General features: G+C 72.5%; 107 protein-coding genes and 1 pseudogene (1 of these 108 only partly in view). 49 read left to right on the top strand and 59 right to left on the bottom strand.

The window, feature by feature from the left end:
- The 4 genes from DEI83_RS08505 to DEI83_RS08490 all read right to left on the bottom strand — a co-directional run.
- Positions 1 to 793 carry the 5' portion of an ABC transporter permease gene (locus DEI83_RS08505; RefSeq protein ID WP_111081526.1) on the bottom strand. Its footprint begins 26 nt before the window's first position, so 793 of the gene's 819 nt are visible here — the first part of the coding sequence; its start codon is at positions 791 to 793; the stop codon falls past the left edge of the window.
- A 5-nt stretch (positions 794 to 798) separates the two neighbouring features.
- Positions 799 to 1620 carry a molybdate ABC transporter substrate-binding protein gene (gene modA / locus DEI83_RS08500; protein ID WP_111081524.1) on the bottom strand — a complete coding sequence of 274 codons (822 nt, stop codon included), beginning with the start codon at positions 1618 to 1620 and terminating at the stop codon, positions 799 to 801.
- 71 nt (positions 1621 to 1691) lie between these two features.
- Positions 1692 to 2765, bottom strand: a complete 1074-nt coding sequence (locus DEI83_RS08495; protein ID WP_111081522.1) for a ThiF family adenylyltransferase — start codon at positions 2763 to 2765, stop codon at positions 1692 to 1694.
- The gene (locus tag DEI83_RS08490; protein ID WP_111081520.1) at positions 2762 to 3172 is read right to left on the bottom strand and encodes a molybdopterin-binding protein; all 411 of its coding nucleotides are present in this window, start codon (positions 3170 to 3172) and stop codon (positions 2762 to 2764) included. Before DEI83_RS08490 ends, DEI83_RS08495 begins: the two co-directional genes overlap by 4 nt.
- A 107-nt stretch (positions 3173 to 3279) precedes the next feature.
- Between DEI83_RS08490 and DEI83_RS08485 the strand changes: the two genes are divergently transcribed.
- A complete protein-coding gene (locus DEI83_RS08485) occupies positions 3280 to 4932 on the top strand; it encodes a glycosyltransferase family 39 protein (RefSeq protein WP_111081518.1) in 1653 nt (550 codons plus the stop codon).
- A gap of 79 nt (positions 4933 to 5011) precedes the next feature.
- Here the strand turns inward: DEI83_RS08485 and DEI83_RS08480 are convergent, their stop codons facing one another.
- From DEI83_RS08480 to DEI83_RS08460, 5 genes and pseudogenes are all read right to left on the bottom strand, one after another.
- Complete coding sequence (locus DEI83_RS08480; protein ID WP_111081516.1) at positions 5012 to 5944, bottom strand: 4-(cytidine 5'-diphospho)-2-C-methyl-D-erythritol kinase; 933 nt, start codon at positions 5942 to 5944, stop codon at positions 5012 to 5014.
- 93 nt (positions 5945 to 6037) lie between these two features.
- Complete coding sequence (locus DEI83_RS08475; RefSeq protein WP_111081514.1) at positions 6038 to 7336, bottom strand: O-acetylhomoserine aminocarboxypropyltransferase/cysteine synthase family protein; 1299 nt, start codon at positions 7334 to 7336, stop codon at positions 6038 to 6040.
- Entirely contained in the window at positions 7336 to 8397 is a 1062-nt protein-coding gene (locus DEI83_RS08470) for an LLM class flavin-dependent oxidoreductase (RefSeq protein WP_111081512.1), read from the bottom strand. The genes DEI83_RS08475 and DEI83_RS08470 overlap by 1 nt, the downstream gene beginning before the upstream one ends.
- A gap of 128 nt (positions 8398 to 8525) precedes the next feature.
- Positions 8526 to 9533, bottom strand: a complete 1008-nt coding sequence (locus tag DEI83_RS08465) for a RimK family alpha-L-glutamate ligase (protein ID WP_111081510.1) — start codon at positions 9531 to 9533, stop codon at positions 8526 to 8528.
- 74 nt (positions 9534 to 9607) lie between these two features.
- Positions 9608 to 10462, bottom strand: a pseudogene (locus DEI83_RS08460) (helix-turn-helix transcriptional regulator).
- A gap of 101 nt (positions 10463 to 10563) precedes the next feature.
- Between DEI83_RS08460 and DEI83_RS08455 the strand changes: the two are divergent.
- The gene (locus tag DEI83_RS08455) at positions 10564 to 11304 is read left to right on the top strand and encodes an SDR family oxidoreductase (protein ID WP_111081578.1); all 741 of its coding nucleotides are present in this window, start codon (positions 10564 to 10566) and stop codon (positions 11302 to 11304) included.
- 17 nt (positions 11305 to 11321) lie between these two features.
- On the opposite strand, the gene DEI83_RS08450 is transcribed toward DEI83_RS08455, so the two are convergent.
- From DEI83_RS08450 to rsmI, 5 genes are all read right to left on the bottom strand, one after another.
- Entirely contained in the window at positions 11322 to 11861 is a 540-nt protein-coding gene (locus tag DEI83_RS08450; RefSeq protein WP_111081508.1) for a hypothetical protein, read from the bottom strand.
- A 91-nt stretch (positions 11862 to 11952) separates the two neighbouring features.
- On the bottom strand, positions 11953 to 12813 hold the full coding sequence (gene rsmA, locus DEI83_RS08445) for a 16S rRNA (adenine(1518)-N(6)/adenine(1519)-N(6))-dimethyltransferase RsmA (protein ID WP_111081506.1): 861 nt from the start codon (positions 12811 to 12813) through the stop codon (positions 11953 to 11955).
- Between the two features lie 2 nt (positions 12814 to 12815).
- Positions 12816 to 13739, bottom strand: a complete 924-nt coding sequence (locus tag DEI83_RS08440) for a TatD family hydrolase (protein WP_111081504.1) — start codon at positions 13737 to 13739, stop codon at positions 12816 to 12818.
- The gene (gene metG / locus DEI83_RS08435) at positions 13736 to 15313 is read right to left on the bottom strand and encodes a methionine--tRNA ligase (protein ID WP_111081502.1); all 1578 of its coding nucleotides are present in this window, start codon (positions 15311 to 15313) and stop codon (positions 13736 to 13738) included. The genes DEI83_RS08440 and metG overlap by 4 nt, the downstream gene beginning before the upstream one ends.
- 142 nt (positions 15314 to 15455) lie before the next feature.
- Positions 15456 to 16277: a 16S rRNA (cytidine(1402)-2'-O)-methyltransferase gene (gene rsmI / locus DEI83_RS08430; protein ID WP_111081500.1), complete on the bottom strand. Its 822-nt coding sequence runs from the start codon at positions 16275 to 16277 to the stop codon at positions 15456 to 15458.
- Between the two features lie 69 nt (positions 16278 to 16346).
- Here rsmI and DEI83_RS08425 point away from each other — a divergent pair, with 69 nt between their 5' ends.
- Positions 16347 to 17987 carry a dolichyl-phosphate-mannose--protein mannosyltransferase gene (locus DEI83_RS08425; RefSeq protein ID WP_111081498.1) on the top strand — a complete coding sequence of 547 codons (1641 nt, stop codon included), beginning with the start codon at positions 16347 to 16349 and terminating at the stop codon, positions 17985 to 17987.
- Positions 17988 to 18087: 100 nt separating this feature from the next.
- On the opposite strand, the gene DEI83_RS08420 is transcribed toward DEI83_RS08425, so the two are convergent.
- Positions 18088 to 18747: a TetR/AcrR family transcriptional regulator gene (locus DEI83_RS08420; RefSeq protein WP_111081496.1), complete on the bottom strand. Its 660-nt coding sequence runs from the start codon at positions 18745 to 18747 to the stop codon at positions 18088 to 18090.
- Positions 18748 to 18909: 162 nt separating this feature from the next.
- On the opposite strand from DEI83_RS08420, the gene DEI83_RS08415 reads away from it, so the two are divergent.
- The 7 genes from DEI83_RS08415 to DEI83_RS08385 all read left to right on the top strand — a co-directional run bounded on the left by DEI83_RS08415 (position 18910) and on the right by DEI83_RS08385 (position 29445).
- The gene (locus DEI83_RS08415) at positions 18910 to 20451 is read left to right on the top strand and encodes an MFS transporter (protein ID WP_111081494.1); all 1542 of its coding nucleotides are present in this window, start codon (positions 18910 to 18912) and stop codon (positions 20449 to 20451) included.
- Between the two features lie 188 nt (positions 20452 to 20639).
- Positions 20640 to 21491, top strand: a complete 852-nt coding sequence (locus DEI83_RS08410) for a sulfurtransferase (RefSeq protein WP_146243273.1) — start codon at positions 20640 to 20642, stop codon at positions 21489 to 21491.
- 54 nt (positions 21492 to 21545) lie between these two features.
- Entirely contained in the window at positions 21546 to 22613 is a 1068-nt protein-coding gene (locus DEI83_RS08405; protein ID WP_146243272.1) for an NAD(P)-dependent oxidoreductase, read from the top strand.
- Between the two features lie 3 nt (positions 22614 to 22616).
- On the top strand, positions 22617 to 23156 hold the full coding sequence (locus tag DEI83_RS08400) for an AAA family ATPase (protein ID WP_111081488.1): 540 nt from the start codon (positions 22617 to 22619) through the stop codon (positions 23154 to 23156).
- 87 nt (positions 23157 to 23243) lie between these two features.
- Positions 23244 to 25088, top strand: a complete 1845-nt coding sequence (locus tag DEI83_RS08395) for a thioredoxin domain-containing protein (protein ID WP_111081486.1) — start codon at positions 23244 to 23246, stop codon at positions 25086 to 25088.
- A gap of 29 nt (positions 25089 to 25117) precedes the next feature.
- A complete protein-coding gene (hrpA, locus tag DEI83_RS08390; protein ID WP_375334656.1) occupies positions 25118 to 29020 on the top strand; it encodes an ATP-dependent RNA helicase HrpA in 3903 nt (1300 codons plus the stop codon).
- 41 nt (positions 29021 to 29061) lie between these two features.
- Entirely contained in the window at positions 29062 to 29445 is a 384-nt protein-coding gene (locus DEI83_RS08385) for a VOC family protein (RefSeq protein ID WP_111081576.1), read from the top strand.
- 10 nt (positions 29446 to 29455) lie between these two features.
- On the opposite strand, the gene DEI83_RS08380 is transcribed toward DEI83_RS08385, so the two are convergent.
- The 5 genes from DEI83_RS08380 to DEI83_RS08360 form a co-directional block, all read right to left on the bottom strand.
- Positions 29456 to 30040 (bottom strand): YbaK/EbsC family protein, encoded by a 585-nt coding sequence (locus DEI83_RS08380; protein ID WP_111081484.1) that lies wholly within the window; start codon positions 30038 to 30040, stop codon positions 29456 to 29458.
- 174 nt (positions 30041 to 30214) lie between these two features.
- Complete coding sequence (locus DEI83_RS08375) at positions 30215 to 32686, bottom strand: beta-glucosidase (protein ID WP_111081482.1); 2472 nt, start codon at positions 32684 to 32686, stop codon at positions 30215 to 30217.
- On the bottom strand, positions 32683 to 33564 hold the full coding sequence (locus DEI83_RS08370; RefSeq protein WP_111081480.1) for a carbohydrate ABC transporter permease: 882 nt from the start codon (positions 33562 to 33564) through the stop codon (positions 32683 to 32685). The genes DEI83_RS08375 and DEI83_RS08370 overlap by 4 nt, the downstream gene beginning before the upstream one ends.
- Positions 33564 to 34595, bottom strand: a complete 1032-nt coding sequence (locus DEI83_RS08365) for a carbohydrate ABC transporter permease (protein WP_111081478.1) — start codon at positions 34593 to 34595, stop codon at positions 33564 to 33566. Before DEI83_RS08365 ends, DEI83_RS08370 begins: the two co-directional genes overlap by 1 nt.
- Positions 34596 to 34597: 2 nt before the next feature.
- The gene (locus tag DEI83_RS08360; protein WP_111081476.1) at positions 34598 to 35893 is read right to left on the bottom strand and encodes an ABC transporter substrate-binding protein; all 1296 of its coding nucleotides are present in this window, start codon (positions 35891 to 35893) and stop codon (positions 34598 to 34600) included.
- A 200-nt stretch (positions 35894 to 36093) separates the two neighbouring features.
- Here DEI83_RS08360 and DEI83_RS08355 point away from each other — a divergent pair, with 200 nt between their 5' ends.
- The 3 genes from DEI83_RS08355 (at position 36094) to DEI83_RS08345 (ending at position 39677) form a co-directional block, all read left to right on the top strand.
- Positions 36094 to 37128, top strand: a complete 1035-nt coding sequence (locus tag DEI83_RS08355) for a LacI family DNA-binding transcriptional regulator (RefSeq protein WP_258371123.1) — start codon at positions 36094 to 36096, stop codon at positions 37126 to 37128.
- A gap of 192 nt (positions 37129 to 37320) precedes the next feature.
- On the top strand, positions 37321 to 38553 hold the full coding sequence (locus DEI83_RS08350) for an endo-1,4-beta-xylanase (RefSeq protein ID WP_111081474.1): 1233 nt from the start codon (positions 37321 to 37323) through the stop codon (positions 38551 to 38553).
- Positions 38554 to 38669: 116 nt separating this feature from the next.
- Positions 38670 to 39677: a LacI family DNA-binding transcriptional regulator gene (locus DEI83_RS08345; protein ID WP_111081472.1), complete on the top strand. Its 1008-nt coding sequence runs from the start codon at positions 38670 to 38672 to the stop codon at positions 39675 to 39677.
- 60 nt (positions 39678 to 39737) lie between these two features.
- Here DEI83_RS08345 and DEI83_RS08340 read toward each other — a convergent pair whose 3' ends face one another.
- Both DEI83_RS08340 and DEI83_RS08335 read right to left on the bottom strand, forming a co-directional pair.
- Positions 39738 to 40472: a triacylglycerol lipase gene (locus DEI83_RS08340; RefSeq protein WP_258371122.1), complete on the bottom strand. Its 735-nt coding sequence runs from the start codon at positions 40470 to 40472 to the stop codon at positions 39738 to 39740.
- Positions 40469 to 41257: an alpha/beta fold hydrolase gene (locus tag DEI83_RS08335; RefSeq protein ID WP_111081470.1), complete on the bottom strand. Its 789-nt coding sequence runs from the start codon at positions 41255 to 41257 to the stop codon at positions 40469 to 40471. The genes DEI83_RS08340 and DEI83_RS08335 overlap by 4 nt, the downstream gene beginning before the upstream one ends.
- Positions 41258 to 41361: 104 nt before the next feature.
- Here DEI83_RS08335 and DEI83_RS08330 point away from each other — a divergent pair, with 104 nt between their 5' ends.
- The 3 genes from DEI83_RS08330 (at position 41362) to DEI83_RS08320 (ending at position 43841) form a co-directional block, all read left to right on the top strand.
- On the top strand, positions 41362 to 41841 hold the full coding sequence (locus DEI83_RS08330; RefSeq protein WP_111081468.1) for a hypothetical protein: 480 nt from the start codon (positions 41362 to 41364) through the stop codon (positions 41839 to 41841).
- Between the two features lie 44 nt (positions 41842 to 41885).
- Positions 41886 to 42434 (top strand): dihydrofolate reductase family protein, encoded by a 549-nt coding sequence (locus tag DEI83_RS08325; protein WP_111081466.1) that lies wholly within the window; start codon positions 41886 to 41888, stop codon positions 42432 to 42434.
- A 75-nt stretch (positions 42435 to 42509) separates the two neighbouring features.
- Complete coding sequence (locus tag DEI83_RS08320; protein ID WP_258371121.1) at positions 42510 to 43841, top strand: NAD(P)/FAD-dependent oxidoreductase; 1332 nt, start codon at positions 42510 to 42512, stop codon at positions 43839 to 43841.
- Positions 43842 to 43942: 101 nt separating this feature from the next.
- Here DEI83_RS08320 and DEI83_RS08315 read toward each other — a convergent pair whose 3' ends face one another.
- Complete coding sequence (locus DEI83_RS08315; RefSeq protein WP_258371120.1) at positions 43943 to 44881, bottom strand: SDR family oxidoreductase; 939 nt, start codon at positions 44879 to 44881, stop codon at positions 43943 to 43945.
- 63 nt (positions 44882 to 44944) lie between these two features.
- Between DEI83_RS08315 and DEI83_RS08310 the strand changes: the two genes are divergently transcribed.
- Together DEI83_RS08310 and DEI83_RS08305 are read left to right on the top strand one after the other, a co-directional pair.
- A complete protein-coding gene (locus tag DEI83_RS08310) occupies positions 44945 to 45520 on the top strand; it encodes a TetR family transcriptional regulator (protein WP_111081464.1) in 576 nt (191 codons plus the stop codon).
- Positions 45521 to 45563: 43 nt separating this feature from the next.
- The gene (locus DEI83_RS08305) at positions 45564 to 46757 is read left to right on the top strand and encodes an acyltransferase (protein WP_111081462.1); all 1194 of its coding nucleotides are present in this window, start codon (positions 45564 to 45566) and stop codon (positions 46755 to 46757) included.
- 91 nt (positions 46758 to 46848) lie between these two features.
- On the opposite strand, the gene DEI83_RS08300 is transcribed toward DEI83_RS08305, so the two are convergent.
- Both DEI83_RS08300 and DEI83_RS08295 read right to left on the bottom strand, forming a co-directional pair.
- Complete coding sequence (locus tag DEI83_RS08300) at positions 46849 to 47799, bottom strand: DUF2382 domain-containing protein (RefSeq protein ID WP_111081460.1); 951 nt, start codon at positions 47797 to 47799, stop codon at positions 46849 to 46851.
- A gap of 85 nt (positions 47800 to 47884) precedes the next feature.
- A complete protein-coding gene (locus DEI83_RS08295) occupies positions 47885 to 48619 on the bottom strand; it encodes a hypothetical protein (protein WP_111081458.1) in 735 nt (244 codons plus the stop codon).
- A gap of 138 nt (positions 48620 to 48757) precedes the next feature.
- Between DEI83_RS08295 and DEI83_RS08290 the strand changes: the two genes are divergently transcribed.
- Positions 48758 to 49957 carry an FAD-dependent monooxygenase gene (locus DEI83_RS08290; protein WP_111081456.1) on the top strand — a complete coding sequence of 400 codons (1200 nt, stop codon included), beginning with the start codon at positions 48758 to 48760 and terminating at the stop codon, positions 49955 to 49957.
- 31 nt (positions 49958 to 49988) lie between these two features.
- On the opposite strand, the gene DEI83_RS08285 is transcribed toward DEI83_RS08290, so the two are convergent.
- A complete protein-coding gene (locus tag DEI83_RS08285; RefSeq protein ID WP_111081454.1) occupies positions 49989 to 50858 on the bottom strand; it encodes a UbiA family prenyltransferase in 870 nt (289 codons plus the stop codon).
- A 91-nt stretch (positions 50859 to 50949) separates the two neighbouring features.
- Between DEI83_RS08285 and DEI83_RS08280 the strand changes: the two genes are divergently transcribed.
- A complete protein-coding gene (locus tag DEI83_RS08280; RefSeq protein ID WP_111081452.1) occupies positions 50950 to 51477 on the top strand; it encodes a hypothetical protein in 528 nt (175 codons plus the stop codon).
- Positions 51478 to 51489: 12 nt separating this feature from the next.
- Here DEI83_RS08280 and DEI83_RS08275 read toward each other — a convergent pair whose 3' ends face one another.
- Positions 51490 to 52422 carry a DMT family transporter gene (locus tag DEI83_RS08275; protein ID WP_111081450.1) on the bottom strand — a complete coding sequence of 311 codons (933 nt, stop codon included), beginning with the start codon at positions 52420 to 52422 and terminating at the stop codon, positions 51490 to 51492.
- A 70-nt stretch (positions 52423 to 52492) separates the two neighbouring features.
- Between DEI83_RS08275 and DEI83_RS08270 the strand changes: the two genes are divergently transcribed.
- The 7 genes from DEI83_RS08270 (at position 52493) to DEI83_RS08240 (ending at position 60779) form a co-directional block, all read left to right on the top strand.
- A complete protein-coding gene (locus tag DEI83_RS08270) occupies positions 52493 to 53341 on the top strand; it encodes a LysR family transcriptional regulator (RefSeq protein ID WP_111081448.1) in 849 nt (282 codons plus the stop codon).
- Positions 53342 to 53375: 34 nt separating this feature from the next.
- The gene (locus DEI83_RS08265) at positions 53376 to 54188 is read left to right on the top strand and encodes a fructosamine kinase family protein (RefSeq protein ID WP_111081446.1); all 813 of its coding nucleotides are present in this window, start codon (positions 53376 to 53378) and stop codon (positions 54186 to 54188) included.
- Positions 54189 to 54330: 142 nt separating this feature from the next.
- Complete coding sequence (locus DEI83_RS08260) at positions 54331 to 55011, top strand: hypothetical protein (RefSeq protein WP_111081444.1); 681 nt, start codon at positions 54331 to 54333, stop codon at positions 55009 to 55011.
- A 106-nt stretch (positions 55012 to 55117) separates the two neighbouring features.
- Positions 55118 to 56425, top strand: coding sequence for an ABC transporter substrate-binding protein (locus DEI83_RS08255; RefSeq protein WP_258371119.1), 1308 nt, complete (start codon positions 55118 to 55120; stop codon positions 56423 to 56425).
- 43 nt (positions 56426 to 56468) lie between these two features.
- Positions 56469 to 57425, top strand: a complete 957-nt coding sequence (locus tag DEI83_RS08250) for a carbohydrate ABC transporter permease (RefSeq protein WP_111081442.1) — start codon at positions 56469 to 56471, stop codon at positions 57423 to 57425.
- Positions 57422 to 58318 (top strand): carbohydrate ABC transporter permease, encoded by an 897-nt coding sequence (locus DEI83_RS08245; RefSeq protein WP_111081439.1) that lies wholly within the window; start codon positions 57422 to 57424, stop codon positions 58316 to 58318. The genes DEI83_RS08250 and DEI83_RS08245 overlap by 4 nt, the downstream gene beginning before the upstream one ends.
- 52 nt (positions 58319 to 58370) lie before the next feature.
- On the top strand, positions 58371 to 60779 hold the full coding sequence (locus tag DEI83_RS08240; RefSeq protein ID WP_258371118.1) for a glycoside hydrolase family 31 protein: 2409 nt from the start codon (positions 58371 to 58373) through the stop codon (positions 60777 to 60779).
- 46 nt (positions 60780 to 60825) lie between these two features.
- Here DEI83_RS08240 and DEI83_RS08235 read toward each other — a convergent pair whose 3' ends face one another.
- Positions 60826 to 61617, bottom strand: a complete 792-nt coding sequence (locus DEI83_RS08235; protein WP_111081437.1) for an SDR family NAD(P)-dependent oxidoreductase — start codon at positions 61615 to 61617, stop codon at positions 60826 to 60828.
- A gap of 91 nt (positions 61618 to 61708) precedes the next feature.
- Between DEI83_RS08235 and DEI83_RS08230 the strand changes: the two genes are divergently transcribed.
- The gene (locus DEI83_RS08230; RefSeq protein ID WP_111081435.1) at positions 61709 to 62191 is read left to right on the top strand and encodes a MarR family winged helix-turn-helix transcriptional regulator; all 483 of its coding nucleotides are present in this window, start codon (positions 61709 to 61711) and stop codon (positions 62189 to 62191) included.
- Between the two features lie 84 nt (positions 62192 to 62275).
- Here DEI83_RS08230 and DEI83_RS08225 read toward each other — a convergent pair whose 3' ends face one another.
- The gene (locus tag DEI83_RS08225) at positions 62276 to 63133 is read right to left on the bottom strand and encodes an NAD(P)H-binding protein (protein WP_111081433.1); all 858 of its coding nucleotides are present in this window, start codon (positions 63131 to 63133) and stop codon (positions 62276 to 62278) included.
- Between the two features lie 86 nt (positions 63134 to 63219).
- Between DEI83_RS08225 and DEI83_RS08220 the strand changes: the two genes are divergently transcribed.
- A complete protein-coding gene (locus DEI83_RS08220) occupies positions 63220 to 64008 on the top strand; it encodes a TetR/AcrR family transcriptional regulator (protein WP_111081431.1) in 789 nt (262 codons plus the stop codon).
- A gap of 33 nt (positions 64009 to 64041) precedes the next feature.
- Here the strand turns inward: DEI83_RS08220 and DEI83_RS08215 are convergent, their stop codons facing one another.
- On the bottom strand, positions 64042 to 65067 hold the full coding sequence (locus DEI83_RS08215; RefSeq protein WP_111081429.1) for a LacI family DNA-binding transcriptional regulator: 1026 nt from the start codon (positions 65065 to 65067) through the stop codon (positions 64042 to 64044).
- A gap of 52 nt (positions 65068 to 65119) precedes the next feature.
- Between DEI83_RS08215 and DEI83_RS08210 the strand changes: the two genes are divergently transcribed.
- Positions 65120 to 66985, top strand: a complete 1866-nt coding sequence (locus tag DEI83_RS08210) for a sugar-binding domain-containing protein (RefSeq protein ID WP_111081427.1) — start codon at positions 65120 to 65122, stop codon at positions 66983 to 66985.
- 53 nt (positions 66986 to 67038) lie between these two features.
- Here DEI83_RS08210 and DEI83_RS08205 read toward each other — a convergent pair whose 3' ends face one another.
- From DEI83_RS08205 to mvk, 8 genes are all read right to left on the bottom strand, one after another.
- A complete protein-coding gene (locus DEI83_RS08205) occupies positions 67039 to 67245 on the bottom strand; it encodes a hypothetical protein (RefSeq protein WP_111081425.1) in 207 nt (68 codons plus the stop codon).
- 258 nt (positions 67246 to 67503) lie between these two features.
- Positions 67504 to 68409, bottom strand: coding sequence for a hypothetical protein (locus tag DEI83_RS08200; RefSeq protein ID WP_111081423.1), 906 nt, complete (start codon positions 68407 to 68409; stop codon positions 67504 to 67506).
- On the bottom strand, positions 68409 to 68897 hold the full coding sequence (locus tag DEI83_RS08195; RefSeq protein WP_111081421.1) for a hypothetical protein: 489 nt from the start codon (positions 68895 to 68897) through the stop codon (positions 68409 to 68411). The genes DEI83_RS08200 and DEI83_RS08195 overlap by 1 nt, the downstream gene beginning before the upstream one ends.
- A gap of 130 nt (positions 68898 to 69027) precedes the next feature.
- Positions 69028 to 70185, bottom strand: a complete 1158-nt coding sequence (locus tag DEI83_RS08190; RefSeq protein ID WP_111081419.1) for a hydroxymethylglutaryl-CoA synthase — start codon at positions 70183 to 70185, stop codon at positions 69028 to 69030.
- A complete protein-coding gene (locus DEI83_RS08185; protein WP_111081417.1) occupies positions 70182 to 71246 on the bottom strand; it encodes a hydroxymethylglutaryl-CoA reductase in 1065 nt (354 codons plus the stop codon). The genes DEI83_RS08190 and DEI83_RS08185 overlap by 4 nt, the downstream gene beginning before the upstream one ends.
- Positions 71243 to 72322 (bottom strand): phosphomevalonate kinase, encoded by a 1080-nt coding sequence (locus DEI83_RS08180; protein WP_111081415.1) that lies wholly within the window; start codon positions 72320 to 72322, stop codon positions 71243 to 71245. The genes DEI83_RS08185 and DEI83_RS08180 overlap by 4 nt, the downstream gene beginning before the upstream one ends.
- Positions 72319 to 73323, bottom strand: coding sequence for a diphosphomevalonate decarboxylase (mvaD, locus tag DEI83_RS08175; RefSeq protein WP_258371117.1), 1005 nt, complete (start codon positions 73321 to 73323; stop codon positions 72319 to 72321). The genes DEI83_RS08180 and mvaD overlap by 4 nt, the downstream gene beginning before the upstream one ends.
- Entirely contained in the window at positions 73323 to 74327 is a 1005-nt protein-coding gene (mvk, locus tag DEI83_RS08170; RefSeq protein ID WP_111081413.1) for a mevalonate kinase, read from the bottom strand. Before mvk ends, mvaD begins: the two co-directional genes overlap by 1 nt.
- A 143-nt stretch (positions 74328 to 74470) precedes the next feature.
- On the opposite strand from mvk, the gene DEI83_RS08165 reads away from it, so the two are divergent.
- The 3 genes from DEI83_RS08165 to DEI83_RS08155 are packed head-to-tail and all read left to right on the top strand — an operon-like array spanning position 74471 to position 76377.
- Positions 74471 to 74923 carry a MarR family winged helix-turn-helix transcriptional regulator gene (locus DEI83_RS08165; protein WP_181431131.1) on the top strand — a complete coding sequence of 151 codons (453 nt, stop codon included), beginning with the start codon at positions 74471 to 74473 and terminating at the stop codon, positions 74921 to 74923.
- Between the two features lie 35 nt (positions 74924 to 74958).
- Positions 74959 to 75381 (top strand): organic hydroperoxide resistance protein, encoded by a 423-nt coding sequence (locus tag DEI83_RS08160; RefSeq protein ID WP_111081411.1) that lies wholly within the window; start codon positions 74959 to 74961, stop codon positions 75379 to 75381.
- Between the two features lie 21 nt (positions 75382 to 75402).
- Entirely contained in the window at positions 75403 to 76377 is a 975-nt protein-coding gene (locus DEI83_RS08155) for a zinc-binding dehydrogenase (protein WP_111081567.1), read from the top strand.
- Positions 76378 to 76444: 67 nt separating this feature from the next.
- Here DEI83_RS08155 and DEI83_RS08150 read toward each other — a convergent pair whose 3' ends face one another.
- Positions 76445 to 77905: a sugar porter family MFS transporter gene (locus tag DEI83_RS08150; RefSeq protein WP_111081409.1), complete on the bottom strand. Its 1461-nt coding sequence runs from the start codon at positions 77903 to 77905 to the stop codon at positions 76445 to 76447.
- Positions 77906 to 78084: 179 nt separating this feature from the next.
- On the opposite strand from DEI83_RS08150, the gene DEI83_RS08145 reads away from it, so the two are divergent.
- Entirely contained in the window at positions 78085 to 79071 is a 987-nt protein-coding gene (locus DEI83_RS08145; protein ID WP_146243271.1) for a LysM domain-containing protein, read from the top strand.
- 40 nt (positions 79072 to 79111) lie between these two features.
- Here DEI83_RS08145 and DEI83_RS08140 read toward each other — a convergent pair whose 3' ends face one another.
- From DEI83_RS08140 to hisD, 7 genes are all read right to left on the bottom strand, one after another.
- Positions 79112 to 79627: a hypothetical protein gene (locus DEI83_RS08140; protein ID WP_146241553.1), complete on the bottom strand. Its 516-nt coding sequence runs from the start codon at positions 79625 to 79627 to the stop codon at positions 79112 to 79114.
- Positions 79628 to 79751: 124 nt separating this feature from the next.
- Positions 79752 to 81431 (bottom strand): alpha-amylase family glycosyl hydrolase, encoded by a 1680-nt coding sequence (locus DEI83_RS08135; protein WP_111081404.1) that lies wholly within the window; start codon positions 81429 to 81431, stop codon positions 79752 to 79754.
- A complete protein-coding gene (locus DEI83_RS08130) occupies positions 81428 to 82276 on the bottom strand; it encodes a nitrilase-related carbon-nitrogen hydrolase (RefSeq protein ID WP_220036765.1) in 849 nt (282 codons plus the stop codon). The genes DEI83_RS08135 and DEI83_RS08130 overlap by 4 nt, the downstream gene beginning before the upstream one ends.
- The gene (locus DEI83_RS08125; protein WP_111081402.1) at positions 82273 to 83073 is read right to left on the bottom strand and encodes a carbohydrate ABC transporter permease; all 801 of its coding nucleotides are present in this window, start codon (positions 83071 to 83073) and stop codon (positions 82273 to 82275) included. The genes DEI83_RS08130 and DEI83_RS08125 overlap by 4 nt, the downstream gene beginning before the upstream one ends.
- Positions 83070 to 84008, bottom strand: coding sequence for a carbohydrate ABC transporter permease (locus tag DEI83_RS08120; protein ID WP_111081400.1), 939 nt, complete (start codon positions 84006 to 84008; stop codon positions 83070 to 83072). The genes DEI83_RS08125 and DEI83_RS08120 overlap by 4 nt, the downstream gene beginning before the upstream one ends.
- A gap of 1 nt (position 84009) precedes the next feature.
- Positions 84010 to 85341, bottom strand: a complete 1332-nt coding sequence (locus tag DEI83_RS08115; protein ID WP_111081398.1) for an ABC transporter substrate-binding protein — start codon at positions 85339 to 85341, stop codon at positions 84010 to 84012.
- Between the two features lie 2 nt (positions 85342 to 85343).
- Positions 85344 to 86693, bottom strand: coding sequence for a histidinol dehydrogenase (gene hisD / locus DEI83_RS08110; RefSeq protein ID WP_111081396.1), 1350 nt, complete (start codon positions 86691 to 86693; stop codon positions 85344 to 85346).
- Positions 86694 to 86765: 72 nt separating this feature from the next.
- On the opposite strand from hisD, the gene DEI83_RS08105 reads away from it, so the two are divergent.
- The gene (locus tag DEI83_RS08105) at positions 86766 to 87659 is read left to right on the top strand and encodes a LysR family transcriptional regulator (protein ID WP_111081394.1); all 894 of its coding nucleotides are present in this window, start codon (positions 86766 to 86768) and stop codon (positions 87657 to 87659) included.
- A gap of 16 nt (positions 87660 to 87675) precedes the next feature.
- Here the strand turns inward: DEI83_RS08105 and DEI83_RS08100 are convergent, their stop codons facing one another.
- From DEI83_RS08100 to DEI83_RS08090, 3 genes are read right to left on the bottom strand one after another with little or no spacing between them, the layout of a single operon-like run.
- Positions 87676 to 88638 (bottom strand): NAD(P)-dependent oxidoreductase, encoded by a 963-nt coding sequence (locus tag DEI83_RS08100; RefSeq protein WP_111081392.1) that lies wholly within the window; start codon positions 88636 to 88638, stop codon positions 87676 to 87678.
- Positions 88635 to 91346, bottom strand: a complete 2712-nt coding sequence (locus tag DEI83_RS08095; protein WP_258371116.1) for an alpha/beta fold hydrolase — start codon at positions 91344 to 91346, stop codon at positions 88635 to 88637. Before DEI83_RS08095 ends, DEI83_RS08100 begins: the two co-directional genes overlap by 4 nt.
- The gene (locus DEI83_RS08090; RefSeq protein WP_111081564.1) at positions 91343 to 92416 is read right to left on the bottom strand and encodes a 3-oxoacyl-ACP synthase III; all 1074 of its coding nucleotides are present in this window, start codon (positions 92414 to 92416) and stop codon (positions 91343 to 91345) included. The genes DEI83_RS08095 and DEI83_RS08090 overlap by 4 nt, the downstream gene beginning before the upstream one ends.
- Before the next feature lie 139 nt (positions 92417 to 92555).
- On the opposite strand from DEI83_RS08090, the gene DEI83_RS08085 reads away from it, so the two are divergent.
- Positions 92556 to 93224, top strand: coding sequence for a cyclopropane-fatty-acyl-phospholipid synthase family protein (locus DEI83_RS08085; RefSeq protein ID WP_111081390.1), 669 nt, complete (start codon positions 92556 to 92558; stop codon positions 93222 to 93224).
- Between the two features lie 147 nt (positions 93225 to 93371).
- Here the strand turns inward: DEI83_RS08085 and pgi are convergent, their stop codons facing one another.
- Entirely contained in the window at positions 93372 to 95093 is a 1722-nt protein-coding gene (gene pgi / locus DEI83_RS08080) for a glucose-6-phosphate isomerase (protein WP_111081388.1), read from the bottom strand.
- 184 nt (positions 95094 to 95277) lie between these two features.
- On the opposite strand from pgi, the gene DEI83_RS08075 reads away from it, so the two are divergent.
- The 8 genes from DEI83_RS08075 to DEI83_RS08040 all read left to right on the top strand — a co-directional run bounded on the left by DEI83_RS08075 (position 95278) and on the right by DEI83_RS08040 (position 103122).
- Entirely contained in the window at positions 95278 to 95823 is a 546-nt protein-coding gene (locus tag DEI83_RS08075) for an RNA polymerase sigma factor (RefSeq protein ID WP_111081386.1), read from the top strand.
- Entirely contained in the window at positions 95813 to 96652 is an 840-nt protein-coding gene (locus DEI83_RS08070) for a hypothetical protein (RefSeq protein WP_146241552.1), read from the top strand. Before DEI83_RS08075 ends, DEI83_RS08070 begins: the two co-directional genes overlap by 11 nt.
- A 101-nt stretch (positions 96653 to 96753) precedes the next feature.
- A complete protein-coding gene (locus tag DEI83_RS08065) occupies positions 96754 to 97836 on the top strand; it encodes an NADH:flavin oxidoreductase/NADH oxidase (protein WP_111081382.1) in 1083 nt (360 codons plus the stop codon).
- 140 nt (positions 97837 to 97976) lie between these two features.
- Positions 97977 to 99275 carry a sensor histidine kinase gene (locus tag DEI83_RS08060; protein WP_111081380.1) on the top strand — a complete coding sequence of 433 codons (1299 nt, stop codon included), beginning with the start codon at positions 97977 to 97979 and terminating at the stop codon, positions 99273 to 99275.
- Positions 99257 to 99943, top strand: coding sequence for a response regulator transcription factor (locus tag DEI83_RS08055; RefSeq protein ID WP_111081378.1), 687 nt, complete (start codon positions 99257 to 99259; stop codon positions 99941 to 99943). The genes DEI83_RS08060 and DEI83_RS08055 overlap by 19 nt, the downstream gene beginning before the upstream one ends.
- A 144-nt stretch (positions 99944 to 100087) precedes the next feature.
- Entirely contained in the window at positions 100088 to 100969 is an 882-nt protein-coding gene (locus tag DEI83_RS08050; RefSeq protein WP_111081376.1) for an ABC transporter ATP-binding protein, read from the top strand.
- Positions 100966 to 102051 carry an ABC transporter permease gene (locus DEI83_RS08045; RefSeq protein ID WP_111081374.1) on the top strand — a complete coding sequence of 362 codons (1086 nt, stop codon included), beginning with the start codon at positions 100966 to 100968 and terminating at the stop codon, positions 102049 to 102051. The genes DEI83_RS08050 and DEI83_RS08045 overlap by 4 nt, the downstream gene beginning before the upstream one ends.
- 93 nt (positions 102052 to 102144) lie before the next feature.
- On the top strand, positions 102145 to 103122 hold the full coding sequence (locus tag DEI83_RS08040) for a helix-turn-helix domain-containing protein (RefSeq protein WP_181431130.1): 978 nt from the start codon (positions 102145 to 102147) through the stop codon (positions 103120 to 103122).
- A 38-nt stretch (positions 103123 to 103160) separates the two neighbouring features.
- Here the strand turns inward: DEI83_RS08040 and DEI83_RS08035 are convergent, their stop codons facing one another.
- From DEI83_RS08035 to DEI83_RS08025, 5 genes are all read right to left on the bottom strand, one after another.
- Positions 103161 to 103754, bottom strand: a complete 594-nt coding sequence (locus DEI83_RS08035) for a TetR/AcrR family transcriptional regulator (protein ID WP_111081370.1) — start codon at positions 103752 to 103754, stop codon at positions 103161 to 103163.
- Between the two features lies 1 nt (position 103755).
- The gene (locus DEI83_RS15905; protein WP_181431129.1) at positions 103756 to 103914 is read right to left on the bottom strand and encodes a hypothetical protein; all 159 of its coding nucleotides are present in this window, start codon (positions 103912 to 103914) and stop codon (positions 103756 to 103758) included.
- Complete coding sequence (locus DEI83_RS15900; RefSeq protein WP_181431128.1) at positions 103911 to 104075, bottom strand: hypothetical protein; 165 nt, start codon at positions 104073 to 104075, stop codon at positions 103911 to 103913. Before DEI83_RS15900 ends, DEI83_RS15905 begins: the two co-directional genes overlap by 4 nt.
- A gap of 87 nt (positions 104076 to 104162) precedes the next feature.
- Positions 104163 to 104402 carry a hypothetical protein gene (locus DEI83_RS08030; RefSeq protein WP_220036763.1) on the bottom strand — a complete coding sequence of 80 codons (240 nt, stop codon included), beginning with the start codon at positions 104400 to 104402 and terminating at the stop codon, positions 104163 to 104165.
- 251 nt (positions 104403 to 104653) lie between these two features.
- Positions 104654 to 105211: a DUF1990 family protein gene (locus DEI83_RS08025; protein ID WP_111081366.1), complete on the bottom strand. Its 558-nt coding sequence runs from the start codon at positions 105209 to 105211 to the stop codon at positions 104654 to 104656.
- A gap of 102 nt (positions 105212 to 105313) precedes the next feature.
- Here DEI83_RS08025 and DEI83_RS08020 point away from each other — a divergent pair, with 102 nt between their 5' ends.
- Positions 105314 to 105955 (top strand): NAD(P)H-binding protein, encoded by a 642-nt coding sequence (locus DEI83_RS08020; RefSeq protein ID WP_111081364.1) that lies wholly within the window; start codon positions 105314 to 105316, stop codon positions 105953 to 105955.
- A 108-nt stretch (positions 105956 to 106063) separates the two neighbouring features.
- Here DEI83_RS08020 and DEI83_RS08015 read toward each other — a convergent pair whose 3' ends face one another.
- A complete protein-coding gene (locus tag DEI83_RS08015; RefSeq protein WP_111081362.1) occupies positions 106064 to 106624 on the bottom strand; it encodes a TetR/AcrR family transcriptional regulator in 561 nt (186 codons plus the stop codon).
- A 23-nt stretch (positions 106625 to 106647) separates the two neighbouring features.
- Between DEI83_RS08015 and DEI83_RS08010 the strand changes: the two genes are divergently transcribed.
- The 3 genes from DEI83_RS08010 (at position 106648) to DEI83_RS08000 (ending at position 108858) form a co-directional block, all read left to right on the top strand.
- Complete coding sequence (locus tag DEI83_RS08010) at positions 106648 to 107934, top strand: MFS transporter (protein WP_181431127.1); 1287 nt, start codon at positions 106648 to 106650, stop codon at positions 107932 to 107934.
- Positions 107935 to 108247: 313 nt separating this feature from the next.
- Positions 108248 to 108562 carry an ATP-dependent DNA ligase gene (locus tag DEI83_RS08005; protein ID WP_111081358.1) on the top strand — a complete coding sequence of 105 codons (315 nt, stop codon included), beginning with the start codon at positions 108248 to 108250 and terminating at the stop codon, positions 108560 to 108562.
- Positions 108559 to 108858, top strand: coding sequence for a hypothetical protein (locus tag DEI83_RS08000; RefSeq protein ID WP_111081356.1), 300 nt, complete (start codon positions 108559 to 108561; stop codon positions 108856 to 108858). The genes DEI83_RS08005 and DEI83_RS08000 overlap by 4 nt, the downstream gene beginning before the upstream one ends.
- Positions 108859 to 108873: 15 nt before the next feature.
- Here DEI83_RS08000 and DEI83_RS07995 read toward each other — a convergent pair whose 3' ends face one another.
- Positions 108874 to 109446, bottom strand: coding sequence for a TetR/AcrR family transcriptional regulator (locus DEI83_RS07995; RefSeq protein ID WP_111081353.1), 573 nt, complete (start codon positions 109444 to 109446; stop codon positions 108874 to 108876).
- Between the two features lie 137 nt (positions 109447 to 109583).
- On the opposite strand from DEI83_RS07995, the gene DEI83_RS07990 reads away from it, so the two are divergent.
- On the top strand, positions 109584 to 111062 hold the full coding sequence (locus DEI83_RS07990) for an MFS transporter (protein WP_111081351.1): 1479 nt from the start codon (positions 109584 to 109586) through the stop codon (positions 111060 to 111062).
- 175 nt (positions 111063 to 111237) lie between these two features.
- On the opposite strand, the gene DEI83_RS07985 is transcribed toward DEI83_RS07990, so the two are convergent.
- On the bottom strand, positions 111238 to 111594 hold the full coding sequence (locus DEI83_RS07985; protein ID WP_111081350.1) for a hypothetical protein: 357 nt from the start codon (positions 111592 to 111594) through the stop codon (positions 111238 to 111240).
- 142 nt (positions 111595 to 111736) lie between these two features.
- A complete protein-coding gene (locus DEI83_RS07980) occupies positions 111737 to 112483 on the bottom strand; it encodes a hypothetical protein (protein ID WP_111081348.1) in 747 nt (248 codons plus the stop codon).
- Positions 112484 to 112650 lie beyond the last annotated feature (167 nt).

The following is a 112650-nucleotide window of genomic DNA, read 5'->3' as shown; positions in this document are numbered from 1 at the left end:
CCGAGGCGACGCCGATCACGAGCACCGCGACGACCACGAGCACCAGGGCGAGCGCGACCGCCGTGTCCGGATCCACCTCGCGCTGCAGGTACACCTCGAGCGGGAGGGTGCGGGTGACGCCCTGCAGACTACCGGCGAAGGTGAGCGTCGCCCCGAACTCGCCGAGCGCCCGGGCGAAGCAGAGCACCAGACCGGACAGGATGCCCGGCAGCACCCGCGGGGTCGTGACGGTGAGGAACGTGCGGGTCGGCCCCGCGCCGAGCGTCGCGGCGACCCGCTCGTACCGGTCCCCCTCGACGCGGAGCGCGCCCTCGACCGCGGACACCAGGAACGGCATCGCGACGAACGTCTGCGCGATGACGACCGCCGCCGTGGTGAACGCGATCCGCAGCCCGTGCTCGTCGAGGAACGCGCCGAGCACGCCGAGCCGCCCGAACGCGGCCAGGAGCGCGAGGCCACCGACGACGGGCGGCAGGACGAGGGGCAACAGCACGACCGCCCGTGCCACGCCGGTCCACCGCGACCGGGACCGGGCGAAGAGCACCGCGAGGGGGTATCCGAGGAGGAACGCCGCTCCGGTCGCCGCCGCCGCGGTGCCCAGGCTGAGACCGAGGGCGGTCCGCGACGCGGGCGACGTGACGAGCGCGAGGAACGACCCCCACTCGACACGGCCGACCATGGCGAGCACCGGGACGACGACGAACAGGCCGCCGAGCACGGCCGGCACCGGCAACCACCAGGGGACGGGAGCGCGGCGGACGCGGACGCTGCGGGGGGTGGTGCTGCCGGGCACGTCGATCAGGGCTCCCCGAAGCCGGCCGCGGCGAGCACGCGCTGACCGGACGTCGACAGCACGTACGCGGTGAACGCCCGCGCGAGCTCCGGGTCGGCGGCATCCCGCAGGACGCTGATCGGGTAGGTGTTCACCGCGTCGTCGGCGGCCGCGAACGGGACGCCCTCGACAGCGCCGTCCGCCCCCTGCACGTCCGTCCGGTACACGATGCCGGCGTCGGCCTGGCCCGAGGTCACCTTGCCGAGGACGTCCGTCACGGACTGCTCCTCGCTCACCGGGTGCAGGTCGACCCCGCTCGACCGTTCGACCGCGGCGGTCGCGGCACCGCAGGGCACGGGTGCCGCACACGTGACGAGCTGCACGTCCGGTGCCGTCAGGTCCTCGAGATCGGCGACGTCGAGCGGGTTGCCCGTGGCGACGGCGATCTCGAGGGTGTTCGTGGCGAAGTCCCGCGGGGACCCGGCGACGACGTCGGCGCCGAGCTGCTCCGTCGTGGCCCGGTCGGCCGAGGCGAGGACGTCAGCGGGGGCACCGTTCCGGATCTGCGAGACGAGGTCGCTCGAACCCGCGAACGAGAACGTCACCGTCGTGCCCGGGTGCTCCCGCTCGAAGTCGCGCCCCAGGGTCGTGAAGGTCCGCTGGAGCGAGGCGGCGGCGAACACCGTGATCGACCCGGACGCGCCCCGCTCCCCCGTGCCGGAGGTCGACGCCGGCGACGCGGGGTGGCCCGCGCAGCCGGCCGACACCAGCGTGAGCAGGACGGCCGCGGCGAGCACCGCGCTCGGCCGCGCGGCCCGACGGAGACGTGACGAGCGGTTCGGTGACATCGATCCGACTCCGTCCTGCCGCAGTTGCGGCGTCGGTGGCCGATCCTACCCGCAGGAGCGGATCGTGCTCGTCACTCGAGCGTCAGCGGGAGGCCTTCGCGCCGCCATGCGTCGACCCCGCCGTCGAGGACCGTCACGGGCCTCCCGGCGGTCCGTGCCCACGCGTCGGCGCGTGGCCCTCGGGCACACGTGACCACGACCTCCGCGTCGGCGGGCACCGCGTCCGGGTGTACCGAGCCGGCGATGACGCCCGTCGCCCACTCCGCCGGGCTGCGGACGTCCACGACGGTCACGGGGTCACCGGGGTCGGCGAGGCGTGCGGCGAGCGCCGCCGGGGCGATCCGCGGGGCACGGGGCGCGGTCGCGTCGGCTCCTGCCACCGCCAGGCCCGCGGGTCGCCGCGACGCCGGCCCGCGTCGGATCGGGCTCTCGGTCCACCGCCACCGCCGGGCGTCGACCGTGAGGAGGCGACCGAGCAGTGGCTCGCCGAGCCCGGCGACGAGGGCGGTCACCTGCGCGGCCATGACCGAGCCGACCGCGCCGCACAGCGCCGGGAGGACCCCGTCGACCGCGCAGGACCCCTCGTCCGGCAGGACCTCCGGGTGCAGGTCGTGGAAGTCGACCCCGTCCGCGCCGGCGTCCCGGAACACCGACACCTGTCCGTCGTAGGACAGCACGGTGCCCCAGACGAACGGGATGCCGAGCGGGGCACAGGCGTCGGAGACCGCGCGGGTGACGTCGACGGCGTCCGCGGCGTCCACCACGACGTCGTGGCCGGCGACGTGCTCGGGACGGAAGCGCTCGACGAGCGCGACGACCTCGAGCTCGCGGTCGACGGCGCGGGCACGGGCGGCGGCGACCTCGGCCTTCGCGGTGCCGACGTCGTCGCCGGTGAAGAGGGTCTGCCGGGCCAGGTTCGAGCCGTCCACGACGTCGTCGTCCACGATCGTCAGGCGGCCGAGCCCACTGCCGGCCAGGTAGGCGATGACGGGCGCGCCGAGCCCGCCGGCTCCCACGACGAGCACCCGGGCCCGGCCGAGTCGCCCCAGGACGTCCGGCCCGGCTCCGGCGAGCGCCGCCGTCCGGGATCCGAGGCGACGCCGTGCGGTGCTGACGGAACTGCTCGTGTCCGGTGTCGTGCTCATGCGTCGGTCTCCGCTCCCGGCGTCTCGACCGTCACCATCGTGGCCTTGACCGACGCGACCGCGACGGACCCGACCTCGAGACCCAGCTCGCGGACCGCTTCGGCGCTCATCAGCGACACGACCCGGTGCGGCCCGCACTGCAGCTCGACCTGGGCCATCACGGTGTCGACGACGAGGTCCGTGACGATGCCGACGAACCGGTTGCGGGCCGAGCTCCGGACCCCGGACGGGTCGGCGAGCTGGTCGCCACGCGACGAGGCGTACTCGGCGAGTTCCCGCCCGTCGACCACCGCCCGGCCGGTCGGGTCCGTCCCGCGGCTGAAGGTGCCACCCTCGACGAGCCGGCGCACGGTGTCGTCGCTGACGCCCAGGTAGGTCGCGGCGTCACGGATGCGGAGCTGCGTCATGACGACGACCCTAACCGGGCAGCGGCAGACCACGGCATGTGGACACTCACCGCCTGCGGCGTCGGACACCGGGTTCCCGCCCAGCGGCGCTCGGTACCGTGCTGGGCGTGAGTTCCCCCCGTACCGGCAGCATCGGCGTCCCGCACGCGGTCCGCCGGGCACCGGTCCGCGCCGGTGTGCGCGGTACCGTGGTGGCCGCCGTGGCCGCGGCCGTGCGGACCCCGGAACTCACCATCGGCGCGCTCGGCGTCGTCGTCGCGGCGGCCTTCTCGTGGGTCCCGTCCCTCTGGTACGACGAGGCGGCGACCGTCACCAGCGCGCAGCGGTCCTGGCCGCAGCTCTGGGCGGAGCTGCACACCGTCGACGCCGTGCACGGCCTGTACTACGCCCTGATGCACGCCTGGTTCTGGCTCGTCGGGTACACGCCCTTCACCCTCCGGCTGCCGAGTGCCCTCGCCGTCGGGGTCGCCGCGGGTCTCGTCGTCGCCCTCGGTCGGCGCCTGGGCGGACGACGCCTCGGCATCACCGCGGGCATCGTGTTCCTGCTTCTCCCCCGCGTGCAGTGGGCGGGAACCGAGGGACGTCCCTACGCCACGATCACCACCCTGTCGGTCTGCCTGACGCTCGTCGGCATGACGGCCCTGCGACGGACCCGGACGGGTTCCGCCACGGGATGGTGGACCGCCTACGGGGTCCTCGCCGTCGTCGCCGTGGTGTTCAACGTCTACCTCGCGCTCGCGGTCGTCGCCCACGCGGTCGCGCTCGCCTGGACCCTCCTGGCCGAGCGGCACGCGCTGCGGACGGCGACCGTGACCCGCGCCGGACGGACGCCCGGGCCGGTGCTCGTGAGCTCTCGGGTCCTCGTGCGCTGGACCGTCGCCGCAGGTGCCGCAGCGGTCGTCGTCGCCCCGTTCGTGCTCGTCGTGTCGTCCCAGGCGAAACAGGTCGGTTGGATCAAGGACATCAGCCGCGACACCTTCGGGCAGGTCTTCTCGACCGCGTGGTTCGGCGCCTCGGACCCGTACGCCGCGGTCATCTGGGCGCTCATGGCCGCCGGTGTCGGCGTCGCCCACGTCCGGGTGCGTCAGCGGGTCCCGTCCGTGCGGGCACTGTTCCGGGCGCAGACGGTCCGGGTCGCGCTGCCGCTCGTCGTCGTCCCGACCGCGGCGCTCCTCGTCGCGACGGCGCTCGGCGAACGCCTGTACTCGCCGAAGTACGCCACGCTCAGCCTGCCGTTCGTCGCGGTCCTCGTGGCCCTCGCCCTCACCACGATCCGGCCGAAGGCGCTGCTCGCTGCCGCGGTCGCGGTGCTGGTGGTCCTGTCGGTGCCCACCGCCGTCACCGTGAAGGGCCCCGAGGCGAAGCAGGCGTCGACGTGGGCGCACGCCGCCTCGATCATCAGCGCGGAACGTGCCGCACGACCGAGCGCGAACGAAGGTGTCGTGTTCGGCAGCGTCTACCGCCACCCGAGCACGACCGCCGAGATCATCCGGGTGTCGTACCCGGACGCGTTCGCCGGACTGACCGACCTCGCCGTCGGCACGGACGGAGCCGACGAGGGTGTCCTCTGGAACACGAACGGTGACCTGGCGACGACGATCCCGTCCCGGCTCGGCGACATCGACACGGTCTGGTACGTCGGCGGCACCTCGCGCACCATCCGGCCCGAGGTCAAGGCGGTGCTCGAGGAGCAGGGGTTCGAGGCCGTGCAGAACTGGCAGACCGGCAAGGTCATCATGACCGAGTTCGTCCGCTCCTGACGCTCGGACCGGCGTCGGCGTCGGCACCGGCCGCGCCGACGTCGTACCCGGTCGAGTCAGGTCAGGTCAGGTCGTCAGCTCAGTGCAGGACGCGGGCGCCGTGCACCGGACCGGTCGCCCGGAGCGCCACGAGCCCGGACGCGCTGAGCGCCACCTGCACCTCGAGCGCTGCGTCACGGTCCGGCACCAGGAAGGCCACCGTGGGTCCGCTGCCGGACACGAGACCGGCCAGGGCGCCGGAGCGCTCCCCGAGCTCGAGCGTGTCGGCGAGCCCGGGCTGCAGCCGCATCGCCGGTGCCTGCAGGTCGTTGTGCAGGTTCTCGGCCAGGAGTCCGGCGTCTCCCGCCCGGAGTGCCTGGAGCACGTGCGCCTCGACCACCGGGGTGCGCGGCGCCGGGGAGATGTCGGCCCGGTAGCGCTCCCGGTGCTCGTCGAGCGCGCGGTAGACCGCAGGTGTGGAGAGTCCGGTCTCGCTCAGCGCGAGCACCCAGTGGAACTCCCCCTTCGCGAGCGCCGGACTGAGCTCGTCGCCTCGTCCGGTCCCGACCGCGGTCCCGCCCGCGAAGGCGAACGGCACGTCGGCCCCGAGTTCGGCGGCGAGCCGGAGCAGTTCGTCCCGGCCGAGACCGGTCCCCCACAGGGTGTCCACCGCGAGCAGCGTCGCGGCGGCGTCCGCCGAGCCGCCGCCCATCCCACCGGCGACCGGCACCTGCTTGTCGATCGTCAGACGGACGCCACCGCGGTGTCCGGCGGTCTTCGCCACCAGTCGCGCGGCACGGAGCGCGAGGTTCGTGTCGTCCGTCGGCACCGAGGACGTGTCGATCGGACCGGTGAAACGGACCGAGAAGTCATCGGCGCGCTCGGCGGTCACGTCCTCGTACAGGGACACCGCCTGGTACGCGGTCGCGATGTCGTGGTACCCGTCGTCCTGCAGCGCGCCGACCGACAGGTGGACGTTGATCTTGCCCGGCGCGCGGGTCCGCACCCGATCCGGAGCAGGCGTCGACGTCATGTCCCCAACCTATCCCCGTCCCGCCGGTACACCCGCCGCACGTGCGGGACGGGAGGCGCGCACCGGACCGGCCAGGACCTGGCGTCCGTCCGCTCAGACCGCAGCGGCGAAGCCGCGCTCCAGGTCGGCGATGACGTCGTCGACGTGCTCCAGGCCGATCGACAGCCGGATCAGGCCCTCGCCGACCCCGGCCGCCGCCCGCTCCGACGGCGTCATCTGCACGTGCGTGGTCGACGCCGGGTGCACGACCAGGGACCGGACGTCGCCGATGTTCGACACGTGGTCGAAGAGCTCCAGCGCGGCCACGAACCGCCGCCCGGCCTCGACCCCACCGGCGAGGTCGAACGCGAGCACGCTCGACGGCCCCTTCGGCACGTACCGCTGCTGCAGGTGGTGCCACGGGGAGCTCGGCAGCCCGGCGTAGTGCACGTGTTCGACCTGGTCGTGCGCGTCGAGCCAGGACGCCACCGTCGCCGCGTTCGACACGTGCCGGTCCATCCGGAGCGACAGCGTCTGGATGCCCTGCAGCACCAGGAACGCGTTGAACGGCGCGATCGCCGGACCGAGGTCGGCGGAGAGCTTCGAGCGGGTGCGCTGGATGAACGCCCGGCGGCCGAACTTCTCGGCGAAGTTCGTCCCGGCGAAGCCGGAGTGCTCGGTCGTCGTCAGCTGCGGGTACTGCTCCGGGTGTGCGGCCCAGTCGAAGTTCCCGCTGTCGACGATCAACCCTGCGATCGCGCTGCCGTGCCCGGCCAGGTACTTCGTCGCCGAGTGCACGACGATGTCCGCTCCGTGCTCGATGGGCCGGACCAGGTACGGCGTCGCGATGGTGTTGTCGACGATGAGCGGGACACCGGCCTCGTGCGCGACCCCGGCCACCCCGGCGAAGTCGAGGACGTCCCCGCGCGGGTTCGGGATCGACTCCCCGAAGAAGGCGCGGGTCTCCGGGCGCACGGCCGCTGCCCACTCGGACAGGTCGGTCGGGTCCTGCACGAAGGTGAACGCGATCCCCAGGTCCTTCAGCGTCGACGCGAACAGCGTGTACGTGGCACCGTACAGCGACGCGCTCGACACGACGTGGTCACCGGCGCGGGCGAGTCCGAGCACCGCGAGCGACGTCGCCGCCTGCCCCGAAGCCAGCGCCAGCGCCGCGACCCCACCCTCGAGGTCGGCGATCCGCCGCTCCAGCGCCGCGGCCGACGGGTTGTTGACCCGGGAGTACGTGTGCCCTGGCGCGTTCAGCAGGAACCGGTCGGCCGCGTCCTCGCCGGACGGGTACACGAAGGCGGCGGTCTGCGCGATCGGCGGCACGTTCCCGCCGAAGCCCGGGTCGGACTTGAACCCGGCGCGGATCTGGCGCGTCTCGAACGCCCAGTCGTCCTCGACGGCCATCAGGACGCCGGTCCGGCAACGGCCGGGTCCGCGGGGACCGACGCCCGGACGAGCGGGATCACCTGCTCACCGAACCGCTCCATCTCCTCGAGCTGCGGCGAGAACTGGAGCAGCAGGGTGTCGACACCGGCGTCCTCGTACTCGCGGATGCGCGCCGCGACCTGTTCGGGCGTCCCGACGAACTGCGGCCGGAGCCCCCGGTTCGACACCGAGTAGTCCTCGAGCGAGGGCACGTGCTCGAGCTGCGACTTCGAGATGAAGTCCTGGTACGACTCGTACGCCTTCCCGTGCTGGACGTCCGTGATGCGGGCCAGCTCGGCCTGCGCCTCCTCCTCGGTCTCGCGGACGATCGCGTACGCGGCCATCCCGAACGCCTCGAACGGCGTCAGACCGGCGTCCTCGCGGCGACGGCGCATCTCGGCGATCTTCGTCCGGAGCTCGTCGACGGTCCCACCGTGGGTCACGTAGGCGTCGGCGTAGTGCGTGATGCTCGCCTTGCCGGCCTCGCTCTCACCGCCGGCGTAGATGCGCGGCGTGACCCGGGGCTTCGGTTCGAGGTGCGCGTTCTCGATGTCGTAGTACTCGCCGGAGAAGCTGTACGGCGTCTCGCGCCACAGCCCCTTCATGATCTCGACGAACTCCGCCGTGCGCTTGTACCGGTCGTCGTGCTCCGAGAAGATCCCGCCGTACTGCCGTGCCTCCTCCGCCCACCAAGCGCTCACGACGTTGAAGGTGAACCGGCCGCCGGAGATGTCGTCGATCGTCGCCGCCTGCTTCGCCGTCACGGCGGGCAGGTGGTAGCCCGGGCGCATCGCGGCCATGATCTCGAGCCGTTCGGTGGTCGCCGCGATCCCCGCTGCCAGCGCCCACGCCTCGAGACTCGGGGCCGCGACGCCCTTGATGTCGTTGAGGTTCAGCTCCGGCACGAGGGTCAGGTCGAACCCGATCCGCTCGGCGCGCTGCGCCAGGAGCTTCACGTAGTCGAACGTGACCGGCATCTGCTCGTCGTCGACGTTGCGCAGCCAGCCGCCGAAGAGCGGGGTCCAGTATCCGAATCGCACGGGGTGGGTTCCTTGGGTGGTGAGGAGGGACGGACGGACGGGAGGCTCGCCCCGGGTGGCGAGCCGGGCCTGACGTCCGACGGGTGGTCGGGTCGGTGGTCGAGGTGGTCGGTCGGGACCGGAGCCGGTCAGACGTGCGCCGCGGGCGCGGCGGCGTACTCGGCGTCCAGCAGCCCGCCGAGGTGGCGGGCGATGGAGCGAGGACCGGAGACCGGGGCGCTCGCCTCGACCGCGGGGTTGTAGTTCGTGTTCGTGTTGATGTCGTACACGACGGTCCGGCCGTCGGTGGTCTCCATGAACTCGACGCCCGCGATTTGGATGCGCTGCTCCGCCAGGAAGCCGCGCAACTGCTGCACGAGCGGGTGCTCGGCGGTGACCTCGGTGCGGACGGTGAAGGTGTCGGCCGCCCCGGGCGCTGCGTCCGTGCCGGGCACCTCGCAGACCGCACCGGCGATGACCTGCGGGACCTCGCACGCGTCGGCCGGGCAGAGCTCGAAGCTGCCCGCGCTCGTGTCCACGCGGACGGCGTAGACGAACTCGCCGCCGACGAACTCGGCGCGCGTGATGAACGGCTCGCGTGCCGTCAGGTACTCCTGCAAAAGCGTGATCCCGTCGACCGGGGCCTCGAACTCGGGGCTGTCCACGTAGGCGTCGAACTCGGCGAGCGAGTCGAAGCGACGGACACCCAGGCCCTTGCCGCCCTGGTTGTGCTTCGTGATGAACGGCACGTCCTGCCCGCTCGTGAAGGTCGCCGCGGCCTGCTTGAGGGTCGTCGTGCCGAACACGGCGGACGTGCGTGGCACGTCGAAACCGGCCGCCGCGAGCAGGCCGTGCTGAGCGACCTTCGACACCTCGAGTTCGAGGACGTGGCTGCCACCGACCACCTGGCGGCCGGCACGCTCGAGCCAGCCGAGCAGCGCCCGGGCGTACTCCTTGCTGTGCTCGTGCCCACGGGTGTGGGAGCTCGCCGACATGCGGCTCCAGTAGACCCCCGGCGCTGGTTCGGCAGCGAGGTCGATCTGCCCCTCGGTCAGGAGGATCTCCTCCACCGGGACGCCCTCGGCCGCGAAGGCCTCGGCGAACGGCGGGAACCACTCGGGGTTCTCGTGGATGACGTACACGCGCGGAGTGCTCACCGCCCCACCCTAGGCACGGTCGTCGGACACCTGCCAGGTGTGTGACGCGAAGTTGCGTCGGCCGTCGTCCGGGGTCAGGACTCGGTGAGCGCCCCGAAGGTCTGCTGACCGAGGACGCCGAGGAGCTCGAGCTTCTGCGCGTCCTCGCTGCCCGGTGGCGCGGTGAAGAGCAGGAGCGCCTGCGCCTGGTCGTCCGTGTGCAGCACCTGGCAGTCCACGGTGATCCGCCCGAGTTCGGCCTGCATGATCGTCTTGTTGTCCGACCAGCGGACCGCCACCTCGTGCAGGGCCCAGAGCCGGGAGAAGTCGGGGCTGCGCTGCTCCAGCTCCGCGATCAGCTCGGTGGCCCGACGGTCGCCCGGCCCCGCGAGGCCGACCGCCGCCCGGAGCGACGCCACCACGACCCGGGCCAGGCGTTCGTGCTGCTCCGGCGCGTACTTGGCGAGTTCGGTCCCCGTGACGAACCACCGCCACGCCTAGTAGCGCTCGTTGCCGGCGAGCCCGACCGAGGTGCCGAGGAGGGCCGCCGCGAGCGCGTTCTCGACGAGCGTCTCGCCGAGGTGGTTCACGACGATCGCCGGGGTGTCCGTCAACCGGTCGAGGACGCGCAGGATCGCCGGGTCGACGTGGTCCGCGCGGTGCATCCGGACCGGCGCGTTCTGTCCCGCGAGGTGAAAGAGGTGGTCCCGCTCGTCGAGCGAGCACCGGAGTGCACGGGCGATCGCCGCGACCATCTGCTCCGAGGGCTGCGGGCCGCGCTGCTGTTCGAGGCGCGTGTAGTAGTCGACCGACATGCCGACCAGGGCCGCGACCTCCTCCCGACGGAGGCCCGGGGTGCGACGGCGAGCGCCGGCCCCGATCCCGACGTCCTCCGGGCGCAGGAGCTCCCGTCGACGGCGGAGGAAGTCGGCGAGGGCGGCACGGTCCATGCACCCAGTCTGCTGCGCGCCACCGACCGGAGCCAGGGATCGCCGGTCCCCCGATGACCGCGCTCTGGTTCGACCCGCCGGGCCGGCGCATCGTGGTCCTCATGGACACCACGAACAGCACCGTCTTCATCCCCGGCGCGACCTCCGGCATCGGCCTCGCGCTCGCCCTCCGCCTGCAGGCCACCGGCAGCACCGTCATCGTCGGAGGGCGCCGTCAGGCCCTCCTCGACTCCCTGTCCGAGGAGCACGGCTTCGACACCGTGCAGGTCGACGTGGCGGACGCCGACTCGATCCGGCAGGCGGCCGACAGCGTCCTCGGCACCCACCCTGAGCTCGACACCCTCGTGACGATGTCCGGCATCATGCGGAACGAGGACCTCCGTGACCCCGGCCACATGCGGGACGCGATCGAGACGATCCAGACGAACCTCGTCGGCACGATCCGGCTCATCGACGCGTTCCTGCCGCACCTGCTCGCCCGCCCGGCAGCGACGATCATGACCGTGACGTCCGGCCTGGCGTTCGTGCCACTCACCGCCACCCCGACCTACAACGCCACCAAGGCAGGCGTGCACTCGTCCACGCAGGCGCTCCGGCAGCAGCTCGTCGGCACCTCGGTCTCGGTCCTCGAACTCGCACCGCCGGCCGTGCAGACCGACCTGATGGGCGGCGAGGACTTCGGCGGGATGCCGCTCGCCGAGTTCGCCGACGAGGTGATGAGCCTCATCGAGTCCGGGGCAGCGCCGGAGATCCTCGTGCAGAACGTCCAGCCGCTCCGGTGGGCCGAGCGCGACGGCACACACCAGCACATCCTCGAGATGATGGCGAACCGCGCGCACTGAGCCCGGTCTGCAGACCGTCAGATCGCGGCGAGCAGGGCCCGGAGTCCGGCCTTCGCCTCGGGCATCCGTTCCGGCCCGGTCAGGCGCTCACGCGTCGCCGACAGCCGCACGGTGCCCGGGCGAGGGCCGTCCTCAGCCGTGAGGAGCACCGACTCGCGGTCGGCGGCGGTCCACCGTGCCGACGGCCGTTTCCCGCCCCGGCGCTCCGAGGTCGGAGCGTGTCCGAACGAGGCGGACGCGACGACGACCGCCCGGTCGAGCACCGCCTCCCGGTCGCCGTCGACCTGCCGGGAGGCCGAGACGGCGAAGCTGCCGTCGGAACGCTGTCCGGGGACGCGGAGGCCGCGCGACTGTCCGTAGCCGACGGCGACGCTCTGCGCCCACCAGGGATCGACCCCCTGCGCCACCAGCCAGGCGGCGATCGCCGTGTGTCCGATCGTGCGGCCGTCGGCGTCGTCGAGGCGGCGGTACCAGTCGTCCGGGACTGCGCCGGTGGCGGCGAGCACCCTGTCGGCGGGGATGACCCGCGCGTGGGAGCGGACGACGTCGTCGGTCATGCGACGAGGGTACCGGTCGCCCGGACGGCCTGGATGGGTCGGCCCGGCGGACGACCGCAGGCAGTCGGACGCTCCGAGCCCGCGGTCTGCTTCAGTCGCTCGTGCCCGCGGCGGCGAGGACGGTCCGGCCGAGGCGCACGAAGTCGTCGACGCCGAGCTCCTCACCGCGGGCCGTCGGGGCGACACCGGCGGCCTCGAGGACCTCGGACGCACGAGCGCTCCCGCCCAGCACCCCGGACAGCGCCTGTCGCAGCATCTTCCGCCGCTGCTGGAAGGCCGCGTCGACCAGGGTGAACACCCGCGACCGCAGCTGTTCGTCCCCCGGCGGTTCGTGCCGGTCGAAGCCGACGAGCACACTGTCGACGTTCGGCACGGGCCAGAACACCTGCCGGCTCACCTGCCCGGCGATCCGCCAGGAGCCGTACCACGCTGCCTTGACGCTCGGTGAACCGTAGACCTTGCTGCCCGGATCGGCGGCGAGGCGGTACCCGACCTCCGCCTGCACCATGACGAGCGACCGGACGAGCGACGGGAAGGTGGCCAGCAGGTGCAGCAGCACCGGCACGGACACGTTGTACGGCAGGTTCGCGACGAGGTGTGTCGGCGCCACCGGCAGGTCGTCCGCCGACACCTGGAGCGCGTCCTGGTGCACGACGGTCAGGCGGGCGTCCGGCTGCAAGGCGGCGACGGTCGTCGGGAGGTGGGCTGCGAGCCGGGCGTCGATCTCGACGGCTGTCACGGGAGCGCCGGTCTCGGTCAGCCCGAGCGTCAGCGACCCGAGCCCCGGCCCGACCTCGAGCACGCGGGACTCCGGGGTCACTCCCGCGACGGCGACGATGCGCCGCACGGTGTTGGCGTCGTGCACGAAGTTCTGACCGAGCTTCTTGGTGGGGGTGACGTCGAGCGTCGCCGCGAGGTCCCGGATCTCCGCCGGGCCGAGGAGGGCACCCACCGCTACTCGACCACCGTGACGGGTTCGGCGTCCCACGAGCCGTAGACGAGCTCGGTGTTGGACGAGATCTGCGCCGCGAGCATCGACGGCTCGGTGCCGAGGGTCTCGGCCATCGACCGCAGGGTCAGCGGGACGAGGTACGGGGCGTTCGGCCGGCCGCGGAACGGCGTCGGCGTGAGGAACGGCGCATCGGTCTCGACCATGATGAGGTGCCGCGGGGCGACGTGCAGCGCCTCCCGCAGGTTCTGCGCGTTCTTGAACGTCACCGTGCCCGCGAAGGACATGTACCAACCACGTTCGGCGCACAGGCGGGCGAGCTCGGGACCGCCCGAGAAGCAGTGGAAGACCGTCCGCTCCGGCGCCCCGACTCGCTCCAGGACCTCGACCACGGCGTCGTGGGCGTCGCGGTCGTGGATGGTCAGCGCGAGGTCGTGCTCCTTCGCGATGCGGATGTGTTCCTCGAACGAGCGGATCTGTGCCGCCCGGCCGTCGTCACCCGTGCGGAAGAAGTCGAGACCGGTCTCCCCGATCGCCCGGACGCGGGGCAGCGCTGCGAGCTGTTCGATGCCCGCGAGGTGCTCGTCCAACAACCCCTGCTCGTCGAGCACGGGTGCCTCGTTCGGGTGCAGCGCGACGGCCGCCAGGACCCGGGGCTCGCGGGCGGCGATCGCGGCGGACCACTGCGAGGTGGCGAGGTCGGTCCCGACCTGGACGACACCGCGGACGCCGACGCTCGACGCACGGTCGAGGTGCTCGCGGTACTCCAGCGGGCCGTCACCACCGTCGCCGACGCCGTCGGCGATCTCCATGTGCGTGTGGTTGTCGTACACCGGGACGGTGAGGGCCTGCGGCAGCGGTGGGTACGTCAGGTCCCGCTTCTGCCCGCCACCGTCTCCACCGCGGGCGCGGACGTGCGCGTCGGTCACGCGGCGCCCTGCTCCGGCTGCTCGATGCGCGGGAACAGCCCGGCGGCGAGCGGCGTCACCGTCTCGGAACCCTGCCACTCCCACGCGCGGTCGATGCGCTGCTCCGCGATCGAACCGCCGGCACCGATCGAGGCCCAGAGCTTCTCGGTGGCCTTCGGCATCACCGGGGACACGAGCACGGCCACGGTGCCGAGGCCACGGAGGGCGGTGACGAGGACGGTCGCGAGGCGCTCGCGCTGCGCGTCGTCCTTGGCGAGGGCCCACGGCTCCTGCTCGGTGATGTAGCCGTTGAGGGCGTCGACGAGCTCCCACACGGTGCTGATCGCATCGTGCGGCGCGAAGGACTCGACGGCAGCGTCGGCCCGCTCGGTCACCGACTGGGCGAGTGCGTCGATCGCGGCGTCGGACTCCGTCAGCTCGCCCCGGTCGGGGACGGCACCGTCGAAGTACCGGTTCAGCATCGCGACGATGCGGGAGGCCAGGTTGCCGAACCCGTTGGCGAGCTCCGCCTGGTACCGCGCCGAGATGTCCTCCCAGCTGAAGTTGCCGTCCTGCCCGAAGGTGATGGCACGGAGGAAGTAGTAGCGGAAGGCGTCGGACCCGAAGGTGTCGGTGATCTCGCTGGGGGCGATGCCGGTCAGCTTGGACTTCGACATCTTCTCGCCGCCGACGAGCAGCCAGCCGTGACCGAACACGCGCTTCGGGACGGGCAGCCCCGCAGCCATGAGCATCGCCGGCCAGATGACCGCGTGGAACCGGGCGATGTCCTTGCCCACGATGTGCACGCTCGGCCAGAGGCGCCGGAAGGCCTCGTCGTCCTCGGTGCCGTAGCCGAGGGCGGTGACGTAGTTCAGCAGCGCGTCGAACCACACGTACAGGACGTGGTCGGAGTCCCACGGGATCTGGATGCCCCAGTCGAAGCTCGACCGCGAGATCGACAGGTCGCGCAGGCCCTGCTTGACGAACGACACGATCTCGTTGCGGACGCTCTCCGGCTGGATGAACTCCGGGTTCGACTCGTAGAGGTCGAGCAGACGCTGCTCGAAGTCGGACATGCGGAAGAAGTAGTTGCGCTCGGCCAGGACCTCGACCGGGATGGAGTGGATCGCGCAGACCTGCTGGCCCTCGTACGGTCCGGTCCCGGGGACCAGGTCGCTCGGCTGCTTGTACTCCTCGCAGCCCACGCAGTAGAAGCCCTCGAACTCGCCGGCGTAGATGTAGCCGTCGTCGTACAGCTTCTGCAGGAAGGCCGTCACGCCGCGCTCGTGCCGCTCGTCGGTCGTGCGGATGAAGTCGTCGTTCGCCACGTCGACCGTGTCGAGCAGCGGCTTCCAGGCGTCGGTGACCAGGCGGTCGGCCCACTCCTTGGGGGTGACGTCGTTCGCCGAGGCGGTCCGCAGGATCTTCTGCCCGTGCTCGTCGGTGCCGGTCAGCAGCCACGTGTCGTCGCCGCGCTGCCGGTGCCAGCGCGCGAGGACGTCCGCGGCGACCTCCGTGTACGCGTGCCCGATGTGGGGCACGTCGTTGACGTAGAAGATCGGCGTGGTGATCGAGAACGAGCTGCCGTCGGCCATGCGGACCATCCTAGAGGCGACCGGATCGCGCGTGACGCGCCGTCACCCCGCCTGTGGAGGACGGGACGGGAGGCCCGGAGTGCCGCCGGGACGGGCCTCCGGGCCGACACGTCCGCCCGTCCGACCCGGCGGGTCCGCCGTGTCAGCGCGCGGCGAGCGCCCCTTCGTAGAGGTCCCGCTTCGACAGCCCGGTCGCGTCCGCGACCGCCGCCGCGGCCTCCTTCATGCGTGCGCCCGCGGCCACCCGCTCGAGCACGAGGCGGACGCCGTCCTCGATCGTGGCGTCCTCGGCCGAGGCCGTGGACCCCGCGACGACGACGCAGATCTCGCCGCGGACCCCGTCGGCCGCCCACTCGGTCAGCTCCGCGAGGGTGCCACGGCGGACCTCCTCGTGCATCTTGGTGAGCTCACGGCAGACCGCCGCGCGGCGGTCGGCGCCGAAGCCGGCGGCCATGTCGCCGAGCGTGTCCGCGATCCGGTGCGGGGACTCGAAGAAGACCATCGTCCGCTGCTCCCCCGCCAGGGCCGCGAACACCCGACGCCGCTCCCCCGCCTTGCGGGTCGGGAACCCCTCGAACGTGAAGCGGTCGGTCGGCAGCCCGGAGAGGGCGAGCGCGGTGAGCACGGCGCTCGGGCCGGGGACCGCGGTCACGGTGACACCGGCGGCCGCGGCGGCCTCGACCAGCGGGAAGCCCGGGTCGCTGATCGCCGGCATGCCCGCGTCCGTGAGCACCACGACGTCGTCCTCCCGGGCGAGTTCGACGACCTCGGCGGCCCGCTCCCGCTCGTTGTGCTCGTGCAGTGCGATGAGCCGCGGTCGGTTCTCGATGCCGAGCGCGCGCATGAGGTGGATCGCGGTCCGGGTGTCCTCGGCGGCCACCACGGAGGCGTTCGACAGCGTCTCCACGAGTCGACGAGAGGCATCACCGAGGTTGCCGATGGGAGTTGCTGCGAGGACGATCACCTCCCCATTGTCGTCGCCGCGCCGGCGAGCTGTGGACGACGCAGCCCACGCGTGCACGGCGTCCGTAGGATGCTGCGGGTGACCACGGACCTGGCCGACCTGCCGAAGACCGCGCCGGACGTGCCCCGTGGCTCGCGGCTCGACGACTGGTGGGGCCGCGTGGTCGCCGTCGGGTGGCGGGTCGCCGCCTGGCGGTGGGGCGGTCCGATCGCGGTCACCGTGCTCGCGGCGCTGCTCCGGCTGGTCGACCTCGGGCGTCCGCACTCGCTGGTGTTCGACGAGACCTACTACGTCAAGGACAGCTGGTCGCTCGTGCACCTCGGGTACGAGGGCACCTGGCCGGCGAACCCGAGTGACGACGGCGCACCGACGACCGACGACCGGTTCGCGAGCGGGCAGACCGACATCTACTCACGGGCAGCGGAGTTCATCGCGCACCCGCCGCTCGGGAAGTACCTGATCGGCCTGGGGATGCTCCTCTTCGGCCCCGACGATGCCTTCGGCTGGCGCTTCACGGTCGCGGTCCTCGGCATCGCGACCGTGTTCCTCACGGCGGTGATCGCGCGCTCACTGTTCCGTTCGACGCTCATCGGCACGCTCGCCGGCGGGTTCCTGGCGGTGGACGGACAGGCGATCGTGATGTCGCGGGTGTCGTTGCTCGACGGCATCGTCACGTTCTTCGTCGTGCTCGGCTTCGGCGCGCTGCTGCTCGACCGGCGGTGGTCCGCCCGGAGACTCGACCGGTGGATCGACCGGAGGGCCGCGGCCGGGCGGGCGACGCTCTGGGGGCCCGCGCTCTGGTGGCGGCCGTGGCTCGTCGCGATGGGCGTCGCGCTCGGACTCGCGTCGGCGACGAAGTGGTCCGGGATGTACTTCCTGGCGTTCTTCGCGGTGTACTCGGTGCTCAGCGACATGATGCTGCGACGACGAGCGGGCGTGGCGTTCTGGTCGTCGAGTGCCGTGCTGCAGCAGGCTCCGGTCACCTTCCTGCTCACCGTCCCCGTCGCCGCGGTCACCTACCTGGCCTCGTGGACCGGGTGGTTCGTGACGAAGGGCGGCTGGGACCGCGACTGGATCGGCAGCGGCGGACAACGCTGGACGGGGGTGCTCGCCTGGGTGCCGGACAGCCTGCAGAACTGGTGGCACTACCAGTCCGAGATCTACGCCTTCAACATCGGCCTGCACACCCCGCACTCCTACCAGGCGAACCCGCTGCTCTGGCTCCTCATGCAGCGCCCGACGTCGATGTACTACGAGGGCACGAACGCCGGCCAGGACGGCTGCGCGTTCGACCGGTGCGGAGCGGCCGTCACCGGCATCGCGAACCCGTTCGTCTGGTACGCGTCGGTCATCGCGGCCGTGGTGCTGCTGGTGCTGTTCGTCACGCGGCGGCGCTGGGAGTACGGCCTGGTCCTCATCGGCATCGGCGCCGGGTACCTGCCGTGGCTGATGTACCTGGACCGGACGGTGTTCCAGTTCTACACGATCGCCTTCGAGCCGTTCCTCGTCATGGCGCTGGCGGCGGTGATCGGGCACCTGATCGGGTCACGGGATGATCCACGGCCACGTCGGACACGTGCGCTGGTGTGGCTCGGCGTGTACCTGCTGGTCGTGGTGCTCGCCTCGGCGTACTGGTACCCGATGTGGACGGCGATGCAGACGTCGTGGGACTTCATCCGGTCGCACTACTGGCTGCCGAGCTGGTTGTAGCGCGCCCGGCCGTCGGACGGGAGGCCCGTGGCGGTGCCGTCGACGGGCCTCCCGTCCGACGGACCCCGGGAGGCGGCGGACGCCGCGTCGACCGGTCGGGTCAGCTCGACGGCTGCATCGCCCGCTCGAGCGCGTCACGGTCGAGCGGCTCGCCGACCATGTGGTCCGGTTCGGGCTGCGGGAGCACCCCGTCGACGAGGACCTGCGCGTACCGCTTCCAGGCGTCCGGGTCGTAGTCGCGCGTGGCGTCGGCCACGGTGCCGACCATCGCGGTGAGGATCGGCAGGTCGCGGTAGTCGAAGCCGGATCGGACCACCCCGGCGTCCTTGGCCCGGCCGATGATCTGCGAGACCTGCTGCTCGAGCCGGTCGCGCTCCTGCACGATCGACGGCCGGGCCTTGCCGGCTCGCACGATCGCGTCGGCGAGCGCGCGGTCCCTGGCCCGGAACGAGAACACGCCCATCAGGTAGAGCCGGAGCGACTCGCGAGGGTCGATCTCTTCGGCAGCACGGGCCGCCGCGGCGTTCATCGCCTCGAACTTGGTCGCCAGCAGCGCCTCGATCAGGGAGTCCTTGTCGGCGAACCGTCGGTAGACGGTCCCGACGCCGACCCCGGCTTCGTGCGCGATGTCGTTCAACGTGACGGACAGGCCGCGCTCGGCGAAGCACTTGCGCGCGGTCTGCAGGATCAGTTCGCGGTTGCGCGCTGCGTCGGCGCGCAGGGGCCGATCGAGGTCGGCCGCGGATCCGGTGGTGCTCACAGGACGAACCTAATTGAACTCTCTGGGAACAAGCGGATGCGGGTCGTCCGTTTTGGGCTACAGTGACCACAAGCGGATGCCCGGCATCCGCTTCACTCTCCTCCGGGACGCCCGACGGCGCGCGCCCCTCCTCCCCTTCCATCCTTCGAGAAGGAGACTGTCGTGACGGCAGAACAGACCGCGCCCGCTCCCACAGGGACGACGCCGACGACCGCGGGCACCGCCCCGGCCCGCACCGACCACCGGTGGATCGCCCTCGCGGTCATCGCGCTCGCCCAGCTCATGGTCGTCCTCGACGCCACCATCGTGAACATCGCGCTGCCCTCCGCGCAGCAGGACCTCGGGTTCGCCACCGACCAGCGCCAGTGGATCGTGACCGCGTACTCGCTCGCGTTCGGTTCGCTCCTGCTCCTCGGTGGCCGCCTCGGTGACCTCTTCGGCCGGAAGAACACCTTCATCATCGGCCTGGTCGGGTTCGCCGTGGCCTCCGTGCTCGGCGGGCTCGCCGACTCGTTCGGGCTGCTCGTCGCCGCTCGCGCGCTGCAGGGTGTCTTCGGCGCGCTGCTCGCCCCGTCCGCCCTCGGCATGCTGACCACGACATTCCGCGACCCCAAGGAGCGCGGGCGCGCGTTCGGCATCTTCGGCTCCATCGCCGGTTCGGGCGCGGCCATCGGCCTCCTGCTCGGCGGTGTCCTCACCGAGTACGCCTCGTGGCGCTGGTGCCTCTACGTCAACGTCGTGTTCGCCGTCCTCGGCGTGATCGGCGCGCTCGTGTTCATGGCGAAGCCGCCGAAGGTCGAGCGTCCGCGCATCGACGTCGCGGGCGTCGTCACCATCACCGCGGGCCTGGTCGGCGTCGTCTACGGCTTCTCCAACGCGGAGACCAACGGCTGGGACGCTCCGCTGACGATCGGCATGCTGGCCGGTGGCGTCCTGCTCATCGCGGCGTTCGTCGTCATCGAGACCCGGGTCGCGCACCCGTTGCTCCCGCTCCGCGTGGTCCTCGACCGTGACCGCGGCGGGTCATTCATCGCGATCGGCCTCGTCGCGATCGGCATGTTCGGCATCTTCCTGTTCCTGACCTACTACCTCGAGCAGACCCTCGGGTTCTCGGCCCTGCAGACCGGGCTGGCCTTCCTGCCGATGCCGCTGTCGATCATGCTGTCGGCGACGCAGATCGGCGGTCGACTCCTCCCCCGCGTCGGCCCGAAGGTGCTCATCTTCGCCGGGGCGCTCGTCGCCGCGACCGGGCTCCTGCTGCTCCTGCGCACGGACCTCGACAGCTCCTACGCGGGAACCGTCCTGCCGGCGCTCATCGTCATCGGGCTCGGCATGGGCACGATCTTCTCGTCGGCGATGAACACCGCGACGACCGGGGTCGCCCGCGCCGACGCCGGCGTGGCATCGGCGACGGTCAACACCATGCAGCAGATCGGCGGCTCGATCGGCACGGCGCTCCTCTCCACGATCTTCGCGAACGTGGTGGAGAACAGCCTCTCCGGCATCGCAGCGGCACCGACGGAGCTGCAGCAGGCACAGGCCACGCTCGACGGCTACCACGCGGCCTTCGCCATCTCGGCCGGCGTGCTCCTGCTGGTGGCGATCGCGAGCGGGCTGCTCATCAACCGACAGTCCGTCCGGATCGCCCGCCTGCAGCAGGCCGGGTCCGGCACGACGGGGAGCATCCCGACCGCCGCGCACTGAGCCACGGCGCGGGGTCGCTCCCGCACGGAGGACACCACGGAACGGACACGGCACCGCGCATCTGCGCGGTGCCGTGTCCGTCCCGCGGTTCAGGGCTCCGTCGTTCCGGCGTGCCACATCGCGCAGCAGAAGTCGCCCTGTTGCCGAACCCCTGTCACTCGTCGGACGTCTCGATTACCGTGATCGGCATGGCCCCCGTCCTGACCTCGCCGCTCGTGTCGACGCAGTGGCTCGCCGACCACCTCGGCGCGGACGGCCTCCTGGTGCTCGACGCCTCGGTGCACACGGACGGCATCGGACTGGGCATGTCGTGGCACTCCGCGCGGGACGCCCACGAACGACACGGGCACGTGCCGGGCGCCGTCTACGCCGACCTCATCGACGAGTTCTCCTCGCCGGAGACCGGTCTCCCCTTCACCCGCCCCGGAGTCGACCGGTTCGAGGCCGCAGCCCGCGCGCTCGGGGTGAGCCGGGCCTCCACAGTCGTGGTCTACGACGACGGCATCGGCGAGTGGTCGGCGCGGCTCTGGTGGATCTTCCGCTCCTTCGGCTTCCGGACGGTCGCGGTCCTCGACGGCGGCTTCGCGAAGTGGCGCGACGAGGGCCGACCCGTCCGCGTCGGCGCGCTCTCCCGGGCCCCGCGACGTGTCGGGGACGACGACGCCTTCGTCGCGGGCGAGGAGCTCCCGCTGTGGGCCGACCGGTCCCGCGTGCTCCGCGCCGTGGACGGGTCGGAGCCGGCCGCACTCGTCCTCGCCGCAGACCCGGCCGACCTCGGTGACGACCACCCGCCCCTCGTCCCGGGCACCACGACCATCCGCGTGCGCGACCTCCTCGGTGAGTCGAATGCGTTCCTCCGCCGGTCGGAGCTCGAGCGGGCACTCGCGCCGGTCCTGACGGCCGACGAGGTCGTGACGTACTGCGGCGTCGGGAGCGCATCGTGCGTCGACGCCCTCGCCCTCACGGTGCTCGGCCACGAGAAGGTCCGCGTGTACGACGGGTCGCTGGCCGAGTGGTGGCGGGAGCCGATCGCTTCCTGACCAGAGCGGTCGACGCCGCCGAGCCGGTCCCGACCGGGGGCTAGCGTTGGCGCCATGAGCAGCAGACGCGCGGTGGTCCTCGGCGGGACCGGTGGCATCGGGTCCCAGGTCGCCCGCGAACTCCTCGACGTGTCCGGTCGGGGCGGTGATGACTGGTCCGTCGAGATCGTCTCGCGGCAGGGCGGTCCCGTCGCTGACGAGCTCGTCGCATCCGGCGCGCTCGCCCGCCCCGGGGACCGACGGGACACCGCGCTGCTGCGCGACCTGCTGCGGCCGGGCGCCGACCTGCTCGTCGACACCGTCGGCGTGACCCGTGACGATGCGCTGCAACTCGCGCCGTTCCTCGACGACGTCGGGTCGACCGTGTTCGTGTCGTCGAAGGCCGTCTACGTCGACGAACAGGGGCGGCACGCCAACTCGGTCGACAAGCCCGTGTTCGGCGGCGCGGTCACGGAACTCCAGCCGACGGTCGCGCCGGGCGACGGCGACCCGACCTCCCGCGACGGGTACGCCGCAGCGAAGGTCGCGGCCGAGCAGGTGCTGCTGGACCACGGCGCACCGGTGACCGTCCTCCGCCCGTCCAAGGTGTACGGCGTCGGCATCGGGCGGCCGCGCGAGTGGTTCGTGGTGCGACGGGTCCTCGACGCACGTGAGCGGATCCTGCTCGCCGACGAGGGGCGCAGTGTCGACCACACGACGGCCGCGTCCGGCATCGGCTCGCTCGTCCGGCTGGTCGCGGACGCCCCGGACCGCCGGATCCTCAACGTCGCGGACGACACCGCGCCCACTGCGCTCGAGATCGTCCGCACGGTCGCCGGACACCTCGGGCACACGTTCGACGAGGTCCTGCTCGGCGTGGACGCACCGGCGTTCGTCGGGCTCACGCCGTGGTCCACCCCGTCGCCGTCCGTGCTCGACACGACCGCGGCCCGGGCGCTCGGGTGGGTTCCGCCGCGGTTCGCGGACGCGGTCTGGTCGGAGGTCGACTGGTTGGTCGAGACCGCCCACCGGACCCCTGCGGACGGCGACGTCCCGTGGGGTGCCGACCCGTTCTGGGACCGGATGTTCGACTACGGGCCGGAGGACGCGGCGCTCGTGCTGCTGTCGTTGGGTCTCGGCTGAGCAGTGGACGAGCAGCTACCGCGTCCCGAGGTGCTCTTCGTCGGCGGCCGGTCCGGCGTCGGCAAGTCGACCGTGGCAGCAGCCCTCCACGACCTGCTCGCCGCAGCCGAGGTCCGGCACGTGGTCATCGAGGGGGACTTCCTCGACCTCGCCTGGCCGGCACCACACCTCGAGCACCCGGAGGCCCGGCTCGCTGAACGGAACCTCGCCGCCGTCTGGGCCAACGCCCGCGCACTCGGACACCACCGCCTGGTCCTCACCAACACCGTCTCGGTCCTCGAGGCGCCCCGCCTGGCGGCTGCGGTCGGCGACGACGCCCTCGTCACCGCCGTCCTGCTCCGCGCCACGGACGACGTGGTCCGGGACAGGCTCGGCCGTCGTGCTGGCGGCTCCGCCCGGGCGGCTGACGTCCGGCACAGCGCCACGACGGCCCGGATGCTCGACACGGCCGCTCCGATCCACGTCGAGCGGGTGGACACCAGCGGATCGACGCCGGCCGAGACCGCCCGTCGACTCGGGCTGCTCACCGGCTGGCTCAGCTGACGTGCGGTCGCCTGGGGACAGCCGAGCGCCCTCCACAGGACCGCCTGGAGGCCCGCCCACACAGGCCGTGCGGGGCACGCTGGGTGCATGAACGACAACCGGCTCGGGACCGCCGTCAGCCCCTACCTCCGCCAGCACGCCGCCAACCCGGTGGACTGGCGCGAGTGGGGAGCCGCGGCATTCGCAGAGGCGCGTGAGCGTGACGTGCCCGTCCTCGTGTCGATCGGCTACGCCACCTGCCACTGGTGCCACGTGATGGCGCGCGAGAGCTTCTCGGACCCCGAGGTCGGCGAGCTGCTGCGGCAGGACTTCGTCGCGGTGAAGGTCGACCGTGAAGAGCGCCCCGACGTCGATGCCAGTGCGATGGCCGCGGCGAGCGCCTTCACCGAACAGCTCGGCTGGCCGTTGACGGTGTTCATGACGCCGGACGCGCAGGTGTTCTACGCCGGCACCTACTACCCGCCGCAGCCGGTCGGGCAGCATCCCTCCTTCCGCCAGGTCACGTCCGCGGTGCTCGACGCGTGGCGGAACCGCCGGGACGAGGTCGACGCGAACGCGACTGCCATCGCGCGGGCGATCCGGCAGGGCGCAGAGGCGGACGCGGCCACCGCGCAGGCGGGGCTCCCCCACCAGGCCGGGTCGAGCCTCCCGTCCGTCGACGCGATCCGTGGTGTGGTGAGCGACCTCGAGCGGGCCGAGGACACCGAGTACGGCGGCTTCGGCGGAGCGCCGAAGTTCCCGAACGCCCCGCTGCTGGAGTTCCTCGGAGACGCCGCCGCCGACGGGGTCGACGCGGCCGGCGGTCTCCTCGACCGCGCGCTCGGGGCCATCGCCGGGTCGGAGCTGACCGACGCGGACGGCGGCGTCTTCCGGTACGCCACCCGTCGTGACTGGTCCGTCCCGCACTACGAGCGGATGCTCTACGACAACGCCGGCTTGCTCGCGGTCGCCGACCCGGTCCGCGCCCGCGGCATCGCTGACTTCCTGCGCGACACGCTCCGGCGGGCGGACGGCTCCTTCGTCGCGGCCCAGGACAGCGAGTCGACCATCGACGGGCGCCGGGTCGAGGGCGAGTGGTACCGCCTGCCGCTCGACGAACGCACGCGACTCGAGGCACCGCCGCTCGACGACCAGGTCCTGACCGGGTGGAACGGCCTGGCGATCCGCGGGCTGGTGCTCGCGGGCGCGCGGGCTGGAGACGACGAGATGATCGGCCTCGCTCGTGCCGCTGCCGACGCGGTCATCGCAGCACACCTCCGGGACGGACACGTCGCCGTCCGCTCGAGCTCGGGTGGCGGGACCTCGACGGCTGCGCCGACGCTGGAGGACCTCGGGCTGTTCGCCGAGGGGCTCCTCGAACTCGCCCTCGGGACGGGCGAGCTGCGGTACGCCGTGATCGCCCGGACGCTGGTCGACGACGGGCTGTCCGGTGCACTCGAGGTCGACCCCGTCCTCGCGGCCGCGGGAACGGCGACCGGCGAGCAGCCGCAGACGGCGCTCCGGTCCGGAACGGTCGCCCTGGCGAGTGCAGCCGCACTCCTCGCCGCCCTGACCGGGGACGACGACGGGCGATCGGCCGCGGAACGACTCGTCGCCGAACGCGCACGGACGGGAGTGGACCGTCCGCTCGGGCACGCCGACGCCCTCGGACTCGCGCTCGCCCTGCAGCGCCCCTCGCGAGAGGTCGTCCTCGTCGCCGACGACCGCGTGGTCCCCGACGTGGCTGCGATGCTGCACGCGGTGCGCTCCGCCCGGCGGCCCGGCACGATCACCGCGGTGCTCACCCGGGCGCAAGCGGCGGCGTGGGCGGACGCCGGTTTCTCGCTGTTCGAGGGCCGGGACACGCAGGACGGGGTGACGTACGTCTGCCACGACCGCGTGTGTGCACTGCCCGCCCGGGACGCCGACGAGCTCGCCGCGCAGCTCGGCTGATGGAGGACGCGCCCGGGCGGTATCCTGGAATGCTCATGTCGAACCTGCCCGTCATCACGTACCCGCCGGAACTGCCGGTCTCGCAGCGGCGCGACGACATCGCCGCCGCCATCCGCGACCACCAGGTCGTCATCGTGGCTGGTGCCACCGGGTCGGGCAAGACGACGCAGCTCCCCAAGATCTGCCTGGAACTCGGGCGCGAGAGCATCGGCCACACGCAGCCCCGGCGGATCGCCGCGCGCACGATCGCCGAGCGGGTCGCGGACGAGCTCGGCGGAGAACTGGGCGACCTCGTCGGCTACCAGGTGCGCTTCACCGACAAGGTCAGCGCGAACACCCGGATCAAGCTGATGACGGACGGCATCCTGCTGAACGAGATCCACTTCGACCGGGACCTCAGGCGGTACGACACGATCATCATCGACGAGGCGCACGAGCGGTCCCTCACGATCGACTTCCTGCTCGGGTACCTCAAGCGGCTACTCCCCCGTCGACCGGACCTCAAGGTCATCATCACGAGTGCCACGATCGACCCCGAGTCGTTCTCGCAGCACTTCGGTGGTGCGCCGATCGTCGAGGTGTCCGGGCGCACCTACCCGGTGGAGATCCGGTACCGACCGCTCGTCGCCGACGAGGACGCCGCGGGTGACGAGGACGAGGACGAGTTCGACGAGCGTCCGGCCGGCACCCGTCCGGCGACGTCGAAGGGCAGTGCCCCGGGTCGCACCGGGAGCGCGACGGGCAGCGACGACCGGGACCCCATGCAGGGCATCACGGACGCGCTCGACGAGCTCGCCCGTGAGGACCCGGGCGACGTCCTCGTGTTCCTGTCCGGCGAGAACGAGATCCGTGACGCCCAGGACGCCATCGAGGGCAAGCGGTACCCGGGCACCGAGGTCCTGCCGTTGTACGGCCGGCTGTCCGCAGCCGATCAGCACCGCGTCTTCCAGCGCTCGACGACACCGGGTGTCCGACGTCGCGTGGTGCTCGCGACCAACGTCGCCGAGACGTCCCTGACGGTCCCGGGCATCAAGTACGTCATCGACACCGGGACGGCCCGCATCTCGCGGTACTCCCCCCGTGCGAAGGTGCAGCGCCTCCCGATCGAGGCGATCTCGCAGGCGTCCGCGAACCAGCGCTCCGGTCGCGCCGGCCGGACCAGTGCGGGCATCGCGATCCGGCTGTACTCCGAGGACGACTTCGACCGCCGACCGGAGTACACCGACCCCGAGATCCTCCGCACGAACCTGGCCGCCGTCATCCTGCAGATGATCTCGCTCGGGTTCGGCGACATCGAGTCCTTCCCGTTCCTGCAGCCGCCGGACTCGCGCGGTGTCAAGGACGGGCTCGACCTGCTCCGCGAACTGCGGGCCGTCGACACCGCCGGTGCCATCACGAAGACCGGCAAGCAGCTGACGCGCCTGCCGATCGACCCCCGGCTCGGCCGGATGGTGCTCGAGGCGAGCCGGCAGGGCGTGGGTCGTGAGGTCATCGCGATCGTGTCGGCCCTGAGCATCCAGGACCCGCGGGAGCGCCCGCTCGAGAAGCGCGCACAGGCAGACCAGCTGCACGCTCGGTTCGCCGACCCCACGAGTGACTTCCTGACCCTGCTCGGTCTCTGGAACCACCTCGAGGAGAAGCAGGAAGAGCTGTCCTCCAGCGCGTTCCGACGGATGTGCAAGGCCGAGTTCCTCAACCACCTGCGGATCCGCGAGTGGCAGGACCTGTACCGGCAGCTCTCCCGGGCAGCGAAGCAGGTCGGGATCCACGTCGGCAAGGAACGCAAGGACGACCCGGACTCAGTCCACCGTGCCCTGCTCGCCGGGCTCCTCAGCCAGATCGGCCTGCGCGACCGCGAGAAGCGTGACTACCTCGGCTCGCGGAACACCCGCTTCGTGGTGTTCCCGGGCAGCGTGCTGGCCAAGAAGCAGCCGGACGCCGTGATGGCCGCCGAGCTCGTCGAGACGAGCCGCCTCTTCGCCAGGACCGTCGCGCGCATCGACCCCGCCTGGGTGGAACCCCTGGCCGGTGACCTCCTCAAGCGCACCTACGGCGAACCCCACTGGGAGAAGAAGCAGGGCGCGGTCGTCGCCTACGAGCGGGTGACCCTGTTCGGCGTCCCGATCGTGCAGCGCCGGCGCGTGCAGTACAACCGGATCGACCCGGTGCATTCCCGCGAGCTGTTCATCCGGCACGCCCTGGTCGAGGGCGAGTGGGACTCGCAGCAGGCCTTCGACCGCGCGAACCGGAAGCTCCGCCGCGAACTCGAACAACTCGAGGAGCGCACCCGGCGTCGGGACATCCTGCTCGACGACGAGACGGTCGTCGAGTTCTACGACGCCCGGATCCCGGCGGAGATCGCGACGACGCGCGACTTCGAGGGGTGGTGGCGGCGCACCCGCCGCGACCAGCCGGACCTCCTCACCATGCGTCGTGAGGACCTGCTCGACGAATCCGCGGCATCGGCGGCGGAGGACGACGCCGAGTACCCGACCCAATGGCAGAGCGGTGACCAGCGCCTCGCGGTCCGGTACCGGTTCGAGCCCGGCGCCGAGGACGACGGCGTGAGCGTCCAGGTGCCGCTCGCCGTCCTGCCCCGGATGCGGGAGGAGGGCTTCGACTGGCAGGTCCGCGGGCTCCGCAAGGAACTCGTCACCGCGCTCATCAAGGCGCTTCCCAAGCAGATCCGCAAGAACGTCGTGCCGGCCGCCGACTGGGCCGAGAAGATCGTCATCGAACTGCCCGACGACGCTCCGACGACCCCGACCGAGAGCTTCCGCGCGACCCTGGCGAAGACGATCCAGCGGCTCGTGCACGTGCCCGTGTCGGAGTCCGACTTCGACATGTCGCGGGTGCCCGCGCACCTGTTGCCGACGTACGCGGTCGTCGACGAACGCGGTCGCCGGGTCGAAGCCGGCAAGGACCTGGCCGCCCTGCAGACCAAGCTGAAGGACCGCACGCAGCAGAGCGTCGCCGCCGCCACGCAGCGGCAGGGCCGACCGGGAGGCTCGTCCCGCGTCGCCGACGCCGGTTCCGGTCGCCGCATCGAACGGTCGGGCCTGACCGGCTGGCCGGACGAGGACCTGCCCGAGGTGCTCGACACGAAACAGGCCGGTGGTGTCATCCGCGCCTACCCCGCGCTCGTCGAGGAGGGCTCCGGGCCGAAGGCCACCGTCGGGGTGCAGCTCCTCGCGACACCCGGTGACCGCGCCGTCCAGATGCCCGCGGGGGTCCGCCGCCTCGTCATGCTCGCGGTGCCCTCACCCGTGTCGTACATCCAGCAGCACCTCACCGCGCAGGAGAAGCTCGCCCTCGCCGCGAGTCCCTACCCGTCCACGTCGGCGCTGTTCGACGACGTCCTGGCTGCCGTGGTGGACGCCGGGATCCGCCGCACCCACCCGGACGGTCTCGTCTTCACCCGGGCAGCGTTCGAGCAGGTCCGGGATGCGGTGTCCGCGACGGTCGTCGACACGATGTTCACCGCCGTGTCCGAGGTCGCGGCCGTCCTCACCGCGCAGCGCAACGCGGAACGAGCACTGAAACAGGCGACGAACATGGCGCTGCTGCCGGCCCTGTCGGACATGCGCCAGCAGATGGAACGGCTGGCGTTCGCCGGGTTCGTCTCGGTCGCCGGACTCGACCGACTCCGGCGCATCCGGGTGTACCTGCAGGGCATCGAAGCCCGCGTGACGAAGCTGCTGCAGAACCCGGGCCGGGACGCCTCGTGGATGCGCGAGGTCACCGGCGCGACCGACCGCTACGTCGAGGCCGGCGGCGCGTTCCCGCCGGCCGTCGGGTCGCACCCGGAGCTCGTGCACGCCCGGTGGATGCTGGAGGAGTTCCGCCTCAGCCTCTTCGCGCAGGAGCTCGGTACCGCCGAGACGGTCTCACTGCAGCGGATCACCAAGGCGCTCACCGCGGCGTCGCGCTGACCGGAGCACGGCTCCTGCCCGCGAGGACTACGGTGACCGCCATGATCGGCGCACTCGACGTCGTCGTCCTCGACTGCCCGGACCCCGCCGCCCTCGCCCACTTCACCGCCGAGCTGCTCGGCGGTGTCGTCGAGGGGGCAGGAACGGTCGGTCCCGACGACGAATGGGTGGAGGTCACCCTGCCGTTCGCCGGGCACCGCCCCCTGCTCGCCTTCCAACGGGTCGACGGCTACCGACCGCCGGTGTGGCCCGGGCAGGACGTCCCACAGCAGATCCACCTGGATGTGAAGGTCGACGACCTCGACACGGGTGAGCGCGCCGTGCTGCCGATCGGCGCCGCGGCGACCGGCGAGGGGACGGACACGTTCCGCGTCTACCTCGACCCGGCCGGGCACCCGTTCTGCCTGGTCCGACCGCAGGACTGACCGCGAGCCGTCAGCCGACCTGCTCGGAGTCCGTACCGGTGTCGGCGTCGGCGGCGGCGGGGTCGACCGCGAGGCCCTCGATGACCTCGACGCGGGGCAACGCGGCGAGCACCGCACCCGGCAGGAACAGCTTCGCCCCGCGGACGCCCGCCCCGATGACCACCTCGGGCGCCTCGAGCACCCGCGAGTCGACGTACACCGGCCAGTCGGTGGGCAGCCCGATCGGGGTGATCCCGCCGTACTCCATGCCGGTCCGCTCCACGGCGTCCGCCATCGGCGCGAAGCTGACCTTCCGGGCGCCGAGCAAGCCCTTGACGGTGCGGTTCACGTCCAGCTTGGTGGAGGCGAGCACGACGCAGGCCGCGTACGTCACGGTGTCGCCCCGCTTGCCCGCGACGACGATGCAGTTCGCGCCGCCTGCGACCGGGAAGCCGTACGCCTCGGAGAATGCTGCGGTGTCTGCGAGCTCCGGGTCGATCGGCGCGGCCTCGATGCGCTGGAGCACCTCGAACGGCAGGGCGACCAGGGCCTCCGCGACCGGGATCGCGATCGAGCCGGTGGCGAGCAGGACGGGCATGCGGTTCAACGTCGGCATCGCTCCACCCTAGGGAACGACCACGAGGACTGACTCAGCCCTCGTCCGCGGTCACGGTTCCGTGCACGGCGCGGCCCGTCGGACCGGACGGGCGGGAGGCCCGTGACCAGCTGGTCACGGGCCTCCCGTCCGACGGCGCCGCGCTCCCGCGGCGGTTCTCCGGCTGGTTCCCCGTCAGCCGACGACCTCCCACGTGACGAGTCGCGCGTCGCGGGTGGTCACCTCGTGCACCGGCCCCTCGACCGCGACGACCGCGCGCGGCGTGGCGGTCCCGGGCAGGACCCGCACCGCGGTCGCCCGCTCGTTGACGATGACCCCACCGGTGGCGGCGTCCGCGTCCGCCGCGGAGGCCGACGCCGAGGCGTGCGACCCGACCCACACCTCCACGTCACCGGGCTCGACGATCCGGACCATGCGCCGGTCGCTGAACGCCAGACGCGTGGTGGGCACGGTGAAGGCGAGCCGGACTGTCTCCCCCGCGTCGAGTTCCACGCGCGCGTAGCCGAGCAGCTGCACGACGGGGCGGGTGACCGAGCCGTGCACGTCGCGCCCGAACAGCTGCACGACGTGACCACCCGCGACCTCGCTGGTGTTCGTGACGGTGACGCTCGTGGTGAAGGCCGCACCGGCCCGGACCGAACCGTCGACGACCAGGTCCGAGTACGCGAAGGACGCGTAGGACAGCCCGAAGCCGAACGGCCGGACCGGCGTGGAGTCGGTCGCGGTGACGTCCGACGGCCCACCGAGCACCGGGTGCAGGTACGAGTACGGCTGCGCCCCCGCGGACCGCGGCAGCGAGATCGGCAGGCGACCCGAGGGGTTGACCTGCCCGGTGACGACGTCGGCGATCGCGAGTCCGCCGCCCTCGCCCGGGAAGAACGCCTGCAGCACGGCGGCGGGCCGGGGCTGGTCCCCGTCGAGCGCCCAGCTGATGGCGTACGGCCGGCCGGTGAGGAGCACCAGGACGACCGGCGTGCCGGTGGCGACCACGGCCTCCACGAGGTCGCGCTGCACCCCGGGCAGGTCGAGCGACTCGGAGTCGTTCCCCTCACCCACCGTTCCGCGGCCGAACAGGCCGGCCTGGTCGCCGACGACGACGACGGCGAGCTCGGCGTCGGCAGCGGCGGAGACGGCAGCGGTGATGCCGGTCCGGTCCTCCCCCTCGACCGTGCAGCCCTCGACGAGACGGACCGATGCGCCGGCGAACGCGTCGGTCAGTGCCTCGGCGACCGTCGGGATCGAGAACCCGAGCGGGAGTCCGGGGTGCGCGGCCAGGACGTGGTTCGCGAACGAGTAGCAGCCCTGCAGCGCCTCGGCGCGGTCGGCGTTCGGACCGATGACCGCGACGGATCCGGGGGTCTGCCGGACCGGCAGCACACCGTCGTTGCTGAGCAGCACGACCGACTCCTCGGCCAGACGCCGCGCGAGTGCCTGGTGCCGGGGCGAGTCGAGGTCGACGCCGGTCGGCGGCTCGTCCTCGTACACGTCGGGGTCGAGCAGGCCCAGCGCCTCCTTCTGCGCGAGCGCACGGAGGACGGCTCGGTCGACGAACGCCTCGTCGAGCTCACCCGACCGCACCCGCTCCACCAGGGGCGCGAGGTACGCGTCGCCGGTGGGCAACTCGACGTCGATGCCGGCCTCGAGTGCGAGGGCGGCCGCCTCACCGCGGTCGGCGGCGACGGCGTGCATGACCTCGAGGAACGCGATCGCGAAGTAGTCCGCGACGACGGTGCCGTCGAAGCCGAGCTGCTCGCGGAGCACACCGGTGAGGTACTCGGGACTGGCCGCCATCGGCACGCCGTCGGTCTCGGTGTACGAGTTCATGACGGAGCGGGCGTGGCCGTCGAGCAGTGCCATCTCGAACGGCGGCAGGAACACGTCGCGGATCTCCCGCGGTCCGGCGGAGACCGGTCCGTGGTTGCGTCCGCCGCGCGACGACGAGTAGCCGAGGAAGTGCTTCAGCGTCGCGTGCACACCGGCGTCTTGCAGACCCCGCACGTACGCGGTGCCGATGGTGCCGACCAGGTACGGGTCCTCGCCGATGCATTCGTCGACCCGACCCCAGCGGGGGTCACGGATGACGTCGAGCACCGGGGCGAGTCCCTGGTGGATGCCGAGTTCGCGCATGGAGTCGCCGATCACACGGCCGACCTGCTCGACGAGCTCGGGGTCGAACGCTGCACCCCATGCGAGCGGGGTCGGGAAGGTCGCGGCCTTCCACGCGGCGAGCCCGGTGAGGCACTCCTCGTGCACCAGCGCGGGGATGCCGAGGCGCGTCTCCCGTTTGAGGCGCCGCTGCTCCTGCCAGAGCCAGGCGGCCCGCTCCTCGGCGTCGACGGGACGGGTCCCGTAGACGCGGGTGTAGTGCCCGATACCCTCGCGGGTGACCTCCGGCAGGGTCGCCTGGGCGTCCTGCGCGGCGGCCATCTCACCCTGCATCGGTGCGACGACGCCGTTCTGGTCGAGCCAGTAGCCGACGATCTGCGCCGCCTTCTCCTCGAGGGTCATCCGGTCGAGCAGGTCGCGGACGCGGTCGCTCACCTCGGGCACGGCCGGGAGGCCCGGAGCCGCGTCCGCCAGGTCGGTCCTGGCGGTACCGACGGCGCGGTCCCCCGCAGTGTGCCGGGGTTGGTTCGTGATCGTCATCCCTTGACCGCCCCGGTGAGACCGCCGACGATCCGGCGCTGGAAGATGGTGAAGAACACGAGCGCGGGGATCATCGACATCGAGGTGAAGGCGAGCACCTTGGCCGTGTCGACCGAGTACTGCGACGAGAACGCCTGCACGCCGAGCGGCAGGGTGTAGCTGCCCTCGTTGTTGAGGATGAACAGCGGCAGGATGTAGCTGTTCCAGCTCGCGATGAACGCCAGGATCCCGACGGTGACGACACCGGGCAGGGACAGCGGCACGATCATCCGGAAGAAGAACCCGAGGCGGCTGGCCCCGTCGATCGACGCGGCTTCCTCGAGCTCGTCCGGGATCGCCCGGAGGAACGGCACCAGGATGATGACCGTCGTCGGCAGCGCGAAGGCGATCTGCGGCAGGATCACGCCGGCCAGGCTGTTCGTGAGACCGAGGTCCTTGATCAGCAGGTACAGCGGGGTGATGGCGACGGTGATCGGGAACATCAGGCCGGCGGCGAACAGGGCGTAGAGCACACCTCGTCCGGCGAACCGGTAGCGGGCGAGCACGTAGCTCACCATGAGGCCGAGCACGACGACACCGGCGGTGGTGGCGACGGCGCTGATGGTCGAGTTGCCGAGCTCACGCCAGAAGATCGAGCTGCTCAGCACCGAGCCGTAGTTGCCGAGTTCGAACGGGGCGGGGAGTCCCGCGGGGCTCGTGGTGATCTGCGAGTTCGTCCGGAACCCGCCCAGCACGATGTACAGCACCGGGGCGAGGTTGGCGGCGACGAACAGGATCGCCACGACGTAGGTGAGCGGGTTGGCGCGACCGATGGCCGCACTCGACCGGCGCTCCCGCGTCGCCCGCCGCCCGGGGGCGACGATGCTCGTGGTGGCCATCAGTTCTTCCTCTCGGTGAGCGCACCCGCGGTGTCCCGGCGGAGCACGAAGTGCTGGTAGACGAGCGCGACGGCCAGGGAGATGACGAACATCACCACGGCGACCGCACTGCCGAAGCCGTAGTTCCCGGAGTTCCGCCCGTTGCCGACCATGTAGGTCGCCATCGTCGAGGTGCCCGCGGTGGAGGCGATGTACTGCCCCCAGATGATGTAGACGAGGTCGAACAGCTGGAGCGAGCCGATGATCGACAGGAACGCCCAGATGCGGATCGTCGGGCCGAGCAGCGGCAGCGTGATGCGCCGCTGGATCTGCCAGTAGCCGGCGCCGTCGATCGCGGCGGCCTCGAAGAGCTCCTCGGGGATGCTCTGCAGGCCGGCGAGGAACAGGATCACCGCGAAGCCGATGTACTTCCACGAGATGATCACGAGCAGCGTCCAGATGGCGATGTCCGGGTTGGACAGCCAGTCCGCCCGCAGGCCGCCGAGTCCGATCGACTGGAGCATGTCGTTCACGGCGCCGTTGGACTGGAGCAGCAAGCTCCACCCGGTGCCGACGATGACCTCGGAGATGACGTACGGCACGAAGACGAGCACGCGGACGAGCCCGCGGCCGTGCATCTTCTGGTTGAGCAGCAGCGCGAGCACGATGGCGATCGGGCCCTGCAGGACCAGGGACAGCACGACGATGAACCCGTTGTGCATGAGGACCGAGTGGAAGGCCTGGTCCTGGAAGATGATGAGGTAGTTCTGCAGCCCGACGAAGTCGGTGGGCGGGCCGTAGCCCTGCCACTTGAAGAACCCGTAGTACGCCGCCATGGCGACGGGCAGGATGACGAAGGTCACGAAGACGATCACGGCGGGTCCGGCGAGGACGGCGATCTCCGCGCGCTGCCGCCAGTCCGCGAGCCGCTTGGCGGGCCGACGCCCGGCGGGGCGCGGTGCGCTGGACGCACCGCTCCCCGCCGGCGTGGACCCCGCGGCGCGGTCCGACCCGGTGGCCGGGGTCGTGCCGAGCGAGGTGTTGAGGGTCATGGTCAGCCCTTGGCCGCAGCCTGGTTGGTGGTGGTGACGATGTCCTCGGCGTCGCCCTTGCCGGCGAGGACGTCCACGACGCTGGTGTTCAGCGCGTTGCCGACGTTCTGGCCGTACAGGGTGTCGAGGTACTGCGAGACGAACGGGGCTTCCTTGTAGGCGGCGAGGGCCGACTGCAGGTAGGGCTCCGCCACGACGGACTGTGCGTCCTGGTTGACGGGGATCGCCTGGAAGGCCTTGTAGTAGCCCTCCTGGTTGTCCTTCTCGACGATGAAGTTGAGGAAGTCGGTGCACGCCTTCTTCGGGGCCTGCGCGGTGCAGGAGTAGCCGTCGACTCCACCCATCATCGACTTCGGGTCACCCTTGCCGCCCTCGACGGCCGGGAACGGGAACCAGCCGAGGTCGGGCAGCGGCTTGGCGTCCGGGGTGAGCGAGGAGATCACGCCCGGGTCCCACGCGCCCATGAGTTCCATGGCGGCCTTGTGGTTCGCGAGGAGACCGGCGGAGCTGCCGGCGCCCTGCTGGGCCGCGGTGGTCAGGAAGCCCTTGTTGAACGGCTTGGTGTCGTTGAAGGCCTCGAGCTGCTCGCCGGCCTCAAGCCAGCACTTGTTGTCGAACTCGAGCGACTCGGCGGCACCGGTGAGGGTCTTCTCGCTGCAGGCGCGGAGGGCGAAGTTGTAGTACCAGTGCGCGGCGGGCCAGGCGTCCTTCGCACCGACGGCGACGGGGTCGACACCGGAGGCCTTGAGCTTGGCGATGTCCTCGTTGAGCTCGTCCATCGTGGTGGGCGTGCCCTCGATGCCGGCCTTGTCGAAGAGGTCCTGGCTGTACCAGATGCCCTCGGGCAGCACGGCGACGGGCATCGCGTACGTGCCGTCCTCCGCGTCGTAGCCCGAGAAGGTCCCGGCGCTGATCGACTTCTTCGCGTCGGCGCTGATCGAGTCCTTGATGTCGAGCAGCTGCCCGGCGTTGATCATCGCGTTGAGCTTGCCGCCACCGCGCTGCAGGAACACGTCGGGGCCGTCGCCGGAGTTGAGCGCGGTCTGGAGCTTGCCGTCCAGGTCCTCGTTCTGGATCGCCTGGATCTTGATCGTCACGTTCGGGTTGTCCGCCTCGAACGCCTTGACGGTGTCCTCCCAGTAGGCCTTGCCGGGGCCGGTGGTGGAGTTGTGCCAGAAGGTCATCGTGACCTTGCCGTCGCCCTCGTCGGCGGCGCCGCCGCTCGAGCAGCCCGTGGCGAGCAGTGCGGTGCCGGCTGCGATGGCGATGGCCGCCGCGAACCTGTTCTTCCTCGTCATTGTGGAGTCCCTCGGTAGTCGTCGTTGACATGCGACCGCGAGGCCGCATGGAGAGCATGCACGGCGCTCCGACACCCTGTCAATCGATTTCGATAACGATTTCTGTCCGGTGCGCGGTCCGGACGGCAGGTGGCGCGCTCCACGCCACGGTTCCGGTCGTGGCGCGCGGATCGGCGCCCGCGGACGAGTACGGTGTCGACGTGGATGCCATCGCCCGTCCTGCTCCCCCGACGGGGCGGACCACCATCAGCGATGTCGCGCGGGCCGCCGGCGTCTCGGTGCCGACCGTCTCGAAGGTCATCAACGGCCGCGACGGTGTCGCCGCCGCGACCTCACAGCGTGTCCTCGCCGTGATCGAGTCCCTCGGGTACGAGAGTTCCCTCGTCGCCCGGAGTCTCCGCCGCAGCCGCACCGACGTGATCGGCATCCTGGTCACCGAGTTCGAGCCGTTCTCCACCGAGCTCCTCAAGGGCATCTCCTCGGCCGCCGACGGCACCGGGTACGAGCTGCTCGCCTACGCCGGACTCGTCAGCGGGGAGGCCCGACCCGGCTGGGAGCGTCGCTCACTGTCCCGACTCGCCGGCACCCTGATCGACGGCGCCATCGTCGTCACGCCCACGACGCTCATGGCGAGCACCCCGATCCCCGTCGTCTCGATCGACCCGCACACCGGTCCCGAGGGCCATGCGGCCATCGACTCGGACAACATCGGTGGAGCTCGGGCGGCCACCGAGCACCTCATCGGGCTCGGGCACCGCCGGATCGCGCACATCCGTGGCCGCGCCGACCTGGCCTCGGCCGAACTCCGCGAGATCGGGTACCGCCAGTCCCTCGAGACCGCGGGCATCCCCTTCGACCCCGACCTCGTGCGCGTCGGCGACTACCAGTCCGCTGCCACCGCCGAGGTCGCCGGCGAACTGCTCTCCCGCCACGACCGGCCGACCGCGGTCTTCGCGGCGAACGACAGCTCGGCGATCGGGGTGCTGCAGGTCGCCGGGGAGCTCGGCCTCCGCGTACCGCAGGACCTGTCCGTGGTCGGGTTCGACGACGTGCCGCAGGCCGCGAACGCCACTCCCCCGCTGACCACCGTCGCCCAGCCGCTGCACGACCTCGGCGCCGAGGCGCTCCGGATGCTGCTCGAACTCCTCGGTGGCCGCGACGTCCCCGCGCACGTGCAGCTGCCGGCGTCGCTCGTGGTGCGAGGGAGCACCGCGCCGCCGCCGCCCGGCTCCTGAGGGGGCGGGCACGACACCGCCATGCTCACGAGACGCCGCCACATCCGGCGGCGTCTCGGCCACTCGGCGGCGTCACCGACAGACGGGGGCGTCTCGCCGGCGCGGCCCGGAGGCGGACGCCCTCACCCGCCCCTCGCGTCCGGCGCCGTGACCTGATAAGTTCCCGCTCACAACAAATACGGGAGGCCGTCGATGGAGACGCACCAGGACACCGCACACCGGACCGGCGAGGCAGTCGTCACCGTCACCGACACCGCCGGCACCCCGCTCGCGGGCATCCACGTCGTCGTCGAGCAGCGCCGACACGCGTTCGGCTTCGGCAACATCGGCTTCGACTTCGTCGGGCTGGCGAACGGCGATCCGGACGTCGGCACCCCGGAGCTCGCGGACCTCTGGCTCGACGTGTTCAACACCGCGACGCTGCCGTTCTACTGGGGCCGCTTCGAGCCGGAGCGCGGCCGGCCGGACACCGAGCGGCTGCAGCGCACCGCCGGCTGGTTCCGTGACCGCGGCGTCGCCACGAAGGGCCACCCGCTCGTCTGGCACACCGTGCAACCCGACTGGCTGCTGGGCCTCGACCTCGACGAGATCGAGCGCCTGCAGCGGGAGCGGATCCGGCGCGAGGTCCGCGACTTCACCGGGCTCGTCGACACCTGGGACGCGATCAACGAGGTCGTGATCATGCCGCACTTCGTGAACGGGGACAACGCGATCACACCCCTCGCCCTGGCCCGCGGGCGCCTCGCGATGATCCGGATGGCCGTCGAGGAGGCCCGTGTCACGAACCCGGCCGTCACCCTGCTCCTCAACGACTTCGACCTGTCGGACGCGTACGAGTGCCTGATCGAAGGGGTCCTGGAGGCAGGCATCGGCATCGACGCCATCGGCCTGCAGACCCACATGCACCAGGGCTACTGGGGCGAGGACACCATGCTCGCGATGGTCGACCGCTTCGCCCGGTACGGGGTGCCGCTGCACCTGACCGAGACCTCGCTGGTGTCAGGCGACGTCATGCCCGCGCACATCGTCGACCTCAACGACCACCAGGTGGACTCGTGGCCGTCGACGCCGGAGGGCGAGGCACGCCAGGCGGACGAACTCGAGCGGCACTACCGGAGCCTGGTCGGGCACCCCGCCGTCGAGGCGATCACCTACTGGGGCATCACCGACGAGGGCGCCTGGCTGAACGCACCGATCGGGCTCGTCCGGGCCGACGGTACGCCGAAGCCGTCCTACGACGCCCTCCGCCGGCTGGTGAAGGACGAGTGGTGGACCGGCCCGACGACGCTCGTCACGGACGAGGCCGGGCGGGCCTCGTTCCGCGGGTTCCGGGGCGAGTACGCGGTCCGCGTCGGCGACGCGGAGACCGCGCTGACGATCGACCGCGAGGGGCCGTCCGAGGTGCGGGTCACCCGGGCGGAGTGACTGCGGACTCCGGGCGCGTGTCGGATCAGGACGCGCCCGGAGCCCGGTGCCGGGTCGCTCCCCGACCTGGCGCCGACGGTGAGCGGGACACACCACCGGCGCGCTACGGTGCTTCCATGCGTGCGACCGTGCGGGACGTGGCCGCCCTCGCCGGGGTCTCGCCGAAGACCGTCTCCAACGTCGTCAACGGCGGCGTCGTCGTGCGCCCCGAGACCCGCGCACGGGTCGAGGCCGCGGTGGCCGAGCTGGCCTACGTGCCGAACCTGTCCGCGCGCGGCCTGCGGAACGGCCGGACCGGCGCCATCGCCCTGACGCTGCCGGAACTCGCGAGCGCGTACTCGGCAGACCTCGCCCGCTGGTTCGTCGAACTCGCGCACGACCGCGGGCTCGTCGTGCAGCTCGAGCAGACCGCCGAGGACCCGGAGCGTGAACGCGAGCTGGTGTCGCGGGCCCGCGCGCACCTGGTGGACGGGCTCGTGCTCAACCCGGTGTCGCTCAGCGCGAGCACCCTCGCGACCACCGAGGGCCTGCCGCCGACGGTCGTCATCGGCGAGGTCGAGCCGGAGCACGTCGACCAGGTGCACGTCGACAGCCGGGCCGCGGCGCGGGAGGTCACGGCGATGCTCCTCGACCGCGGGCACCGCCGCATCGCGATCGTCGGAGCCGAGCGTGGCGACGTCGTCACCGCCACCGCACAGCTGCGCCAGCTCGGGCACGAGGAGGCACTCGCCACGCAGGGACTGACCGTCGACCCCGCGCTCCGGGTGCCGCTCCCCGAGTGGACGACCGCCGCGGCCGCGCACGCCTTCGCCGGATGGCTGGACCGGAACCCGCTGCCGGACGCGGTGTTCGCGTTCACGGACTCGATCGCGTTCGGCGTGCTGCACGTCCTCGCGGCCCGGGGCGTCCGGGTGCCGGACGCCGTGAGCGTCGTCGGGTTCGACGACGTCGACCAGGCGGCGTTCGCGATCCCCGCGCTGACGACGGTGTCGTTCGACCGGCGGGCCTTCGCGGTGTCCGCGCTCGACCTGTTGGAGCGTCGGATCGCCCACCGGCTGGCACCGGTGCGGACCGTCGTCGTGCCACACCGGATCGTCGAGCGCGCGAGCGTCGCGGCACGCTAGTCGGCGGCGTCGCCCCCCTCGGCGCCCCGGTCTGACGACCGCCCGGCCGCACCGGATCGCTCAGTCGCCGTCCGCCGCCTGCAGCACCGCGACGGCCGTCCGCCGGTCGGCGAGGATCCGGAAGTGCCCACCGACGTCGAGACGGACGTTCTTCGCCCCGGCGAGCTCGCACCCACCAGGGATGAGCGTGTCGTAGACGCCGTACACCGACGTGATGCGGGCATTCGCGTCGAGCTCCCGCGCCAGCCCCGCGAGCACCGGGTCCGCCGCCCGGAACACCCGCAGGTGGCGCACGGGCGCGAGCACCGCGTACTTCGACCCGGCGAACGGCGTCGACACCGAGACCATCCGGTCGATCCGGCCGTGTGGGTCGAGCCGCGTCATGGCGTACTTCCCGATGAGCCCGCCCTTGCTGTGCGCGAGGACCAGGACGTGCTGGAGGTCGTGCTCGTCGAGGTACGCCATCACCGATTCGGCCGACACCGGGACGGGCCTGACGTTGTGGCGCAGGTCGGTCAGCACGTGCACGGGGTGGCCCCGGTCGTGCAGGACGTCCATCAGGGGCCGCATGAAGTGCCAGGTCTCGTAGACGCCCGGGATGACGACGACGGCCTGGCGGTCGCCCGTCAGGTAGTCGTCGGCGGTGGTCGGGCCGAGACTGCGGACCTGCCACACCGCCGCGTAGAGCCAGTCCAGCAGCGTCCACCGTGCGCGGCGCACGAGGCCGACCCGGACGGGAGGCCCTGCCACCGTCCCGCCCGTCGGTCCACCCTGCTGTGGGGTCGGGTCCGTCACAGCGGGACTCCGTCACGCGCCGCCTCGAGCGTCTGTACCCGACGGAACTCGTCCACCAGGCGGGCGACGGCGACGGGCTGGCGTTCCTGCACGTGGTGCGGCCCGGGCAACTCGACGAGCGCACCGCGCACGGCGGAGTCGGCGAGCCGTACGGCCCAGTCGTGCTTCGCGACGGCGTCGTGCGCACCGCGGATGACGAGCACCGGGACGGTCAGGGCGCGCACGCCGTCGATCATCCGGAAGTCGCGCATCGGGCGCAGCTCGCGCAGGTACTGGGGCATGCTCCGCACGTAGTCGGAGAAGACGATCGCGTTCATCCGCACGCCTTCGAGCAGGACGTCCACGCCGAGCGCGGCGGCGAGCCGGACCAGGGACCGGCGTCTGTCGTCGACGACCGGACCGACGAGGACCACGGAGCTGACGACGTCGGGGTGACGGAGGGCAGCCTCGACGGCGATCTGGGTCCCCATCGACTGTCCCAGCAGGACGACATCGCGGGCACCACGGGCGGTGACTGCGCGGATGACGAGGTCCGCGTACTCGTGCTCCTCGAACCGCCGCCCGGCGTACGGCAGCCCCCCGAAACCGGGCAGGTCCACCGACACCGTCCGGTGCGTCCGGGACAGCGCTGCCTGTACCCGGTGGAACGACCGGTGCGACATGCCGATCCCGTGCACGAGCACGACCGTGGGAGCGAACGCGTCGCGGACCCGGCCCGCCGGCGCCGTCGTCCGCAGCCGGACGGGGTGACCGTCGACCCGGACGGTCTCCACCAGTGCGCGCATCCCCCGAGCCTATGCCGACCGGCCCGCTGCGCCTGTGAACGATCCGCAGCCGGAGGTCAGCGCCGTCTTCGACTCCTGCAAGGTCCGCACGGTGCACTGCTGCCATGAGCGACACCACCCCCACCGAACGCCGTCCCGACGCCCGCACCGACGACTGGGCGGCAGCCCCCGCGCCCACCCCGACGGCCACCGTGCCTCCGCCTCCACACGGCCACGGGTCCGGGCAGCAGGCGCCCGGCTCGGCGGCCCCGGCCGGCCCCACGGGCTGGTACGGCGCCCCCACGCCGACGCCGAGCGGGACGGGCGGCCCCCGCCCACCGTGGTCCTGGCCGATCGTGGCGGTGGCGGTCGGCCTCGCAGCGCTCCTCGTCGGCGGTGGCGTCGGCTTCGCGGTCGGGCACGCCGTCGCCCAGGTGCAGGCCACGTCCTCGTTCACCGGCCCGCGCCCCGGCGGACAGGACGGCCCCGGCAGCAGCAGCGGCAGCGGCAGCGGCAGCGGCAGCGACAGCGACAGCACAGACGGCAGCAGCAGCACGCAGGAGCTCCCCGGCGGTGCCACGGTCCTCCCCCAGCAGAGCAGCTAGACCGCCCCTGGTGTCAGCTGCCCGGCGGCACTAGTCTCCCGCTCATGCGGAAGGTCACGGCAGGACTGTTCACCTCGATCGACGGCGTCGTGCAGGACCCGTACGAGTTCCAGTACGACAGCTTCGACGACGAGCTCGGTGCCGCGATGACCGCGTGGATGGACGCCACCGACACCGTCCTGCTCGGGCGGAACAGCTACCTGGAGTGGTCCGAGTGGTGGCCCGCACACGCCGACGACCCCTTCGGCCAGTGGATCAACCCGATCGAGAAGCACGTCGCCTCCCCGACGCTCGGCGACGACCTGGCCTGGGAGAACAGCACCCGCATCACCGGCGACGTCCCGACGTCCGTGCGCGAACTGCAGTCTCGCGACGGGCGGGACATCGCGGTGTGCGGCAGCGTCACCCTCGTCCGGAGCCTGCTCTTCGCCGGGGTCCTCGACGAACTGCAGCTGATGGTGCACCCGGCCATCGCCGGTCGGGGCCGGAAGCTCTTCGAACCCACCGACCCGCCGACGCGTCTCCGGCTCGTCGCGAACACCGTGACGAGCAAGGGCAACGTGTTGAGCACCTACGGGCGGTACGACGCCTGACGGCTGGGAGCCGCGCCTCCCGGCTGACGTCCGGAGCGTGGACAGCTGGTCTGCGGGATCGGCGTACCCTTCTGGGTGGCCCAGACCGCACGACCCCCGGAGCTCACCATGCCGCAGGACACCCGCCCGCACGTCGTCATCGTCGGCGGTGGATTCGCCGGGATCGCCGCCATGCGCGAGCTCAAGGACGCACCCGTCCGGGTGACCCTGGTCGACCGCCACGTCTACAACATGTTCCAGCCCCTCATGTACCAGGTGGCGACCGGCGGCCTGAACGCCGGCGACGTGACGTACTTCCTCCGGAGCCTCCGCGCACGCCAGGCCAACGCCGACTTCCGGCACGGGCTGCTCACCGGCATCCGGCACGACGAACGCATCGCCGAGATGTCCGACGGCGAGCACCTGCACTACGACTACCTGATCCTCGCCAACGGCGTGAACACGAGCTACTTCGGCACGCCCGGCGCCTACGAGTACGCCTACTCGATGTACTCCCGGTCACAGGCCCTGCGCATCCGCGACGAGCTGTTCACCCGGCTCGAGCAGGCCGCGGCGAAGCAGGGCCCCGACGAGATCCGGGTGGTCATCGTCGGCGGCGGCGCGACCGGCGTGGAGATGGCCGGTGCGCTCGCCGAACTGCGCGACCAGGCGCTCGTCGGCGCCTACCCCGAGATCGAACGGGGCAACATCTCGATCACCCTCGTGCACCGGAGTGGTGAGCTCCTCAAGCCGTTCGCCCCGCGCCTGCGCCGGTACGCGGCGAAGGTCCTCCGCAAGCGCGGTGTCGTGCTGCGCCTGAACGCCGGTGTGGAAGAGGTGCTGCCCGACGGCGTCCGCCTGGCCGGCGGCGAGGTCATCCCCGCCTCGCAGGTGATCTGGGCCACCGGCGTCGCCGCCCACAAGGAGGTCGGCAACTGGGGCCTCCCGCAGACCCACGGCGGCCGCATCCAGGTGAACGACGACCTCAGCGTGAAGGGCGTCGACCGGGTCTTCTCGGCCGGAGACATCGCCGCCCAGGACGACGCGCTCGCGCAGCTCGCCCAGCCGGCGCTGCAGGGCGGCAAGCACGTCGCCGAGCAGATCGAGCGGCTCGTCGCCGGCAAGTCGACCGAGCGCTTCAAGTACTTCGACAAGGGCACGATGGCGACGATCGGCACGAACGCCGCCGTCGCCCAGCTGCGCGGCGGCATCACGATGGTCGGTCCGGTCGCGTGGGCCGCGTGGGTGTTCGTGCACATCACGAGCCTGCTCGGCAACGGCAACCGGATGTCGACGCTGACGCACTTCTTCGTCCGCTACGTCTGGTTCATGCGCAAGCGGTCGATCCCGATCGTCGGCGACGTCCGCCCGGTGCGCCCGAACGGCGACCGCGAGCCGGAGCCGTGGCAGCTGCAGAAGGCGGAGTAGCGCCCGGCGCGACCACGGACCGGACGGGAGGTCCGTCACCAGCGGGTGACGGGCCTCCCGTCCGCCGTCCGGCACGTCCGTGAGGTCAGGGAACCTCTCGCTCAGCCCCGTGCGGCCGTGTAAGCGCCGGCCGCGATGTCCTCGAGCAGGGTCGGACCGGTCGGCTCCCAACCGAGGAGCTCCCGAGTGGCCGTCGACGTCGCTGCCATCTCCATGGCGTAGAACCGTCCGACGAACCCGAAGTGGTCGACCGCGTCGGCCGGGTCGATCGTCGTCACCGGCACGCCCAGGGCCTCGCCGATCGCTCGCGCGATGTCCCGGGTCGGCACGGCGTCCTCTGCGGTGACGTGCATCCGCGTGCCCGCGGGCGCGCCCTCGAGCCCGAGTCGGACCAAGCGCGCGGCGTCCGTGCGGTGGACCGCAGCCCAACCGTTCGACCCCTCGCCGATGACCGCGGCGGCCCCGTGGCGGCGGGCGGCCTCGGTGATGAGCGAGACGAAGCCCGCGTCACCGGAGCCGTGCACGGTCGGGGCGAAGCGGGCGATCACGGTCCGGACGCCCTGGTCGACGAAGTCGAGCGCACGGTTCTCACCACCGCCGCGCATGGAGTGCGGACCGACGGCCGGGTTCGGATCCGCCTCGGTCGCGGCCCGGTCGCCCGCCAGCCGGGCCACGCCGGACGCGACCACGAAGGGTCGGTCGCTGCCCACGAGCGCTTCGCCGAGGGTCTCGACGGCAGCGCGCTCGGCAGCGTCGCTGACTTCGGGGCGCGCGAAGTCGTGCTTGTTGGCGAGGTGGACGACGCCGTCGGCGGCTTCGGCTCCGCGGCGGAGTGCGTCGAGGTCGTCGAGGTCGCCGCGGAGTACCTCGGCGCCCTTCGCCCGGACGGCCGCGGCGGAGGTGTCGGACCTGACGAGCCCGGTGACGCGGTGGCCGGCGGTGAGGAGCTCGTCGAGGGTGGCGGAGCCGATCCAGCCGGAGGCTCCGGTGACGAACACGTGCATGATGATGCCCTTCTCGATGATGTCAGTGGCTGACATCGAGAACGGTACACCCGATGTCAGACGCTGTCATCAATCCGGTCCAATCAGTACACTCGAGGGATGGCGAGATGGCAGCCGGGCACGCGGGAGCGTCTCCAGTCGACGGCACTGGAACTGTTCCTCGACCGGGGCTTCGAGGCCACGACGGTGGCTGACATCGCCCGTGCCGCCGACGTCACCGAGCGGACCTTCTTCCGGCACTTCGCCGACAAGCGTGAAGTCCTGTTCGCGAGCCAGGACGCCTTCCTCGGGCTGTTCATCGGACCCGTCCAGGACTCCCCGGCCGACACTCCGCCGATCGAGCTCATCGCACGGGCGCTCGACGGTGCCGGCTCGTTCTTCCCCGAGGACCGCCGCGAGTGGTCCCGCCGCCGACAGACCGTGATCGACGCCGAACCCGCTCTCGGTGAGCGCGAACTCGCGAAGCTCTCCGGTCTCGGACTCAGGCTCGCCGAGGTCCTCCGCGGGCGGGGCGTCCCCGAGCCGGCCGCGACCCTGCTGGCGCAGTCCGGCGTGACGGTGTTCCACCTGGCCTTCGCGCAGTGGATCACCCCGGGCGAGACCCGCGCCCTGCCGGAACTCGCGACCGAGCGGCTCGACGCGCTGGCCGCGTCGATGGTCCGCCAGCACGCCTGACAGGCCGGAGCCGGTTCATGGACGTCGGGAGCACACTGGGACGATGAGTCGGATCGCACCCCCGACGGACACCGTGCCCGTCGCCGAGCCGTCCGTGCCCGCCACAGCCGCGCCCGCGGAGGCCCCGCCGCCGGGTCGCGCCCTCGCGCTGGACGGCCTCCGCACCGTCGCGATCGTCATGGTGGTGCTGTACCACCTGCACGTCCCGCAGTTCGAGGGCGGGTGGATCGGCGTCACGGTCTTCTTCGTGCTCTCCGGGTACCTCATCAGCACCCTGCTGCTCCGCGAACACCGGCGGACCGGCACGATCCGGCTCGGGTCGTTCTGGTGGAAGCGCCTGCTCCGGCTCTACCCGGCACTCGTCGCCCTCGTCGTCGCCGGACTGCTGCTCTGGAACTGGGTCGGCGACTACAAGGGCGCGTCGCTCTCGTCAGGCTCGGCGGCCTTCATCGCCCTGACCTACACCGGGAACCTGTTCCGCTCCTTCTGGGACACCACGCAGGGGGTCTTCGCGCACACGTGGAGCCTGTCGATGGAGGAGCAGTTCTACCTGCTCTGGCCACCGGTGCTGCTGCTCCTGCTGTCGCTCGGCCGTCGCCGGCGGACGCTCCTCCTCGGCCTGTCCGCCGTCGTCGTGGCGGCGTCGGCAGCGTCGTGGCTCAGCTACCGGAGTCCCTCGGGCGGCTCGACCCCCGACGTGTACTTCTCCCCCGTGCTCGGCGTCGTGCCGCTCGCCACCGGCTGTGTGCTCGCGCTGCTCCTCGACGACGAGCGGTGCCGTTCGTTCGCCGCCGGCCTCGCCGGACACGTGGGGACCTGGGCGGGTGCCGCGGCGGTGGTCGGCGTGCAGTTCTGGATCGGTGACGACTGGACCGGCCACGCGTGGACGTTCGGTCTGCTCATGCCGGCCACCGGACTCGCAGCGGCGGTCCTCATCGGCGGGCTGGTCTCCGTGCGGACGCCGGTGTCCGTGGCCCTGTCCTGGTCTCCGGTCGCCTGGTTCGGGCGTCGGGTCTCGTACTCCGCGTACCTCTGGCACCCGCTCGTGATCGCGCTGCTCGGCACGTTCGCGATCGGTTGGGTCGGCGACGTCTGGCTGTTCGCGGCGGCCGTGCTGGTGTCGGTCGGCGCGGCCTACGCGGTCGAGGTGCCGGTCGAGAAGCTCCGGGCGCGTGCCCGAGAGGCCCGTCGCCTCGTCACCGCGGACCGCGCTGCGCGCAGCGCGACCACGAGGTAGCTTCCTCGTCGGTCCTGGACTGACGTCCCCCGGACGGACGGGAGGCCCGGTGCCAGCTGGCACCGGGCCTCCCGGTCGTGCGGAGTGCGACTCAGCGGCGGGTGGTGCCGTCCTCGTCGAGCTCGATCTCCTCGTGCGCGACGTCCTCGGACACCTGCTGCTGCTCGGTGACGGTCTCGGTACCGAGGCGCACGCGCTCGACCGGGACGGTCTCCTTGTCGACCACGACGCGCTCCTCGTTGAGGGTCACCTCGTGCTCTTCGTCGGACAGTGCCGGACCGTCGGTCGCGGCGCCGACGTTGCCGTCCGTGATCGGCTCGGTCTCGAGGCGGACCTCCTCGTGCTGCACCGGCACGGTGACGGTCTGCTGCTCGGTGACGACGTGCTTGCGGAGGCGGGCACGACCGGTCTGGACGTTCTGGGTGCCGACGTTCAGGCGCTCCTCCGACCGCGTCATCGCGTCGTCGGTGTTCGCACCCGAGGTGTCGTGGCCGGCGCTGCGGTCCACGTCGGTGACGCCGGCCGTGGTGTCGCGCCCGGTGACGGTGTCGCTGTCGGCGACGCCGGCCGCGTCCGCGGTCGTGTCGTAGCCCGCGGCGCCGGCCGTGCGGTCGTCCGTCGCGGTCGTCGTGCCGCCGGCCGATGCGGGGTCGCTCGGGGTCAGGTCCGGGTCGGTGCCGACGATGCCGTCGTTCGTGTCGGTGCCGGTGGTCGTGCCCGTGGAGCTGCCGCTGCCGAGGCCGTAGTGGTCGAAGATGCGGTCCTGCTCGTCGTCGCTGAGGTCGCCGTCGGCGTCGATCCGCGGCGCGTCCTTGATGCGGTCCTTGTCGTAGGCGACGCGGAGCTCGTCACCGGTGAGGTCGGCGCCCTCGAGGGGGACGAACGACTCGGACGTGCCGAACAGGCCCGTCGAGACGCTGGCGAACAGGGGGTGCCCGTCGGTGTTGTCGACGTACACCTGCTTGACGGTGCCGACCTTCTGGCCGTCCGGGTCGATGACCTTCGCGTCGAAGACGCTGTTGATGTTGTTCGTGTCGATCATGGTCGTTCCCTTCATCGTGCAGTTGTTCTTCGGGTCGGTGGTGGAGGAGTACGCGGGGCGCCCCGCCCGGTCCGGTCGGAGCGGGTCAGCGCCCGAGGCCGACGCGGTCGACCTTGCGGTGGTACCGCATGCCGGCCAGGCCGCCGAGGACGGCTCCGACGAGGCTGATGACGGCGACGAGGACGACCGTGATGATGCCGGTGACGGTCAACGCCCCCTCGTCGACGGGGATGCGCGGGAAGCTGTTGAGGTTGCCGAGCACGTTGAACTGGCTGCCGGCGATCGCGGTGACGATCGCCACCACGATCGCGATGACGACGGCCCAGATCCAGACGGCGATGCCCTGCTTCGCGCCGGAGAAACGCGCCATGCGGCCGGCGACGTACCCACCGGCGTAGTAGGCGACGAACAGGATCACGGCGAGGGCGATCGCGCCGACGATGCCGACGACGTCACCGTTCCTGGTGGCGTCCTGCGCAGCCTCGTCGACGTCGCCGCCGTTCTGTCCGAGGCCGACGCCCGCGCCGACGGCGGTGAGGATCGCCGTGAGGATGACCGCGGTGCCGGTCGCGGTGAGCCACCCGAAGAACGCCGAACCCCACTTGAAGCCGGCGAACTCCTCCTTCTCGCGCTGGAGGACGCTCTCGCGCTGGGTGGCACCGCGTTCGGCGCGGGCAGCGCCAGCGGCGGTGCCGCCGACCGCGGTGCTGCCGGTCGCGCTGTCGTCGTGCGTTCCGTCACGCCCGTCCCGGTCGTGGTGTCGGTCGTGATCGGCCGCCTGGTCCCGCAGCGGCCGGGTCTCGTCGTCGGGTGTGCTCATGGCTGCCTCCTGGCGGTGGTGCTCGTGCTGGTGGTCGGTCCGACGGAGACGGAACTCGGGTGCCGGTGGGAGCGCGGGCAGGTGCGGGCGCGTCGTGCGGTTCGCGGACAGTGGCCGGCCGCGCCGTAGGCTCGGCGCGTGACCACGGACACCACGGACGTCCTCGTCGTCGGCGGCGGACCGGTCGGCCTGTTCCTCGGCGTGCTCCTGGCGGCCAGGGGTACCGACGTGCAGGTGTGGGAGCGCCGGACCACCGACCCGGTCGGTTCCCGCGCGATCGGCATCCACCCGCCCTCACTCGACGCGTTCGCCGAGGTCGGCCTGGCCGAGGCGGTGCTCGCCGAGGCGGTGCTCGTGCACACCGGGGTCGCCCGGAGCCGCGGACGGGTCCTCGGCACCCTGTCGTTCGACCGCGCCTCCGACTCGCACCCGTACGTGGCGACGCTCGACCAGCACCGGACGGAGACCCTGCTCCGCGAGCGCCTCGGAGCCGGGGCCCCGAGCGCGCTCCGGACCGGCACGGCGCTCGTCGGGCTCACCCGGCACCGCGACCACGTCGACGCGTCCGGCATCGACCGCGACGGCCGCCCGATCACGCTCCGTGCGTCCTTCGTCGTCGGCGCGGACGGCGCCCGGAGCGTCGTCCGCGACCTGCTCGGCATCGGGACGACCGGCCGTGACCACCAGGACCGGTACGTCATGGGTGACTTCGCCGACCCGGAGGACCCGGGCGCGCGCTCGGCCGCACTCGTCGACGTCGGACCCGACGGCGTCGTCGAGTCGTTCCCCCTGCCCGGCGGCCGTCGCCGCTACGTCGCGCTCCTGTCCGGTGACGACGCGCTCATGGACCCCGCCGCCTCTGCGACCGCGGTGGACGCACCGGAGACGGAACGGGCCTCCCGGCTGGCCGAGATCGTCCGTGCGCGGACCGGGGTCGCTCCGGACGCGACGACCTGCTCGATGCTCAGCGCCTTCGGAGTCCGTCGCCGCATCGCGGACCGCGTCGGCGTCGGTCGGGTGGTCCTGGTCGGGGACGCGGCCCACGAGATCAGCCCGATCGGCGGGCAGGGCATGAACCTCGGGTGGCTCGACGCGGCTGAGCTGGCGCCGCTCCTGGCGGACGCGGTCCGGATCGGTGCGGCAGGGCCGTGGCCCGCGTACGCCCGACGGCGGCAGGCCGCCGCACGGCGCGCTGGACGGCAGGCGGAGGCGAACATGGCGCTCGGCCGTGCGGTCCCAGACGTGGTCGGCATCGGCCGGGAGGCGCTGCTCCGGTCCGTCCTGGCGCTCCCGACCGCGCGCGCCCTGGCCCGGCTCTACGCGATGGCCTGGGCGTAGCGCCGGTCCGCCCGTGCGGTCGGACCGGGGCTCAGGCCACCAGGGCCGCGCCCGCAAAGCCGAGCTCCACGACGAGCACGAGCGACGACGCGATCACCAGGCGGAACAGCGTGCGGGTCGGCGGTCCGGTGAGCACGAGCCGCACGCCGACCGCTGCCAGGACGACCACGACGACCGCCCCGAGCACCGCGAGCACCGCGCCGACCCCGCGGACCGGGTCGTCACCACCGAGCTGACCGACGAGCACCAGGACGGCCGCGACGACGAGCGAGCCGAACGCGACGACCCCGGACGCGTGCAGGCCGAGCCGGTGCGGGAAGCCGCGCACCCCGGTCGCCTCGTCGTCGACGAGGTCGGGCAGGACGTTCGTGCAGTGGATCGCGACGCCGAAGACCGCACCGGTCGCGATCGCCCACGCGGCGGGCCACCTCCCGTCCGGCCCCGCCGCGATCGCGACGACGGGCAGCAGCCCGAAGGCGACGACGAACGGCGCGACCGACCACATCGTGCGCTTCAGGCCGGCGTCGTACGCCCACCCTGCGGCGACGAGGACCACGTGCGCGACCGCGGCGACGGGTCCGAGGAACAGCGACAGCACGACGGCGACGCCCGCGGTGACGACGGCGGCGGTGCGGACCGTCCCGACGGCGATGAGCCCCCGGGCCACCGGCTTGTCACTCCGCCCGACGGCTCGGTCACGATCGGCGTCGATCCAGTCGTTCGCGAGCCCGATCGAGAGCTGCCCGGCAACCACGGCGAGCGCCACGAGCACGACGGTCCCCACCGGGTGCCCGACCGCGGAAGCGAGGACGGTGGCGAGGACCGTCACCGTCACGGTCGGGCCGGGGTGCGAGGACGCGAACAGCAGGCGGACGGTCGAGGGCCTGCGCGGAGGGGTCACCGTGCCAGCGTACGGAGCGGGCCTCCGCACCGCCGGCCGGCTCCACCACGTTCAGCGGTCGGACCGACGACGGCACGGGCAGGATGGACCGGTGCAGAAGATCGTCCGGTTGCCGTTGCCCGCGCTGATGCTGGTGTTGGCCGTGTTCTACGCCGTGCTCGTGTTCCTCGTCTCCTTCCTCACGACGCCTGCCGCTCCGCTCGCAGTACGGGCGATCAGCACGATGGCGGGGGCCCTCGTGTTCGGTGTGCTCTTCGGGCTCGTGATCGGCCGGATGCGGAAGCGCGCAGGGCCAGCGGTCGAGGACGGGACGTTCGGACGTGCTCGTCGGTCGGGAGTGGTCCCGGCCGACGCCGACCCCGTCGCCTGGAGGCAGGCGCTCGACCATCAGCTGGAGGTGTACCGCCGCCAGCGGTGGTACGGCCCGGTCGTCTTCGGGCTCGCCCTCGTGTTGAACGTGTGGCTCGCCCTGACGGATGCGCCGTACTGGTGGGCCGGCGTCGCACTGTTCGCCGGGATCCTGCTCGCATCGGTCGTCACCACGCCGCGGATGCTGCGGCGGACGTCGGACATGCTCGCCGAACTCGACCGGCGGGAGGCCCAGCCGGTCGATCGCTGAACCACGAGTTCGTCAGCGGCCGGCGACCGCCCGCGGCTCGCCGGCCGGTGCCGGAGCAGACCGGCGCCGCGCGCCGAGCGGGCCCGACGCCAGCGCGATGCCCGCGAGCACGACGAGCCCACCCACCGGCTCGTTCCACCGCAGCGGCTCCCCGAGCACGAGGACGCCGAGCGCGACTCCGACGACGGGTGTCAGGTAGGTCACGGTGGAGGCTCGTCCCGCACCCCACGCACCGACCAGGCGGGTGTTCCACGCGTAGGCCAGCCCCGTACCCACCGCGCCGAGCGCGACCATCGCGGCCACGATCCTCCAGTCCAGCTGCACCGGCCCGGCCGCGATGACGGGCGCGACCAGGAGCATGAGCACGGCCGCGAGCGTGAGCTGCACGGTCGCGACCGTGGTCGGGTCGTAGCCACCGCCGACGCCGAAGCGGCGGAGCCAGGCGAGGCCGATGCCGTAGGACGCGGTCATGCCGAGCAGCGCGACCTGGCCGGGCACGCTCGCCAGGACCTCCGGGTCACCGAGCACGTCCCACGGGCCGACGAGGACGAGGACCCCGACGATGCCGAGGACGATCCCGCCGACCTGCCGCCGGTTCAACCGCTCGGTCGGCACGAGGACGGCCAACGCGAGCAGGGTCATGATCGGTGTCGTCGCGTTGTAGATGCTCGCCAGGCCCGACGGCACGGTCTGCTCGGCCCATGCCATGAGCGACGACGGAACCGCGTTGAGGAACACCGCCACGACCAGCAGGTGCCCCCACATCCGCCGCTCGCGCGGCCAGCGACGGCGCGTGACGAGCAGCACGACGACGAGCGTCAGCGCGCCGAGCACCGTGCGGACCGTGGCGACCTGCTGGGGCGCCAGGCCCTCGAGCCCGATCTTCGCGAAGAAGAAGCTCGAGCCCCAGGTGAGGGCGACGAGGACGTAGAGGACCGCGTTCATGTGGCCTAGTCTCGGGACACCGCCGTCATGCGGCAAACGCATGTCGTTCATGCCCACATGAAGGAAGCGCATGTCGGTCTCGCTCCCCCAGCTCCGCGCCTTCGTCGCCACCGTCGACGCCGGGTCCTTCACCGCGGCCGCACTCGCGCTCGGTGTCGGGCAGTCGGCCGTCTCGCACGCGGTCGCCGGCCTCGAGCGCGAGGTGGGCGGACCGGTCGTGCTCCGCGGTTCCGCCGCCGCGACGACGCCGCTCGGCGACCGCCTGCTCGCTCACGCCCGGAGCGTGCTCGCCTCGGTCGACGCCCTGGAGGCCGTGGTGCGGCCCGCCCCGGCCCGCGGCACCGTGCGCCTCGCGGCCGTGCCGACGGTGTGCCAGGGGCTGCTCCCCCGGCTCCGCGAGGTGTGGGCGGTGACGCTGCCGGACGTCGACGTCCAGGTGTACGAGGGTGACGACGACGAGATGCCGGAGTGGCTCGAAGCGGGCACGGTCGACGCCGCCGTGCTCGTCGACCCGACCGTGGTGCCGGACGGCGGGGTCGTCGTCGCCCAGGACGAGATGGCGGCCGTGGTCCGCCGGGACCACCCGCTGGCCGAGCTCCCGGCGCTGACCCTCGACGACCTGCACGAGGACGGCCTGGTCGCGGGCGGCGGCGGGTGCAAGCACCAGATCCAGCTCATGCACGAGCGGGCCGGGCAGCCCTTCCGCTACGCCCACCGGGTGCGGGAGATGAGCACGATGTTCGGGATGATCCAGCGCGGTGAGGGCGTCTCGATCGTGCCGACACTCGGCCGGGTGATGCTGCCGCCGGACCTCGTCATGCTGCCGATGTCGCCCGGCCACCAGCGGACCCTGGTGCTGAGCGGGCCGTCCTCGCGGGCGTGGCACCCCCTCGCCCGGGCGCTGGTCGACGCCGTCTGAACCCTGAGCCGTCCCCGGTCGGCAGGATGGGGTGATGGCCTCGACGCACACGAAGACCTTCACCGACCCGGACGAGGCAGCCGCCGAGGCAGCCGGGCTCGAGTGGCTCGCCGAGGCCGAGGCGTCCGGCGGTACCCGGACCGCGCGTGTCCTGGGACGCCCGCACCCGACGCTGCTCGAACTGGAGCTCATCGCGGACGGGTCCCCGACCCGGGCGCAGGCGGCGCGCTTCGGTCGTTCGCTCGCGCACACGCACGCTGCCGGCGCATCGCACTGGGGCGCACCGTCGCCCGGGTTCCCGGCGAACGGTCCGCTGCGGATGGGCCGCTCGCGCACGCCGTTCGTCCCTGCGGCCGAAGCGCCGTCGTCGTGGGGCGCGTTCTTCGCGGAGTACCGGATCCGCGACTTCGTCGAGCGGATCGTCGACGCCGGTGGGTACGACGGTGCCGAGGCCGCCGTGTTCGAACGCGTCTGTGACCGCCTCGAGGACGGCACGCTCGGCTCCGCACAACCGGCACTTGTCGGGGACGGACCGGCCCGGCTGCACGGCGACCTCTGGGCCGGGAACGTGCTCTGGCCCAGGGAGGCGGACGCGCCGACCGGTGCCGTGCTCATCGACGCGACCCCGCACGGCGGCCATGCGGAGACGGACCTGGCGCTGCTGGCGCTGTTCGGCCTCCCGGAGCTCGGTACTGTGCTCGCCGCGTACGACGACGAGTCGCCGCTCGCGCCCGGGTGGCAGGACCGGGTGGCGCTGCACCAGCTCGCCCCGCTCCTGCTGCACGTGTTCCTGTTCGGCGGCTCGTACACCGAGGCAGCACTGCGCGCCGCCCGTCGCTACGCCTGACGGCCCGCGGAACGCGGACGCCGGCAGCACGACGCGGTGCGATCGCGTCCCGCCCTGTCAGGGGCGTTGCGTGAGGCGGGGCCGGGAGGCCCGGATCCCGTCCGCCCCGGACACGCCGCCGTCCCCCTGCCAGGCTGAGCAGATGACCTCCGTCCCCGAACCCTGGATGCAGCGCCTCCGCGAGGGTGCGTTCCCCCCGGTCGGGAAGACCGTCGTCGCCGTCGCGGTCCTCGGCGTGCTCGGGCTCGCCGGCGTCGCGCTCGAGCTCTCCCACGGCGGCGTGGGCGGGTTCGGCGACGGCCGCAGCACGCGCTCGTTCCTCCTGCCCTGGGTCCTCCTCGTCGCAGCGGTCGCGCTCGCGATCGGCACCGCGCGGTACCGCCGCCGCGATCGTGCCGCAGTGGAGCGCGCTCGGGCGTGGCAGGTGCGACCGCGCCTGTTCCTGCCGGCCCATGTGAACCTCCGAGGCGACCTCGCCGCGTTCGGCATCCCTTCCCGGCGTCGCGACCGACCGACGCTCTGGACCGTCGACGAGGTCGGGCTGCACGCGTGGACACCCGCCCGGGCCGAACCCGTCGCCGAGGTCCGGTGGGCGGACCTCCACGACGTCGAGCCAGACGAGCGCAGGACCATCACCGGGCAGAGCGCCTGGTCACTCGCCGTCGTCGCGGGGGCGGGTCGACTCGGCATGATCGCGCGCCCCGCCCTGGGATCACCGCTCGGCGCGAGCGCCCGGAAGCAGGACGACCTCTTGCGGGCGGTCCGCTCCCTGCGGCACGAGCTCCAGCACGCACCCCAGGCCCGCGGTTCGTCCCTCGCCTGACCCTTCTCCGGGGAACGCCGCCGAGGTCGCGCGCTGAGGTCGTTGACTTTGCTTTTACAGCGCTGTAAAACTGGGCTGGCGCGATGGAGCGCGAAAGGGAGTGACCATGGTCATGGGCAGCACAACGGCACGGACGGCACTCAGTCGGCGTGGGTTCCTCGCCGGCGCGGTCGGCGGGCTCGGTCTCGGCACACTGGCACTCGCCGGGTGCTCCGCCCCCTCGGCGAGCAGCGCCGCAGGTGGCACCACTCTGCGCTTCTACGAGCAGAAGCAGGAGGTCATCGCCTACTTCGACGACCTGCTCCGCCGCTTCGAGCGCGAGAACCGCGGCATGCGCGTCGTGCACGACAGCACCGTCGCCATCGCCCCGCAGTTCGTCCGCGGCGAACCGGCGGACGTCGGTTGCTTCAACGACAACCTCGAACTCGCGCGCTACATCGAGCGCGGCGTGCTCCGGGACCTGAGCGACCTGCCGTCCGCCGGCCGGGTCCGGAAGAGCATCGACGGCCTGACGAACCAGTACGCGAAGTTCGAGGACCGGACGAGCGTGCTGCCGTTCTCGCTCGCGGCCGCCGGCGTCATCTACAACAAGCGGATCTTCGCCGACCAGGGCCTGCCGGTCCCGACCACGTGGGACGAGTTCGTCGACGTGTGCACCGCACTGCAGAAGGCCGACATCACCCCGGTGTACGCGACCGACCGTGACACCTGGACGCTGTGGCAGGGCCTGTTCGACTACTCCGTCGGCAGCCTCGTCGACACCGGGTCGTTCTTCCGGAGGATGAAGGAGCTCGGCACGGACGTCGGGCCGGACTCCGACGTCTCGTTCGAGAAGGACTTCGCCCTGCCGATGGAGCGCGCGAAGACCATCTCGTCGTTCTTCAACCCCGACCACGCCACCCGCTCCTACGCCGACGGCAACCTGGCGTTCGGCAAGGGCGAGGTCGCGATGTACCTGCAGGGCCCGTGGGCGCTCAGCCAGATCGCCCTGGTGGACGACGAGCTGCCGGTCGGGACGTTCGCCCTCCCGGTCTCGAACGACCCGGGCGACCGGAAGGCCCGCGTCAACATCGACCTGGGTCTCTGGATCCCCACCACGACACCGCACCTCGACGAGGCGCAGGATCTCGTCGAGTTCCTCATGCAGCCGGACGTCATCAACGCCTACAACCTCGACAACCTGGCGTTCTCGACCACCGAGGACGCCACGCCGCAGACCGACGAGCGCATCGCCGGCCTGCAGCAGTACGTCGACGACGGCGCGTTCTACCAGGGCGCCGGCACCTTCATCCCCACCTCGATCCCGCTCGGCAACTACCTGCAGACGGCGATCCGCAGCGGCGACTTCGAGTCGATGCTGCGGCGGCTCGACACCGACTGGCGACGCCTCGCCGGCCGCTCGGCGACGGTCTGACCGGCGCGACCAGGACACGGCGACCAGGACCCCAGGAGCGATCATGACCATGCAGACCCCCCTGACCCCCGAGACCGAGGAACCCCGCCCCGGTCCCGTCACCGCAGCGACCCGCGTCCACCGCCGGGCCGGCTCCCTGCACCGCACCGAGGGCATGTACTACCTGTTCCTCGTCCCCGCCCTCGTGCTGTTCACGGCGTTCGTCGTCGCCCCCGCCTGCGTCGGCATCTTCTACAGCTTCACCGACTACCTCGGCTTCGGGCAGTGGCACTTCCTCGGCATCGAGAACTACCGGGCGCTCGTGTCCGACCCGGCGATCCTCGGTTCGTACGGCTTCACACTCGGCTTCGCGGTGGTGACCGTCATCGTGACGCAGGTCATCGCACTGTCGCTCGCCATCGCCCTGACCAAGCGGGTCCGCTTCGCCGCCGGGCTCCGATCGGTGTTCGTCATCCCGATGGTCGTGTCCGGGATCATCGTCGCCTACGTCTTCAACTACCTGTTCTCGAACACGCTGCCGGCGCTGGCGACCTCGGCCGGGATCGGCCCGCTCGAGCAGAGCATCCTCGGTGACCCGAACCTGGCCTGGCTCGCCATCGTCATCGTCTCCGCGTGGCAGACGATCCCCGGCGCACTCCTCATCTACACCGCCGGCCTGACCTCGATCCCGTCCGACCTGTACGAGGCGAGCTCCCTCGACGGTGCCGGGTCGTGGAAGCAGCTCCGGGCGATCACCCTGCCGCTCATCGGTGGCTTCATCGTCATCAACACCGTGCTCGGCGTGAAGGGCTACCTCGGCGCCTACGACGTCATCGTCGGCCTCACCAACGGCGGTCCGGGATCCGCGACGAGCAGCGTCGCGATGACGATCTTCACCGGCTTCACCAGCGGCGACTACGCCTACCAGATGGCCAACGCGACCGTCTTCTTCATCATCACCGTCCTCATCTCGGTCCTGCAGCTCGCAGTGACGCGCGGAAGGAACCTCCGACTCGCATGAGCGCCATCGACACCCGGTCCCCGGCCACGGCCGCTGCCCGCACCGCTCCCGAACAACCCCGCCGTCGCCGCCTCGACCGCGTCAACTGGCCGCTGACGATCGTCCTGGCCGTCGCGTCCCTGACCGTGCTCATCCCGCTGTACGTCACGGTGGCGATGGCCTTCAAGACGAGTGCCCAGGCGGTGGACGGCAACGCCCTGTCCCTGCCGACACCGTTCAACCCCGCGAGCTTCGCCGAGGCGTGGGAACTCACCCGCTTCCCGGTGTCGTTCACGGTGTCGCTCGGCGTGGCCGCGCTCACCGTCATCGCGACGCTGCTGCTCAGCTCGTTCGCCTCGTACGCCATCGTCCGGAACTGGCACCGCCGGTTCTTCCGCTGGTCGTTCGTGTACCTGCTCGCCGCGATGTTCCTGCCGTTCCCCGTCGTGGCGCTCCCCCAGATCAAGCTCACCGCGATGATCTCGCTCGACAACCCGATCGGCGTGGCGATCCTGCACGCCATGTTCCAACTGTCCTTCAGCGTGCTGCTCTACTCGGCGTTCCTCCGGTCGATCCCCGTCGAGCTCGAGGAGAGCGCCCGCATCGACGGCGCGTCCACGTGGCAGATTTTCTGGCGCATCATCCTGCCGCTGCTCGGACCGATGAACGCGACCGTGGGCATCTTCGCGTTCCTGGCGTCCTGGAACGACTTCATGATGCCGTCGCTCATCACCGCGGACCCCGGCCTGCAGACGCTGCCCGTCGTGCAGAACATCTTCCAGAGCCAGTTCGGCACGAACTACAACGTGGCGTTCGCCTCGTACCTCATGGCCATGGCACCGACCGTCATCGTCTACCTGTTCGCACAGCGCTGGGTGATCAGCGGTGTGACGCAGGGTGCCGTCAAGAGCTGACCCGAGCCTCCAGACCGACAGCGGCCGGAACGGCCGAGACAGGACCACCAGCGTGACCACCCCCAGCACCGGCCCCCTGCCCACCATCCGCCCGTTCCCCGGGTCCGACCCCGTCGCGTCACCGGAGGCCGTCGTGACCGGCGACCACTGGCGCGTCACCGTCCTGCAGGACGGCCTGTTCCGGATCGAGTGGAGCGACGACGGCGGCTTCGAGGACCGGGCGTCCACCTTCGCCGTCCGCCGGCGCCTCGACGTGCCCGAGTACACCGTCCTCCGGCGCGGTGACGGCGTCGAGGTGACGACCGACCGCGCCACCCTGCGGTACGACGGTCGGCCGTTCTCGGCCACCGGCCTCGTCGTCGAGACCTCCGGGCCCGACGCGAACCGCTGGCGGTACGGCCAGGAGGCCCGTGACCTCGGTGGCACCGGACGCACCCTCGACGACGTGGACGGGCGGATGCCCCTCGAGACGGGGCTCCTGGCACGGGACGGCATCGTCATGCTCGACGACAGCGAGTCCTTCCTGTTCGAGGACGACGGGTGGGTGGGCAGCCGGGTGCCCGGGCGGCGGGACGTCAGCGTGTTCGCCTACGGGCGCGACTACGCCGAGGCGCTCCGGGCGTTCCACGCGGTGTCCGGGCCGCCGACGCTCATGCCCCGCTGGGCACTCGGGAACTGGTGGAGCCGGTACCACCCGTACTCGGACGACTCCTACCTGGCACTGCTCGACCGGTTCGACGAGGAGCGCCTGCCGTTCTCCGTCGCCGTGATCGACATGGACTGGCACCGGGTCGACTCCGTGCCGTCCCGCTTCGGCAACGGCTGGACCGGGTACTCGTGGGAGCCGTCGCTCTTCCCGGACCCGCCGGCGTTCCTGGCGGAACTCCACCGCCGCGGGATGCGCACGACGCTGAACCTGCACCCCGCCGACGGCGTCCGGGCGTTCGAGGACGCCTACCCCGCGATGGCCGCGGCGATGGGCGTCGATCCCGACACCGAGCAGACGATCGGCTTCGACCCCACGGACCCGGACTTCCTGCGCGCCTACTTCGAGGTCCTGCACCGCCCGCTCGAGGAGCAGGGCGTCGACTTCTGGTGGATCGACTGGCAGCAGGGCCGGACCACGAGCATCCCGGGCGCCGATCCGCTGTGGATGCTCAACCACTTCCACCTGCTCGACTCGGCGCGCGACGGCGGGGCCGGCATGACGTTCTCCCGCTACGCCGGACCGGGCAGCCACCGGTACGCCGTCGGCTTCTCGGGCGACGCCGTCGTCTCGTGGGCGTCCCTGGCGTTCCAGCCGGAGTTCACCGCGACCGCGGCGAACATCGGGTACCCCTGGTGGAGCCACGACATCGGCGGCCACACCCGCGGCGTGCGCGACGACGAGCTCGCGACCCGGTGGGTGCAGTTCGGGGTGTTCTCACCGATCATGCGCCTGCACTCGGCGAACAACCCGTTCATCCGCAAGGAGCCGTGGGTGTTCCCGGCCGGACCGCGGGCGGCGATGGGCGACGCCCTGCGCTTCCGCCACCGCCTCGTGCCGTACCTGCACACGATGAACCACCTCGCCGCCGCCGGCACGGCGCTCGTGCGACCGATGTACCACCTCGAGCCGCACCGGGACGAGGCGTACCGCGTCCCGAACGAGTACGCCTTCGGCACCGAGCTCGTCGTCGCGCCGATCGTCGAGCCGTGCGACCCGGTGACCCTGCGAGGGCGCGCACGGGCCTGGCTGCCGGCCGGGACCTGGACGGACGTGTTCACGGGCACCACCTACGCCGGTGACCGTTTCGTCGACCTCCACCGGACCCTCGACACGATCCCGGTGCTGCTCCGCGCCGGCGGGATCCTGCCGCTCGCCGCACCGGAGGAGGTCGACGCGACGGTGAACCCGGCAGCGCTCGAGGTGCTCGTCGCGCCCGGGGCCTCCGGCACCTTCACGCTCGTCGAGGACCGCGAGGACACGTCCGGGCAGGAGGACACCGGCGGATCCGCGGGACCCTCCGTCGCCGACGGCACCGGTGTCTGCCGGACGACGCTCACGTGGGACCGGGACACCGCCTCGTTCCGCGTCGACGCCGCGGTCGGGGACGTCGACGTCATCCCGGTCCGTCGACGGTGGCGCATCACGTTCCTCGGGTCGCCGGCCGCCGGGCAGGAGGCCGCGGCCGTCCGGCCCGACCGGTTCTCGGTCGACCTCGACGTCCCCACCGACGAGGGCGCGGTCCTCACGTTGGCCGGTCTCCCGTCGGTCGGCGTCGACGCACGGGACGCCGCGCGGGAGCTGCTCGAGCGCGCCCAGGCCGGGAACCCCGAGAAGCTCACCGCGTGGGAGGTCGTGGACCGCGACGCGCCGCGGTCCGACCGGATCGTCGAGCTCGAGACGGTCGGGCTGCCGGACTCCCTGCGGAGCGCCCTGGTCGAGCTGCTGGGGAGCGTGCAGCCGGACGGGCGCTGACGACCCTCGCCGGCACGGCGTCAGCCGAGGTGCAACCCGACGCCGGTCAGAGGATGCCGGTGAGCACCCCGCCGTCCGCACGGACAGCGGCACCGTTCGTCGCCGACGCCAGGGGGCTCGCGAGGTAGGTGACCAGGGCGGCGATCTCGTCCGGCGCGATGAACCGCTCGAGCAGCGACGTCCGGTTCTGACCGATGATCGCGGCCCGGACCGACTCGGGTGGGAGCGCCTGCGCATCGGCGATGCTCTCGACCGTCCGGGCGACACCCTCCGAGTACGTCGGTCCGCCGAGGACGGTGTTGACGGTGACCGCGGTCCCGCGGGTGCGCTTGGCGAGTCCGTTGGCGAGCGCGAGCACCGCGGCCTTCGTCACGCCGTAGTGCACCATGTCCGCCGGCACGTTCACGCCGGACTCGCTGCCGGTGAAGAGGATCCGCCCCCAGCCCCGCTCGAGCATGCCGCCCAGCACGTGCCGGGACAGCCGGACGCCGCTCATGACGTTGAGGTCGAAGTACCGCTTCCACTCGTCGTCGTCGACGGCCTCGAACGCCGCGAGTCCGAACGACCCGACGTTGTTCACGAGCACGTCGACCGCATCGAGCCGGTCGAGGAGTCGGGCGACCTGATCGGCATCGGCGAAGTCCGCGCTGATCCCGGAGACCTCGGCGCCCGGCCGTTCTCGCCGGAGCCGTGCCACTGCCGCGTCGACCCGTGAGATCTCGCGCCCGTTCAGCACGACGCGGGCCCCCTCGGTGGCCAGGGACGAAGCGATCGCGTACCCGATGCCCTGCGTCGATCCACTGATGAAGGCCGTCCGGCCTCGAAGTCCGAGTTCCACGTCTGCTCCTCAGGTCCAAGATGACTTGCTCAGGCAAGTAACCGTAGACCGAGTTCACTTGCCCAGGCAACTGCGCTGCTAGCGTGGCGGCATGTCAGCAGCGACAGGACCACTGGACCCGGAGCAGCTCGAGATCTGGGTCGGCCTCGCCACCTTGCTCGAACGGCTCCCGACGGCGCTGGATGCGCAACTCCAGCGGGACAGCGGCGTCACGCACTTCGAGCACGGGGTCCTCGTGGCACTCGACGCCGCGCCGGAGCGAAGGCTCCGGATGAGCACCCTCGCCGGTTTCGCGAGCTGCACCCTGTCCCGGCTGTCCCGTGCGACGACCCGGCTGGAGGCGAAGGGCTGGGTACGGCGCATGGTCGACCCGGTCGACGGGCGCTTCACCCTCGCCGTCCTGACGGACGACGGCCACGACCAGGTTGCCCGCGCGACGCCGGCGCACCACGCACTGGTCCGCCGCGTCGTCTTCGACGCGCTCACGCCGGCACAGGCGCGCCACCTCGGCGTCATCAGTCGCAGCATCGCCGGGGCGGTCAGCGACGTACCGGTCTGGTCGCCGGAGACCTGAGGACCCGCCGCAGCGCTCGGCCGCGGCGGGTCAGTCCCGGACGACGCGGGCGCGGACGAGGGGGCCGACCAGGTGGTCGGTCCGTCAAGCCGCCACCATCCGCGCGAGCACGTCCCGCGCGGTGGCCGGCTCGCGCCCGAGCAGGTCGCGGAGCAGCGGGTCCGTGCCCGCGAACCGGCCCTGCGCCGCCGCCTGGTACATGCCGAGCAGGAAGCGCACCATGCGCTCGTCCTGTCCGCCGGCGACCGCGCGGGCGACCCACTCGTCCTCGTCCACGACCTCGAAGCGCACCGGGGCACCGGACACCGCTGCGGCGGTGTGCGCCAGCTCCTCGAACGTCGGTGCCTCGCTCGCCGTGAGCGTCACCGGGCCGTCGAGGGGTTCCGCCGCGAGGAGGATCTGCGCGGCGGCCTCGGCGGCGTCCTCGCGGGCGGTCCAGGACACCGGCCCGTCGGCCGGTACCGACACGACACCCGTGGCCTGCCACGGTCCGGTCATCCACTGGATGCTGTGCGCGTAGAAGCCGTTCCGCAGCGAGGTCCACGGCAGGCCGGACGCGGCGAGCATGTCCTCGGTCGCGGCGTGGTGCTGGGCCGGCAGGAACGGCGAGCCGGCACCGGCTCCCTGGTGGCTCGTGTAGAGGATCCGTCCGACCCCGGCGGCCACCGCGGCGTCGACCGCGTTGCGGTGCTGGCCGATCGTGTCACCGGCGGGGTCGTTCGACGAGACGAGCAGGAGCTGGTCGGCACCGGCGAAGGCGGACCGCAGTCCGTCGGGGTCGTCGTAGTCGCCCTGACGGACGGTGACGCCCTGCTCGGCGAACCGTGCTGCTCGGGCCGGGTCACGGGTGACGACGGTGACCTCCGATGCGGGCAGCCGCTCGAGCAGGTGGTCGGTCGTCGCGCCGTTCAGGGCGCCGGTCGCTCCGGTGATGGTGATCATCGATGTCTCCTTCGTGCTATCGGTGGTAACAGAAAGAAGGTACCACCGGAAACGCAGCGGTAGCAAGGAGTCGTTATCGTTGATCCATGCCCGATGCCCCCGTGCCCCGCGTCGACGTCCGCGACCGGATCGTGACCGCCGCCGCGGAACTCCTGCGCCGGCACGGAGCGAGCGGTGTCACGACCCGGGCGGTGTCGGACCGCGCGCACGTGCAACCGCCGACGATCTACCGCCTGTTCGGCGACAAGGACGGGCTGCTCGACGCCGTCGCGGAACACGCGATGACCGAGTTCAGCCGGACGAAGGCCGCTGCCGTCCACGCAGCCGCCGAGCACGAGGTCGACCCCGTCGCCGACCTCCGCACCGGGTGGGACCTGACGATCGGCTTCGGGCTCGACAACCCCGACCTCTTCGTCATCATGAGCGACCCGCGACGGGGCAACGGGTCACCGGCCGTCGCCGCGGGGCTCCGCCTGCTCGAGGACCGCCTGCGCCGCGTCGCAGCGGCCGGGAGGCTCGCGGTCCGCGAGCGCGACGCCGTCCGGCTCCTGCACGCGGCCGGCACGGGCGCCGTGCTCACCCTCCTCGAGGAACCCGAGGGCGAGCGGGACCCCACCCTCGCCGACGCCGCGTTCGCGGCCGTCATGACGCAGATCTGCACGCCCGATCCGAGCGGGGCGGCGCCAGACGGGCCGTCCGCGACCCGGACCGCCGCGCTCACCCTCCGGTCGGTCGCGCCGGACCTCGCGGCCCTGTCACCGGCCGAACGGTCGGTCCTCGCTGAGTGGCTGGACCGCGTCGTCGACCACGAGGGCGAGCCCGGCCACCGTGGCCGACGCGGCGAGCACGGCGGATCCGGCCACGACGAGGACTGAGCACGTCACGGGCGGCCCGGGCGCGGCCTCCCGTCAGTCGACGGACCCGTCCGGGTAGGGCGCACTCTCCCCGACCAGGATCCGGTGCCCGACCGTCACGGCCTGTCCGTCACCCGGCCGACCGGCGATGCGCTCCTGCAACCGGTCGAGTGCCGCCTCGGCGAGCGCGACGGTGTCCGGCGCGACCGAGGTCAGACTCGGCACCAGGCTCGCGGCGAGACCGATGGCGTCCCACCCGACGACCGCGACGTCACGGGGCGCTTCGAGGCCGCGCAGGCGCATCGCACGGAGCGCCCCGACCGCGGCCAGGTCGTCACGGCAGAGCAGCCCGTCGATCGAGAGGCCGGCGTCGAGGGCCTGGCCGAAGGCCTGCTCGGCGCCGCGGGCGTCGCCGACCTCGCGCGGCACGCAGAGCGACGGGTCGAACGACAGCCCGGCGGCGGCCAGACCGTCGCGGTAGCCCTCCATGCGGAAGGCGGAGGTGCGGGACTGCTCGCCCACCTCGTGCCCGAGGAAGCCGATGCGGCGTCGTCCGAGGGCGGCGAGGTGTGCGACGGCCTCGGCCGCGGCACGCACGTTGTCGATCGCGACGAGGTCACCGCCGGGTGGTCGGACGTCCTCGCCGAGGAACACGACGGCGGTGTCCCCGCGGGCGCGGTCGATCTCGGCCGGCGTGAGGACCTGGGGGTGGATGACCACCCCGTCGACGACACCCGCCTCACGGCCACGGACGGCGGAGAGCTCCCCTGCCGGGGCCCCCGCGGTCTCCTCGAGCAGGAGCTGGTACCCGCGCTCGGCACAGACCCGTGAGAACACGTGTGCGAGCTCGGCGAAGTACGGGCGGCGGAGGTCGGGGAACGCGAACGCGAGCATGTTGGTGCGCCCGGTGGCGAGGCTCCGCCCGGAGACGTTGGGGCGGTAGCCGAGGGCGTCGATCGACTCCTGCACGCGGGTCCGCATCGCGTCGCTGACGTGGCGGTAGCCGCGCACGACGTTGGACACGGTCTTCATCGAGACGCCCGCGTGCTCCGCGACGTCCTGCAGCGTGACCTGGCCCACGGGCTCACCGTACCGTTGACGCACGCTTTACAGCGCTGTAAATTGCGGGACCATGAGCACCGTCGCTTCCCCGGCCCCCGTCGCCGTCACCGACGTCCCCCTCGCGAGTCGTCAGGACGGCCGGCACCCCCGGCCGCAGATGCTCCGGCGCGACTGGGCCGACCTCAGCGGCACCTGGTCGTTCCGGCACGACGACGAAGACACCGGAGCGGACTCGGGATGGACCACGGGCCTCCCGGCTCCCCGCGAGATCACGGTGCCGTTCCCGCCGGAGTCGGCCGCGTCGGGCATCGGCGATCCCGGGTTCCACCCGGTCGTCTGGTACGCCCGCACGATCGGCCGCGCCGAACTCGAGGCAGCCGGCCACGGCACCGCGCGCCCCCGCCTGGTGCTGCACTTCGGCGCCGTCGACCACCGCGCCCAGGTGTGGATCGACGGCCGGTTCGTCGGCGAGCACGAGGGCGGACACACGCCGTTCTCGTTCGACGTCACCGCACTGCTGACCGACACCGCCGACGGGGCGACGGGACACCTGCTCGTCGTCCGTGCCGAGGACGACCCGGACGACGTCACGCAGCCCCGCGGCAAGCAGGACTGGCACGAGGACGCACACGCCATCTGGTACCGCCGCACCACCGGCATCTGGCAGCCGGTCTGGCTCGAGGCCGTGCCCGCCACCGCGATCAGCACCCTCCGGTGGTCCTCGGCCGGGCCGACGGCCGTCGACCTCACCGTCCGGTTCGGCGGACGCGTCCCCGCCGGCGCCCGACTCCGGGTCGCCCTGCGGTTCGACGAGCGGGACGAGGACCTCGGCACCACCGACTGGGACGCGACCGCGAGTCGGCCGACCCTCGACGTGACCGTGCCGATCGCGCGGCAGCGCAACGGCCAGGCCGAGGACGAACTGACCTGGTCCCCCGAGCACCCGCGCCTCGTCGACGCCGTGCTGACCCTGGTGGACGCCGGCGGTCGGGTGCTGGACGCGGTGTCGAGCTACCTCGGCATGCGCAGCGTCGGTGTCGGCGGTGGGCGGTTCCTGCTCAACCGCGCGCCGTACCCGGTGCGGAGCGTCCTCGACCAGGCGTTCTGGCCGGAGTCGCACCTGGCAGCACCGCACCCGCTCGCCCACCGGCAGGAGGTCGAGCTCATCAAGGCACTCGGGTTCAACGCCGCCCGGATGCACCAGAAGATCGAGGACCCGCGGTTCCTGCACTGGGCCGACCGGCTCGGCCTGATGGTCTGGGGCGAGGCCCCGGCGGCGTACGAGTTCTCCCCCACCGCGGTCCGTCGGCTCACCGCGGAGTGGACCGCCGCCGTGGAACGGGACGCCTCACACCCCTCGATCGTCACCTGGGTCCCCTTCAACGAGTCGTGGGGCATCCAGCACGTCGTCTCCGACCCGGCACAGCAGGCGTACGCCCGCGCCCTCGTCGACCTGACCCGTGCGCTCGACCCCTCGCGCCCGGTGATCGGGAACGACGGCTGGGAGCAGCAGGAGACCGACATCGTGACGATCCACGACTACGAGGGTGACGGCGTGGTGCTGGCACGCACGTACGCGGACGACGCCGCCCGAGCCCGCGCCCTCGAGGGACTCGCCCCCTCCGGTCACCCGCAGTTCGTCGGCGGGGCCGTCGACCAGGGACAACCGGTGATGCTCACCGAGTTCGGCGGGGTCCGCCACCAGTCGGGCGGGCACCGCGAGGAGGGCTGGGGCTACACGACGGCCACCGACGGCGACGACTGGGTCGAGCGCATCACCGCGCTCCACGACGCCGTCCGCGCCAGCACGTTCCTGGCGGGGTCCTGCTGGACGCAGCTCACCGACACGATGCAGGAGACGAACGGCCTGCTCAACGCCGACCGGTCACCGAAGGTCCCCATCGAGCAGATCCGGCGGGCCGTCACGGGGCAGTGACCCGGCGGTGGCCACCGGACCGGCCGACAAGGCCCGCCCCGACCTGCGTCCGGTCAGCCGATCCCGGTGACGAACAGCACCGCGATCCGCTCGCGCCCACGGGCACCGGCACTGGCGAAGGGCGCTCCGCGGACCACCTGCGTCTGGACGACGTCGACGGTGTTGCAGGCGGGGTCGCGGAACGGCGGCCACCACTGCTGCTCACGGTGGTTCCGTGTCGTCGCCGGCGCGAGGCCGGGGTGCGTCTCGTGCCGGGTCACGGCGCTGCCTCGACCCGCGGTGTTGCGTGTGCGTCCATGACGCCTCCCTGGTCCTCGCGGCACCGCTCCCTGACGCGGCTCTGCTCGTGACGGGAACGCTACGTCGGACGTGGCGCACTCGCCACCGCGGGCGGGACACGACCCCGATCGGCCACGCCGGGACCGCGCAGGACGGATCGTCGCAGCGCAGACCGGATCACCACGCCGGGCTGCGTGCACCCGGCGGTCGTCGGCCCGCCGTCGGCCGTGTGGCCCCCGTCAGCCCTCGAGGTCCTTCGCCAGCATGAGCTCGGCGGAACGCACGTGCGCGGTCTCCGCGGGGGTGAACTCCCGGCCCTGGACCTCGGCGTCGCGGATCGCGATGAGCAGGTCGTAGGTCCGCACCTGCAGGCCGCCCCGCCGACGGCGTGCGTGCAGGTCGTGACGCGCGGCGATGCGGGCGAGACGGACACGGTGACCCCGGAGGCGGGCCTCCCGGCCCCACCGGCGGACGGTCATCGACGCCATCGCGGCGACCATGAGCACGATCCCGAGGTAGAAGGGTGGATCGAACGCGGTGCGGAGGACGTCGCGGAGCAGCGCCGACCCGAGCACGAAGTGGTCGGCGGTCAGCGAGACGATCTCCTCGACGCTCGCGATCGCCACGAGGGACAGTCCGATCCGGAACACGGCGAGCGCCCCGCGGCTGCCGAGCACACCGCGCGCGACCGTGGTGACGGTGATCGCCGCCACGCACGCCATGTAGACGGACGCGTAGAGCCAGGTGGCGGTCTGGTCGATCTCGTCCACGATGAACGTGAACACCGTGACCCCGCGGTCCTGGATGCACAGGAACGGCACCGTGAAGGACGCGAGCATCACGACCAGGGCGAGCGGGTGCGCCAACGCCGGCCGCCGGTCGACGTCGCGCACGCTGCCGCGGAACAGCAGCCAGAACGCGGTGGTGGCGCAGAGGTTCTGCACGAGGTTGATCAGGTTCGTGCCACCCAGCAGCGCGTCGAGCTCCCGCTGCGGGACGACGGCTCCCAGCGTCAGCAGCCCGAGCGCGCCGACCCCCGTGGCCGCCCAGCTGGCCCGACCGTGCGGGTTCCGGCGGACGGACGGCGCGCGGATCGCGAAGCTCGCCGCGGCGCACCAGAAAGCCAGGGCGTGCAGGACCCCCACTAGCCGTAGGTCCGCTCGTCCACCCCGACGGTGCCGGACAGGAGGACCGTGGCCAGTTCGTACGCGAACGTCTCGGCGAACTCCTCGTCGTCGCCGTGCAACACGCCGCCGACCGGTCCGGCGGACGGGACCGGGGTGTCGTCCAGCGAGCGGTGGCAGACGTTGCCGCCGGCGGACCACGCCGCGAAGGCGAGCTGGGTCCGTGGGACCGGGGCTCCGGTGTCACCGCGGACGAGGTGACCGAGTTCGTGCAGGACGCAGTGCATCCGGTAGAGCGGCGTCGACCCGGGTGGCAGCAGCACGAGGGCCACGTCCGGCAGCTGGGAGACGAGCGCCGTCAGTGCGCCCCACCCCGGTCCGTCGACGTCCACGACGCGCACGGGCTTGCCGATCCGGGCGGCGACGGCGTCGACCACGTGGCCGAGTCGTGGCGCGTTCGGGAGCACCGCGACGACGTCGCGGATCGCCCCGGCACCGACAGCGTCCACACTCCAAGCGTAGGGCGTCGCTGCGGACCGGAGCCGGGGGGCACGACCCCTGTCCGAGGGCCGATCGCCCTCGGCGTCCGATCGGGTCCACCGCCGGCACGTCCGGCCGGCGGCGCCGGTCAGGCGCCGGTCAGGCGCCGGTCGCCTCGTAGTGCCGGGCGCCACCGGTGACCCCGGCGAACCGGAAGGGGGCGGCGGTGACCCGCGGACGCTCGACGTCCTCGCTCGTCGCGGCGCCGGCGGCGTGCAGCTCCCGGTACGCCTCGACGGACAGCGGAACCCGCGCCGCGAGCAGCTCGGCGACCCGTCCGGTGCGGCGGTGCTCGCGGTACTCCGGCCGGACGACCCCGGTCATGAGTTCCCCGACACTGCCGGACCCGTAGCTGAACATGCCGACGCGGGCACCGGCCAGGTCGTCGTCGAGGTCGAGCAGCGCGCCGAGCGCGATCCAGAGCGAGGCGGTGTACGTGTTGCCGGTCTGCCGGTTGTACGTGAACCCGACCGCGAGTTCGGTCTCCTCGAACGGGACGTCGACGTGCTGGGCGAGCTTCCGGTGCGCCTTGATCGCCATCTTCGTGAACGGCTGGTGGTGCACGAACCGGTCGATCGCCTCGATGCCGGGGCCGCCGCGCGCAGCGAGGTCGTCCCAGGCGCCGATGAACGCGTCGACGTACGCCGTGACCGACAGACGACCGTCGACGAGCGCGGTGGAGCGGTCGTTCGGCCGCCAGAAGTCGTCCACGTCCGCGGTGAACAGGCCGGACTGCGGCTCGAGTTCGACGAGGTCCGGCTCGGCGGCGATGAGCATCGCGACCGCGCCGGCGCCCTGCGTGGGCTCCGCGGCCGTCTCGACGTCGTACCGGGCGACGTCGGCTGCGATGACGAGCACGCGCTCGCCCGGGTCCCGCGCGATGATGCCGAGCGCCATCTGCACCGCGGCGGTCCCGCCGTAGCAGGCCTGCTTCAGCTCGACCACGCGGACGTTCGTCGGCAGGCCGAGCAGTCCGTGCACGAAGACGCCGGCGGCCTTCGACTGGTCGATGCCGGACTCGGTGGCGAACAGCACCGTGCGGATGCCCTCGACACCGTGACGGTCGATGACCTCCTTCGCGGCGGCGGCGCCCATCGTGACGATGTCCTCGTCGGGGGCCGGCACGCTGAAGGCGTCCTGGCCGATGCCGACGTGGTACTTCGCGGGGTCCACGCCGGTCGTCGCGGCGAGGTCGTCGAGGTCGAGCACGTGGTGCCCGGTCGCGATCGCGAGGTCGTGGATGCCGATGACCGTCATGCCGACGCTCCTTCCGGTCGGTGGCCGCGTCGTTCCATCGCGACGTGCGCCGCCATGAGTTCGCCCGGGTTCGTCTGGGCGGCGAGCAACGAGAGTTCGCCGCAGAGGACGGTGGCGGCGCAGAGTGCGGCCAGGCGACGTGCGTTGGCACCGGGTTCACGGTCCTCCCGGCAGCCGAGGCGGACGAGGGCGTCCTCCACCACGGGCAGGTCGCCACCCTTGCCGTTGCCGACCGTGCCGACGATGAGGTGCGGCAGCGAGCACGAGAAGTACAGGTCGTCGCCGCGGGCCTGGGCGAGCGTGATGCCCTGGGAGCCCTCGACGATGTTGGCGGCGTCCTGCCCGGTGGCCAGGTAGAAGCCGAGGAGCATGTTCGCGTAGTGCGCGTTCGCGGAGCGGAGGGCCCCGGCGATGGTGGAGCCGATCAGGTTCTTCGCCGTGTTCAGCTCGACGATCCGCTCGGTGGACGACCGCAGCCGTTTCTCGACGACCTCGCCCGGGATGACGATCTCGGCGATGGTGTTCCGTCCGCGTCCGCGGATGCCGTTGACGGCCGTGGCCTTCTTGTCGGAGCAGAAGTTGCCGGAGATCGACACGTACCGCAGCTCCGGCTCCCACGCGAGGATCGCCGGCAGCAGGGTGTCCGCCGCCTGGGTCACCATGTTGTGCCCGGACGCGTCGCCCGTGGTGAACGCGAAGCGCAGGAACAGCAGGTCCCCGACGATCTCCGGGTGCACCTCGATGAGCTTCGCGAACCGGCTCTGCCCGGCGACGATGGTCTCGAGCTCGGCCTGCCGCGCGAGGATCCGGCCGGCGGAGAGGTGCGCGGCGGCGGCGCTGGTGGCCCGCACGACGACCGAACGGGTCATCCGCTCGTCGACGACGGTCGAGACGATGCCGCCCTCGACCATCCGCGAGATCCGGGCGCCACGGCCGACGGACGGCCAGAGCGGGGACTCGTAGGTCGCGAGCGGCACCTCGTGCTCGCCCTCGACGGCGTTGCCGCTGACGCGGATCGGTCCGACCCACTTCGTGGGGATCGGGGTCATCAGGTCGCTCATCGCGTGGTCCCTTCCTCCGGTTGCACCGCGACGCTGAGGTGCCTGATGTCGTGCGCCTCCCAGGCGCGGAAGATCGCTGCGCTGTCGCTGTCGGCCGGGACGAGCGCGATCCCGCAGTCCCCGCCGCCGGCCCCCGACGGCTTCGCCGCGCCACCGGCCGACTCGACGACGTCGCAGAGCGTGGCGAGTCGCTCGGTCTCGATCTGCGATCCGACCGAGGTCCCGAGGTCCTGGAGCAGCCCCCTGGCGCGACGGAGTGCGCCGAGCGTCCGCGCCGCGTCCCCGGTCCGGAGGCCCGCCGTCAGGTCGTCGACGCAGGCGCGGCTGGCGTCGAGGAACGCCGCGTAGTCGCCGTCGCGGTGCCGCCGGACGACGCCGACGAGCTTCGTCGTGGACGCCGGCGAGCCGGTCCACCCGACGAGGAGCCTGAGGTCGGCGGGTGCCGGCAGGTGTTCGACGTCGAAGCCGGCCCAGGCGTCGTCGTCGTCGAGGATCGCGGACACCGGGCGCTCGTCGAGCAGGCCGGCCAGGACCTCGCGATCCGGGGCGCTGTAGCGGAGCCAGCCGCCGAAGGTGCTCGCGGCGAGGTCCCCGCCGGAGGCCCGCGGCGCGACCCGGATCGTCGCGAGCAGCGCCACCATGAAGCGTCGGCGCTGCGACAGGCCGAGTCCGTAGAAGCGGTCGAGGGCGCCGACGGTCGCGACCGTCACCGCTGCCGACGAGCCGAGGCCGAACTTCCGACCGCTGGCGTCGTCGAGCTGGCTCTCGATGCGCAGGTCGTGGAACCGCGGGGCGATGCCGAGCTCGGCGCGGAGCTTCTCGACGAGGTCGATCGTCGCCATCACGTAGTCGTAGGGGTGGTGCTCACGGTCCAGCGCCAGACCGTCCTCGGCCCGGGTCCACGTCAACGGGAGGTTGCCGTACTCCTCGGAGTGCACGCTGCCGGCGCCGTGACCCTCGGTGACGCGCGCCGTGATGGCACGGTCGAGGGCGATCAGCACCGACGGCTGACCCGGCTCGACGACGGCGTACTCGCCGGCGACGAACAGCTTGCCGTGGGCTCGGAACTCGATCACGCGGTGGTCTCCTCTGCCTCGGGGTTCTCCCCCGAGGGTTCGGAGCCGACGAGGCGGGCGGCTGGTCCGGTGCCCGACTCGATGACCGCGCCGTACCCGTCGAGCGCGGCGGCCACGCGCGAGCGGTCCTCGGGACGGCAGAGCACGACGACGTTCGGGCCCGCGTCCGCCGTGGCGTAGGCCTCGAGCCCGTCGGCGCGCATCGCGGCGACGGCGTCGAACACGGCGACGCTCCGGCTGTTCAGGTAGCGGATCGGCGGGAACGCGCCCTCGATCGTGGCGTGCATGCGGAGTGCGTTGCTCTCGGTCAGCTCGCCGATGCGGGTGAAGTCCCCCGCAGCGCAGGCCTCGAGCATGTCGTCGACGGTCTCGGTCGTCGAGGTCACCCAGGCCGGGTAGAACGGCGAGGTCGCGATCGTGCGGCGCATCGCCTCGCGCGAACCGATCGCCTTCGGGCCGTCGTCGATCGTCACGACGACCATCGCCATCGGCGGTGCGGGGATCGTCTCGGCGAACGACGCCGCGTCGTCACCCGCGTGCCAGACGGCCACCCCACCGGGGATCGACCGCGTCGCGGAGCCCGACCCGCGGCGGGCGAGCCGTGACAGGTCCCGCGGCGACAGGTCGAGGCCGTACGCGCTCGCGGCGGCCACGGCGAGGGCGGCGAAGCCCGAGGCGCTCGAGGCCAGGCCGGCACCCGTGGGCACGGTGTTCTCCGAGACCACGGCGGCGCGGGCGTCGGAACCGGACAGGGCGCGGACGAGGTCGAGGAAACGCTCGACCCGCACCAGTGCGCCGTCGTCGACGACGCGACCGTTCAGGGTCAGGGTGTCACGCGCGTCCCCGCCGGATGCGGCCTGCAGCGTGACGGAGGTCGTGGTGGGGAAGACGTCGAGCCCCATCGAGACGCTGCCCGTCGCGGGCAGGGCGAGGTCGGCGTCCGCCTTGCCCCAGTACTTCACGAGCGCGATGTTGGGGTGCGCGACGGCGGTTGCGGTCATCAGGCGCGGGCTCCGATCGAGGTGGTCCAGGTTGCGGTGGCCCCCGCGCCGCGCAGTGTGTCCGCGATGCGGGTGGCGTGCTCGTCGTCGGCCGCGAGGGCCAGGACGCACCCGCCCCGACCGCCTCCGGTGAGCTTCGCGCCGAGGGCGTCCGCGTGGCGTGCGGCGCCGACGAGCCGATCGAGGTCGCCGCTCGACACGTCGAGGGTGGTGAGCAGTTCGTGCGCGGCGTCCATGGTGACACCGAGGGCCTGTGCGTCGCCGTCGACGAGCGTCCCTCGGGCTGTGCGGGCGAGCTCCCCGATCCGCTGGACGACCGTGTCGACCATCGCGGGGGCGCGGTCGTGGCGGGCGCGGACGGCGGCGACGGCTTCGCGGGTGTGTCCGGGGACGCCGGTGTCCGCGACGACGAAGACGAAGCGGCCGGAGAGCTGGACCGGCTCGATGACGTCGGCCTCGAACCAGACGGGCTCGTCGGCCACGACCCCGCGGGCGTCCAGCCCGGACGGTCGGCCGTGCGCGACGCGCTCGCACACCTGGATGAGGTCGTGGTGGGTGGCACCGTCGAGCGCGACCCCGAAGGCGTCGGCGACCGCAGCGGTCACGGCGGCGGCGACGGCGGCGCTCGACCCCATCCCGCGAGCCGTGGGCACCTGGCTGTCGACGCGGACGTGGAACCCCGTGTCGACGGCGTGCGGGTGTCCGCGGTCTGCCAGGTGCCGCAGGGTCGCGGTGACGGCCGTGACGGTGGGCAGCACCGCGGCGGGTGCGAGCCCGAACGGTCCGGTGTGCACCGTCGACTCGAGGGTGTGCTCGGCGCCCGATGAGAGCGGTGTCGCGGTCGCCGTCACCCGGACGTCGGTCACCGGGAGCACGAGTGCGGGTGCGCCGTAGACCACGGCGTGTTCGCCGATCAGGATCGTCTTGCCGTGGGACGCCGAGGAGCCGACTCGCGGGATCGCTGTGGTCGTCGTCGGTGCTGTGGCGGGGTGGTTGCTGGTCATCGTCGGTCCGGCCAGCCTAACCGGACCGGAGGACACCCGTCCGTCCGTGCGCTCAGCGTCCGTCCGACGCTCGCGCCCGAGCGGCACCTGGGCATCCGGCGGATCAGGTTGTGTACAACCTGATGGAGTGCAACAGTGTCCTCATGCCGGTGACCGACGAGATGGTGTGCTTCTCCCTCTACGCAGCGACGCGGGCGACGACCCAGGCGTACCGCAGCCTGCTCGAGCCGTGGGGCCTGACCTACCCGCAGTACCTCGTCCTCGTGACGCTGTGGGTCGAGGGCGACCAGACCGTGTCGAGCCTCGGCGACCACCTGCAGCTCGACTCCGGCACCCTGTCGCCGCTCCTCAAGCGCATGGAGCAGTCGGACCTCGTCCGCCGCGAACGCCGCAGCACCGACGAACGCGTCGTCACCGTGACGACCGGTGAGCGCGGGCGATCCCTCCGCGCCGAGCTCGCGCACGTCCCCGGACGTGTCGCCGCCGGCACCGGCCTGCCGGACGAGCAGTCGGCCGCAGACCTCATCGCGACACTGCAGCGCCTCACCGAGACGATGCACCGCGCGGCCGCCACCGCGGCCCCGGTCACCCGCTGACCAGACAGACCCCACGAAGGAAGGAAGGACACCACATGGACGTCCTCTACACCGCAGAAGCCCTGTCCACCGGCGGAGGCCGCAACGGCAAGGTCCAGACCAGCGACGGCTCGTTCGAGCTGGACATGGCCATCCCGAAGGAGATGGGTGGCTCCGGCGCCGGCACCAACCCCGAGCAGCTCTTCGCCGCCGGGTACGCCGCGTGCTTCCACTCCGCACTGCAGGGCGTCGCCCGCGCGCAGAAGGTCACGGTCACGGACTCCTCCGTCGGCGGCCGCGTCCAGATCGGCCCGAACGGCCAGGGCGGCTACCAGCTCGCCGTCGTGCTCGAGGTCGTCATCCCGGACGTGGACCACGACCAGGCCCAGGCCCTCGCCGACGCCGCCCACCAGGTGTGCCCGTACTCGAACGCGACGCGCGGCAACATCGACGTCACCATCACCGTCTCGGAGGACTGAACCATGGCAGACCAGACCACGATGCGTGCCGTCGTCCACCCGGAGTTCGGTGAGCCCGCCGACGTCCTCACCGTCGAGCAGCGCCCCGTCCCGACCCCGGGCGCCGGCCAGGTGCTCGTCCGGACCGTGCTCTCCCCGATCCACAACCACGACCTGTGGACGATCCGCGGCACGTACGGCTTCAAGCCGGAGCTGCCCGCGCAGTCCGGCACCGAGGCGCTCGGCGTCGTCGAGTCCCTCGGCGAGGGCGTCACCCACCTCTCCGTCGGCCAGCGCGTCGCCGGCGGCACCTTCGGCGTCTGGGCCGAGTACTCCGTCGCCGACGCGGCCGGGCTCATCCCCGTGCCGGACGCGATGCCCGACGAGTCCGCCGCCCAGCTCGTCTCGATGCCGTTCAGCGCCATCAGCCTGCTGCACTCGCTCGACCTGCACGAGGGTGACTGGCTCATCCAGAACGCCGCCAACGGGGCCGTCGGCCGCATGGTCGCCCAGCTCGGTGCCGCCCGCGGCATCAACGTGATCGGCCTCGTCCGCCGTGCCGAAGGCGTCGAGGAGCTCCGCGCCCAGGGCATCGAGCGCATCGTCGCCACCGACACCGAGGGCTGGCAGGACCAGGTCACGGCCATCACCGGCGGCGCCCCGATCCGCGCCGGCGTCGAGTCGGTCGGCGGGAAGGCCGCGGGCGACATCGCGTCCGTGCTCGGCGACGAGGCGACCCTCGTCGTCTTCGGCGCCATGGCCTCCCCCACGCTCGAGATCCCGTCCGGCAAGGTCATCTTCGGCCAGCTCACCGTGAAGGGTTTCTGGGGCAGCGTCGTCAGCCGGACCATGCCGTCCGAGACGAAGCAGCAGCTGTTCGGTGAACTCATCAGCCGCGTGCTCGACGGGTCGCTGACGCTCCCGGTGTCCGAGACGTTCGCGTTCGAGGACGCCCGCGACGCGGTCCGCGCGAGCGACACCGCCGGTCGCGTCGGCAAGGTGCTCCTGCGCCCGTAGCCGACCTCGGACACGGGAGGCCCGTCACCAGCTGGTGACGGGCCTCCCGTGCGTCAGCGGGTCGTCGTCAGCGATGTCCCACCGCGTCGGCGGTGAAGAGGCTGCCCGAGGCGACGCCCTCCTCGACCTGCTCGAGGGTGCGGCCGCGCGTCTCGGGCACGAACCGCCAGATGAACAGCAGTGCGAGGACGCCGACGACCCCGAAGCCGAAGAACGTCCCGGTGATGCCCGTCGCGGCGACGACGGACGGGAACCACAGCCCGACGAGCGCGGTCGCGATCCAGAGGCAGAACACCGCGATCCCCATGCCGAGCGCCCGGATCTGGGTCGGGAAGACCTCGGACAGCACGACCCACACCGCGATGTTGAGGAAGGTCTGCATCGAGCCGACGAACGCGACGACGAGGACCAGGATCACCCACGGTCGCGCCGGGTTGCCCGCCGGCAGGGCGACCGAGGCGATGCCGATGAGGAAGTGGCACACCGTCGTCAGGGAGAACCCCAGCAGGAGCGTCGTCCTGCGGTCGATCCGCTCCATGTTCGCGATCGCGATCACACCGCCGACCACAGCGATGACCCCCGGGGCGATGTTCGCGATGAGGGCGGCCGAGGCCTCGAACCCGGACTCGATGAGGACCGACTGGCCGTAGTACATGATCGAGTTGATGCCGGTCAGCTGCTGGGCGATCCCGAGTCCGGCGCCGACGAGCACGATCCGGACGAGCCACTTGTTCCCCAGCAGGGCGGTCCACCCGCTCTCCCGCTGCTTCCGTGCCTCGTGCTCGTGCGCGTGCGCGCGGCGGATGTCCGCGAGTTCCGCCTCGGCGCGGTCCGCCGCCCGGACCTGGCGCAGGACGGCGAGGGCCGCGTCGTCGCGCCCGTGTGCCGCGAGCCACCGCGGCGACTCCGGCACGCGGAGCATCCCGACGAACAGGGCGACGGCGGGCAGCGCGCAGACGGCGAGCATGACCCGCCACACCCCGCCACCCTCTCCCCAGAGCCCGGCGATGACGGCGTTCACGACGAACGCGGCGAGCTGCCCGATGACGATCATGAGCTCGTTGCGCCCGGACAGCGAGCCGCGGATCTCGTACGGCGCGAGCTCGGCGAGGAACACCGGCACGACCGTCGACGCACCACCCACCGCCAGGCCGAGCAGCACACGCCCGACGACGATCACACCGAACGACGGTGCTGCCACGCACACGAGCGTCCCGACGAAGAACAGCACCGCCAGCAGGATGATGGTCCGCCGTCGCCCCCACGCGTCGGCGATCCGTCCGCCGGACACCGCGCCGACCGCCGCCCCGAAGGCCAGCGAGCTCGTGACGACGCCCACCGTGACGTCCGTCAGGCCGAGCTCCTGCCGCATCGGCAGCAGTGCGCCGTTCACCACCCCGGTGTCGTACCCGAACAGCAGGCCGCCGAAGGTCGCGACGAGTGCCAGCATCCCGAGGCGGCGGCGGTGCGGCCCGGTCCCCACCGGGGGGAGTCCGGCGTCGTGTGCTGCGGGTCGGGTGTTGGCCATCTGGTGTGTCCTTCGTCCGTGATCGCGAGGGGAGGTCCCTGGGCAGGAACGGCACGGTCCACGATCCCGGGACGGCTCCCGGCGGACCACCAGTGATCATCCCACCACCGCGCTCGACCGACGTGCAGTACCCGCGTTCGTGCGCCCGGGGGCGACGACCGTGCCGGTAGGCTCCCGGCGTGAGGGGGACGAGGGAGACCATGCACCAGGGGGACGCCGGACGAGGACGACCGGATCGACCGCGACGGGCTCGACCCCGACCGGGTCGGCTGCTCGGGGCGCTCGTGCTCGCGACGGTCGTGGTCACGACCGCAGCGGGGTGCGCCTTCCTCCGCGGACCCGACGAGCTGCCCGCACCGAGCCGCAGTGCCACCGCCGACCGGTCGGGTCCGGCACCCGACCCGAGCGTCAGTGCCGAAGCCCGCCGCATCGCGGAGTCCGCGTCACCGCGGACCCCGACGGCGGTGCCCACCGAGGCCGCCGCGCCGGACCCGACGGTCTCACCGATCCCGGTCGGCACCGTCATCAGCGAGGCGGACGTCGTGACGCCGAAGGGCAGCGTCCGGTTCCACTACCGCGTGGTCGTCGCCGACGACGGGTACCCCACCGTGCAGTGGTCCGGGTTCTCCTCGACGCTGCCGGTCCCCGTCGGCACCACCTTCCTCGAGACCCCGCCCTCGGTCGGCGACGGGCTGACCTGGCACGGCGTCGGCGACACCGTGCTCGGGGGCGGCTCCCCCGCGGCCCCGGCCCCGACCACGACCGACATGGACCCCGGACGGGTGGACCCGTCGTGGCTCGGCACGCTCGTCGTCTACTCGGCGGCCGAGTCGGCAGGGCCCGACCTGCCGGTCGAACTCGGGCCGGACAAGGTGCTCGCGGTCGCACCGGTCCGCTGGTCGGTGCCGGCGCGGACGACGAACGTGCACCCCGTCGACGGCGGGGCCCGTCCGAACGCCACCGGCACGACGAGCAGCGAGGGGTCGGCCGACGGGTCGCCGACCGCGTACCGGATCGCGTCGGAGGACCTCATCGGCGCCGTCGCCGACCGGCTCGGGCTCACCGTGAAGGACCTGGTCTGGCTGAACCCGGACGTCACCGTGTACGGCGACCAGCAGTACCTGTACGAGGACACCGTGCTGAACCTGGACCCGTTCCGGCGGTAGACCGGTCGACGCGTCCGCACCCGGACCGCTCCGGGTGGGATCAGGCGCGCTCGGCGCCGCCGTCGTCGTCGCGTGCGACCGGGCCGGCGTCGAGCACGTCCCCGAGCGCGGACATCCCCGCCCCGTGGTCGGTGTAGCGACGGACGGTCCGTCGGGCGGCGGCTCGCGCGGCCCCCGCGAGCCGCTCGTTGCGACGCGCGGCGTCCGCCACCCGGCCCGCGTGCCCGGCGGTCGAGAGCAACACGTTCGCGAACGCCCGGGCGTCACCCTGCTCGGGGACGCCCGTCACCGTCCAGGCGCTCCGGACCTGCGCGTCCGGCGTCACGCCGCGGCGGGTGCCCATCCGGCGCCAGTCCGACAGCGCGCCCTCGGTCCGGTCGGCCGCACGGTCCGACTCGGCGGCCCGTTCGGCGTCCGCGGAGCGGCGACGCTCGGGCGCCGGCGCGGCCGATGCCGCCTCGGCCCGCTCGCGGGCGCCGCGGTCGTCACCGCCGGCAGCGGCGATGCGCGCGGCGTGGGCCGCTGCTGCGGCCGCGAGGATCTCGGAACGGTCCATGCGACGACGGTACCCTGCACGACCGACGCGCAACGGGCCTTCCGGACCGGATCCGGTCACCGGTCCGCCGACGGACCGACCGCGGACGGTGCGCCCACCGGGTGACGGGCGCACCGTCACCGGGTCACGTCGTGCGACCGCCGTCCGTGGCGAACCAGACCGCAGCGTCGGCCGCGAGGAGACCGTCCGTGAACGCGCCCGGCACCGACTCGACGAGGACGTCGCCGCCCGGCGCACCCTCCGCTGCCGGCAGCCGGACCGGCTCCGGTCCGAGGTTGCCGACGACGGTGACCCCACCGTTCGACCACGCCAGCACGCTGCGGGAACCGGTGTCGTGCCAGCGCAGGGTCCCGCCGCCGAGGTCGGCCCGCCGTCGGACGGCGAGCGCCAGTCGGTACATCGCCAGGGTCGAGGTCTCGTCCTCCTCCTGCGCGGCGACGGCGAACGCGCCGAAGTCGGCCGGTTGCGGCAGCCATGTGTCCGCCGTGGACGAGAAGCCGAAGGACGGCCCGTCGGGCGTCCACGGGATCGGGACCCGGCACCCGTCGCGGCCCCGGATCCGGTGGCCGGAGCGCTCCCACACCGGGTCCTGGCGCACGGTGTCGGGCAACGTGGTGACCTCGGGCAGACCGAGTTCCTCGCCCTGGTACAGGTAGGCGGAACCGGGCAACCCGAGCATGAGGAGCGTCGCGGCCCGGGCACGGCGGAGACCGGTGGCACGGTCCGGCTGCGCGTCGTCGACGCCCACGCCGGCCTCGAGCTCGACCGGGCCGTCGTAGCCGAACCGGCTCGCGTGCCGCATGACGTCGTGGTTCGAGAGCACCCAGGTGGTCGGGGCGCCCACGGCGTCGTTCGCCGCGATGCTCGTGTCGACGTTCGCCCGGATCGCGGCCGCGTCCCACGGGAGCGACAGGTAGGCGAAGTTGAAGGCCTGGTGCATCTCGTCCGACCGGACGATGCGGGCCGCGCGCTCCGGTGGGAGCCACGCCTCGGCGCACAGGATGCGCGGGCCCTCGTACTCGTCGAGGATCCGCCGCCACTCGCGGAAGACCGCGTGGATGCCCTCCTGGTCCCACATCGGCGGCATCACGCCGTCGACGGGTTCCACGACGCCGTGCGTCGCGTGCGGCCAGTCCGGGAGGCCCGGGGCCTTGACGATCGCGTCGCACACGTCGACGCGGAACCCGTCCACCCCGCGGTCGAGCCAGAAGCGCAGCGTCGTCTCGAACTCCCGGTGCACCCGGGGGTCGTCCCAGTTCCAGTCGGGCTGCTCGGGCGCGAAGAGGTGCAGGTACCACTGGCCGGGGGTGCCGTCCGACTCGGTGACGCGGGTCCACGCCGGGCCCTCGAACATCGACTGCCAGTCGTTCGGCGGGAGTTCGCCGTGTTCGCCGCGCCCGTCGCGGAAGTGGAACATGCCACGTTCGGGACTGCCCGGGTCGGCGGCCAGCGCGGCACGGAAGAGCACGTGCTGGTCCGAGCAGTGGTTCGGGACGAGGTCGGCGATGACCCGCAGCCCGAGCTCGTGGGCTCGCGCGAGCAGGGCGTCTGCGTCGGCGAGGGTGCCGTACACGGGGTCGACGTCCCGGTAGTCGGCCACGTCGTAGCCGCCGTCGGCCTGCGGGGACGGGTAGAACGGCGACAGCCAGACCGCGTCGGCGCCGAGCGCGGCGACGTGGTCCAGCCGCGCCGTGATCCCGGCGAGGTCACCGGTCCCGTCACCGTCGAGGTCGGCGAACGACCGCGGGTAGACCTGGTAGATGACGGCGGTGCGCCACCAGTCGGTTCCGTCGGGGGTCGTCATGCGGTCGGCACCTTCCGTGCGTAGAGCTCGGGGCGGCGGTCCCCGATCCAGTCGTTGTGCGGGCTCGTCGACTTGTCGCGTGCGAGGGCCGGGAAGACGTCGACCGTGATCGCGGTCGCGCCCGCGCCGGCCTCGGTCTCGGCGGCGACCCAGCCGAACTGGTCGACGATGACGCTCGCCTCGTTCCAGTCCTGCCCGCGCTCGGTGCCGGCCCGGTCACAGCACGCGATGAACACGCCGTTGGTCCGGGCTGCGGCCTGCGCGGCGATCACCTCGGCCACACGGTCGCGGTCCGGGTGGTCGCCGACCGGCCAGTTCGTCGGCACGGCGATGAGGTCGGCGCCGGCGAGCGCGAGCATCCGCGGCATCTCCGGGAACTCCATGTCGTAGCAGACGAGGACGCCGATCCGCCCGTGCGCGGTCTCGACGACGGGAGGCGCGGCGTCGCCCGGCGTGAAGACGAGCGTCTCTCGGTCCCACAGGTGCGTCTTCCGGTAGACGGTCCGGACCCCCGTGCGGTCCACCACCGCGACGCTGTTGCGCAGCACCCGTCCGTCCCGTTCGCAGAAGCCCACGACGACGACGGTCTCCGTCCCCCCGAGGAGTCCCGCGATCCTGGTGAACAGCGGGTCCGCCGGCGTGACGGCGACCGCCGCCGCCTCGTCGGCGTCGCGGAACACGTACCCGCTCGTCGCCAGCTCCGGCAGGACGAGCAGGTCGACACCGTCGACGACCGCCCGCTCGACCGCGTCGAGGACCGCCCTGCTGTTGCCGTCGAGGTCGCCGAGCACCGGGGCGAGCTGCTCGCACCGGATGCGGGCCACGCCGGTCCCCCCGGCCGTCACTTGACCGCGCCTTCCGTCAGCCCGGTGATGAGTCGGCGCTGGAGCAGGACGTAGGCGACGACGATCGGCAGGGCGACGAGCACCGCGGCGGCGGCGGTGACGTCGGGCTGCGCGCCGCGCTGGGCTCCGGAGAAGAAGGACAGCGACAGCGGTGCCGTCTGGACGGCCTCGTTCTGCGGCACCAGCACGAGCGCGAGCAGGAACTCGTTCCACGTGAACAGGAACAGGATCGTCGCGAGCGTCGCCACGGCCGGCAGCGCGACCGGTGTCAGCACGCTCCGGAGGATCCGGAAGCGGGAGGCACCGTCGATCCGAGCGGCCTCGAGCAGCTCCCCCGGCACCGACGCGAAGAACGAGCGCATCCAGAAGACCCCGAGCGGCACCGACAACCCGATCTGCGGGAGGATGAGCGCCCAGTACGTGTCGACCAGGCCCCAGCCCGCGAGCATCTGGTACAGCGGCAGCACGGTGACCTCGTACGGCAGGACGAGCCCGACGAGCAGCAGACCGAGCAGCAGCCGGCCACCGGGCACCCGCATGTGCGCCAGGGCGTACCCGGCCAGGCAGGCGACCGCGGCAGTGACGGCGACCACGGTGACGGCGACGATCGCGCTGGAGACGAGCGCGGATGCGAAGCCGCCCTGCGTCCACGCGTCGGCGTAGTTGTCGAAGCCGATCCCGCCGTCGTCCCCGCTCAGCGAGGTGACGATCACCGACGCGAGCGGGAACACCGCGACGAGCGCGGCGACGACGAGCACGGCGTGGGTGACGAGGGTCTCACTGCGGGCGACCTTCACGACGCCGCTCCCTTCCGCTCGCGGAGGGCGAGCTGCACGATGCCGACGACCACCAGGATGAGCACCGTCAGCACCACGGCGAGCGCGGAGGCCTGCCCGAGCGCACGGTCCTGGAACGCGTCCTGGTACACGAACACGCTCGGCACCGTGGTCGAGGTCCCGGGACCGCCGCGCGTGGTGTTCCAGATGAGGTCGAAGTTCCGGAGTGCGAACGTGATGGTCAGGATGAGCGCGATGGAGATCTGCGGGCGCAGGGCGGGCAGCGTGATCGACGTGAACTCCCGGATCGCTCCGGCACCGTCGAGCCGGGCCGCCTCGTAGAGGGACCGGTCGATCGTGGCGATGCCGGCCAGGAAGAGCACCATGCACAGCCCGTACTCGACCCAGGTCCCGATGAGGCCGATCGACGGCAGCGCCGTGCCGAAGTCACCGAGCCAGCTGCGCGCGAGACCGCCGAGGCCGACGGCGCGGAGTGCGTCGTTGACGGGCCCGTCCTCGGCCAGGAGCCCGCGCCAGGCCACGGCGACGACGACGCTCGACAGGATCTGCGGCAGGAACAGCACCGCGCGGAAGACCGTCAGTCCGTGGATGCGGATGCGCGACATCGCCCCGGCGAGCAGCAGCCCGACCAGGACGGGCAGCGCGGCGTAGAAGACCAGCAGCACGGCCGAGTGACCGAGGGCCTGGCGGAGGTCGGCGTCCGCGAACACCTCGGCGTAGTTCGACAGGCCGGCGGGGGTCGCGACGCTGATGCCGTCCCAGTCGTAGAACGAGATCCGGACCGACTGGACGATCGGCACCACGACGAACACGACGAAGAACGCCAGCGCCGGGGCGACGTACAGGAGGGAACTCCAGCTGACACGGGTGGCGGCCGGGCGACGTCGACGCGACGTCGCCCGGCCGGTCCCGCGCTCGGCGAGCGTGGTGGCCATGTCAGCCGTGTGCCTTCGCCCAGGTGCGCTGGACCGTCTCGGTGAAGTCGGCCGGGGTCGTCCGACCGGCCATCACCTCCTGCAGCGCGCCGCCCATCTCCGTGAGCATGTCCGTGGTGCTCCAGTCGTAGTAGCCGACCTGGGTGCCCGCGGCGATCGTGTCCTTCAGCGCGGTCAGGGTCTGCTCCTGGAGCGGGTCCTGGGAGCTGACGCCGTCGGTGACGACGGGCAGCCGACCGGTGTCGAGGATCCACTGGCCGACCTCGGGGGTGTGCATCATCCCGAGGAACGCGATGGCGGCCTCCTGGTGCTCGGACTTGCTGCTGATGTGCCACGGGGACGCGGTGGCACCGACGCCGCCGGACGTCAGCGGGGCGAACCCGAAGGAGTCCGAGTCGAGCGAGGCACCGTTCCACGAGCCACCGACGAAGAACACGCCGGTGCCGTCGGCGTAGCGGGCGATGGCGTCCTCGTTGCTCAGCCCGTCGTAGCCGGACCCGAAGTAGCCCTTCTCGGCCCAGTCGTGCATGGTCTGGGCGGCTTCCTCGTTGCCCTCGGTCGCGAAGGTCGAGCCCGACTTCCCACCGATCCAGGCGGCGATCGACGACGGGTCCTGCTTCGTCGCGGCGATGTCCGAGAACACGTGGGTGGCGGCGTACTGGTCGGAGTTGCCGAGCATGATCGGCTGCTCGCCCGCTGCCTTCGCCGTCGCGAGGTCCTGCTCGAGGTCGTCGATCGACGTCGGCGGTTCGAGCCCGAGGTCGTCGAGCTTCTGCTTGTCGTAGTAGATGCCCTGCACCTCGCTGATCACGGACATGCCGTACAGCGTGCCCGAGCCGAACGCGGTGCCGTCGTCGTTCCAGCGCGCGGGCCCGAGGGTCGACGCCCCGGTGCCGTTCGACCAGCCGTACACCTCGGCGACGTCGTCGAGCGGTCGGACGAGGTCGCCCTTGACGAGCGCGCCGTCCACCGCGTAGCCGATGTTGCCCTGGAAGAGGTCCGGGGCGTTCGCCGAGTTCGCGGCGTTCACCACGGTGGCGATGAGGTCGTCGAAGCTCTTGTACGTGATCTCGACGTCGACGTCGGGGTAGGCCTTCTCGTAGGCCGGGACGAGCTTCTCCATGAGCGGCTTCTCGGCGACGTCGGCCCACATCGTCAGGGTCGTGTCACCGTCGACGTCCGAGGCTGTGACCTCCTTCGTGATCTCGGGCTGGTCGACCTGCCCGACGGGCCCGCCGGAGCCGGGCGCCGAGCACCCGGCGAGGGCGACGACGAGGCCGATGACGGGCACCGTGGCGAGGAGGCCTCGACGGCGTGCGGCTGGTGTGGTCATGGTCACTTCCGGGTCGTGAGTGCGGGGTCGGGGGAGGTGGAGCGGGTGAGCCGGGCGGTCCGCAGGGTGGCGGTGGCGCGGTGGGCGGACATGCCCTCGCTGGCCGAGATCACGTCGACGGCGTCCGCGAGTTCGGGGGTGGCCTCGCGGGCGATGTGCTGGAAGGTGAGCGGCTTGAGGAACCGGGACACGGACAGACCGGCGCTGTGCTTGGCGCCACCGGCGGTCGGGAGGGTGTGGTTCGTGCCCGCCATGCCCTTGTCCGAGTAGGCGACCGTGCTCCACGTGCCGATGAACAGTGAACCGTAGTTCGTGAGGTGGTCGTGGTACCAGGCGTCCTCGGCGGTCTGCACCTCGAGGTGTTCGGGTGCGAACTCGTCCATGACGGCAGCGGCGGACTCGCGGTCCTCGACGAGCACGACCGAGCCGTGGTCGCGCCAGGCGGGTCCGCAGATCTCGTTCGTGGACAGGGTCGGCAGCTGGCGCTCCACCTCGGCGATGACGGCCTCGCCCAGCGCCCGCGACGTGGTGACGAGCGCGGCCGGCGAGTTCGGTCCGTGCTCGGCCTGGCCGAGCAGGTCGGCGGCCACGAGTTCCGGGTCGGCGGTCTCGTCCGCGATCACGGCGACCTCGGACGGCCCGGCCAGCAGGTCGATGGCGACGGCACCGAAGAGCTGGCGCTTCGCCTCGGCGACGAAGGCGTTGCCGGCCCCGACGATCATGTCGACCGGAGCGGCACCGAGCAGGCCGAACGCCATCGCGGCGAGCGCCTGGACGCCACCGACGACGAACAGCCGGTCGACGCCGGAGACGTACGCCGCGTACGCCACGGCCGCGTTGACCCCGCCGTCGGGCTGCGGCGGGGTGCAGGCCACGACGGTCGGGACGCCGGCGGCCTTCGCGACGCCGACGCTCATGAAGGCGCTGGCGGTGAGGGGGAAGCGCCCGGCCGGCAGGTACGCGCCGACACTGCCGACCGGGACGTAGCGCTGTCCCACGGTGAGCCCGGGGACGAGTTCTGCGGAGAAGTCGACGAGGTGCTCGCGCTGCAGCCGCGCGAACTGCTGCGTCCGTGCGGCACCGAGTTCGATGGCCGCGCGGAGCTCCGAGGTGAGCCGGTCACCGGTCGCGGCGAGTTCCTCGGCGCTGAGCTCGACGACGTCGGCGTGGTCGAGTTCGCGGGCGTACCGGCGGACCGCCTCGAGCCCGTCGCGCTCGATCTCTGCGAGCATCGCGGCGACCCGCTCGGCGACGGCGGGGTCGCGCTGGGCTTCGGGGGCGTCCACGGCCGGGGCCTTGAGGAACGAGAACCGATCGGCGTTGTCCGCCACGAAACGAGGGCTGAGCTTCATGCAGACGACCCTGCCCGGGCTGCTCCACAAGGACAAGGCCAGATGATCCACGATCAGCCATAGGGTTTCCCTGTGACCCTGACCCAGTTGCGGGCCTTCCTCGTCATCACGACGGCCGGCTCGTTCTCCGCTGCCGCCGCCCAGCTCGGCATGGCGCAGCCGTCCGTGTCCGAGCTCGTCCGTCGTCTGGAGGAGTCGTACGGCGTCCGGTTGTTCACCCGCGCCAGCCGACGTCTCGTCCTCACGAGCGCCGGCGAAGCCCTCCTCCCGCACGCCCGGCGAGCGGTCGAGGCGGCAGACGACGCGGACCGGACGCTGCGGGACCTCACGAGCCTCCAGGGCGGTGTCGCCACGTTCGGGCTCCTGCGCAACGCGAACTACTACTTCCTCTCCCGCCTGCTCGAGCGGTTCCACTCCCGCTACCCCGACGTCCGGCTCCGCGTCATCGGGCTCAACTCCGTCGAGGTCGCCGATGCGGTCACCGCCGGGGACCTCGAGGCCGGCCTCGTCGTCCTGCCGATCGACGCCGACGGCCTGGAGGTCACGCCGCTCCGCCGCGACGACGTGCTGTACGCCTCCGCCGATCCGGCCCGGACCGCACGCCCGGTGACCATCGAGGACCTCGCCGCAGCGGACCTCATCCTCTACGACGCCCACTACGGCTGGCGGGACCCGACCCGACGGCAGCTCGCCGAACGCGCACAGTTCGCCGGGGTCGCGCTCACCGCCCGGATCGAGGTCGAGCACGTCGACTCGGCGCTCGACCTCGTCGCCCGGGGTGCCGGAGACACGATCGTCTCGCGCGCGGTCGCGGAGGCCCCGACCTTCCCGGCCGGCATCCACACGGTGCCGTTCGCCGAGCCGCTGTACGACACGATCGCCCTCGTCCGACGCCGGGACGTCCCGCTCTCCCCCGCGACCCGCGAGATCGCCCGGCTCGCGCGTCGGATGCTCCTCGAGCGCTGACCCCTGCGGGCGCGGGTCAGCGGGCGGCGGCCAACGCGCGGAGGCCCTCGTCGATCGACACGGCCGGTTCCCACCGCAGGTCCCGTCGCGTCCGGCGCTGGTCGAACCAGTGCGCGGTCGACAGCTGCTCCGCCAGGAAGCGCGTCATCGGCGGCTCGTCGACGCCCGGTCGGACGTGCCACACGGCCTCGACCGCGGACCCGGCGACGCGGGCGATCCCGGCGGGCACGTGCTGCCGCGGGACCGGCACGCCCGAGGCGGCACAGATGCCCGCCAGCAGCTCCCCGACCGGCCGTGGTTCGCCGTTCGTGACGACGTACGCGTTGCCGTGCACGACCTCGGCGCGCTCCAGGGCGGCGACCATCGCGCTCGCGGCGTTGTCGACGTAGCAGGTGTCGATGAGGGCGGCACCGGAGTCGAGCACCGGCAACCGACCGCGGCGCGCCCGGTCGACGATCCGGCCGACGAGCTGTTCGTCGCCGGGCCCCCAGACCAGGTGCGGACGGACGGCGACGACCGCGAACCCCGGGGCGTCGGCGGCGAGGGCGAGCAGTTCGGCGGCGGCCTTCGTCCGGGCGTAGTCCCCGCGGGCGGACCCGGGCGAGGCGGGGGTGGCGTCGTCCCCGGCGATGGACTCCCCGGTGTGGGCGACCGAGGGTGACGAGACGAACACGAAGCGGGCGACCCCGGCCTCGCGGGCGGCCGCGAGCAGGTCGCGCGTCCCGTCGACGTTCACCCGCACGAAGTCCGCCGGGTCCCCCGCCAGCGACACCTTTGCGGCGAGGTGCACCACGGCGTCGACCCCGGCGACCGCGGTCCGGACCGCTGCCGGGTCGGTCATCGTGCCGAGGACGTCCTGGACACCGTCGACGCCCGAGGGTCGGCGTTGGAACGTGCGCACCGCGTGCCCGGCGTCGCGGACGGCGGCGGCGACGGCGCGCCCGAGGAACCCGCTGGCTCCGGTGACCAGGACCGTCACGGTCGGGTCATCCGTCCACCGGCCAGCACGGAGGCCGCCCAACGGGCCAGTCGCGCCCGGTCGACCTTCGAGTTGTGCCGGACGTCGGTCGGGAGCACGGGCACGACGAGCACCGCGGCGACCGGCAGGTCGACCGCTGCCCGGACGGCGTCGGCGAGCGACGGGTCGGCGAGCCCGGCACGACGAGCGGCGGGCACGGTCTCCACGACGGCGACGACCTGCTGCCTGCCGGAGGGCCCCACGCCGACGACGCCCGCTCGCCCGACGCCGTCCACGCCTTCGACGCGCTGCTCGGGGCCGACCGGGGTGACGACCCCCGACGGGGCCGTGATGACGTGCTGCATGCGGCCCTCGACCCAGAGCTGCCCGGATGCGTCCAGGTGCCCGACGTCCCCGGTGCGGTGTCCGCGGGGGTCGTCGACGCCGAGGCGTGCGGCCCGGTCGGTGCGCCACAGCCGGTCGTAGTGGTCCCGCACGTGCGGCGCCGCGACGACGATCTCGCCGGTGACGTCGGGGGTCTCGGTGAGGGCTCCGGTCGCACGGCCGTCGGCGTCGAGCGGGGCGATGCGCACCCGCACGGACGCTGCCGGTCGTCCCACGCAGATGCCGGACGACGAGACCGAGCCGGCGGCGCGGACCCCGTCCAGGTCGACGTCGGTCATGAGGAGACCCTCGGTCATGCCGTAGGGGGTGTGCGCGCTCGCGTTCGGCATGAGCTCGGTCGCGGCGGTCAGCAGCGCGGCCGACACGGGAGCCCCGGCCGACAGGAACAGCCGCACGCGGCCGAGGGCCCGACGGTCGTCGTCGGTGAGCGTGTCCGCCGTGGCGACGACGTTGGCGAGCGCGGCCGGCGAGAGGAACACGACGGTGGCGTCCGCCGCGACCACGGCGTCCGCGACCGCCCGGGCCGTCAGGGTCCGGGGCGCGGTGACGTCCATGTCGGGTGCGACGGATCGGGTCCCGAGTGCGGGGCCGAGCAGCGCGAAGGGTGCGAAGCCGGCGACGAGTCCGGTGCCGACGCCGACGCCGTACTGGCCGGCGAGGGCGTCCCGCACGGCGCCGAGTTGTCCGTGCGTGTAGACGACGCCCTTGGCGGGCCCGGTCGAGCCGGAGGTGAACAGCACCGCCGCGGGGGCGTCGGAGGCCGGGGCCACCGGCAGGGCGGTCCCGGCGGCGAGGCGCGCGGCACCACGGCGGGCGACCGCGGCGAGGGTCTGCTCGACCCGCAGCGCGGCACGCACCGGCGCGGGCAGTGCGAGGGTGGCGATCCGGCGGCCGGGCCAGCCGAGCGCCCGCGCGGCGGCGAGGCCGGGGAGCGCACCGATGATCCAGTCCGGGCGGGCACCGCGGACCGCCCGGGTCAACCCGCCGAGGCCGAGTCCCGCGTCCGCGACGACGACGACCGCGCCGACGCGGACGCAGGCGTACAGGGCGGCGGTCAGGTCGGCGCCGGGGGTCACCAGCAGGGAGACGCGGTCACCCGGACGGACGCCGAGGTCGACGAGTCCCGCGGCGACCTCCTCGATCCGCCGGGAGAGCAGCCGCCAGCTGATCGTGCGGGTCCCGCCGGGGGCGGCCATCTCGACCAGGGCGGGTTCGTCGCTCTCGCGCAGGTCCTCCAGGTGCGCCCAGAGCGGGCGCGCTGCGTCGGCTCCGGCGTGCTCCTCCGGTCCGGCCGGGAGGCTCGCCGCGGCCTGGGCGGGCACCGCGCCGTCCGGCAGGTGGTCGCCGAGCCAGTCGAACACCGTGCCGGCCACGTCGGCGTCGTCGGGCAGCAGGTGGCCGGCGCCCTCGAACCGGTGCACGTCGGCCTGCGGCAGGCGCTCGGCGAGGTCGTCGAGGTACCGCTCGAGGAACACCGGGTCCCGCGGCCCCCACATGAGCAGCGCGGGCACGTCGAGCGCGGCGACGCCGGCTGCGATGCGGTCGAGTTCGGCGGCGCTCGGGTGCTGCGCGTCGACGGGGATGTCCGCGACGAACCCGCCGACCGCCCCCCGTCGGGCAGCGCCGCGGTACGGGGCGCGGTAGGCGTCGGCGGTCGCCCGGTCGAGCCGCGGGTGCGCGATCGCGAGGGTGGTCTCGATGAACGCCGGCGTCACGACCGTGGCCCGGCCCAGCAGGTGCGGGCGGAGCGCGAGGCGCAGGGGTGCCGGGATCGGGGCGTCGTCGGGCTGGTGGACCGCGGTGTTGCAGGTCGTCACCGCGACGACGAGGTCGGGGCGGTCGACGGCCCAACCGAGCGAGACGACACCACCCCAGTCGTGACCGAGCGTGACGACCGGTCCGGTCAGGCCGAGCTCGTCGGTCAGCGCGCCGAGGTCCGCGACCCGGTCGGCCAGGCGGTGGTCCTCGCCGGTGCGCTCCGAGAAGCCCATCCCGAGCTGGTCGACGGCGACCACGCGCCACGCCGGACCACCGGCTGCCGCGACCTCGAGCGAGTGCGCGAGCACCGAGCGCCACAGGTAGGACCAGGTCGGGTTGCCGTGCACGCAGAGCAGGGTGCCGACGGGCTGCAGGCCGAGCTCGTCGAGCTCCGCGGCCGTGTCGAGGACGTGCCAGGTGCGCTCGGGGCGGACTGTGCCTCCCGTCGGACCGGCGGACGCGGGGACGGTGACCAGGCGGGACCACGCCGGGTCGAGTCCGGGCAGGGGCGGCGGGAGCGTCGCCGGAGCCGTGCTCGCCGCGGCGCGGGGCAACCGCGGTGTCACCAGTGCAGTTCCATCATCGCCGTGTTGATGCCGGAGCCGACACCGCCGAGGAACACGCGGTCACCGGGACGGATCGATCCGCGCGCGACCTCGTCCGCGAGGGTGATCGGGATGGACGCCGGGCCGACGTTGCCGAAGCGCTCGTACGTGGTGGGGACCTTGTCGCGCTCGACGCCGATCGCCTGGACGAAGGCGTTCGTGTGCACGTCGGAGACCTGGTGCAGTACGTAGCGGTCCATGTCGGTCCAGTCGAAGTGCGCGCGCGCCTCGTTCCAGGCGGCGACGACGAGCTCCATGCCGCCCTTGAGCAGCATCTTCGCGTCCGTGAACATGCCGTCGACGCTGCCGACGCACAGGTCGTACCACTGGGTGGCCGCACGGGTGACCCCGCCGACGATGCGGTGGCCGGCCGGGTGCAGGTCGGCCGGGCCGAGCACGGCGGCGGCAGCACCGGAGCCGAGCGTCAGGCTGGCGAACTCGCTCATGAAGTCCTTGCGGTTCCGGCCGCCCTGGTTGAGGCGGTCGATCGTGTTGAGCTGCACCTGGTCGGCGTCCTCGCCGTCCACGATGAGCGCGTACTTGATCTGCCCGGAGTCGATCATGCCCGCGGCGACGCTCATGGCGTTGACGAAGCCGAGGCACGCGTTCGCGATGTCGAAGTTGATCGCCGACGTCGGCAGGCCGAGGCCGTGGTGCAGCCGCACCGCCACCGAGGGCTCGAGGTGTGGACGGGTCACCGACGTGTTGATGAGCAGGCCGACGTCCTCCGGCTGGATGCCCGCGGCGGCCATGGCCCGACGACCGGCGTCGATCGCGGCGGTCTGGAAGGACTGGTCCTCGCCCCAGTTGCGGCGCTCCCGCACCCCCGCCACGCGTTCGAGCAGCCCCATCGGCAGGCGGAGTCGGCGGAGCACCCCGCGGAGCTTCTCCTCGATGTCCGCGGACGTGGTCACGCGCTCGGCGACGGTGGTCTCCACGGCGAGGATCGCGGCGTTCTGGAAACGGACGGTCGCGTTGCCGGGTCGCTCCGTCTCGGCGCTCGGGGTGTCCTGCTGAGGCCGCTCGGTCATGATCGTCACTTGCACATACTTCCGTATCGAGGCTGGGTCTCCGTTGCGACTGCGTCGAACGGACCCCGAGGATGTCGTCCCCGTTGCCGATCCGGCAATCGTACTGGCCCTGGATGAGCGCCGGTGGGATGCTGCGCGCATGACTGCGCACCCCGCTCCCCGATCCGATGCCGAGACGTTCTGGACGGCCCGCTACGGGGACTCGCCGATCTGGTCGGGACGGCCGAACGCCTCCCTCGTCGACGTGCTCGAGCCGCTCGTGCCCGCCCCGGAGCGCGCCGACGCCGGCGCCACCGCCACCGCGCTCGACCTCGGGTCCGGCGAGGGCGGCGACGCCCTGTGGTTGGCCGCACAGGGGTGGCGGGTGACCGCGGTCGACATCGCTCCGAACGCCCTCGACCGCGGACGGGCCGAGGCGGAGCGCGTCGGACTCGACGACCGGGTGCGGTGGGTGCAGGCCGACCTCGCCACGTGGGACACGGCGGAGCGCTTCGACCTGGTCGCCGCGTCGTTCCTGCACTCGTCGGTGTCGTTCCCGAGGGCCGCGGTGCTGCGCCGCGCGACGACGTTCGTCGCCCCCGGTGGGCACCTCGTCGTCATCGGGCACGCCGGGTCGCCCTCGTGGGCGTCGCACGGCGAGCACGAACACGCCGAGCCCCTGGTCGGGCCCGAGGAGCAGGTCGAGCAGCTCGCGCTGGGCGACGGGTGGACGGTCGAGGTCGCCGAGTTGCGCACCCGGCACGTCCCCGCCCCGGACGGCAGCCAGGCGACGCTCGACGACACCGTGGTGCTCGCCCGGCGCTCCTGACGGAGCCGGCGGCTCGGTGGACTCCCGTCGGGCCACGACGCCCCGGCGGGCTGTCCGCCCCCCCCCCCCGGACGACGGGAGGCCCGGAGCCCGCCGGACAGGGACGTCACCCTGCCAGCGCGCACCGGGCCTCCCGGCCGGGCGGCGTCAGCCGCGCAGCTCGAGGTACTTCGCGATGAGCGCCTTCGTCGACGAGTCCTGCGCGTCGAGCGCTTCCTGGTCGCCGTCGACCGCCGGGGCGATCTGCAGCGCGAGCTGCTTGCCGAGCTCGACGCCCCACTGGTCGAACGAGTCGATGCCCCAGATGGTGCCCTCGGTGAACACGATGTGCTCGTAGAGGGCGATCAGCTGGCCGAGGACGCTCGGGGTGAGCTCCGGCGCGAGGATCGACGTCGACGGCTTGTTGCCGGTGAAGGTGCGAGCGGCGACGATCATCTCGTCCGTCGTGCCCTCGGCGCGGACCTCGTCGGCGGTCTTGCCGAACGCGAGCGCCTTCGACTGCGCGAAGAAGTTCGCGAGGAACAGGGCGTGCACGTCCTGGCCCGGCTGCACGGCCTTCCCGTCACCGGTCTGGTCGGCCAGCGCGTGCGCGGGCTTCGCGACCGTGATGAAGTCGGCCGGGATCAGGCGCGTGCCCTGGTGGATGAGCTGGTAGAACGCGTGCTGGCCGTTCGTGCCGGGCTCGCCCCAGAAGACCTCGCCGGTGTCGGTGACGACGTCCGAGCCGTCCCAGCGGACGCGCTTGCCGTTCGACTCCATGGTGAGCTGCTGCAGGTAGGCCGGGAACCGGTGCAGGTACTGCGTGTACGGCAGGACCGCGTGGCTCTGGGCGCCGAGGAAGTTCGTGTACCAGACGTTGAGCAGGCCCATCAGGACGGGGACGTTCTGCTCGAGCGGGGTCGTGCGCATGTGCTCGTCGATGGCGTGGAAACCGGCGAGGAACTGCTCCCAGTTCTCCTTGCCGATCGCGATGACGACGCTGGTGCCGATGGCCGAGTCGACCGAGTAGCGGCCGCCGACCCAGTCCCAGAAGCCGAAGGCGTTCTCCGGGTCGATGCCGAACGCGGCGACCTTGTCGAGCGCGGTCGAGACGGCGACGAAGTGCTTCGCGACCGCGTCCTTCTTCTCGTCGTCACCGGCGTCGGACAGACCCAGCCCCTGCCACAGCCACTGGCGCGCCAGCCGGGCGTTCGTCAGGGTCTCGAGGGTGCCGAAGGTCTTCGACGCGACGATGAAGAGCGTGGTCTCGGGGTCGAGGTCCGCGGTCTTCTCGTGGATGTCGGCCGGGTCGATGTTCGAGACGAACCGCGCCTCGAGCCCCTGCTGCACGTACGGCTTGAGGGCTTCGTAGACCATGACCGGACCGAGGTCGGAGCCGCCGATGCCGATGTTGACGACGGTCTCGATGCGCTTGCCGGTGACGCCCGTCCAGGTGCCGGAGCGGACCTGCTCGGCGAAGCCGTACACCTTGTCGAGCGTGGCGTGCACGTCGGCGTCGACGTCCTGCCCGTCGACGGTGAGCGGCGCGGCGGGGACGAGGCCCTCGGTCGCCTTCGGGCGGCGGAGCGCGGTGTGCAGGACGGCACGGTCCTCGGTGACGTTGATGCGCTCACCGGAGATCATCGCCTGGTACCGCTCGGCGACGCCGGTGTCCTTCGCGACCTGCAGCAGTGCCTGCAGGATCTCCTCGGTCACGAGGCCCTTGGACAGGTCGACGGTCAGGTCGGCTGCCTGGAAGGTGTACTTCTCGGCGCGACCGGGGTCGGCGTCGAACCACCCTCGGAGGTCCGGGGAGAACCCGGCGGCGATGCCGTCGAGCTGCTTCCATCCTGCGGTCGATGTGGGGTCGACGGGTGCGGATTCGGTCACTTCGGTCCTCCTGAACGCCAGAGCTGGACGGCCCGCAGACCTGGCGCAGCATCGCGTCGCGGGCCGCGTCCGAGCGTAGTGCCGTTCCACCCACCTCGCGCACAGGACCGCGTCCCTGTGGACGGAACCGACGTCTGTGTCAGGATCGCGCCGCCGCCGACATTGCTGGAGTGGAGGGAGCACCGTGGAGACAGACAACGACACCGACGCGGACGTCAGCCTGACGCGACGGCTCGCCGGCGGCGACAAGGCGGCGTTGGCGGACGCGTTCGACCGGTTCGCGCCGACGCTGACCCGCTACGCCTGGGCGCTGGCGGGGAGCCGGCAGGACGTCGAGGAACTCGTGCAGGACACGTTCCTCACGCTGTGGCAGAAGGCCGACACCCTGCAACTGTCCACGCGCGCGCTCCTGCCGTGGTTGCTCGTGGTGTGCCGGAACCACGCCAGGAACCAGGCCCGTGCCGTCGCCAAGCAGGCGAGCGACGAACTGCCGGCCGAGCTGGCCTCCCCGCCCGAGGCCGAGGAGGCCCGCGAGCGCCTCCGGTGGGTCCGTGACGAGATCGACTCACTCGCACCACTCGACCGCCGGATCTGCGAGTTGTGCCTCATCGAGGGCCATTCGTACACCGAAGCCGCGGAGATGCTCGGGCTGAGCGTCGGTGCCCTCACCCAGCGGGTCTCCCGCTCCCGAGCACGACTGAAGAAGGCGGTGACGCACGATGAACACTGAGCCCCCCACCGGAGACGACCTGCAGCGGATGCTCGTCTCGATGAAGCACAACGTCCTGGCCGACGCGGACGACCGGCGCCCGAAGCGTCGTGGACACCGCTCCGGGATCGTGGTCGCCGCAGTCGCCCTGCTCGCGCTCGGCACGGCGAGCGGCGCGGTGGCGCTGGCCGTCGTCCCGCAGATGCAGCAGGCCGCCCCGGCACCGAGTGCCACGGCGGCACCGTCAGCACCCGAGAGCACACCAGCCGCAGCGCCGGTCGTCGAGACGCCGGAACCGGCGCCGACGCCTCCCCAGACCGGACCGGTCCGACGCCCGTACGACCTCGCCGACCCGGGGACGTGGACGATCACCGGCACCGAGGTGGGTCCGATCGCCTTCGGGGGTCCGGCCTCCGGCGAGCTCGACGACGTGGACCGGGGCTACGCACGGCTGCCGAACAGCGAACCGTGCCGACCCGACGACATCACGGACTTCGACCGGCCGGGGCTCGGCTCACTCAGCGTGCTCCACCGCGACGGCGCGGTGTCCGCGGTCTCGGTGCACAGCCCGACCGGCGACGACCCCGTTCCCGCCGGTGCCGTGGACGACAACCCGAGCACCCCGGAGGGGATGGGCATCGGCAGTACCCTGGACGAGCTCCGACAGACCTACCCCGACATCGCCGTCTCGGGCAGCTACTCGACGGACGGCTCGACGGACGGTCCGTACTCGTTCTGGACGATCGAGCAGGACGGCCGCTTCATCACCTTCCAGCTGGACGCCGCCGGCGAGCAGGTGAACATGATCTGGGTGGCCTCGACGAAGGTGCCGCCGATGGAGCTCTGCTGAGTCCTGGGCGGCCAGTACGGCGACAGTCGTACTGTGGACGGGCCTCCCGGCGGCACCGCATCCGTCGGTTGGTCCCCTGTACGACCAACGGAAGGACCCGCGTGACCCACGCACTCTTCGACCCCATCACCCTCCGCGGCCTCGAGATCCGGAACCGCGTGTGGATCCCGCCGATGTGCCAGTACATGGTCGAGGCGCAGGACGGCGTCCCCACCCCGTGGCACCTCGTGCACCTCGGGGCCCTCGCCCGTGGTGGTGCCGGCGCCGTGATCGTCGAGGCCACCGGCGTCGTCCCCGAGGGCCGCATCAGCCCGCAGGACCTCGGCCTGTGGGACGACGAGCAGCGCGACGCCTTCCGACCGATCACCGACTTCATCCACAGCCAGGGCGCCGTCGCCGGCATCCAGCTCGCCCACGCCGGACGCAAGGCCTCGACCAGCCGCGAGTGGGGCCCGACCGCGGGCGGCGGCAACGTCGCGCCGGAACAGGGCGGCTGGCAGCCGGTCGGCCCGTCCCCGATCGCGTTCCCCGGCCTGCACGTACCGACGGAGCTGACGACCGAGGGCATCGCCGACGTCGTCGTCGCGTTCGCCGCCGCGGCCCGTCGTGCCGTGGACGCCGGCTTCGACCTCCTCGAGCTGCACGGCGCCCACGGGTACCTGCTGCACGAGTTCCTGTCGCCGCTGTCGAACGAGCGCACCGACCAGTACGGCGGCTCGCTCGAGAACCGCGCACGGGCGCTCCTCGAGACCGTCGACGCCGTCCGCGCCGAGGTCGGCGAGGCCGTCCCGCTCGTCGTGCGTCTGTCGGCGACCGACTGGGTCGAGGGCGGCTGGGACCTCGCCGAGACCGAACAGGTGTCGGCGTGGCTCGGCGAGCACGGGGTCGACCTGGTGTCGGTCTCCACCGGTGGCAACGTCGCGGACGCGCCGATCCCGGTCGGGCCCGGCTACCAGCTGCCGTTCGCGACCTCGATCCGGCAGGCCACGGGCCTCCCGGTCGCCGCCGTCGGCATGATCGACGACCCGTTCCAGGCCGAGCAGATCGTCGCCCTCGGCCAGGCCGACGTCGTCCTCGTCGGCCGCGGGGCGCTGCGCGACCCGAACTTCCCGATCCGCGCCGCCCAGACGCTCCGCGTCGACCTGCCGTACAAGCCCGCCCCCTACGAGCGCGCCTACCGCTGACGACGCGGCGCTGACGGACGGGAGGCCCGCACTCCGGCCTCCCGTCCGTCACCCTCCACGGCCGCTCCGGTGCCGACCGCGCTCTCCACAGGTGCCCCGCTGCCCGCCTGCGTGCCGGACCGAGCCGCTACCGTGGTCCCATGACGGGCACGGGGGCGACCGCCGGGGGCGGTCCGACGCAGGACGACGGGTGGTCGCGGCTGCCCGTGGGGCGGCGCGAACACCGGCAGGACGCGGTCCTGGCGTTGGTGCTCGCCGGGGCGCTCGTGATCTCGATCACGCTCTACGGGGCGGTGGGCCTGTACGACGACCCAGCGCCGTGGTGGGTCTCGGCGTTGATGGTCGTCGCGAACGCCGGCCCCCTGGCGTTCCGCCGCCGGTTCCCGATGACGGTGGCGGTCGTCGCCGCGCTCGCGTTCGCCGCGACGCAGCTGCTGCACGTGCCGGAGGGGCTCTTCACCAACTTCACGCTGTTCATCGCGCTGTACACCGTGGGGGCCTGGTGCTCCGACCGGGTCCGGGCCGAAGCGGTCCGCTGGGTCGTCATCGCCGGGATGTTCGCGTGGGTGTTCCTGGCGATCGTCTTCCGGTGGTCGGTGCCGAGCGCGTTGCCGGACGACGGTGACTCCGTCATCCCGCCGTTCATCGCGAACTCGCTGCTGACGATCGTCATCAACCTCGTGTACTTCGGCGCGGCCTGGTACTCGGGGAACCGGGCGTGGACGGCGGCCGTCGCCAAGCACGAACTCGGCGAGCGCACGGCGGAGCTCGCCGCCGAACGTGAACGCTCGGCAGCACAGGCCGTCGCCCTGGAACGAGTGCGGATCGCCCGCGAACTCCACGACGTCGTCGCGCACCACGTCTCGCTCATGGGCGTGCAGGCCGGAGCCGCCCGGCGCGTGCTCGACCGCGACCCGGCGCAGGCCGCCGCCTCCCTCGGCGTGGTGGAGGACAGTGCCCGCACCGCGGTGGAGGAACTCCGCCGGATGCTCGGCACGCTGCGTGAGCCCGGGGCCGACGTACAGACGACACCCGCCGACGCCCCGAGCACCGAGGGGCTCTCGCGCCTGCCGGAGCTCGCCCGGGCCGCGACGAACGCCGGGCACGACACGGGCTTCAGCGTCGTCGGGAACGAGCGACCGGTCCCGCCGACGGTCGCCGCGGTGACGTACCGCATCGCGCAGGAAGCCGTGACGAACGTGCTCAAGCACGCCGGTCCGGACGCCCGGGCCGACCTGCGGCTCCGGTACCTGCCCGACGCCGTGGAACTCGAGGTGACCGACACGGGCGCGGGAGCACGGGCCTCCCGGTCCTCGCCCGGTGGCGGCCTCGGGCACGTCGGCATGCGCGAGCGCGTGGCGGCGGTCGGCGGACGGATCGAGATCGGGCCGCGCGCCCGCGGCGGCTACCTGGTGCGGGCATGGTTGCCGACGACGTGATCCGGGTGGTGCTCGCGGACGACCAGGACCTCGTCCGGGCCGGGTTCCGGGTCATCCTCGAGTCGGAGCCAGGCGTGCAGGTCGTCGCCGAGGCCGCCGACGGTGCCGCCGCAGTGGCCGCCGTCGCCGCACACCGACCGGACGTGGTCTGCCTCGACGTCCAGATGCCCGGGGTCGACGGGCTCGAAGCGGCGCGCCGGATCACCGCGGGCGACCATCCACCGGCGGTGCTCGTGCTCACGACGTTCGACACCGACGAGTACCTCTTCGACGCCCTCGCCGCGGGAGCGAGTGGCTTCCTGCTCAAGAACGCGTCGCCGGAGAAGCTCATCGAGGCCGTCCGCACGGTCGCCGGGGGCGATGCCCTCCTCGCACCAGACGTCACCCGCCGCGTGATCAGTCGCGCGACCACCGCCACGAGCCCGGGCGTCAGCGGGCCCGCCCCGGCACAGGTCGGGGCGCTGTCGGGGCTGACCGAGCGGGAGACCGAGGTCCTGCGGCTGCTCGGGCGGGGCCTCAGCAACGCCGAGATCGCCGGCACGCTCTTCGTCGGTGAGGCCACCGTGAAGACGCACGTGTCGAACGTCCTGCAGAAGCTCGGGGTGCGCGACCGGATCCAGGCCGTCGTCTGGGCGTACGAGCACGGGGTCGTGCGTTCGGGCGAGTGACCTCGCCGGCGGTCGCCCCCGCCGCCCTCCCCCGCGCGGCGGAGACGGCGGCGCCTGTGATCCCCGTCTCGAGCCGGAGGCGGGCGCCGTCCCGGTCGCAATAGCGTCGGAGGCGCAGCGACGGCCGCTGCGGAAGGGGATCCCATGCTCAGCATCCAGGGAGTGACGAAGCACTTCGGCGACCGCCGCGTGCTCGACGACGTCGGCTTCACCGTCGGCCGCGGACGACTGACCGGGTTCGTCGGCGGCAACGGAGCCGGCAAGACGACCACCATGCGCATCATGCTCGGCGTGCTCGACGCCGACAGCGGCACCGTCGCCCTCGACGGCTCGCCCATCGGACCCGCCGACCGTCGCCGGTTCGGCTACATGCCCGAGGAGCGCGGCCTGTACCCGAAGATGCCGGTCGCCGAGCAGATCACCTACCTGGCCCGCCTGCACGGTGTCGACCGACGGACCGCGACGGCACGGACGTCGGAACTGCTCGAGCGCCTCGAGCTCACCGCGCACACCGGTGACGCCGTCGAGAAGCTCTCGCTGGGCAACCAGCAGCGCGTCCAGGTCGCCGCCGCGCTCGCCCACCGTCCCGAGGTCCTGGTGCTCGACGAGCCGTTCTCGGGGCTCGACCCGATGGCGGTCGACACCGTGCTCGGGGTGCTGCGCGAGACCGCGGCCGACGGTGTCCCGGTGCTGTTCTCCAGCCACCAGCTCGACGTCGTCGAACGGCTCTGCGACGACGTGGTCGTGATCGCCGGCGGTCGGATCCGGGCTGCCGGCCCGCAGGAGGAACTGCGGCGGGCCGCTGGTCCCGCGGCCTGGGAGCTCCTCGTCGCGGACGACGTGGCCTGGCTCCGCGACGAACCCGGCGTCCTCGTCCGCGCGTTCGACGGCGGGTACGCCCTGTTCGAGGCCGAGGAGTCCGTCGCGCAGGCGGTCCTGCAGCGGGCCGTGGCGCGGGGCACGGTCGCGTCGTTCGGTCCGCGGGTCCCCCGGCTCAGCGAGGTCTTCACGGAGGTCGTCCGATGAGCATCCTCGACAGCAGCACGGTCGACGCCGTCCGGCTCGTCACGGTCCGGGAGATCCAGGCCCGGCTCCGGAGCAAGGCCTTCGTCATCTCGGCGGCGATCCTGCTCGTCATGGTCGTCGTCGGCATCGTCGTCGGCGGGATCGTCGGCAAGTCGGCGGCCGACGCCACGACACCCGTCGCCGTGGTGGCCGGTGTGACGCTGCCCAGCACGGACGGGCTCGACGTCACCGAGACGCCCGACCGGGACGCGGCGGAGCGTCTGGTCCGTGACGGCGAGGTCGACGCCGCGATCGTCCCCGACGGCGGAGCGCTCGGCTTCCGGGTCGTCGGCCTCGACAGCGCACCGACCGAGGTGGTGTCGGCGCTGAGCGTGTCCCCACAGGTCGACCTGCTCGACCCGGGAGCGCTGCCGCCCGGCCTCATCTCACTCGTCGGCATCGCCTTCGGCGTGGTGTTCTTCGCCTCGGCGGTGACGTTCGGTCAGTCCATCGCGCAGAGCGTCGTGGAGGAGAAGTCCACCCGCGTCGTGGAGATCCTGATGGCGGCGATCCCGGCACGGGCGCTGCTGGCCGGCAAGGTGATCGGCAACAGCGTGATGGCGCTCGGGCAGATCGTCGCGATCGCCATCGCCGCCGCCGTCGCCCTGGCGGTGACCGGCCAGGACAACCTGTTCACCCTGCTCGGACCGAGTGCACTGTGGTTCGTCGGGTTCTTCGCGATCGGCTTCGTCCTCATCGCGGCACTGTTCGCGGCCTCGGCAGCACTCGTCTCCCGGCAGGAGGACGTCGGCAGCGTGACGACCCCGGTGATGATGCTGCTGATGATCCCGTACTTCCTCATCGTGTTCGCCGCGGACAACCCGACGATCCTCGGCATCATGTCCTACGTGCCGTTCAGCGCTCCGATCGGGATGCCGGTGCGGATCTTCCTCGGGAGCGCCGCGTGGTGGGAGCCGGTGCTCTCCCTGGTGATCGTCGCCGTGTCGGCCCTCGTGGTGGTGCTCCTCGGCGCCCGCGTCTACGAAAACGCCCTGCTGCGCACCGGCGGCCGGGTGAAGCTCACCGAGGCGATCCGCGGCTGAGGAAGCCGTCCTCGTTGCACACGACGGCACCTGCGTCGCGGTTCCCGGACACCGGGCGCGACGCGGGTGCCGTCGCGTGCGATGCTCTGCGTGATGCCGATCGACGACGCGATGCCGGTGCGCCTCGAGGTGGCAGGGACGGACCTCGGGGACGCCGCGACGTTCATCGCGGACCTGTACGGCGCGGACCTGCAGGTCGAGGACGCGGCGGTGCCGTTCGAGTTCCGGTACGCGGCCCTCGGCGACGCCACCATGTCGCTGCACACCGCCCGGTTCGCCGGACACCTGGCCGGGGCCCTCCCGCCCTCCGACGCGGTCATCGTCCAGTGGCTGCAGTCCGGGTCGTCCCGGCTCGACACCGGCGGCGACGTCCTCACGATGGAGCCCGGGGTACCGGTCCCGCTCATGCCGGACCGGACCTTCTCGTTCGAGCTGGACGACTACGAGCAGCGTCTCGTGCACCTGTCGCGCACCGTCGTCGAGCGGGTCGCAGCCGAACAGGGCGCGGACGTCAGCGCGGGTCTCCGCTTCGACCACTCGGTCCCGCCGTCCGAGCAGTCGGTGCGGACCTGGCACAACACGGTGTCGCTCATCTCCCACACGCTCCGCGACGGCTCCCCGGGGCGGCTGCTCCACGCGGAGATGGCCCGGCTCGCCGCGGCGTCGCTGCTCGAGATGTACCCGCAGCAGCGCCTGGCTCCGCTCGAGGCGGTGCACACCGCGCGGTCGGCGCACGTGCGCGCAGCCGTCGAGTACGTGCACGAGAACGCGCGGATGCCGATCACGACCAGCTCGTTGGCGCGGCACCTCGACATCAGCCTGCGGGCGCTGCAGGAAGCGTTCCAGCGGGACCTGCGGTCGACGCCGAACGCGTTCATCCGACAGGTGCGTCTGGACCGGGTGCGTCAGGAGCTGCTGGCGTCGGAGCCCGCCGCCACGACCGTGCGCGAGGTCGCGGCCGGGTGGGGCTTCGCGCACCTGGGGCGGTTCGCGCAGCAGTACCAGGTGGCGTTCGGCGAGGCGCCGAAGGTGACCCTGGACCGCACGTCGCGGGCTCCCGACGGCGGCTGAGCCGCGCGTCGGAGCACCGGGCGGCCGACGCACGAGCGTCAGATGAAGTCGGTGCCCCGGGTCGTCGCGTAGGCGCCCATGAGCGTCGCGGCGGCCAGCCGCGCGGAACGGGCGGGCTGTGTGGTCCGGTGGATCGCGGCCTCGACCTTGGCACCGGCGACCAGCAGGGAGAGCGCGTCCGCCACCGCGGTGGGGAGACCCGCGCGTCGGGCGAGCACGTGCAGGTGCGCCTCGATGCCCCGCAGGTGTTCGTGGGCGAGCGCGGCGACGCGCGGCTCGGTCCGCCCGAGTTCGCCGTACCCGTTGATGAATGCGCACCCGGTCCACGCCTCGTCCCGGAACGTGGTCTCGAGGTGCGCGAAGACAGACAGGATCTCGTCACGGGCGTCAGCGGTGCCGACGGCTGCTCGCGCGAGATCGGTGGTCCACTGCTCGTGGCGGTGTCGGAGCACGGCCACGACGATGTCGATCCGCTCGGGGAACAGCGCCCGGACGGTCGACACGTCGGCGTCGCCCGCGATGGCGACGACGTCGGCGTCGAGCCCGGTCGCGCCCTCCGCCGTGAACACCCGCTCGGCGGCGTCGACGATGCGCGCTCGCTCCTGCGGTCCGTGCTCGGCGGCGGTCCCCACGTCAGATGGTCGTCGCGGTGGGCCGTGCGGTGCCGCCTGCGATCGGCTGCGCGCAGACGGCCTCGAAGCGTCCGAGCCGTGCCCACACCACACGGTGTTCGGTCGTCAACCCGGTGACGCTCGCCGTCACCCGCACGGTCGCGGCCTCGGGGCCGGTCACGCGGCGGCCAGGAAGAAGTCGGCGTAGGTCGGTTCGGCAGCGGTGCCGAGGCCCAGGCGGCTCATGACGATCCGGTCGATCTCGACGGGCGAGGTCAGACCGCGTCGGTGCCACTCGAGCGGGTCGGCCCGCAGTTCGTGCATCGCGGTGGGTTCACGCACGGAGGTCCTCCTGCTCGCGGATCAGGGCGGTCATGTCGATGGGCTCGGTGAGGGCGACCGTGTCGTACGGCAGCGGTGCGGCGGCGATCACGCGGCGACCCCCAGGCTGATGACGGCGATGGTGGAGGAGGTGACGGCGGCGAGCCCGACGACCAGCGCGCTGGCGGCCAGCAGGCGGCGTCGAGCCGTCTCGCGCACCTCGGAGAAGCCGTTCGGCCGGGACGGACGGCGGCCAGCGGTGCGCGCCGGGGTCGTGTCGGGTCCGCCGACGAGCGCGGTGGCGATCGGAGCGGGGGCGATGGTGGTTGCGGTGACGGTGGCGGACATTGCGTCGCCTCCTTCCCAGAGGCCTCGGACGGCCTCGACGTCGACCAGGGCGTCCGGCGTCGCCCGGCCCTCGCAGATCGCGGGGAATGTCGGGTGCACGGCGGGATGTGGTGCGTCCTGGTGCACCCGACGCTACGACAGCGGTCTGGGCCGGCACGAACCCCGGGGCCGATCCGCGAATCGCGGACACGGCCGGTCCGCGCATCCCGACCGGGAGCGACGACGTACGCGCGGACGTACCGGACGACGACTCAGCGCAACGCCCGCCGGTAGCGCCACCGGACCACGACCTGAGCGGCCACCAGGAGCGGGAACACGAGCGCCCAGCCCCGGGTCGTCGAGGGCCGGGTGAGCGAGCGGAGGGTCAGGGAGACCGTCTCGCCCTCACGGGTGACGACGAACGCCTCCTCGCCGTCGACCGGGTGGCCAGGCGCCGTCCGGTAGGCGAACCCGACCCGGTCCTCGGTCCGCACGACCTCGACGACCTCGACGGGTTCGCGGACGACGACGGGCCCGATCCGCAGGCGCACCTCGAGCCGCTGCCCGACGCGCACCTCCGTCTCGTCAGCGCCCGGCACGGCGAACCCGCTCCGGGTCTTCACGCCCCACCGCAGGACCGCTCGGGAGGCCCGTTCCCAGTCCGCCTCGCCGCTGCCGACCGCGCTCCGCCGCTCGTACCGGCGGTGGGACGGCGGGGTGGGTCCCCACTCGGCCGCGCCGGGCTCGGTCCTCGACGAGCCCGGCCCGGATCCGGACGCCGACCCCGACCCCGCGTGCGTCGCGCCTCCACCACCCCTGCCATCACGCATGCCGCCATCCTGCCGGGCCCACCCGCCCTGCCCGACGCGCACCGCCCGAGCGGCCCCGCTCCGTCACCCAGGTGGTCAGGCCGCCGGCGTACCGTCGGGCGCATGAGCAACGTCATCATCCTCGGCGGTCACGGCCGCGTCGCCCTCCTCACCGCGCAGCTCCTCACCGCGCGCGGCGACACCGTCTCGTCGGTCATCCGGAAGGCCGAGCAGCAGGACGACGTCCGCGCCACCGGCGCGGAGCCCGTCGTCGCCGACATCGAGCAGCTCGACATCGCCGGTCTCACCGACCTGTTCCGCGGGCACGACGCCGTCGTCTGGTCGGCCGGTGCGGGTGGCGGGTCCACCGAGCGCACCTGGGCCGTCGACCGCGACGCCGCCATCCGGACCATGCACGCCGCACTCGAGGCCGACGTGCACCGCTACGTGCTCGTCTCCTGGTCCGACGCGGGCCTCGGCCACGGCGTGCCCGAGGACGACGACTTCTTCGCCTACGCCGAGGCGAAGACCGTCGCTGACGCCGTCCTCCGCGACTCCGCGCTCGACTGGACCGTCGTCGCGCCGAGCACCCTGACGGACGACGAGCCGACCGGGTCGGTCGAGGCGGCCGACCCGTCCTCGAGCATCGCCCGTGGGGACGTCGCCGCCCTGGTCGCCGCCGCGCTGCACGACGACGCCTCGATCGGCAAGACCTTCCGCGTCAACACCGGGTCGACGCCGATCGAGCAGTTCGTCCGCGACTGAGCCTCGTCGGGGGTCCGGCCCCCGCTGTGCGGCGGACCACCGGTACCGACACCAGGCCCGGACCGGGTGAGCAGACCGCTCACCCGGTCCGGGCCTGGTGTCGTCTCGTCAGCCGTCCCGGAGGAGCGCCGCGGCGACCGCGCGCGCGGTCGTGGTGTCGCCGCCGCCGCCACGGAGGCGCATCGCGAGCGATCCGGACACGACCAGGAGCAACTGGTCGGCGAGGACGTCGGCGCGGTCACCGACGAAGGGCACCGCCCGGTCCCGCAGACGGTCGCGCAGCGTCGTCGTCTCACCATGCAGGACCGCGGCGATCTCGGCCGGAGCATCGGCGTACTCGGACGCGGTGCCGAGGAACGCGCACCACCGTGACCCGCTCGGCGTCGAGCGGAACACGTCCAGCGCGTCGAACACCGCGAACAGCCGGCCTCGGTCGTCGTCCGCCCGCGCCACGGCGTCGTCCCAGACCCGGATCCACTCGTCGTGTCGACGCTGCAGCGCTGCGGCGACGAGCGCCTCCTTGCTGGCGTAGCCGCGGTAGAGCGTCGCGGCGGAGACCCCGGCACGGTCGAGGACGGCATCGATCGGGGTGGCGGCGATGCCCCGCGTGAAGAAGAGCTCCTCGGCGGCGTCGAGGAGCTTCCGCTCCGTGCCTGGACGCATCGTCATGGCAGCACCCTAGAGTGTCGAAAGTGAAACGACCGTTTTCGTTCTTGGCACATCCGGCCGCACTCGTCGGCAGCGGCACGGCGCTCATCGCCGCGACCTACGGGCTGGTCCGGCTGGCGTACGGGCTGTTCCTGCCGGACGTCCAGCAGTCCCTGTCCCTCGGTGACGGCCCGGCGGGGTGGATCGCGTCGGGATCGTCGCTCGTGTACTGCCTCGGTGCGCTCGTCGGGTTCGTGCTCGTGCCGGCCCGACCGCGCGCGACCGTTGTGCTCGCGACCCTGACCGCCGGGTGCGGCGTCGGCGTGACGGCGGTCAGCACGGGACCCGTCGTCTTCGGCGTCAGCGCGGTCCTCGCCTCCGCCGGGGCGGGGCTCGCCTCCCCCGCGCTCGTGCGGCTCGTCCAGCGGGACCTGCCCGCCGATCGTGTGGACCGGGCACAGGCCGTGGTGAACTCCGGCACGGGACCGGGGCTGGTCGCCGCGGGCCTGGTCGCCCTCGTGCTCCTGCCCGACTGGCGGACCGCGTGGACTGCGGCGGCGGTCGTCACCCTCCTGGCCGGCGCGGCGGTGCTCGTCACGGACGGGCGTCCGCGCCACCGGCACGGTGCGACGGTCGAGCCGTCGCGGCCCGTCGGCCTGCCACCGCGGACCTGGTTCGTCGCCCACCGCCGCCTCGTGGTCGTCGCGCTGCTGCTCGGCGCGGGGTCTGCCGCGGTGTGGACGTACGGGCGGTCGCTGCTCGTGGATGCGGGCACCTCCGCCACCGTCTCGATCCTGGCGTGGATCGCCCTGGGTGCCGGGGGCGCGGCGGTCGCCCTGACCGCCCGGCGCCTCGGCGAACTGCGGGCTCGAGACGCGTGGACCGTCACGTGCGCGGCGGTCGCCATCGCCACGCTCGGTCTCGGCCTGGCGCCGTCGATGCCCCCGACGGCGCTGGTCGTCGTCGCCCTCGTCTGCTGCGCGCTGTTCGGCTGGGGTTACACCGCGGCGACGGGCGCCCTGATCGCCTGGACGACGGAACTGGACGCACAGCGGGCGGCGGCCGGAACGTCCGTGCTCTTCGTCGTGCTCGTGCTCGGCCAGGCACTCGGCGCGGGTCTGGCGGGGTCGGCGGTCCGGGCGGCCGGGACCGGGCCGGTGTTCCTCGTCGCCGCGGTGGTCGTGGGGCTCGGGGCGCTGCTGACCCTCAGGACCCCTGCAGGTCCTGCAGGTCGGAGTACTCGTCGAGGTCCGGCACGTCGGTCATCTCCTGGTTCCACGCGGGCCGGGCTGGCTCGAGACGCAGGGTCTCCCGCTCCAGGTACGCGATGACGTCCTCGTCGAACGGCTCGTCCGGGCTGTCGGGTACGGGCGTCGAGTAGATCTCGCTCGCTGGCCCGATGAGCAGGTGCGCGTAGGCTCTGCTCCCACCCTCCGTGACCACCGGGATCTGGACGACGTCGGACCGGTTCGCGACGGCGAGGGCACGGGCGTACCGGAGGAGGGCTTTGCAAGTGCGGTCCCCGGTCAGGATGTGGCTGTTCACGTAGTGGATGCGACGCATGTCGGCCAGGTTGTCCGACACCCCCTGGGGGACGCCTAGGCTTCAGCCGAAGCCGGACAGTCGGCGCGGAAGGACACCACCATGGGCAAACTCGTCTACGACTCGACGTTCACCGCGGAGTTCGACGACCGCCTGCTCACCCACCTGCAGATCGTGATCGGCATGAAGCTGCGCCGGGGCGAGTCGTTCATGTTCTCGTGGAAGGACGACGTCGAGCTCGGTGACGGACGGACCGCGATCTGGCTCGACCGCTCGATGCCCCTCGTCTTCCGGTACTCCGGCAGCCGCATCCCCGCCGTCAACCGGGCATGGGTGGAGGCCCTCGGGCTCACCGCCGGGTCCTCCGCCGGCCTCCGCATCGTCCCCGAACCGACCGACACCGGAGAGACCCTGTGAAGCGCACCATCGTCACGTACGGCGGCACCCAGTACACGATCGCCAACGAGGACGTCGAGACCGTCCAGGCGCGGATCGCCGAGGGACTCCGGAGCGAGCCGTTCATGTGGTTGCAGGTGAACTTCGGTGACGGCCGCGCGACCCCCGCCCAGCTGCTCATCTCCCCGGCGACCCCCGTGGCGATCGTCACCGAGCGGGACGTCGACGAGCAGGACGAGGACTCGTCCGTCGCCCGGTACCTCCTGCCGGACCAGCAGCGTCCCGCGTCGGTCGAGCTCGGCCCCGCCGACTCCTGACGCCGGGTCGTCCGGTCAGGACGCCCGGCCGCCGAGCAGGGCCCGGAGCGCCTCCTCGAGCGGCACGGCGACCGCCTCCACGTCGGCCGACGCCAGGGGTTCGACCCGCGTCGACGTCCGCATCATCGTCATGCCGAGCACGACGGACAGGGCGATCTCGGCACGGACGAGCAGGTCGTCGTCGACCAGCGTGGTGCCACCGGCACTGACTGCTCCCGCCAGGCGCTCGGCGTAGCCCCGGAGGGTCTCCCGACGGATCGCGTCGACGGCCTCGTCCCCGGAGCTCCGGAGCAGCAGCAGCAGCTGCATCGAGTCCTCGTCCGTCGGCGAGCGGATGATGTGGCGGATGAGACCGCCGACGGCACGGTCCAGGTCCGGGACGCCGAGGTCCCGGTCGGGCGCGTCCCGGTCGAGACACGCACGGAACAACCCCACCTTCGACACGAAGTACCGGTTGATGAGGGCCACGTTGACCCCCGCGTCGGCGGCGATGTCCCGCACGGTCGTCGCGCGGTAGCCGTCGAAGGCGAAGCGCCGACGAGCCGCCTGCACGAGCGCCAGGCGGGTGGCGGCGGCGTCCTTGCTCATGTGCCGAGGGTAGCGCGCTGCGCCCTCGTGTAAGCGCGTGTTGACATCGTGGCGGAACTGCGTACCCTCGTCGAGTCAGCAGTTGTTGACTTCGACAGCGTCGTCGGCCCGAGACCATCACGACCGGACGGAGCACGATGTCCACCGCCACCGAGAGCCCACGAACGGGCTCCACGCCGACCACCGCACCCGAGCGCCGCCCGAACAGCACGGCGATCATCGTGTACCTGTCCCTCGGCGGCCTGTCGTTCGCCGTGCTGCAGTCCCTCGTCGCCCCGGCCCTCTCCACCATCGGCCAGGACCTCGGCGCCTCGACCAGCGCCGCCAGCTGGGTCCTCACCGCGTACCTGCTCTCCGCGTCGGTACTCACGCCGATCCTCGGTCGCCTGGGCGACATGGTCGGCAAGCGCAAGGTGCTCATCGTGGTCCTCACGATCCTCCTGGCCGGCGCGGTCCTCGCAGCGCTCGCCCCGAACCTCGGCGTCCTCATCGTCGCCCGCGCCCTGCAGGGAGCCGCCGGCGCGGTGATGCCACTGTCCATCGGCATCGTCCGTGACGAGCTGCCGAAGGAGAAGGTCAGCGTCACGATCGGCCTGCTCTCCGCGATCTTCGGCATCGGCGCCGGTGTCGGCATCGTCGCCGCCGGTCCGATCGTCGAGCACCTGTCCTGGCACTGGCTGTTCTGGCTGCCCGCCGTCCTCGTGGTGATCGCCCTGCTCGGGGCCGTCTTCGGCATGCCGGAGTCCCCCGTCCGGAAGCCCGGCCGCCTCGACGTGGCCGGCACCGCTGTCCTCGCCGTCTCGCTCGTCGCGATCCTGCTCGCCGTCAGCGAGGGACAGACGTGGGGCTGGGGCGACGTGAAGACCGTCGGTCTGCTGGTCCTCGGCGCGGTCGCGCTCGTGGTCTTCGTGTTCGTCGAGCTCCGCGTGACCGAGCCGCTCATCGACGTGCGCCTGTTCGCCGTCCGCGGGGTCTGGACCGCCCACGTCGTCGCCCTCGTCTTCGGGTTCGCGATGTTCGGAACGTTCGTCCTCGTCCCGACGCTCCTCCAGCTCCCGACCGCGCTCGGCTACGGGTTCGGCAAGGACGTCACCGAGGCCGGGCTCTTCCTCCTGCCGACCGTCGTCATGATGGTCATCGCCGGACCCATCGCGGGCATCCTGGTCCGCCGGGTCGGCCCGAAGCCGCCGATGCTGCTCGGCGGGATCGCCATCGTCGCCGCCTTCGCGATCCCGGCCGTCTCGCACGCCGACATCGCCGAGGTCGTCGTCTCCGGCGTCCTCACCGGCATCGGGATCGGCCTCGCCCTCGCGGCCTGCTCGAACGCCATCATCGAGAGCGTGCCCGCCAACCAGACCGGCGAGGCGATCAGCGCCAACACCGTCGTCCGGACGATCGGGTCGAGCGTCGGCACCGCCGTCATCGCGGCGCTCATCACCTCGCACAGCACCCCGCAGGGCCTGCCCACCGACGACGCCTTCACGATCGGCTTCTGGGCTTGCACGGGCGTCGCGGTCCTCGCGGTCCTCGGCGCTCTCGCCGCACCGTCGATGCGCGCACGCCGGGCGGCCGCCGTCGCGTCGGGCGTCACGGACTTCGACGAGGTCACGCGCTGACGCGTCGAGCGGCAGTCGTCGGCGGGACGCCGCGCAACGCGCGAGCACCGGACGGGAGGCCCGGACCAGGTGAGCAGACCGCTCACGTGGTCCGGGCCTCCCGTCCGTCACGGCACCGTGCAAGGGGGCGTCGGCTGCTCACGAGTGGTGCAGGCCACTGCCGGACCGACTGCGGTCAGGCCCGGTTCTTCACACGCCCGAGGACGGCGGCGAGCCGTTCGACCACGGCCATCCGGAACCGGACGCCGGCCGGTGGCGCCGTCGGGACCGTCCGGATCGGTGCCGTGAAGGCCAGGTCGTGCAGGTTGTTCCGCTTCGACCCGTCCCAGTTCGCGAACAGGTACGGCGTGCCGAGCGCCATCAGGCTGCGCACCGGCGCAGGGCGGCTACCCGCGGCCGCGACGGCGTACCCGGAGTGCCCGGCGGAGATGTTGCGGATCACGGTGTCCGCGTCGATGACACCGTTGGCGGTGACGACGGTGGTGATGCCCGTGCGGTCGCGGGCGACGAATTCGATGATGTGTTCAGTCACGAGGAGCTCAGGGTGGCGAGTGACGTCTCGGCGGGGGTGAGGCGCTCGAGGCTTGGCCGGAACCGACGTTGCTTCCGTCCCAAAGGATACGTCCCGGCTCCGGTGCGGGCTCGCGGACGATCCCGAATGCGTACCGCGGCGGTCAGGGGACCCAGACGACGATGCCGCTGAAGCCGTTCAGCGCCGCAGCGACCCCGGCGCGGAGCGCACGTCCGGCGCGCTCGTCGGTGAAGGTCGACGGGTCGTGGTGGCTCGAGACGCCGAGCCCCTCCCCGCGGAAGCCCGCTCCGGTCCAGTCCGCGGCCGTGACGTTCGAGGTCGGCTCGGCGATCTCGGCACCGAGCACCAGGAACTGCTGGTGCAGGGCCGAGGGCGAGATCGCGGCGATCGGGTCGACCATCTCGTCGCCGACGCTGATGACGAGGTCCGAGCGCTTCCCGATCGCCGTCGCGACGGACGGCAGTCGGTCGTCGACGGTGTCCGCGACGACCGGGACCACCGTGACGTCCTCGGCCTCGGCCCAGGACTCGACGGCGTCCACGAGTGTCTCGGTCTCGGCATCGGGGTCGCCGGGCGAGAGCAACACGACGCGGTAGTCCGCCGGGGGCGCGACGTCGTCCCACGACCCCGGGGCCGGGTTGATCGTGGCCTCCGGCGCAGGCGGGTTCTCGTGGTCGGCGAAGTCCTCGCCCAGGGTGCCGGTGCCCCGGACCGGGGTGGGGGCACCCGACTGGGCGGTGCCGTGCTGGCTGGTGGCGCGGTCTCCGCTCGCCGTGCCTCCTGACGGGCCACTCGTCGCCGCCGAACACCCGGCCACGAGGACCGTGCCGGCCAACACAACCGCAGCGGCGGTGAGGAGGACGGCGGGGCGGGGAGCGTTGCGGGTCACGAGAGGCCATGCAAGCACACCGGCACCGCGTGGCGAACCCCCTCGAGCCGCTGTCCAGAGCCCGTCCCACTGCTGGTTGCCGAGTGTTTCCCTGCTGGTCACCCTCGGCCGCGATGGTCGGCCGGTGAAGCACCGAAGCACCCGCCCCGCTCCCACCGGGCTCCCCC

It is taken from the genome of Curtobacterium sp. MCBD17_021, from assembly GCF_003234525.1.
Classification (GTDB): domain Bacteria; phylum Actinomycetota; class Actinomycetes; order Actinomycetales; family Microbacteriaceae; genus Curtobacterium.
This window is presented reverse-complemented; position numbering and strand designations above follow the sequence as displayed.

Coding starts and splice junctions, on each gene's coding strand:
- modA (WP_111081524.1), bottom strand. CDS start 1,620: ATGTCACCGAACCGCTCGTCACGTCTCCGTCGGGCCGCGCGGCCGAGC.
- DEI83_RS08495 (WP_111081522.1), bottom strand. CDS start 2,765: ATGAGCACGACACCGGACACGAGCAGTTCCGTCAGCACCGCACGGCGT.
- DEI83_RS08490 (WP_111081520.1), bottom strand. CDS start 3,172: ATGACGCAGCTCCGCATCCGTGACGCCGCGACCTACCTGGGCGTCAGC.
- DEI83_RS08480 (WP_111081516.1), bottom strand. CDS start 5,944: ATGACGTCGACGCCTGCTCCGGATCGGGTGCGGACCCGCGCGCCGGGC.
- DEI83_RS08475 (WP_111081514.1), bottom strand. CDS start 7,336: ATGGCCGTCGAGGACGACTGGGCGTTCGAGACGCGCCAGATCCGCGCC.
- DEI83_RS08455 (WP_111081578.1), top strand. CDS start 10,564: ATGGACACCACGAACAGCACCGTCTTCATCCCCGGCGCGACCTCCGGC.
- DEI83_RS08450 (WP_111081508.1), bottom strand. CDS start 11,861: ATGACCGACGACGTCGTCCGCTCCCACGCGCGGGTCATCCCCGCCGAC.
- metG (WP_111081502.1), bottom strand. CDS start 15,313: ATGGCCGACGGCAGCTCGTTCTCGATCACCACGCCGATCTTCTACGTC.
- DEI83_RS08425 (WP_111081498.1), top strand. CDS start 16,347: ATGCTGCGGGTGACCACGGACCTGGCCGACCTGCCGAAGACCGCGCCG.
- DEI83_RS08410 (WP_146243273.1), top strand. CDS start 20,640: ATGGCCCCCGTCCTGACCTCGCCGCTCGTGTCGACGCAGTGGCTCGCC.
- DEI83_RS08405 (WP_146243272.1), top strand. CDS start 21,546: ATGAGCAGCAGACGCGCGGTGGTCCTCGGCGGGACCGGTGGCATCGGG.
- DEI83_RS08395 (WP_111081486.1), top strand. CDS start 23,244: ATGAACGACAACCGGCTCGGGACCGCCGTCAGCCCCTACCTCCGCCAG.
- hrpA (WP_375334656.1), top strand. CDS start 25,118: ATGCTCATGTCGAACCTGCCCGTCATCACGTACCCGCCGGAACTGCCG.
- DEI83_RS08385 (WP_111081576.1), top strand. CDS start 29,062: ATGATCGGCGCACTCGACGTCGTCGTCCTCGACTGCCCGGACCCCGCC.
- DEI83_RS08380 (WP_111081484.1), bottom strand. CDS start 30,040: ATGCCGACGTTGAACCGCATGCCCGTCCTGCTCGCCACCGGCTCGATC.
- DEI83_RS08375 (WP_111081482.1), bottom strand. CDS start 32,686: ATGACGATCACGAACCAACCCCGGCACACTGCGGGGGACCGCGCCGTC.
- DEI83_RS08370 (WP_111081480.1), bottom strand. CDS start 33,564: ATGGCCACCACGAGCATCGTCGCCCCCGGGCGGCGGGCGACGCGGGAG.
- DEI83_RS08365 (WP_111081478.1), bottom strand. CDS start 34,595: ATGACCCTCAACACCTCGCTCGGCACGACCCCGGCCACCGGGTCGGAC.
- DEI83_RS08360 (WP_111081476.1), bottom strand. CDS start 35,893: ATGACGAGGAAGAACAGGTTCGCGGCGGCCATCGCCATCGCAGCCGGC.
- DEI83_RS08350 (WP_111081474.1), top strand. CDS start 37,321: ATGGAGACGCACCAGGACACCGCACACCGGACCGGCGAGGCAGTCGTC.
- DEI83_RS08345 (WP_111081472.1), top strand. CDS start 38,670: ATGCGTGCGACCGTGCGGGACGTGGCCGCCCTCGCCGGGGTCTCGCCG.
- DEI83_RS08335 (WP_111081470.1), bottom strand. CDS start 41,257: ATGCGCGCACTGGTGGAGACCGTCCGGGTCGACGGTCACCCCGTCCGG.
- DEI83_RS08330 (WP_111081468.1), top strand. CDS start 41,362: ATGAGCGACACCACCCCCACCGAACGCCGTCCCGACGCCCGCACCGAC.
- DEI83_RS08325 (WP_111081466.1), top strand. CDS start 41,886: ATGCGGAAGGTCACGGCAGGACTGTTCACCTCGATCGACGGCGTCGTG.
- DEI83_RS08315 (WP_258371120.1), bottom strand. CDS start 44,881: ATGTCAGCCACTGACATCATCGAGAAGGGCATCATCATGCACGTGTTC.
- DEI83_RS08310 (WP_111081464.1), top strand. CDS start 44,945: ATGGCGAGATGGCAGCCGGGCACGCGGGAGCGTCTCCAGTCGACGGCA.
- DEI83_RS08305 (WP_111081462.1), top strand. CDS start 45,564: ATGAGTCGGATCGCACCCCCGACGGACACCGTGCCCGTCGCCGAGCCG.
- DEI83_RS08300 (WP_111081460.1), bottom strand. CDS start 47,799: ATGATCGACACGAACAACATCAACAGCGTCTTCGACGCGAAGGTCATC.
- DEI83_RS08295 (WP_111081458.1), bottom strand. CDS start 48,619: ATGAGCACACCCGACGACGAGACCCGGCCGCTGCGGGACCAGGCGGCC.
- DEI83_RS08275 (WP_111081450.1), bottom strand. CDS start 52,422: ATGAACGCGGTCCTCTACGTCCTCGTCGCCCTCACCTGGGGCTCGAGC.
- DEI83_RS08270 (WP_111081448.1), top strand. CDS start 52,493: ATGTCGGTCTCGCTCCCCCAGCTCCGCGCCTTCGTCGCCACCGTCGAC.
- DEI83_RS08265 (WP_111081446.1), top strand. CDS start 53,376: ATGGCCTCGACGCACACGAAGACCTTCACCGACCCGGACGAGGCAGCC.
- DEI83_RS08260 (WP_111081444.1), top strand. CDS start 54,331: ATGACCTCCGTCCCCGAACCCTGGATGCAGCGCCTCCGCGAGGGTGCG.
- DEI83_RS08255 (WP_258371119.1), top strand. CDS start 55,118: ATGGTCATGGGCAGCACAACGGCACGGACGGCACTCAGTCGGCGTGGG.
- DEI83_RS08250 (WP_111081442.1), top strand. CDS start 56,469: ATGACCATGCAGACCCCCCTGACCCCCGAGACCGAGGAACCCCGCCCC.
- DEI83_RS08245 (WP_111081439.1), top strand. CDS start 57,422: ATGAGCGCCATCGACACCCGGTCCCCGGCCACGGCCGCTGCCCGCACC.
- DEI83_RS08230 (WP_111081435.1), top strand. CDS start 61,709: ATGTCAGCAGCGACAGGACCACTGGACCCGGAGCAGCTCGAGATCTGG.
- DEI83_RS08225 (WP_111081433.1), bottom strand. CDS start 63,133: ATGATCACCATCACCGGAGCGACCGGCGCCCTGAACGGCGCGACGACC.
- DEI83_RS08220 (WP_111081431.1), top strand. CDS start 63,220: ATGCCCGATGCCCCCGTGCCCCGCGTCGACGTCCGCGACCGGATCGTG.
- DEI83_RS08210 (WP_111081427.1), top strand. CDS start 65,120: ATGAGCACCGTCGCTTCCCCGGCCCCCGTCGCCGTCACCGACGTCCCC.
- DEI83_RS08190 (WP_111081419.1), bottom strand. CDS start 70,185: ATGACGGTCATCGGCATCCACGACCTCGCGATCGCGACCGGGCACCAC.
- DEI83_RS08185 (WP_111081417.1), bottom strand. CDS start 71,246: ATGAGCGACCTGATGACCCCGATCCCCACGAAGTGGGTCGGACCGATC.
- mvaD (WP_258371117.1), bottom strand. CDS start 73,323: ATGACCGCAACCGCCGTCGCGCACCCCAACATCGCGCTCGTGAAGTAC.
- mvk (WP_111081413.1), bottom strand. CDS start 74,327: ATGACCAGCAACCACCCCGCCACAGCACCGACGACGACCACAGCGATC.
- DEI83_RS08165 (WP_181431131.1), top strand. CDS start 74,471: ATGCCGGTGACCGACGAGATGGTGTGCTTCTCCCTCTACGCAGCGACG.
- DEI83_RS08160 (WP_111081411.1), top strand. CDS start 74,959: ATGGACGTCCTCTACACCGCAGAAGCCCTGTCCACCGGCGGAGGCCGC.
- DEI83_RS08155 (WP_111081567.1), top strand. CDS start 75,403: ATGCGTGCCGTCGTCCACCCGGAGTTCGGTGAGCCCGCCGACGTCCTC.
- DEI83_RS08150 (WP_111081409.1), bottom strand. CDS start 77,905: ATGGCCAACACCCGACCCGCAGCACACGACGCCGGACTCCCCCCGGTG.
- DEI83_RS08140 (WP_146241553.1), bottom strand. CDS start 79,627: ATGGACCGTTCCGAGATCCTCGCGGCCGCAGCAGCGGCCCACGCCGCG.
- DEI83_RS08135 (WP_111081404.1), bottom strand. CDS start 81,431: ATGACGACCCCCGACGGAACCGACTGGTGGCGCACCGCCGTCATCTAC.
- DEI83_RS08120 (WP_111081400.1), bottom strand. CDS start 84,008: ATGGCCACCACGCTCGCCGAGCGCGGGACCGGCCGGGCGACGTCGCGT.
- DEI83_RS08115 (WP_111081398.1), bottom strand. CDS start 85,341: ATGACCACACCAGCCGCACGCCGTCGAGGCCTCCTCGCCACGGTGCCC.
- hisD (WP_111081396.1), bottom strand. CDS start 86,693: ATGAAGCTCAGCCCTCGTTTCGTGGCGGACAACGCCGATCGGTTCTCG.
- DEI83_RS08090 (WP_111081564.1), bottom strand. CDS start 92,416: ATGACCGAGCGGCCTCAGCAGGACACCCCGAGCGCCGAGACGGAGCGA.
- DEI83_RS08085 (WP_111081390.1), top strand. CDS start 92,556: ATGACTGCGCACCCCGCTCCCCGATCCGATGCCGAGACGTTCTGGACG.
- DEI83_RS08070 (WP_146241552.1), top strand. CDS start 95,813: ATGAACACTGAGCCCCCCACCGGAGACGACCTGCAGCGGATGCTCGTC.
- DEI83_RS08060 (WP_111081380.1), top strand. CDS start 97,977: ATGACGGGCACGGGGGCGACCGCCGGGGGCGGTCCGACGCAGGACGAC.
- DEI83_RS08055 (WP_111081378.1), top strand. CDS start 99,257: ATGGTTGCCGACGACGTGATCCGGGTGGTGCTCGCGGACGACCAGGAC.
- DEI83_RS08050 (WP_111081376.1), top strand. CDS start 100,088: ATGCTCAGCATCCAGGGAGTGACGAAGCACTTCGGCGACCGCCGCGTG.
- DEI83_RS08045 (WP_111081374.1), top strand. CDS start 100,966: ATGAGCATCCTCGACAGCAGCACGGTCGACGCCGTCCGGCTCGTCACG.
- DEI83_RS08040 (WP_181431130.1), top strand. CDS start 102,145: ATGCCGATCGACGACGCGATGCCGGTGCGCCTCGAGGTGGCAGGGACG.
- DEI83_RS08030 (WP_220036763.1), bottom strand. CDS start 104,402: ATGTCCGCCACCGTCACCGCAACCACCATCGCCCCCGCTCCGATCGCC.
- DEI83_RS08025 (WP_111081366.1), bottom strand. CDS start 105,211: ATGCGTGATGGCAGGGGTGGTGGAGGCGCGACGCACGCGGGGTCGGGG.
- DEI83_RS08020 (WP_111081364.1), top strand. CDS start 105,314: ATGAGCAACGTCATCATCCTCGGCGGTCACGGCCGCGTCGCCCTCCTC.
- DEI83_RS08015 (WP_111081362.1), bottom strand. CDS start 106,624: ATGACGATGCGTCCAGGCACGGAGCGGAAGCTCCTCGACGCCGCCGAG.
- DEI83_RS08005 (WP_111081358.1), top strand. CDS start 108,248: ATGGGCAAACTCGTCTACGACTCGACGTTCACCGCGGAGTTCGACGAC.
- DEI83_RS07995 (WP_111081353.1), bottom strand. CDS start 109,446: ATGAGCAAGGACGCCGCCGCCACCCGCCTGGCGCTCGTGCAGGCGGCT.
- DEI83_RS07990 (WP_111081351.1), top strand. CDS start 109,584: ATGTCCACCGCCACCGAGAGCCCACGAACGGGCTCCACGCCGACCACC.